The sequence below is a fragment of the Exiguobacterium sp. UBA3968 genome (assembly GCF_002385115.1).
GTDB lineage: Bacteria > Bacillota > Bacilli > Exiguobacteriales > Exiguobacteriaceae > Exiguobacterium_A.
Genome location: NZ_DGCW01000005.1, coordinates 1,655,170 through 1,770,512, shown reverse-complemented (window position 1 = coordinate 1,770,512; position 115,343 = coordinate 1,655,170). Strand labels below are relative to the sequence as shown.

The following is a 115,343-nucleotide window of genomic DNA, read 5'->3' as shown; positions in this document are numbered from 1 at the left end:
TAAAATGAAACACGAGAATCAATTGATAAGGGGAAATGGAATGTCATGACATCGACACGTCAGGAAGTCGTGCGCGATTATGCGTATTTGTTAATCGGGTCCTTGTTCGTCGCAAGTGCCTTTAGTTTATTTTTAGCACCGAACCAACTCGCCTCGGGAGGGGTCAGTGGCTTATCGATCGTCTTGAACGATTTGTTCGGAATTTCGCCAGGATTGTTCCAACTCGTCGCGAACGTCGTCTTGCTTGCGATCGGTTGGATGATCCTCGGGATGGGCTTTGGGGTCAAATCACTCGTCGGGTCGATCTTCTTACCGGTCGTCATCCTCGTATATGAGCGGTTCGATGTTCCGGCTGCGACAATGAATCCGATGCTTGCTGCAATCTTCGGTGGTGCCGGGGTCGGGATTGGACTCGGTCTGATCTTCCGGGGGCGAGCGTCGACCGGAGGAATGGATTTGATTGCGCAAATCCTGCATCGTTTCACGAAATTGCCACTTCATCTGTGTATCGCCTTGCTTGACGGAACAATCGTCATCAGTGCGGCGACGATCTTCTCGCTGGAGATTGGGCTGTATGCACTCGTCGCTTTGTTCATCACGATCAAGATGATCGACGTCGTCCAGCTCGGAATCACGAACGACAAACTTGCCTACATCATCTCCGATCAACGGGAAGCGTTAGTGAAGGAAATCTTCGAGACGCTCGATCGCGGGGCGACGGAGATAGAGGCAGCGGGAGCGTTCACGCGGACACGCAAACCAATGCTAATGGTCGTCGTTCGTCAAGGGGAAATCACGACGCTCAAAGAAATCGTCAAACACATCGATCCATCGGCATTCCTCGTCGTCAGTGAAGCCCATGAGGTGCTCGGACTCGGGTTTACAGACGATAAACGCTACCGTAATGTGCCATAATCGTTCTTGAAACGTGAAGTTTTTGTGAAATCACGCTTAACTCCTCCGGATAACGGTTATACTCTAACTAGGTCAGTAGCGTTTATGTAGATACTTACAAGAGGGGGATATCCGGATGAAGCTGAAAAACTTGTTACTCGCGTTAGGCTTAGGAACGACACTTGCGCTCGCGGCATGTGGTGGTAGTGACGATTCGAGTTCTGATGATTCATCGTCAGGCACGAAGGATGAGTCAACGATGAACGATGATTCGTCGAAGACACAATCCGGTGTAGATGCTGAGAAAATCTTCGCCAACAACTGTGCAACGTGTCATGGTAAAAACCTTGAAGGAAACGTCGGACCGAACTTGACGAAGGTTGGCTCGAAATATTCTTCAGAAGAGATTCAAAAAATCATCAAGAACGGGAAAGGGCAAATGCCTGCTGGTATCCTGAAAGATGATAAAGAAATCATGGCTGTTGCCGACTGGCTCGCTGCTAAAAAATGATTATGGGATATGATGGGGTACGAGATGACACACACGACATGTGTTCGTCATTCGTGCCTCTTTTTTATGGTATAATCGCCTGAAATGACATTTGATTGTAATGTGCGTTCAATTTTGTCCCTGTTATAATGGTGGTCGGTAGGTTTTTGGACCTATTCATTCAGCATCAGTAAATAAGTAAGGATGTGAAGTACGTGATCAAGATGCAACGAATCAGTAAGATTTATCCGAACGGCGTCACGGCACTCCGTGAGGTCGATTTGACGATCAATCAAGGCGAATTCGTCTATATCGTCGGTCCGTCGGGTGCGGGTAAATCAACATTCATGAAAATGATGTACCGCGAAGAGAAACCAACGAGCGGTTCATTTTTGTTTAAAGGAATCGAAGTCGGTAAGTTGAAGAACCGTCAAATCCCCGAACTTCGTCGCCAAATCGGCGTCATCTTCCAAGATTTTAAATTACTCCCGTCACTGACGGTTTATGAAAATGTCGCCTTTGCGCTAGAAGTCGTAGGGGAAGACAAAACACAAATCCGGAAGAAAGTACTCGAAGTACTCGATCTCGTTAAGCTCAAGCATAAAGAGCGCAACTATCCGGACGAATTATCTGGGGGCGAACAACAACGGATCTCGATCGCGAGAGCCATCGTCAACCGTCCGTCACTCGTCATCGCCGATGAGCCGACTGGAAACCTGGACCCGGATACAGCATGGGAGATCATGGAAGTATTCGAAGAGATTTATCGCCGTGGGACAACGGTCGTAATGGCGACACACAACCGGGACATCGTTAACAAGATGCGTCATCGTGTCTTAGCGATCGATGGAGGAAAAATCGTCCGAGACGAAGAGAAAGGAATGTACGGCTATGAAGTTTAATGGATTCCGTCATTTACGGGAAGGGGCAAAAGGTCTCGTCCGGAACGGCTGGATGACATTCGCTTCTGTCAGTGCCGTTACCGTCACGTTACTTCTCGTAGGAATATTCGCGATGCTCATGTTCAACGTCAACAAGATTTCCGATAACGTCGAAAAAGACGTCGAAATCCAAGTGTTCGTCGAACGAGAAGCTGACCAGTCGAAGATCGATGCAGTCGGTGAAGCACTCAAGCAGATGCCGGGTGTCGACTCCGTTCGTTACAGTTCGAAAGAAGAAGAACTGGACCGCTTCAAGGAGCAACTTGGCGAAGGTTCCCAAGCCTACCAGTCGGTTGAAAAGGATAATCCGCTTCATGACCGGTACATCGTCAAAGCTACCTCACCAAAAGAGACAGAAACACTTGCAAATTCCGTCAAAAAAATGGAAAATGTAGATAGTGTCGAATATGGTAAGGACTATGTTAAAAAGATGTTTAACTTCCTTGAAGGAGTTCGGATCGGTGGAATCATCCTGATCGTCGGATTGACGTTCATGGCAATGTTCCTTATTTCGAACACGATTAAAGTCACGATCTTCTCCCGTCGCCGGGAAATCGAGATCATGCGCCTCGTCGGAGCGAAAAACGGATTCATCCGTGCACCGTTCTTCGTCGAAGGATTATTGATGGGCATATTAGGTGCCATCATCCCGATCGTCGTCGTCTACTTCGGTTACGAAGTCTCCTACAATGCGATCCAACCCCAACTTTCTACCGTGAATGCGGGAATATTCTCGTTGATTCCACCAGGTGAATTGTCGGCACAAGTCGTCTTAATCCTGCTCGGACTCGGTGCATTCATCGGTGTATGGGGATCAACGACATCACTCGGTCGTTTCTTGAAGATTTAAATCAGTTACCCAAAAATAAAATAGAGGAGAGATGCTTCTCATGAAAGTCCGATTCTATTCTGCCGTCCTGAGCTTAGCTTTGATTGGAACTAGTGTGTCCGTTGATGCCACGTCGAAAGAAGATTTGCTGAAGGAACAACAGGAGGTCGAAAGCCGTCTGAAAGAGACGGAACGATTACAGAATCAGACATCAGAGAAGTTGATCTTGACGAAACAGGAGCGTAAGGAAGCCCGTGCGCAACTGAATGAAGTCAACAGCCGTTTGGATGATTTAGCGCTTAAGATAGCCGATCAACAAGCGGCTGTTGCTGCATCTAAAGAACAATTGCGTCTGACGGAAGCAGCGATTTCCGAGACGCTCAAGGAACTGCATCAACAAGAAGAGTTGCTTGGAAGCCGATTGCGTGCCGTCCAACAAAAAGGAGACGTCAAATACATCGAGGTCTTGCTCGACGCAAAAGACTTTGGTGATTTGATTTCGCGCTTCAGTACGGTCAGTGAGATCATCAAACAAGATGATCATGTCTTACAAGCTTACAAGGGGAACGTCAAACAACTGAGCGAACAACGGTCGGAACAAGCACTATTGCTTGAAAGCATGAAACGGGAACAACGGAAGTTGCTCGTGCTCCAGACACGAATCATTGCGGAATCTGAGCTCAAGCGAAAGCTTGTCGTCCAGTTGAACACGAAGGTCAAGGAACTGCAACAAGAGCAGTTCTCTAAAGCCGAGGAAGCAGAAATTCTCGCGGATCAGCGCCGTCTGATTCAAAACGAATTGATTGCCCTGCAAGAAGCCGAACGGAAAGCAAAAGAAGAAGCGAAACGGAAAGCGGCAGAAGCGGCGCGGGCAGCAGAAGCAAAACGTCAAGCGGAAGCGGCAGAAGCGGCACGTGCAGCAGAGGCAAAAAAGAAAAAATCCGATGCTCCAAGTGCGGAACCGACCATTCCTGAAGTCGAGTCACCGACTGCAACGCCGGAGCAACCGGCAGATGCCGTGACGAGTCGTCCGTTCCATTTACCGGTTCAAGGATATGTCTCGTCGCCGTTCGGTCCCCGAAACAATCCGTTGACAGGGAAGCCGGAGATTCATAAAGGCATTGATCTCGTAAATGCAAAAGGAACACCGATTCATGCGGCGGCAGGTGGTATCGTTCTACGTGCCGGTAGTGCAACAGGTTACGGGAACGTCGTCATGGTGACGCATTTGATTGATGGACAGGTCTACACGACCGTCTATGCACATCTCGATTCGATCAGCGTCTCCGCCGGTCAAACAGTCATGCCGGGTAAGACGGTCGGCACATTAGGTACAACGGGCTGGTCGACAGGTCCGCATTTGCATTTCGAATTGCATAAGGGAGAGTGGGCAGTCGGACAACCGAATGCAGTTGACCCAGCACCGTACATCTTTTGACATCCCACAGAATACTGAAAAGATAGGGTAACCTATCTTTTTTTGCTATACTGAAAAAAATAATGCGTTTTTAATGGAAGTGGGGAATCAAGCGTGAAAAAATCTACAACAGCAGTGATTGCGGTCAGTACCTTCGGGCTTGGTTTAGGGGCAGGTGCCGTCGGTATGTTAGCGGCTGGCGGAACGGATTCTGTCTCGACGTCATCGTCGTCGGCGAATGCGACGGGTGATTGGAAAAAAATCGACCAGGTCCGGCAGATGATCGAACAAAATTATCTAAAAGACGTGACAGATAAAGAGTTACTCGATGGTGCGTTATCTGGCATGACAGAAGTGCTTAACGATCCATATTCCGTTTATATGGATGAGTCGGAAACGGCATCGTTTAATACGAATCTGTCGTCTTCGTTTGAAGGGATCGGTGCGACGCTTGAACAAAAAGGTGAGTCGATCGTCATCGTCTCGCCGATCAAAGGATCACCTGCTGAAAAAGCTGGTATCAAACCAGGTGACGTCATCCTAGAAATCGATGGTAAGTCGACAAAAGGGCAAAAGACGGATCAAGCCGTTAAAAAAATTCGTGGTGAAAAAGGAACGAATGTCGTCCTGACGATTCAGCGTAGCGGACAAGACGCGATGGAGATCACGATTAAACGCGATACGATTCCAATCGAGACGGTCTATACGTCAACGGAGAATGTCAACGGCAAGAAGATCGGTGTCTTACAAGTAACACAGTTCTCGGAACCGACAGCAGAAGAGTTCGAGAAGGGGTTGACGAAACTCGAGAGTCAGAACATTGATGGACTCGTCATCGATGTACGCGGAAATCCGGGTGGTCTTTTGACGGCTGTCTCGAAAATGATCGCTCCGTTCATTCCGAAAGACGTGCCGATTTATCAAGTCGAGAACAATAAAGGCGAGCGCCAGCAGGAATTCGGGAAGGCAGACGAGAAGAAACCATATAACATCGTCGTCTTAGAAGACGGCGGATCGGCCTCAGCGTCCGAGATCCTTGCAGCCGGACTGAAGGAAGGAGCTGGCGCCGAAGTCGTCGGTACGAAGTCGTTCGGGAAAGGGATTGTCCAAAGTGCGTATGATTTGAAGGACGGTAGCGACCTGAAGTTAACGACGAACAAATGGCTGACACCAGACGGGAACTGGATCCACAAAAAAGGGGTCAAGCCGACGGTCGAAGTCAAACAACCGGCGTACTTCAACGTCACGAAAATTTTGACTGATCAAAAGTCACTCGCTGTCGGCGATTACGGAAAATCAGTCGAGAATGCCCACCTTGTCCTCGAAGCGATCGGTTATAAGCCAAAAGGACAGGACGGCTATTTCGGTGACACGATGAAACAAGCTGTCGAGGCTTTGCAAAAGGATGCGAAACTTGACGTCACTGGAAAAATCGATCAGCAGACAGCGGGTGAGATGGAGACGCGTCTCCTGAAGAAACTCCAGGACGATAAGAATGACGTCCAGCGGAAAAAAGCACTCGAGGTCGCTGCTCAATAATAAGGAATGGAAAGAGGTCTGAATGCGCGTGGAATTACTCGATGAAATTGGTTGGACCGCGATTAGTCTCATCGCCAGTCCGACCTTGTGGTTAGCACTCCTTGTCAGTTGGGTCATCGGCATTCGGCGTGTCAAACGGGAACGCGGACTGTTTCGCTCCCGGACACACGGTAAACGAAGCGATGTCCTCGAAACACTTTTACCAGGCCTACTCGTCGGTCTCGTCTTGTCCGTCGTCAGCGGATGGCTCGGATTGACAGTGACACCGCAGTACGCTCTACTGTTGCTTGGACTTTCGAGCGTCCTGCTGTTGATTGGTGTCGTTCGTTTGAACCTGCCACTCTGGCCGATCGTCTTGCTTGGACTGACCGGCTGGTTCGTGATGGATTCACGTCTTGACTCGATCCGAGCGGTCGAGCCGAAGATGGTTTTATTACTTGCAACGTTGACGCTCGTCGCGGAATGTCTCCTCGTCTGGTGGCGCGGGCAGCGGCGTCTGTCACCGTCACTCGTCGTCTCAAAGCGCGGTCGCTTCATCGGTGGGCTGTCAGCGAATAAACTTTGGCTGTTACCTCTACTTGTTTTCGTTCCGGGCGACGTGCTCGAGACGTGGTGGCCACGCTACAGCTTCCCGGAACTCGTTCCGGTCGTTCTCTGGTTACCGATCGGTTTCAGTTTCCTCTTTACAGGTAAGCTGCCGAAAGAATTGATGCGTCCGCTCGTTCAAGGACGTTTGATCACGAGTCTTGTTGCAGTTTTATTGACGGTTCTTGCGTACGTGACTGGTCAAGCTGAATGGCTCTACGGAATCGTCTTGTTGCTCGTCCTGCACATTTTGTTGCACCAGCGGGTCAAACGCTTGAACCGGGCGCAAACGCCGTTGTTCCTCAATGGAACACGTGGTGCCGTCATCCTTGGAACACTTCCCGATAAACCGGCTGCTGAGATGGGCTTGATTCCAGGTGAAGCGATCTATAAGGTCAACGGTGAGAAGGTCGATTCGGAAGCATCGTTCTATGAAGCCATCCAAAAACACAAACCGTATCTGCGTCTTGAAGTCATGAACCATAACGGAGACATCCGTTTTGCGCAACGTGCCTTTTATGAACAAGATCATCATGAGCTCGGTATCCTGTTCGTCAACGAACCGGTCCACGGTCGGACGAAGGTGCGATCCCTCCATTAAGAAGCCGATCCCTGTCACGCAACATTCGTGATGGGGATTTTTTTGTGAGCAAAAAAATTGATGCCCAATACTCGAAGCAAAAAGAAACTTTTGCATTTTCGAAAAAAAGGGTAACTTCCTAAAAGGAGCACTTCATAATCGAATGTTTGTTCGTAAAGTGGTACAATAAAAATAGATTTTTTAACGTGATGAGGGGGAAGCAAACGATGGATTTTGAACTCGTTTCACCATTTGAACCAGGCGGTGATCAGCCGACGGCAATCGAAAAATTGGTGACTGGGCTAAAACAAGGCGAACGACATCAGACGTTGCTTGGGGCGACCGGTACCGGGAAGACTTTCACGGTCTCGAACGTCATCAAGGAAATCAAGAAACCGACGCTCGTCCTTGCCCATAACAAAACACTAGCGGGACAACTCTACTCGGAGTTCAAGGAATTCTTCCCAAACAACGCGGTCGAATACTTCGTTAGTTTTTATGATTATTACCAACCGGAAGCGTACGTTCCGTCGACGGATACGTTCATTGAGAAGGACTCTTCGATCAACGATGAGATCGATAAGTTGCGTCACTCGGCAACGTCCGCCTTGTTTGAACGAGAAGACGTCTTGATCGTTGCGTCTGTCTCGTGTATCTATGGTCTCGGTAACCCGGAAGAGTACAACAACCACGTCTTGTCACTGCGTGTCGGCAATGAGATGGGGCGAAACGAGATGCTCCGTCGTCTAATCGACATTCAGTATGAGCGTAACGACATCGACTTCCAGCGCGGACGGTTCCGCGTACGCGGAGACGTCGTCGAAATCTTCCCGGCGTCACGTGACGAACAGTGTGTCCGGGTCGAGTTCTTCGGTGACGAGATTGAACGGATCCGTGACATGGATCCGCTGACAGGTGAGATCGTCGCGGACCGCGAGCACATCTCGATCTTCCCGGCGTCCCACTTCGTGACGGGGGATACCCGTCTACAGAAAGCGATCGCGAATATCGAGAAGGAACTTGAAGTGCAGCTTGCGAAGTTACGTGAAGACAATCAGTTGCTTGAAGCGCAACGGCTTGAACAACGGACGAACTACGATCTTGAGATGATGCGTGAGATGGGCTATTGTTCCGGAATCGAGAACTACTCGCGTCACTTGAACTTGATGCCGGAAGGGGCAACACCGTATACATTGCTTGATTACTTCCCGAAGGACTTTTTACTCGTTGCCGATGAGTCACACGTCACATTGCCACAAATTCGAGGGATGTATAACGGGGACCAGGCGCGGAAACAAGTCCTCGTCGATCACGGTTTCCGTCTTCCGTCGGCAAAAGACAACCGTCCGTTACGGTTCGAGGAGTTCGAGGAAAAAGTCAGTCAGGCGATCTATATCTCGGCGACACCAGGACCGTATGAACTCGAACATTCGAAAGAGATGGTCGAGCAAATCATCCGTCCGACCGGTCTCGTTGATCCAACGATCGAGATTCATCCGATCACAGGACAAATCGATTACTTGATGGATAACATCCGTGACCGGGTCGCGAAGAACGAACGTGTTCTCGTCACGACATTGACGAAGAAGATGGCAGAAGATTTGACCGATTACTTGAAAGAGAATGGCGTCAAGGTCAACTACATGCACTCAGAGATCAAGACGCTGGAACGGATTGAAATCATCCGTGATTTACGGCTCGGAAAATACGATGTCCTTGTCGGGATCAACTTGTTACGAGAAGGACTCGATATTCCGGAAGTCTCACTCGTGACGATTCTTGATGCTGATAAGGAAGGGTTCCTCCGGTCGGACCGTTCGCTGATTCAAACGATTGGTCGGGCGGCTCGGAACTCGGAAGGACACGTCATCTTGTTTGCTGATAAAGTCACCGATTCGATGCAACGGGCGATCGATGAGACGGAACGTCGTCGCGCGATCCAGATGGCGTTCAACGAAGAACATGGCATCACGCCGCAGACGATCAAAAAAGACGTGCGTGGTGTTATCAGTACGACGATCGAGAGCGACGATACCGTCGAAAAACTCGAGAAGTTCAACAAACTCAAAAAACCGGAGCGCGAAACGTTGCTTGAGCAGCTCGACCAAGAGATGCGTCAAGCGGCGAAAGACATGCAGTTCGAACGAGCTGCTGAGCTCCGCGACCTCATATTAGAATTGAAAGCAGGTGCCTAAGTTGGGAGAAAAGAAGAATCAGATTATCATCAAAGGCGCTCGCGTCAATAATCTACAAAACATCGATGTCGAAATCCCCCGCGATCAGCTCGTCGTCTTGACGGGCTTGTCCGGGTCAGGGAAATCGTCGCTTGCGTTCGATACGATTTATGCTGAAGGACAACGTCGTTATGTCGAAAGTTTATCAGCCTATGCCCGTCAGTTCCTCGGACAGATGGATAAACCGGATGTCGACACGATCGAAGGACTGAGTCCAGCAATTTCAATCGACCAGAAGACGACGAGTAAAAACCCACGTTCGACGGTCGGAACGGTCACAGAAATCTATGATTATTTGCGTCTATTGTACGCACGAATTGGTAAACCGATTTGTCCGAATCACGGAATCGAGATTTCGAGCCAGACGATCAGTCAGATGGTCGACCAAGTGATGGAGTTGCCGGAGCGGACGCGTCTGCAAATTCTCGCGCCAATCGTTTCCGGACGCAAAGGAACGCACGTCAAGGTGCTCGACGATTTGAAGAAGGAAGGCTTCGTCCGCGTCCGTGTCAACGGAGAGACACTCGATCTTGCAGAGGAGATCACGCTTGAGAAAAACAAGAAACACTCGATCGAAGTCGTCGTCGACCGTGTCGTCGTGCGACCAGACGTCGAAGCCCGTCTTGCGGACTCACTTGAGACTGCACTTCGCCTCGCGGATGGTCGGGTCATCGTCGATACGATGGACGGCAACGAATTGTTGTTCAGTGAACATCATGCTTGTCCAATTTGTGGCTTCTCAATCGGCGAACTCGAACCACGGATGTTCTCGTTCAACTCACCGTTTGGTGCTTGTACGTCATGTGATGGTCTCGGAACGAAGCTTGAGGTCGATGTTGATCTCGTCGTGCCGCATCCCGATAAGTCATTGAACGAAGGGGCAATCGTGGCGTGGGAACCAACGAGCTCGCAGTATTATCCACAATTGCTCAAAGCGGTCTGTGACCACTTTAAAATCGATATGGATACACCGTTCGAACAATTGTCAGAAGAACACCGCGAAACGATCTTGAACGGAAACACGAAGGAAGAGATTCACTTCCGTTATGAGAATGACTTCGGGATGGTCCGAAATACGAACCTCTACTTCGAAGGAGTTCTCAATAACTTACAACGTCGCTTCAAGGAGACGTCGTCTGATTATATCCGGGAACAGATGGAAGGCTACATGGCGAAGAAGGCGTGTCCGACGTGTAAAGGACATCGCTTGAAACGGGAATCGCTCGCCGTCAAAGTATCCGATCACCATATCGGTGAAGTGACGAAGATGTCTGTTAAACAAGCGGTCATGTTCTTCGACGAACTACCGGAGAAATTAAGTGAGAAGGATCAGACGATTTCGCGGATGATCGTCCGTGAGATTCATGAACGGGCGTCGTTCCTTGAGAACGTCGGTCTCGATTACCTGACGATCTCACGCGCAGCGGGGACATTATCCGGTGGGGAAGCGCAACGGATTCGTCTTGCGACACAAATCGGTTCGCGTCTGACGGGCGTCCTCTACGTTCTGGATGAACCATCGATCGGCTTACACCAACGCGATAATGATCGTCTGATCAATACGCTGAAGGCGATGCGTGATCTCGGCAATACGCTGATCGTCGTCGAACACGATGAAGATACGATGATGGCAGCCGACTACTTGATTGATATCGGACCTGGTGCCGGCGATCACGGTGGATTCGTCACGGCAGCCGGAAAACCGGAAGAGTTGATGCAGGATGCGAACTCGTTGACTGGTCAATACTTGTCCGGGAAGAAGTTCATTCCTGTTCCGTCGACACGCAAAGAGCCAGACGGTCGGATGCTCCATATCCACAAAGCATCGGAAAACAATCTGAAGAACGTCGATGTCGACATTCCGCTTGGTCTGTTCGTCGCTGTCACTGGTGTCTCGGGATCCGGGAAATCGACGTTGATCAATGAAATTCTCTATAAGACGATTGCGCACGAGATGAACCGGGCGAAAGAAAAACCGGGTGCCCATAAAGGGATCACCGGTCTGGATCAAATCGATAAGGTCATCGACATCGATCAGTCACCAATCGGTCGGACACCACGTTCGAACCCAGCGACATATACCGGTGTCTTCGATGATATCCGTGACGTCTTTGCTTCGACGAACGAAGCGAAACTCCGTGGTTACAAAAAAGGACGTTTCAGTTTCAACATCAAGGGTGGACGCTGTGAAGCGTGTCGTGGCGACGGGATCATCAAGATCGAGATGCACTTCTTACCGGACGTCTATGTCCCGTGTGAAGTCTGTCACGGTAAACGTTATAACCGCGAAACACTGGAAGTGAAATATAAAGGCAAAACGATTGCCGACGTGCTTGAGATGACGGTTGAAGATGCACTCGCCTTCTTCGAGAACATTCCGAAAATCACGCGGAAACTGCAGACGATCGCTGACGTCGGTCTGACGTACATGCGTCTCGGTCAACCCGCGACGGAACTGTCCGGCGGGGAAGCACAACGTGTTAAACTGGCGTCCGAGTTGCATAAACGCTCGACTGGGAAGACGATCTATATTCTCGATGAGCCGACGACGGGACTCCACGTCCATGATATCGCGCGTCTGTTGAAAGTTTTACAACGTCTCGTCGACAATGGTGATACGGTGCTCGTCATCGAACACAACTTGGATGTCATCAAGACGGCCGACTACTTGATTGATCTCGGACCTGAAGGGGGCGACGGTGGCGGAACGATTGTTGCTGCCGGGACACCGGAACAGATCGCTGAAGTCGAAGCATCTTATACGGGACGATACCTCGCGCCTGTCCTTGAACGTGACGCGGCACGAATTGAATCGTGAAACTTTTGTGGATGAGGATTCGTAGGAAGGAACTAAGGGAACTTAAACGAAAGTATCATGTAACACACGTTTGAGGTTCAAGAATAGGAGGGAACGGTTCATGAAGCAAGATATGCGTCAATTGATATTGGAGCAAGTCAAAGAAGGAAAGTTAACGATTGATGAGGCACTCGATAAACTAGAGCGGCTCGAAGCGATCGACGAACGTGCAACTTCTGCCAGTGAACATAAGTACGTCGATGAACCAGAACAATATGATCGGGTCGACCAGTATTCCGTCGATTCGTTGACGACGAAAGTCATGTCAGCGTTCGATAATCTCGTCAGCCGGATCAAGGACAGTGATCTTTCGCTTAATCAGGCGTCCGGTCCAAACGTCACCTACGTCAAACAATTCCCGTTCAGCGGTGAGACGGTTCACGTCGATCTGTTCAATGCGAACTTGGTCGTCGAACCGAGTGATCTCGAAGAATGCGAATTAACGGTGACAGGACGTCCGCTCCGCCGCCAACAGGTGACGGAAGAACAGGCGCTTGAGCAACTACAAGCCGCTGTGCAACACGCAGTGTCGGCGAATACACTCTCAATTCGTTTGAAGGATAAGAGTGTCCGTGCGACGGTCCACCTGAAAGTACCACGCCGTCATTACGAGTCATTCGTCTTACAGACGTTGAACGGTGAGATTTCGTTATCGTCACTCGATACGACGTCCGCTCAACTGATGACGGCGAACGGTCGGGTCAACGTCCGTGACCTCTTCAGTGAAGATGTCAAAGTATCAACTGCGAACGGCTCGATCGAAATCGAAGAGTCGGAGTTGAAGGTCTTAAAAGCGAAGACAGCCAACGGTCAAATCATCACGACTGGTGTCTTCGAACGTTCAGAATTGAAAACAGCGAACGGAAACGTACGTTGCGAGCTGAAGACAGCGCAAAATGCGAAGGTCAAAGCCTCGTCACTTGCTGGAAGCATCGCCTTGATGTTGCCGCATGGCGCTGAAGTCTACGGAGAACTTGAGACGAACTTCGGTGGTCTCAACTGCAATCTTGACGATATGGAATTGATTCGGGATCAAAAAGAGATCGTCAACCGGAAACTCCATTTCGTCTCAGGGCGCGGTCGTTCACCTAAAATTGAGGTCGAAGCGGATACGAAGACAGGTACGATTTCGGTCACACACGGCGTTCACCTCAGTCCACAAGCGTTATAAGCATACTTGGCGCAACTTCTTGAAAAAGAGGTTGCGCTTTTCTAATGACGTCGTATCCGCTGTGCGTGCTTTCCTCAGGTGAGACACGAGCCGCGGCTACGTCGTTCTAGGAACGAGTAGCTGGGTCTCGTTTGTCTCTGACAGCGCGGATGACCGGGCTTTTTCCTGTAGGAGTCACAGATGCGGAACGACTTCGTCTGCACATGTAAAAACACCCATCCTCATAAGAAGATGGGTGTAGCTACATCAATAATCGTAATCCTGATCCATCATCGGCTCGTCGAAGTTCATGTTCTCGATATTATTCATATCGTAACCGAACGAGAGTAAGGCGATGACACCGATAATCGCGAGGAAAATCGACACGAGAATCAGACCGATGCCGAGCCAACTCTTGCCACGGGAACGATTCCAATAGAAAATGATTGCTAAGACGTACGAGATGAAAGACCCACTGATGAAGACCCCGATAATGGAAATAATAAAGAATAAGAGAGCTGTTTGATCTTGATACCGGGAGTAAGCCTTCCACATATCGATCAGCGAAATCACGAGATAAACGAAACCGGCGATCGCGAGGATTCCAAATAAAGTAAGTATTAAAACGAACCAAATACCGCCACCTGACATCATGGCAAAACCTCCTTCAAAATATTAACTCTTTATTCCATTCCCAAGAAATCATGCTTCTAATCCAATTCCATGAACCGAATAAAAATATGGTACAATACTTCAAGTGAAAGGGGCTGACGAAGCGTGCAACCAAAAGTGCGAACAGCTGAAATCGTAAAACAATTCAATCTCCACATCGTCACGGGAGAAGAAGGCTTACATCGCCCGATTCTAACGGCTGATTTGTGCCGACCTGGCCTTGTGCTTGCCGGTTATTATGCCTATTACCCGGCAGAACGTCTTCAAATTCTCGGAAAAACAGAATTGACGTTCTTCAATAATTTAACGTACGAGGAACAACGTGAACGAGCGAACGTCCTTTGTACAGATGAAACACCTGGTATTTTGATCACACGTGGATTTGAAGTGCCGGAAGCGATCATCCAAGCTGCGGACGAGACGAACGTGCCACTGTTGACGACAAAAGGGCATACGACATCGGTCGAGTCACAGATCACGAACTTCCTCGAAGCGGAACTCGCGCCAACGACAGCGATGCATGGTGTCCTTGTCGATATCTATGGTGTCGGCGTCTTCATTAAAGGAGCAAGTGGCGTCGGTAAATCGGAAACAGCACTCGAACTCGTCAAGCGGGGTCATCGTCTGGTCGCAGATGACTCGGTCGAGATTCGTCAAACGGGTGACGGGATTCTAGTCGGAACGGCACCGAAGTTGATTCAACATCTGCTTGAGATTCGTGGAATCGGGATCATCGACGTGATGACGTTGTTTGGTGCAGGTGCTGTTCGCTCGCACAAGAAGATCAGCCTTGTCTGTAACCTCGAGATTTGGGATCAATCGAAAGTCTATGACCGCGTTGGTCTGGATCAAGAGACGCTTCAAATCATCGATACGGAAATCCCGTTCTTGACGATTCCGGTTCGTCCCGGACGAAATCTCGCCGTCATTATTGAGGTGGCAGCGATGAACTATCGCCTGAAAAACATGGGCATTAATACAGCAGAAGAATTCGCGGGACGTCTCGCACAAGCAATTGAAGATGGGAATGGTGGTCTTTGATGGGAACTCTAGCCTCTGTACAACCAACGTTTGATCGCGTCGCAATCAATCTCGGACCGGTACCGATTTACTGGTACGGGATCGTCATCGCACTCGGTGCGGTCGTCGGTCTGTTGATCGCGATCTTCGAATCGAAGCGGATCGGCTTCAATGAAGAGTATGCGGTCGATGTCGTCATCTGGTCAATTCCGATCAGTATCATCTGTGCCCGGATTTACTACGTCGCGTTCGAGTGGGACTACTACAGTCAGCATCTCGATCAGATCATCAACATCCGCCAAGGTGGAATCGCAATCCATGGCGCAATCATCGGCGCGATTTTGACGGTCATCATCTATACACGTAAGAAAAAGATCTCGTTCTGGCAGATCGCTGATATCCTGGCACCGTCGCTCTTGTTCGGTCAAGCCGTCGGACGCTGGGGCAACTTCTTCAACCAAGAAGCACACGGCGGCGAGACGACGTGGTCGTACTTACAAGATACGTTGCACTTACCAAACTGGATCGTCAATCAGATGTACATCGACGGGACATACTACTTACCGACATTTCTCTATGAAAGCATCTGGAACATCATTGGTGTCATTCTATTAATCGTCTGGCGGATGAAGTTCAACCCACGTCGTGGATATGTCTTCCTCGGTTATTTGATTTGGTATTCGATCGGACGCTACTTTATCGAAGGACTCCGGACGGATAGTCTGATGGCTGACGGACTGCGGACGGCGCAAGTCGTCTCGATTTGTTTAGTCATCTTCGGTGTGATCATGCTTGTCATTCGTCGCAATGCCGTTCGTTACTTGGACGGTTCAAAAAAGGAGGCGAAGTAATCGATGATTCGCACACTTTTGTTTGACTTAGATGGAACGTTGATTGATACGAATCCATTGATCTTAAAAAGCTTCGAGCATACGCTCAGTTACTATTACCCCGACCGGACGTTCACGGAAGCGGAACTGCTTCCGTTCATCGGTCCGACGCTTGAAAAGTCATTCTCAGCAATGAACGCGGAACAGTGGAAAGAGATGGTTGCTTTTTACCGGAGCTACAACATTGCCATGCATGACGCACTCGTGCTCGAGTATCCAGGTGTGCTTGACGGATTACGTCGTTTGCATGAAGCAGGCTACAAGATGGCGGTCGTCACGTCGAAAAGTCGTCGTGTCGCTCTCCGCGGCATCGAGTTATTCGGATTGACGTCACTGTTTGACGCTGTCATCGCAGCGGACGACGTAACGGAAGAAAAACCAGCCGTCGAACCGTTTGAGAAAGCGATGCAGTTACTTGGATCAACACCAGACGAGACGATCATGGTCGGTGACAACGATACGGACATCCTTGGGGGCAAGAACGCAGGAGTGAAGACGGTCGCGGTTGGTTGGGCGATCAAAGGACGTGCGTACTTAGAAGCTCTCGAACCGGATGTCATCATTGATTCGATGGATCATCTCGCTGCTTGGCTGGAGGAACAAAATGGCACGGCGAACTGATCGGTTTCAGGTCGGAACGACGAATCCACTCTGGCATATGTACCGGACGGTGTCGTTCTTTAAAGTGATGTGGTGCTTTACGATCGTCACGATTGGTCGGTTTGCCCCGTCGTTACGCTTCAAGAACACGCTCTACCGGACTTGTCTTCGGATGAAAATCGGGGAGAAGACGGCACTTGCCTTGATGGTGATGCCAGACACGATGTTCCCGGAGCGGATCACGATTGGTGACAATACGATCATCGGCTTCAATACGACAATCCTCTGTCATGAATATTTGACGACGGAGTATCGTTTAGGTGACGTCGTCATCGGAAGCAACGTCTTGATCGGTGCGAACGTGACGATCCTACCGGGCGTGACGATCGGAGATGGTGCCGTTGTCGGTGCCGGATCCGTTGTTCACCGGGACATCGCTCCGAACGAACGCGTCTCGAGTCAGCCGCTTCGCCGGCACGAAATGTGACAAAACTGTGAGAAGGAAGAAGGAAAAAAGATGACGCACATCCGCTTTACGTATAAGACAGGAAAGTATTTCGGAAGATTATTCGCCGAACGTCCACAAGGTCTCGTCGTGGAGGTGCTGGCTGTCGAAAAGCATCCGGTTCAAGGAGATCTTCATCAACCGAACCAAGTCGATGTCCCGCTCTTTCATATCCGGACCGCCTTGCATAAGCACGAAAAGATCACGGTTTCGCCCGCAGTCGTTTATGCGTATGACGGAGAGATTCCCGATTATGCGACGAGCTTACGGCAGGCATATGACAAGGACGTGGCACGTCTTGAAGGACTGAATCCAGAGACGGATGCTTTTGTACGAAAATGCTTAGAGAATTACAAAGAACTGGAATCGATTTATGCAAAACGCTGGGGATGAACTCCGGCGTTTTTTTCTGTTGCATGCCTTCTAGAGATAGGGTATTCTTGTGTCTGCAACTACGAAACCAGTTTACTATTTATGGGGGCTTGAATCATGATGGAATTAACCAAATACAAAGCAGACCCCTTTGCGATAACAGCGCGCCAAGCGGAACTTTTTTATTTCCGCGGACGGAAGGCGCACCGGGAAGGGCGACTGGATGAAGCCGTCTATCATTTAGATGAGGCGACGACACTTCAGCCAGCGGACATCCGTTATTTGCTCCGTTATGCCCGTGTCTTATTCGAGACAGGAGAAATCAATCATGCGAATGATGTCTTGAAACAAGTACGCGCACTCGACGCATCAAATACGGAAGCACTCTTTTATTTAGCGAATAACTACGCACACGTCTCACTTTATGAAGAAGCGCGACAGCATGCGATGGAATATTTAGAGCAAGCACCAAACGGTAAACACGCGGAGGCATCGGCCGCACTCGTGGAACTGATTGATCTCGAACAAGAGATGGAAGACGACGAAGAGGACGAATTGATTCGTCTGCACGGTCAAGCACAACGCCAGATCGATAAAGGGATGCTGTTCGCGGCACAGGAGACGTTGACTGGACTGATTGCCCAGTACCCGACGTTCTGGCCTGCCTACAACAACCTCGCGATCGTCGAGTTCTATTTAGGAGAGAATGATCAGGCATTCGCTTCCCTCGAACGGATCCTTGAAGGAAACCCGGGGAATTTGCATGCCCTCTGTAACACGCTCGTCTTGCTACACGAGATGGGACAGGACGAAGAGGCGCATCGTCTCTCTCGTCAGCTCGAACACGTCCGTTCCGTGCATCTTGAGACACGTTATAAGGTCGCATCAACACTTGCGATCATCGGACGATACGATATCGCCTATGAAGAGTTGAAGTTGCTCGAGCGTCGCGGGTACCGAGGAGATCCCCTCTTTGGGCACTGGTTATCGATCTCTGCTTATAAGACAGGACATGTCGAAGAGGCAGCCGCTTTCTTAAAGTCAGACGAAGCACAAGCGTTAAAGGAAGAAACGGATACGTATGACATCCGCCACAACCTACAGTTTCGCTCGGCACTCATCCAAGCGTTGAAGACGGAAGATGACGTCTCGCGAATCTTCACGGCACTTCTTCTTGGCAAGCTGAACGATGCCGAAGCACGGCTTGCATTGTCGATGATGCCAGAAGTGACGGACCGAGAAGACGTCCTGTTACTGACGGAACAGATTGTCATCGAGATGGAAGGACGGACCGATGTCGTGGATGAACGCATTCACCGGGCATTGCAGACGATCCGTCTTGCAGAACGATTCGTTTCAGACGAAGAACGGATGAGTCTTGAAGGGGACTTTTATGAGCGCTTCGCACAGCTCGTCTTAAGTGGAGAATCGTTCGATTCAATTGAAGCATCCGCGGCATCACTGCTTTACCTGTTCCATGATTTACGAGACGGAATGTTGATCGAGGAATGCGCATCGCTCGTCGATTGTTCGTTCGATCATGTCGCGTCAATGATCCGGACACATGAACGGATGCTGGCACCGCTGCAAGCAAAGTGTTAGACGTTTAGGGGATTCTCACCTATACTCAAACTACAACGATTACGATAAATGGGGTGGAATCATGGCGGAAACAGAACAAAAAATTTATGACGTCATCATCATCGGGGCAGGTCCTGCTGGGATGACAGCCGCACTTTATGCATCACGTGCGAACCTTTCGACATTGATGATCGAACGCGGGATTCCGGGCGGTCAGATGGCGAACACAGAAGATATCGAGAACTACCCAGGATACGATAGCATCCTCGGACCAGATCTCTCACAAAAAATGTTCGACCACTCGAAAGCATTCGGCGCAGAATATGCGTACGGAGATGTTCGAAGCATCGAAGACGGTAAAGCATACAAAACGATTCATGCACACAACAAAGATTACTACGCACGGGCAATCATCATCGCGTCTGGTGCACAATATAAAAAAATCGGTGTACCGGGAGAAGAAGAGCTCGGCGGTCGCGGTGTCTCGTACTGTGCCGTTTGTGATGGCGCATTCTTTAAAGAAAAAGAACTCTTCGTCATCGGTGGCGGGGACTCTGCGGTAGAAGAAGGTGTCTACTTGACACGTTTCGCGAAAAAAGTCACGATCGTTCACCGTCGTGATGAGCTCCGCGCTCAAAAAATCCTTCAAAAACGTGCGTTCGACAACCCGAAAATCGACTTCATCTGGAACCATACGGTTAAACAGATCAACGAACAAGACGGGAAAGTCGGCGGTATCGAGCTGATCAATACAAAAACAGCTGACGTGACGACGCATCCGATCGATGGGGTCTTCATCTACATCGGAATGAACCCAATCACAGGTTACGTCCAAGATCTCGGTATTTTGAACGACCAAGGTTACGTCGTGACGAACGAAGCGATGGAAACGAACATCAAAGGTATCTTTGCTGCTGGTGACGTTCGTGAAAAAACATTGCGCCAAGTCGTTACAGCAACGAACGATGGTTCGATCGCAGCGCAAAATGCACAGCATTTCATTGAAGCGTTGCTTGAAGAATTACAAGAATCCTCACACGCATAATATCGAACCAGTTTCATTGAAGGAGACTTCAGTGAAGCTGGCTCTTTTTTTATGATATACTGAAAAAGAAGCGAAAAAATACACACGGAACTGTTGTCTGGAGGGCGAAAAGATGGAACAGAATCAACCGCAACTTGTCATCATCACGGGTATGAGTGGGGCTGGGAAGACTGTCGCAATGAACAGCTTTGAGGACTTAGGCTATTTTTGTGTCGACAATCTACCCCCGACGTTACTGCCGCATCTCATCGAAGTCATTGGACAAGTGCGTCCTAAAATCGCCGTTGCCATCGATACCCGCGCGCGTGATTTCATCGACAGCTTTTTTGTCGTCTATGAGGATTTAAAGAAAACGGACTTACAAATCCGGATGCTGTACCTTGATGCACGAAACGATGTCCTTGTCCGCCGTTACAAGGAATCGCGTCGTTCGCATCCACTTGCACCGACGGATTCACCATTGATTGGAATCGAACGTGAACGGACGTTGCTCGAAGGATTCCGCGATAAAGCACAGATGCTGATTGATACGAGTGACATCAAGCCGCTTGCACTGAAAGAACGTCTCTTAAAGGAGTTCACGGAAGGCACACGGATTCCGTTCACGGTCAACGTCATGTCGTTCGGCTTTAAACATGGCTTACCGCTTGATGCGGATCTTGTCTTTGACCTGCGCTTCTTACCGAACCCGTTCTACATTCCAGAGTTGCGTCCAAAAACTGGACTTGACGAGGAAGTGGCATCGTACGTCATGCAATGGCCGGAAGCAAAGCTGTTCTATAAAAAACTCGTCGACCTGCTCGAATTCCTGATTCCGCAATACGAGCGGGAAGGGAAGTCGCAACTCGTCATCGCCCTCGGTTGTACAGGTGGGAAACATCGCTCAATCACGTTTGCAGAAGCGATCAGTAAAGAATTTGCGACGCAGTATCATATTGAGACGAATCACCGGGATTATGTGTATGCGAAGGGGGAGAAGTGATGAAATGGGAACGTAAAGTCGTCGCTGTCGGTGGTGGAACAGGACTCTCGACGCTTCTTCGTGGACTGAAACATTACCCGCTTGACATCACAGCCATCGTCACCGTTGCTGATGACGGGGGCAGTTCTGGTCGTTTGCGGACGGAATTCAATATGTTGCCGCCGGGCGATATCCGAAACGTCATCGTCTCCTTATCGAAGTCAGAGACATTGATGGACCGGATTATGCAGTACCGGTTCGAGACCGGGGAAGGACTGCATGGTCATTCACTCGGAAATCTGATGTTGACGGCAGCAACCCAACTTTGTAACGGTTCGTTCGTTGAAGCGATCGGTGTCATGGGGCAACTGTTGAACGCGGAAGGAAAAGTCTATCCGGCGACGGAACGGACGATCACGCTCTGTGCCGAGTTCGAGGACGGAACGATCGTCAAAGGCGAGTCGTTGATTCCGAAGGTCGGTAAGAAGATTGAACGGATTTTCCTTGAAGAACAAGATGTCCGTCCAGTACCGGAAGCGATTCAGGCGATTCTTGATGCCGATGTTATCGTCCTTGGTCCGGGCAGTCTCTATACGAGTATCATCCCGAACGTTCTGATCGACGAAATCCGGGAAGCAATCCAGCAATCGCTAGCTCCGGTCGTCTATATCTGTAACGTCATGACGCAACCCGGTGAGACGACAGCGTTCACAGCCAATGAACATTTAGCGGCACTCGAACGCTTCCTCGGACAAGGCGTCGTCGATACGATCATCGTCAATAATGAATCGATTGATGCGAGTTACCTGAAGAAATACCAAAAGGATCACGCTGACATCGTCACCTATAATGAAAAACAATTCGAGTTAGCAGGCGTTGAAGTGCTTGCGGACGACATCGTCGATTACAATCATCACTTCATCCGTCATGACTCAGATGCCGTCGCAAGCCTCGTCATGCGAAAAGTGTTGTCGATTCGACGGATGCGTCAACTCGAAGGAAAGGAGGAGCTGACATGAGCTTTGCCTCAGAAGTCAAAAAAGAATTAACGCAGATTCCGATCACCGATCACGAGATGAAGGCGGAACTCGCGGCGCTTGCCCGGATGAACGGTGCGATCTCGTTCGGTCTCGGACGTGGTCTGACACTCGATATCTCAACCGAGAATGCCTCGATTGCCCGTCGGATCTACTCGCTTTTGAAAAAAGCATACGGGGTTCATCTCGATCTGCTCGTTCGGAAGAAAATGCGTCTGAAAAAGAATAATGTCTACATCGTCCGCGTCAAACAACAGGCGGATAAGATTTTGCAAGACCTCGGGATTTTAGGAGAAGGATTCACGATGATTCGTTCCATCAGTGACACGATCTTAAACGATGAACGAAAAGCACGCGCGTATTTACGAGGGGCGTTCCTCGCCGGGGGTTCGCTCAACAATCCGGCGACGTCGTCGTACCACTTGGAGATCTTCAGCTTATATGAAGAACATAATGCGGCGCTCCGTGGTCTATCAAACGTCTTTGATTTGAACGCGAAGGCGATCGAACGGAAAAAGGGACACATTCTCTATATTAAAGAGAGCGAAAAGATTTCCGATTTCCTTAAGCTTGTCGATGCGACCCAATCGATGCTACGGTTCGAGGACGTCCGGATCTTAAAAGATATGCGTAACTCGGTCAACCGTCTCGTCAACTGTGAGACGGCGAACCTCAACAAAACGGTTGGTGCGGCATTACGCCAAGTTGAGAACATCAAGTTCCTCGAGCGGACGGTCGGGCTCGATGTCTTACCGGATAAGTTGAAGGAGATTGCGATTTTGCGTGTGACACATCAAGACGTCACGTTGCAAGAGCTTGGTGAGATGGTCGAAAGCGGCTCCATCTCAAAATCAGGGATCAATCACCGGTTGCGGAAGATTGATCAAATCGCTGAAAAAGTACGAAACGGAGAGTCGATGACAGGGGCCATATAAGAGGGTCGCTTGCGGGATGAACCATAGTCTACTATAATATATAGTCGATGCAACTAAATGTTCGAATTAAGGAGTTTTTGAAATGGCTAACGAAAAGAAACGTATTTCGCTGACAGTCGATGCGAAGTTTGATGAAGTGTTAACAAAAAAAGCAAAAGCAATCGGTGTACCGAAAAGCACACTCGTTGCGTTCGCAACATCTTTATTCCTGAAACAATTACAAGCAGAAGAAGAGCTTTCGCCACATGCGAACGCGATCTACTCGCTGATTCGTGAAAACCACGATATCGTTTCAGACATCACAGACTTGATCGACTGATCTTCTACCTCTCGTTCTATACGGAACGGGAGGTTTTTTGTATGTAACGATAACCGACAAGGCTTCGATTTTCTATGGATACAAAAAAGTGCCTCCCGAAGGAGACACTCTGGATGACTTATGCACGTTCCATGACGCGGTCGATGAGACCGTAGTCAGCAGCAGCTTGTGCTGACATGAAGTTGTCACGCTCTGTATCGCGTTCGATGACTTCAAGTGGTTGTCCTGTGTTTTCAGCCATGATTTTGTTGAGGTGCTCACGCATTTTGATGATGCGCTCCGCATGGATTTTGATATCCGATGCTTGACCTTGTGTACCACCGAGCGGTTGGTGGATCATGATTTCAGCGTTTGGTAACGCGAAACGTTTTCCTTTTGCGCCTGCTTGTAGCAAGAACGCACCCATCGATGCTGCCATACCGATACAAATTGTTGAAACTTGTGGCTTGATGAAGTTCATTGTATCGTAAATCGCCATACCGGCAGTGATCGAACCACCTGGGCTGTTGATGTAAAGCGAGATTTCTTTATCTGGATCTTCTGCTGCTAAGAACAGAAGTTGGGCAACGACTGAGTTGGCGACGTTGTCGTCAATCGCGCTCCCGAGAAGAATGATGCGGTCTTTTAGCAAACGTGAGTAGATATCGTAAGCACGTTCCCCGCGGTTTGTTTGTTCGATGACTGTTGGAATTAACATAGTCTTTGCCTCCTTATAGTTGGTATGTAGCTTCCTATTCGACTTATCCTTATCATAATCCTTTGGTCAATATTGGTCAAAAGATACGATGCGACTTTTAGGTATTTTTCCATTACAAGGGCAAATGAAACATATCAATATAGAAAAAAAGGCAACGCCATTGCTGGCATTGCCTTGTAGTTGAATAAATGGTACACCCGGAGAGATTCGAACTCCCGACACCTGGTACCGGAAACCAGTGCTCTATCCCCTGAGCTACGGGTGCATCTGATGTACTGAACAATTAATAGTATAGCGACATTTTTTCAGAAAAGCAATAGGGAAGGATGACTTTTCTTTTCTCTAGCGACTCAAAAGGGGTTCAGAGCATGTTTTTCAAAACGTTTCTTCTATAATAAGAAGTGAGGGAGGGGAATCGATGGATCAACGCCAGGAACAAACGCAACAGATGACGTTATCGGCGTCACAACAGTATCAGTTACATGTACTTGAGCAACCAGCGGCAGAACTCGAGGAGGAATGGCGGCGGTTAAAACGACGATTGTACCGCCATTACCCGAATCAGGTTTCGTTAGAGGCCGAGCAGATGGCAGGACATTTGGCATCCTATGAAGACGAGCTTCTTGCACAAATACGTTTAGAATCAGTCAGACAGGAAATAGGATATATGGCGGAACAACTCATCGTGTATTTAGAAGCGGACGGTTTATTGCGGACATCGGACGAGGAGCTCGCTGCATCCTTCTCGACCGATGTCGCAACGATTACAGAAGCACGGACACTCTTACAACAATGTGAACCAGTCGGCATTGCTGCCCGCTCGGAGCGCGAGTGCCAATGGTTACAGGCGATCGAGCTAGACGACGCAGAATTGATCGGACTGACGGATCGGTTACGACATGAACCGGCGAGTCAAGTGTTCGCGCAGTTCAGTGAACAGGATCGAGCACGGTTGCGAAAACGATTGACGCGCCTGAGCCGGACACCGGATCTTCCTAAAGAAGAACGACCGGTCATGGCAGAAGCACGGATTCACCTGTTAGATGGAAAACTTCAGATTGACTGGATGACACTCGACATGGATCAGAAGTGGCTCGGATTAAAAGAGGCAACGCCTTTTTTGCGCGCGTACGAACGACGTCGCGTTACGATGCATGCCATCCTCTCGGTCTTGCTTGAGCGACAAGAACGCTGGTTCAAGGGAGAACTGCATCTTGAGCCACTGACGAAAAAACAAGTCGCTGAGGCGACGGGGCATCATCCGTCAACGATTGGTCGAGCGATTGCTGAGAAGTATGTCGAGACGGTCCATGGTCTCGTTGCTTTAGAAGACTTGTTCGTCTCACGGACGACAAGCGGAGATTCGAGTTTTTTGATTAAAAGGCGGATCGCCGAATACATTCAACACAGCGATCGTCCGTTAAGTGATCAGCAATTGACGGATCGCCTGCAAGCAGACGGTCTGACAGTCGCGCGACGGACGGTCGCGAAGTACCGGGCAGCGCTTGGTTTAACGAAAAAAACGATGCAGCAAAGGAAGGCGCAATCAGAATGGGATTAAAACGACACAGACACTTAACACTCTATTCACGTCCGGGATGTACGCTATGTGAAGAGGCCGCCATCTTACTCGACTTCGTACTCGATGAGTTTCCGGAATGGACGTTCGAGGAAGTCAACATTGATCAGGATGAAGCGCTCAGTCTACGGTTCTTATACGAGATTCCGGTCGTCATGCATGATGAGGAAATCTGGAGTTATGGCAAATTCGAGACGGAAACGATAAGAAACCGCTTACTTCAAAAAACTTGAGAAACGAGACTTGCAAGGCGAGAAATGGACTGTTATGATAACGGTGTACCAAGTGGGACACGTTATGACATGCGGGACAGAAAGCGTCCAGCTACTTGAGAGGAGAGGGAAATACATGATTCGGCAGTTAGTCCAGATCCAAAAACGAATCGTGCCTGATCTGATCGAAGAAATGCAGACACGCTACGACATCCTTCATTACGTACGACTGATGCAACCGATCGGACGACGTACGCTTGCGACAAGCCTTGGCTTGACGGAACGCGTCTTACGGCGGGAAGTCGACTTCTTGAAGCAGCAAGACCTCCTAGAGGTTGCGACGCAAGGGATGTCCTTGACGGATGAAGGACGAAACGTTCTTCGCAGCATGCACAGCATCATGGGAGAACTCGCAGGGATCTCAGACATGGCGAAAGCCTTGAAAGAGAGACTCGGAGTACGGGACGTCGTCATCGTACCGGGTGATTCCGATGAGGCCTTCTGGGTACAACGAGACATGGGGCGGGCGACCGTCGCACGACTCAAACGAGAGCTTTCTTCAGACCATCACAATACGATCGCTGTCACAGGCGGTACGACGATGGCTTCCGTCGCGGCGATGATGTCGCCAGACAAGGAACACCGTCCGATGACGTTCGTTCCGGCACGCGGAGGACTGGGAGAAACGCTCGAATTACAAGCGAACACAGTATGCTCACGGATGGCGTCACGCGCTCAAAGTGATTATCATCTGCTTCACATCCCGGACATGGTCAGTACAGAGACGTTCGTCAAGATGATCGAAGAGCCGAGCATAAAAAATGTGCTTCAAATGATTAAAGGTGCTTCAATCGTGGTACATGGAATTGGTGAGGCGAAAACGATGGCAAAACGTCGTCGCGCGTCTGAGGATCTCCTGACCCGACTGGAACACGAACAGGCAGTGGCAGAAGCATTCGGATATTACTTCGACCGAGACGGGAACATCGTGCACCGGGTCAAGACGGTTGGTCTCCAACTGGCTGACTTGAAGCAAGTCGAACACGTCATCGTCGTCGCAGGTGGTCATTCGAAGGCAGAAGCAATCAACGCCTATGTCAAACAGTCGCCAGACATCATCCTGATTACGGATGAAGGCGCAGCCGCTTCGATTTTGAAAGGGTAACCCCCTTTTGAATAATAGATAACTCGCTTTACATTAAAAGGAGGAAAATTATCATGGCAGTAAAAGTTGGTATTAACGGATTTGGACGTATCGGACGTTTGGCACTTCGTCAAATTCTTCAATTCGATGGAATCGAAGTAGTCGCGATCAACGACCTTACAGACACTAAAATGCTTGCACACCTTCTCAAATATGATACGACTCAAGGTCGTTTCGACGGCGAAGTTGAAGTACACGACGGTTACTTCCTCGTCAACGGTAAAGAAATCAAAACACTTGCTAACCGCAACCCAGAAGAACTCCCATGGGGCGAGCTCGGTGTTGACATCGTTCTCGAATGTACTGGTTTCTTCACAGACAAAGAAAAAGCTGAGCTTCACTTAAAAGCTGGCGCTAAAAAAGTCGTTATCTCTGCACCTGCAACTGGCGACATGAAAACAGTCGTCTTCAACACGAACCACGAAATCCTTGACGGAACTGAAACAGTTATCTCTGGTGCTTCTTGTACTACAAACTGTCTCGCGCCAATGGCTAAAGTTCTCCAAGATCAGTTCGGAATCGTTGAAGGTCTCATGACTACGATCCACGCTTACACTGGTGACCAAAACACACTCGACGCTCCACACCCTAAAGGTGACTTCCGTCGTGCACGTGCGGCAGCAGCAAACATCGTTCCAAACTCAACTGGTGCTGCAAAAGCAATCGGTCTCGTTCTTCCAGAACTTCAAGGTAAACTTGATGGATCTGCACAACGTGTACCAGTCGCTACAGGTTCACTCACTGAGCTCGTAACTGTACTCGACAAAAAAGTTTCTGTAGAAGAAATCAACGCAGCAATGAAAGCAGCTGCTAACGAGTCTTACGGTTACACTGAAGACGAAATCGTTTCTTCTGACATCGTTGGTATCTCTTACGGATCACTCTTCGATGCAACTCAAACTAAAGTCATGACAGTCGGCGACAAACAACTCGTTAAAACAGTTGCTTGGTATGACAACGAAATGTCTTACACTAGCCAACTCGTTCGTACACTCAAACACTTCGCAGAAATCGCTAAGTAATTCGAGCAATTAAATAGCAATTGAATAAGAGCGGAAACGATATCAGTCTCCGCTCTTATTGCGGAAAAAAGCGGGAGGGGCATTCGCCCCTCACTATACGTAAGAGACGGAGGACGAATGTATGAATAAGAAATCGATTCGCGACATCGATGTACAAGGAAAACGCGTATTTACACGCGTGGATTTCAACGTACCGTTGGAAGACGGTAAAATCACGGATGACACACGGATCCGTGCTGCACTCCCAACGATCAAACACTTGATCGACGGCGGAGCAAAAGTCATTCTCGCTAGCCACATGGGTCGTCCAAAAGGCGAAAAGAACCCTGAGTTCTCACTTGCACCTGTCGTAGCACGCCTCAGCGAATTGCTTGGTAAAGACATCAAGCTCGTTGAAGAAGCATACGGTCCAGTTGCAGAAGAAGCAGTCAGCAAACTCGAAAACGGCGATGTCGTCGTCTTAGAGAACGTTCGCTTCTACCCTGGTGAAACGAAAAATGACGAAGAGCTCGCTAAAGGATTCGCGAAACTCGCTGACGTCTTCGTCAACGACGCGTTCGGCGCAGCACACCGTGCACATGCATCGACAGAAGGTATCGCACACCATGTCGACACTGCAGTTGCCGGTCTTCTCATCGAAAAAGAACTTCAAGTTCTCGGTAAAGCTCTTTCTAACCCAGATCGTCCGTTCACGGCAATCATCGGTGGTTCGAAAGTAGCGGACAAAATCGGTGTCATCGATCACTTACTCGACATCGTCGATACGTTGATCATCGGTGGCGGCTTATCGTACACGTTCCTCACAGCTCGTGGTATCGAAGTCGGTACTTCACTTCTTGAGGTCGACAAAATCGACCAAGCGAAGGAATTCATGAAGAAAGCAGAAGAAAAAGGCGTTAAGTTCCTCATGCCAATCGACTGCGTCATCACGAAGGAATTCGGAGAAGAAACATATGTCGGACCACGTGACATCACAGAGATCCCAGCCGATCACATGTCACTTGATATCGGTCCAAAAACGGTTGAACTCTATGCAGAGGCAATCAAGAACTCGAAACTCGTCGTCTGGAACGGACCGATGGGCGTATTCGAACTCGATAAATACGCAAATGGTACAAAAGGTGTCGCGCAAGCTCTTGCGGACAGTGATGCGTACTCAATCATCGGCGGTGGCGACTCAGCTGCTGCGGCAGAGAAATTCGGTCTTGCTGACAAAATGAGCCACATCTCTACAGGTGGTGGAGCAAGTCTCGAATTCATGGAAGGGAAAGCTCTTCCTGGTGTCGAAGCGCTAAACGACAAGTAATCTAAGTTCACAAGGGAGTGTTTCTCAATGCGTAAACCAATTATCGCAGGTAACTGGAAGATGAATCTGACGCTCAAGGATGCAGTCGCATTCGTTGAGGAAGTCAAAGGAGCTGTACCTGCTTCGACGACAGTCGACGCAGCCGTCTGTGCGCCAGCAGTATTCTTGGCACACTTGACAGAAGCAGCAGCTGGTACGGATCTTAAAATCGGTGCTCAAAACATGTACGACAAAGAGAGCGGCGCGTTCACTGGTGAAATCAGCCCGCTCATGCTCAAAGAACTCGACGTGACATACGTCATCCTCGGTCACTCTGAGCGTCGTGAGTACTTCGGCGAAACAGATGCGTTCATCAACAGCAAAGCGAAAAAAGCGTTCGAGCACGGTCTCGTTCCAATCGTTTGTGTAGGTGAAACACTGGAAGAGCGTGAAGGCGGCAAGTTCGAAGACGTCATCCGCGAACAGACAGCAAACAGCCTCAAAGGTCTTACTGTCGACCAAGTGAAAAATCTCGTCGTCGCTTACGAGCCTGTCTGGGCAATCGGAACAGGTAAATCAGCGACAGAACAAGATGCACAAGATTCTTGTAAATTCGTCCGTGACGTCGTTGCAGCTGAATTCGGTGCTGAAGCAGCAGAAGCTGTCCGCATCCAATACGGTGGTAGCGTCAAACCGGAAAACATCAAAGAATATATGGCTCAACCAGACATCGACGGCGCGCTCGTCGGCGGTGCAAGTCTTGAGACAGGATCGTTCCTCAAACTGTTGGAGGCGATTTAAATGAAAAAACGTCCAGTCGCACTGATCATCCTTGATGGTTTTGGTATGCGTGACGAGGAGTTCGGAAATGCCGTTACGGCGGCAAACAAACCGAACTTCGACCGTTACTGGGGTCAATACCCGCATACGTTGTTGAATGCGAAAGGCGAATACGTCGGTTTGCCTGAAGGTCAAATGGGGAACTCAGAAGTGGGTCACCTGAACATCGGTGCAGGTCGCGTCGTCTATCAATCGCTATCCCGAATCAACAACGCGGTCAAGGATCGCTCGTTCTTCTCGCGTCAAGCGATGAACGATGCGGCAGGTCACGTGAAGAAATACGGTTCAGCGCTTCATATCTTCGGTTTGGTCTCTGACGGTGGAATCCACAGTCACATCAACCACTTATATGCGGTGCTTGAATTCGCGAAACTTCACGAAATCGAAAAAGTCTACCTCCATGCTTTCACGGACGGTCGTGACTGCGACCCACAATCGGGCGCTGGTTTCCTCCGTGACGCGCAAGCGAAGATGGATGAATTGAATGTTGGACAATTCGCGAGTATCTCTGGTCGCTACTATGCGATGGATCGCGATAACCGTTGGGAGCGCGTCAAGAAAGTCTATGACGTCATCACGTTCGGTGAAGGTCCAACGACGAAGGATCCAATCGGCATGGTTGAAGCTTCGTACAAACAAGACGTAACGGATGAGTTCATCGAACCAACTGTTGTCGTGCAGGAAGACGGTACGCCAGTCGCACCGATCCACGATAACGATGCGATCGTGTTCTTCAACTATCGTCCTGACCGTGCGATTCAGCTTTCGAAAGTCTACAAAGAAAAAGGTGGCTTCGACGGTTTCGAAATTCCGGACAACGCACCGAAGAACCTGCTACTCGTCTCAATGACGAAGTACTCGGATGCGATTGATACGGACATCGTATTCCCGCCTGAAGACATCAAGAATACGCTTGGTGAGACATTGTCAAAACAAGGTCTCAAACAGCTACGCATCGCGGAAACGGAAAAGTATCCGCACGTCACGTTCTTCTTCAACGGACAACGTGAAGAACCATACGAAGGGGAAGATCGGATCTTGATCCCTTCACCAAAAGTCGCGACATACGACTTGAAACCGGAGATGAGCGTCTATGAAGTTACAGATGCCCTCGTCGACGCAATCAACTCGGACAAACACGACGCGATCATCCTCAACTTCGCTAACCCGGATATGGTCGGTCACTCGGGTATGCTCGAGCCGACGAAAAAGGCGATCGAAGCTGTCGATGAGTGTCTTGGGAAAGTCGTTGACTTGATTCTCAGCAAAGGCGGCGCGGCAGTCATCACGGCTGACCACGGGAACGCGGATAAAGTCCTCAATGCGGACGGCAGTAAGATGACGGCGCATACGACAGAACCCGTTCCATGTATCGTGACGGTCGAGGACGTCGAACTCCTTGAACCACTCACAGGTGCACTCGCTGACCTCGCACCAACGGTCCTTGATCTCCTCGGAGCGGACCAACCAGCAGAGATGACTGGTAAATCGATCGTATTGAAGAAATAATCCCGTCGATCGAAAGAATTACAGCACATATTTCTTACACACAAAAGGAGCGAATTTAAATGTCAATGATTACAGAGATTTACGCACGCGAGATTCTTGATTCACGCGGTAACCCAACAGTAGAAGTAGAAGTTTATACAGAAGATGGCGGTTTCGGTCGCGCACTCGTACCATCAGGTGCATCAACTGGTGAGCACGAAGCAGTCGAACTCCGTGATGGCGACAAAGCACGTTACCTCGGAAAAGGTGTTTTGAAAGCTGTTGACAACGTCAACGAAAAAATCGCACCAGAAATCATCGGTTACGATGTCTTCGACCAAGCTGGAATCGACAAAAAGATGATCGATCTCGACGGTACGAAAAACAAAGGTAACTTCGGCGCTAACGCAATCCTTGGTGTTTCTATGGCTGCTGCACGTGCTGCTGCAGATGAGCTTGGTCTTCCACTTTACACATACCTCGGTGGATTCAACGCGAAAACATTACCAACACCAATGATGAACATCATCAACGGTGGATCACACGCAGACAACAACGTGGACTTCCAAGAGTTCATGATCATGCCTGTCGGTGCTCCAACATTCAAAGAAGCACTTCGTATGGGTGCTGAAATCTTCCACGCGTTGAAATCAGTTCTTAGCGGAATGGGTCTAAACACAGCAGTTGGTGACGAGGGTGGATTCGCTCCAAACTTGAAATCAAACGAAGAAGCAATCACAGTTATTCTTGAAGCAATCGAAAAAGCTGGCTACAAAGCAGGCGAAGATGTTTACCTTGCAATGGACGTCGCTTCTTCTGAGTTCTACGATAAAGCAGCTGGAAAATACAACCTCGCTGGCGAAGGCAAAGTCCTTTCAACAGAAGAGCTTGTTGAATTCTACGCACAACTCGTTGACAAATACCCAATCATCTCAATCGAAGATGGCTGTGACGAAAACGACTGGGATGGTCACAAACTCCTTACAGATCGTATCGGACACAAAGTCCAACTCGTTGGGGATGACTTGTTCGTAACGAACACTGAGAAACTTGCTGAAGGTATCGAAAAAGGCATCGCTAACTCGATCCTCATCAAAGTTAACCAAATCGGTACGTTGACTGAAACATTCGACGCAATCGAAATGGCTAAAAAAGCTGGTTACACAGCTGTCGTTTCTCACCGTTCTGGTGAAACTGAAGATTCAACAATCGCTGACATCGCTGTTGCGACAAACGCTGGTCAAATCAAAACTGGTTCACTTTCACGTACAGACCGTATCGCGAAATACAACCAACTTCTCCGCATCGAAGACATGCTTTCAGACGTTGCTGTCTACGACGGAATCAAATCATTCTACAACCTCAAGAAGTAATTTCAGGTTGATCGTTTGAATAAGCTATAAGGAAAACCTCCTATTCGTGTGATACGTACACACCGGATAGGAGGTTTTTATATCAAGCAATGTCAAACATGAAAATCGTTTTTGTCATCAAAACTATGATGAACTGTCAAAAAATTGATTCATCTGAGTAGATGACTAAAATGTTATACTCATAAATAAGTGCAAATCAAATAGTTATAGGCATTAATTACATCTTGCTCGATACAGATGACAAATACGTCTAAAGGAGATACGATCATGCTAAATTCAGATTTAGATATCCGTTTAGAACCACGCATTCAAGAGTTATATCGACTACACAAGGAGCGTTCAGCCAACATCGACTGGAGCTACCACGAATTCATTCCGTGGGATAAGGCGATGTCGTTCAAACGCGTCCCTTGGGACGAAAGCCAAGTCACGCTTCCGGAAGGTGTCATCGTCGCAATCGAGACGGCATTACTGACAGAGGTCAACTTACCGTGGTATACGTCGCACTTAGACTATACGTTCAAGAACTCGATGGAAGTCATCAATGACTTCGTCCGGACATGGACAGCAGAAGAAGATCAGCACTCGAACTTACTCGAGACGTATTTACTCGTCACGCGAAACGTCAATCCAACGCGACTTCATCAATTAAGAAGACGCGTCGTTGAGAACGGCTGGTTCCCGGACTTCACGAACCCGCTAGCAACGATGGCGTATACGTCACTGCAAGAGTTAGCGACACTCGTCTTCTATAACAACGTTGCGAAGATCGCAGGGGCACATGACAAGGACTTAGCAACGCTACTCCGTCGTCTAGCGAAGGACGAAGCGCTCCATTATGCGTTCTACCGTGACACGGTCAAAGCACACCTAGAGCTTGACCCGAACTTCATCGTCTTCTTCGAAGACGTCATCATCAACTTCTCGATGCCAGGTGCTGTCATGCCGGACTTCACGGAACGGATGAAGACGATTGCTGTTGATACGAACTATGGACCACTCCAATACTTCGACCAAGTATTAGACGTCGTCGTCAAATTCTGGGGCATCGCTGATTTAGAACCGACAAGCGAAGAAGCGAAACAATCTCAAGCGAACATCATGAAATATCATGGACGTTTAAAACGTATCAAGGAACGTCAAGAGCGCCAACTCGAAAAAGCGAAGATTGACGCGTAAGGAGGAATGAAGATGAAGTGTGAAATCTGTGGAACTGAAACGAACAACCAAGTCAGTTACTTGGAACTCGACACGTGGGAATTCAACTCATTGAACAAAGAAGCAAAAGATTTTTATCCGATCTGTTTTGATTGCTTCGACAAGCATACGAATCAGTTCATCGATCAAGAGATGGATCTCGAATTACGTAAAAAACGTTCGCAAATGGTCAACAAAGAAGTAGAAGCTGAAATCGAAGCGATTCTTGAGGTTGAGAATTAAGTTGTCTTTACCATACGTGAAGGGAAGCAAAACCGGTAGTGCTTTGGCGCTATCGGTTTTTTATTATCACTAAAAAAAGCAGTTATCTCTTGCTTCACATGTTTTGTGAGAGAAGAAATAGCTGCTTTTAACATGAAGTCAGTCTTCAATAAATGTAACGAGATAATGATGGGCAGAATGAAGCGGTGCACGGGTCACGAAAAAGTCCGGGAGATCGACATCGATTCCCAATTCGCGCAGTGTATCGGGATCCAAACATTCCTGAATCAAACGTTTGATGTCTTGTAACAGTTCATCGTGCAAGTTCGCTTCCTTCGGAAAGGCACGTTTCGCGTCATCGCGCAACAATAGCACGATAGGTGGTAGACCTCGTAAGAGATCGACCTGAAGGGGCTGCTGATGACGTTCGAAATAATCATTCAGACAACTGACGACCCTCATCGAGTGTTCTTCTTTCATCCGATCCCAACTCTCTGTATGTGACTGTAACTCTCTAGCTATTCCCTAATTGAAGTGAGGATATGCATGGAAACTGGAAATCAAGTATTACGAGGACGCTGTTCGGGGTAGAACTAGAGGGAAGGGGGAATCGACATGCTATTTCGGTTTTTGGTTTTAGGGCTTGATACGTCGATTGGTGACATCCCGTTGCGCCTCATCTATTTTACGGAACTCATACTATTCATCGGTTTGTATCAAATCACGAGCCGGTTTTCGCGTCAGAGTCTGATTTTTGGAACGGCACTCGGAATTGGTGGACTGATTGCCATCTTACCCGGTGCGCTCTATATCATCCGTTATAATCCGGAGGATGCCGTCATCGATGTCACGTTCCTATTGATTTATTTGTTTGAGCCGCTGGCAATCGTTGCGTTCGTTGTTGCTTTGATTCGGCGTTTGTTCGTGAAGCGAAAAAGAGCCGGGAAAGCAAAAAGATGAAAGACTTGTCAGTTAGACTCCGATTGTTCATTGATTTCCGTCCAAGACGTCGCTTTCCGCGGGCGGAAGGCAAGCCTCCTCGTCGCGTGTGCTCCTGCGGGGTCTTGCCTATTCCGCTCTTCCCGCAGGAGTCTCCGTCTTTTCCGAAAATCAACAATCTAACGTGCTACTGAGAGGACAAGAAATACACCGTAAGATGGCGTGACGCTGTCTTGCGGTGTATTTGCGTATGCACCCAAATACTTTCTTTCAATAGTGTAAGGAAGAGTAACTGGAAGAATATTCTATAATAGAGGGAGAGCGAAATTAGATAGTAGTCGGTTTCGTAAGATCCTGGTGATTATAGGAGTGACTTGCATGCATAAAATACTGTTCGGATTGTCCGTCTTAAATAGTCTCTACATTACGAATAACTTTTTTACGTATTCCGATAGTTTTCTTAATGCGCCACTCGGCATCACGACCGTTATTGCTATGGCATTGATGTTTCTAAACGACAGCGTTAAAAAAGATAAACCGTCGTTGTATACGAAAGCGACGGATGGATTAGGATTCATTAATATTCTGATTGGTCTCTCGCTGATCGTCTTTATTTAAGACATGATTCAGAGTGTTCAAGTGCATGATCATACGAAATGATCGTAAGTCTGACGCCGTGTCAGGCTTCTTTTTTGTGGTTCAATCCAAAAACTCGAAAAAAATAAAATATATTTTAAAGAAAAAAGATTGATGTGTAACCGGTTACACAATATGATGATTCTTGTAAGCGTTATCAAAAGAAAGAGGTGGCGAAACATGTCGACCATCCGGGAAGTAGCGAAAGCGGCACATGTCTCCGTCGCGACGGTCTCACGCGTCATGAACGAAAAGGGTTATGTCAGTGAGAAATCGCGTAAGGCGGTGCTTCAGGCAATCAAACAATTGGACTATCGACCGAACCGAGTCGCGCGATCGTTGTTCCAAAAACGGTCCGGACTGATCGGATTGATCGTTCCAGACATCACGAACCCGTTCTTCCCACAACTCGCACGGGCTGTGGAAGATATGGCACATCAACATGGTTTTCAGGTCATTTTGTGTAACACAGACGAACAGTTTCAGAAAGAACGCGAATATATCAAGTCACTCGAGGCGATGCATGTCGACGGATTGATCATCACAACGAACTACTCAAACAATCCGAACTATGAAGAACTCGAAGTGCCGGTCGTAGCGTTAGACCGTGTGTTACAAGGAGCGATTCCAACGGTGACGTCAAACGGATACGAAGGCGGGAAAAAGGCAGCTTCGTTCTTACTTGCTTCTGGTGCGACGGAGCTAGCAGTCATCAGCGGTCCCTCGAAACTCCCGACGATCAAGAAACGCCGGGACGGCTTTGAGGAAGTCGCCGGAACCCATCTCGTCGCAAGCATCGAGTCACCGTTCCACTTTCAAGGAGCGCTCGATGCCGCGAACTATCTCTTTGATCACTATCACTGCAACGGCATTTTTGCCGCGAGCGATGTCATCGCTGCAGCAACGGTGCAAGTCGCTGCGGAACGCGGGATCACGATTCCGGACGAGCTACAAGTGATCGGCTATGACGGCATCGAACTCGGACAAATGATTTCACCACCGTTGACGACGATTGCGCAGCCGATCTATCAAATGGGAGAACTGGCGGCGAAACTTTTGATTCAGCGGATTGAAGGCACACCGATTGCCGCCGTTCATCATGAGTTGACAGTTGAGATCATCGAACGGGAAACGACGAAACGGAAGGATGAGGAAGCATGAAACAAATCAGTGTCATCGGCAGTATCTCGATGGATCTCGTCGTCGAAAGTAAACGCCGCCCAGGCGCAGGCGAAACGGTCATCGGGGATGCCTTTCATACCGTACCGGGCGGAAAAGGGGCGAACCAAGCAGTGGCGGTCGCGCGTCTCGGCAGTACCGTCGAAATGATCGGTTGCGTCGGCAGTGACGCAAACGGTGAAGCGATTCGCGAAAACTTCAAAACGCAAGGAGTACAGACGACACACTTGCAAACGATTGAAGGCGAACGGACGGGAACGGCACATATCACGCTCGCTGAAGGCGATAACTCGATCGTCGTCGTTCAGTCTGCTAATCAACATGTGAAATTTGCGGATGATACACTCGCGCCGATTCTCGCAGACAGTGAAATCATCTTACTACAGCTCGAGATTCCAATCGAAACGGTCGAGACCGTTGCTCGCGAAGCACATGCAGCCGGCATTCCAGTCGTCTTGAATCCAGCACCGGCGATGTCACTCAGTCCGGAATTGATTGAACACGTCACATACTTAACGCCAAACGAACATGAATGTGGCTTGATCTTCGGACAAGACCAGCCAATCGAACATTGGTTGATGGAATATCCGAATAAATTGATCGTGACCGAAGGCAGTCGCGGGGCACGCTTCTACGACGGTGAGTCGATCGTGACGATTCCAGCGATCGAGACGACCGTCGTTGATACGACAGGAGCAGGGGATACGTTCAACGGCGCCTTAGCCGTTGCCTTAACGGAAGGACAATCGCTCGTCGAAGCGATTCGTTTCGCGAACCGGGCAGCCGGCTTATCGATCCGCGCGCTTGGCGCTCAAGGTGGCATGCCAACACGGGAACAGATGGAGGGAAACGCATGAAGAAACACGGTATCTTAAACAGTCATATCAGCAAGGTCCTGACCGATCTCGGTCATACCGATACGATCGTCATCGCCGATTGCGGCTTACCGATTCCAGACGGGGTCGCCCGAATCGATTTAGCACTGGAACTCGGCACACCGTCATTCCTCGACGTCGTCCGTGTCGTCGCCGGTGACATGGCGATCGAACAACTGACACTGGCGACAGAAATCAAAGAAGCGAATCCGGATGTACTCGAGCAACTCGAAGCCATGCAGATCGAGACGGCGTTCGTCTCGCATGAAGAGTTCAAGAAATTGACGCAGCAGGCGAAGGTCATCATCCGGACTGGGGAAGCGACACCGTACGCAAATGTCATCTTCCATTCCGGCGTAATCTTTTAAGGGGGTCATGCGATGCGTATCGAGATGACAGGTATCAAAAAAGCATTCGGGCCTGTTCCCGTCCTGAAAGGTGTCGACTTCGAACTCGCTGCGGGTGAGATCCATGCCTTGATGGGAGAGAACGGTGCCGGGAAATCGACGCTGATGAAGATTTTGACCGGTGTTCATAAAGCGGACGCAGGGACGATCCGCGTCGATGGACAGGACGTCGAGTATAAGAATCCGAAACTTGCCGAAGAGGCGGGGATTGCCTTCATCCACCAGGAACTGAACATCCTCCCGGATTTGACGGTGACGGAGAACTTGTTCCTCGGACGAGAGTTGAAGTCACGCTTCGGGATTCTCAAGCAAGGGGAGATGAAGCGGCAGGCAGAACGTGAACTCGCCGAATTGAACGTCTTCATGGACGTCGATCAACTCGCTCGGACGTTATCGGTCGGTCAGCAACAGATGATCGAGATCGCAAAAGCTTTGATGACGGACGCGAAGGTCATCATCATGGATGAACCGACAGCAGCCCTGACAGAACGGGAAATTCGCGCCTTATTCAGCGTTGCGACGGCACTGCGCAATCAAGGTGTCTCGATCGTTTATATCTCGCACCGGATGGAGGAAATCTTTGAGCTTTGTGACCGGATCACCGTTTTACGGGACGGGATCTCCGTCTCGACGCACGCGATTCCCGAGACATCGTTCGAACAGATCGTCCGAGAGATGGTCGGTCGTGAGATGGGCGAAAGGTATCCGGACCGTGATGTGTCGATCGGTGAGACCGTCCTTGAGGTCAAACAGGCGAGCGGGAAACGGTTTGACGATGTCTCGTTCTCCGTCAAGGCGGGTGAAATCATCGGCTTCTCAGGTTTGATGGGCGCTGGGCGGACGGAAGTCATGCGCGGGCTGTTCGGGGTCGATCGCCTGAAAGAGGGAACGATTGAACTGAACGGACAGTCGCTGAAGATTAAGACACCGTATGATGCGATCCGCCAAGGCATCGGCTTTTTGACCGAGGACCGTAAAGGCGAAGGCTTGTTCCTCGACTTTTCACTGCGTGAGAACATCTCACTGCCAACGATTCGTTCGTTATCCCGGTCTGGTGTCATCAAGGATCAGGCAGAACGCGATTTCGCGGAAGGATATTTGAAGTCACTTTCGGTCCGGCACAGCTCGATGGACCAGCCGGCGAAGTCATTGTCCGGTGGGAACCAACAAAAGGTCGTCCTCGCGAAATGGCTCGGGACACAACCGGAAGTCTTGATCCTCGACGAACCGACACGTGGTGTCGACGTCGGGGCGAAGAAAGAGATTTATCTCATCATGAACGAACTCGCTGCGGCGGGTGTCGCGATCATCATGGTCAGCTCGGACCTCCCGGAGATTCTCGGGATGAGCGACCGGGTCTACGTCATGCGCGAAGGCAAGATGAGCGGCATGTTGACACGACAGGAAGCGACGCAAGAAAGCATCATGACACTTGCGACAGGAGGACAATGATATGGAATTGATGCAAGGCAAGGTAACGGAAGCAAAACCGAGACGTCTTGGGATCGGACAAAAGCTTGGACCACTCGCAGGATTGTTCGCGATCGTCCTCGTCGTCTCGATCATGGAACCGGACTTTTTAACACTGAATAATCTATTTAACATCTTACGGCAAGTCTCGATCAATGCCTTGATTGCCTTCGGGATGACGTTCGTCATTCTGACAGGTGGGATTGATTTATCAGTTGGCTCGATTCTCGCCCTCTCGTCCGCCTTCGTCGCGGGTCTGATGACGGACGGAACATCAGCGTTGATCGCTGTTCTGGCTGGTCTAATCGTCGGAGCTGTCATGGGTGCGTTAAACGGGATGGTCATCTCGCTCGGGAAAGTCGCACCATTCATCGCAACACTTGCGACGATGACGATCTTCCGCGGATTGACGCTCGTCTATACGGACGGGAAACCAATCACTGGTCTGAGCCAAGGTGGCTGGTTCGAACTGTTCGGACGCGGCTACTTCTGGATCTTCCCAGTACCGGTTCTAACGATGTTGATCGCCTTCGCGGTTCTCTACTTCATCTTGAAGAAGACGACGTTCGGTCGCTATACGTATGCGATTGGTGGTAACGAAGAAGCAGCAAAGTTGATGGGGATTCAAGTCAATAAAGTCAAAATCATGATTTACTCCCTCTCAGGGTTGATGGCGGCACTTGCCGGAATCATCCTGACGTCTCGTCTGAACTCGGCACAGCCGACGGCGGGGACATCGTACGAACTCGACGCCATCGCAGCGGTCGTCCTTGGTGGGACGAGCCTCTCAGGTGGTCGTGGCTGGATTGTCGGTACCTTGATCGGTGCCTTGATCATCGGAACACTGAACAACGGACTTAACTTGCTTGGTGTCTCCTCGTTCTTCCAACTCGTCGTCAAAGGTTTAGTCATTTTGTTCGCGGTACTCGCGGACCGGAAACAAGCAGCATAACCCACACTCAAAAAGGAGGATTTACAGATGAAAAAACTACTTGCAGTCGTCATGATGGCATTAATGGTCTTCGCAGCAGCCTGTTCGACGGAACAGCCAGGCAGTAGCAACGGTGAAACGAAGAAGAAGACGAAGGACTTCAAGATTGGTCTTTCGATTTCAACCCTCAACAACCCATTCTTCGTCTCGTTAAAAGAAGGGGCAGAACAAGAAGCAAAAGCACAGGGCGCAACACTTCAAGTCGCCGATGCACAAGATGATGCAGCAAAACAAGCAAGCGACATCGAAGACATGGTTCAAAAGAAAGTCGATCTCATTTTGATCAACCCAACGGATTCAGCAGCAGTTGGTGCAGCCGTCCAAACAGCGAACGATGCGAACATCCCAGTCATCACAGTTGACCGGAACGCAGAAGCAGGCGACGTCGTCGCACACATCGCGTCAGATAACGTCGCGGGTGGGAAACAAGCAGGTGAGTTCATGATCGAACTCGTCGGCGACAAAGCAAAAGTCGTGGAGCTCGAAGGGATTCCAGGAGCATCCGCAACACGTGACCGTGGTAAAGGGTTCCATGAAGCAGTCGACGGTAAACTTGACGTCGTCGCAAAACAAGCAGCAAACTTCGACCGGGCAAAAGGCTTGTCGGTCATGGAGAACATCCTTCAGAACAACAAAGACATCAAAGCCGTCTTCGCGCACAATGACGAAATGGCACTTGGTGCGGTTGAAGCATTAAAAGCAGCGGGTCTCAATGATGTCAAAGTCATCGGCTTCGATGCGACAGATGATGCCGTCAAAGCCGTCAAAGACGGAAAAATGGCAGGAACGATCGCTCAAAAACCGACTGAAATCGGAAAAATGGGTGTCGAGACAGCGATCAAGCACCTAAAAGGTGACAAAGTCGAGAAGAACATCCCAGTCGATCTCGAATTGATCAAACAATAAGGAAACAGGACACCTGAGTCGACGATTCAGGTGTCCCTTTTCGTCAGGCAGGAAAAAGTTCCTAAATCTATTCCTTGTTCCCGTACTTGTTTTTCTCTATAATGAAAGAAGCGTATATTACTGAAGGAGGATCATCGATGATCATTCATAACGTGGCTCTTGTCGGCCTCATCGTCGTTTCCGTTCTTCTCATCATCGTCGTTCTATTGATGTCGGGTCGTACGACCGGACTCGGAGCATTGACGGGTGGAGCAGAACAATTATTTGGTCGCCAAAAAGCTCGTGGCTTGGATGCGGTCCTAAATCGTGTGGCGTCTATCTTAGGAGCATTACTCTTCATTTTGGCGTTACTCGTCGCTTTTTATAAGTGAGCATTGAAACGACAGCCGTATGATCGCGCTGTCGTTTTTTGTATTTCTCGATATTCAATTTTTCCGGATATGGGGTATAGAGTTAGAGGGGGAATCATTTTATGAAAATCACTTTACCGAAACCATTCTTTTTCGAAGCCGGCCCACGTGCCGTTTTACTATTACACGGATTCACTGGATCGAGCGCGGATGTCCGCATCCTCGGTCGCTACTTGCAAAAGCAGGGCTATACGTCCCTTGCACCACAATATAAAGGGCACGCTGCCCCACCCGAAGAGCTGACGAAGACCGGGCCAGCCGACTGGTGGCAGGATGTCCTTGCCGGATATCAGGAACTTGTCGATAAAGGTTATGACGAAATCGCCGTTTGTGGACTGTCGCTCGGTGGCGTCATGTCGTTGAAGTTATCGATGAACCGTCCGGTCAAAGCGGTCATCCCGATGTGTGCACCCGCCTACATCAAAAGTGAAGAAGTCATGTATACAGGAGTCACCGAGTACGCACGAGAATTCAAGAAGCGAGAAGGCAAATCACAAGAAGAAATCGACCAAGAGATGGCGTCCTTCGAACCGATGCCGACCTTGAAGGACTTACAGGAACTGCTGCGTGAGACACGCGATTCGCTCGAGGACGTCTACGCACCGACGCTCGTCGTCCAAGCACGCAACGATCACATGATCAACACCGACTCCGCGAACATCATCCATGATGGAGTCAGTGCCTTCCAAAAAGAGCTGATCTGGTATGAGAACTCAGGTCACGTCATTACGCTCGACAAAGAAAAAGACCAGCTCCACTCTGACATCTTGGACTTCCTGGAGTCATTGAACTGGAGCAAGTAACTGGAGGTGTCACGTTGGAATTACGTGAACGAATACTAACGGTCATCACGACGGAAGAACGTCCGTTGTCGATTGATCAATTAACGAAAAAACTAGAACTAGCGGATACGGAAGCATTCAAAGAATTGATCCGGACGCTGAACGCGATGGAAGACGAAGCGTTGATCGCCCGGACACGCTCGAACAAGTACGGAACGCTCGCGCAAATCGGTCAAGTCGCAGGGAAGATTTCCGTCCACCAACGCGGGTTCGGCTTCGTCTCACCGGAAGACGGTTCAGAAGGCGACATCTTCTTACCGGCACCGGAACTGAAGAATGTCTATAACGGCGACCGTGTCCTCGTCAAAGTGTTTGCCGAGTCAAACGGCGGCGACCGTCGTGAAGGGAAACTGCTCAAGATTCTCTCACGCGGACCAGCCGATTTCGTCGGCACGTTCGTCAGTCCAAAAGGACGGATCGAATCGATCGCTTACATCGAACCGGATGATACGAAGCTGACGTTCTTACCGGTCGTCGCGAACGACGATACACTCGGTGCCGTCGATGGCCATAAAGTCCTCGCCCGGATCACGAAGTATCCGGATGGTCGCTACGCCGGAACAGCGAAAGTCTTGAAAATCATCGGTCACAAAAATGACCCAGGCGTCGACATCTTGTCGATCGTCCATAAGCACGGGATTAACGTCGACTTCTCACCGGAAGCAATCGCTGAAGCGAACGCCGTACCGGATCAGATTGATGAAAAGGATTTAGTTGGACGTGTTGATCTACGAAACGAATTGACGGTGACGATTGACGGGGCAGACGCAAAAGACCTCGATGATGCGGTTCACGTCAAGAAGTTAGCGAACGGCAACTTCGAGCTTGGTGTTCACATCGCCGACGTCTCGCATTACGTTAAAGAAGATTCAGCACTCGACGAAGAAGCGCGTGAGCGCGGAACGAGTGTTTACCTTGTCGACCGCGTCATCCCGATGATTCCGCACCGTCTATCGAACGGGATCTGCTCGCTCAACCCGCACGTCGATCGTCTGACGCTCAGCTGTATCATGGAAATCGATGCGAACGGTGCTGTCGTCAACCACGAGATATTCCAGAGTGTCATCAAGACGACGGAACGGATGACGTATACGGATGTCCGGAAAATCATCGAACGTGAAGACGAAGAAGTGATCGCGAAGTATCAGGATCTCGTCGAGTACTTCGACAAGATGGCGGAACTCGCAGCAATCCTCCGCGAACGCCGCTCACGTCGTGGTGCGATCAACTTCGACTTCTCAGAAGCGAAGGTCCTCGTCAACGAAGAAGGCAAGACGAGTGAGATCATCCTCCGGGAACGGTCAGTCGCTGAGAAGCTGATCGAAGAGTTCATGCTCGCAGCGAACGAAACGGTCGCGGAGCACATCCAGCGTCAAAAACTACCGTTCATGTACCGGATTCACGATGAGCCAAAAGCAGAACGTCTCGATACGTTCTTCAAGTTCATTGGTAACTTCGGCATCAACGTCGAACGCAAGGGTGAGTCAGTTGCACCGAAAACGTTGCAATCGATCCTCAACGCCGTCGAAGGCGAGCCGGAAGAAGCAGTCGTCAGTACGGTCATGCTTCGTTCGCTCCAACAAGCGAAATACGATATCGAACCGATTGGTCACTTCGGTCTGTCGACGGACTACTACACGCACTTCACGTCACCGATCCGTCGGTACCCAGACTTAATGGTTCACCGTCTGTTGCGTGAATATGTCATCTACAACGATAAGTCACAGAAGACGCAAGACCGTTACTCGGAAATCTTACCTGAAATCGCCGATCACTCGTCGAAACGCGAGCGTCGTGCGGTGGATGCCGAGCGGGAAACGAACGCCTTGAAGAAAGCCGAGTATATGGAGCAACACATCGGTGAGACGTTTGAAGGGGTCGTCAGTGGTGTCACGAACTTCGGAATGTTCGTCGAATTGCCGAATACGATCGAAGGACTCGTTCACATCCAAGCGATGACGGATGACTTCTATCGCTACGATGAAGCGAACTATCAGCTAATCGGTGAGCGGACGAAGCAACAGTTCCGGATCGGTGATGTCGTCGAGATCAAGGTCACGAACGTCAACATTGATGAACGGACGATCGACTTCAGCGTCGTCGGGATGCCAGAGCGGCAACCGAAGAAACGGTTCGAGTCGAAGACGATCCGCTCAAGCGGTGGACGTCCGGGACAAAAACGCGACGACAAGAAGAAAGACGATCGTCGTGGCAAGAAACGGTCGGGTAAGAGCGACCAAAGCAAGGGAAAAGGATTCTCGTTAAAGAATAAGAAAGATAAGCCGCCGTTCCATAAGGCGGTCTCGAATAAGAAACGGAAGCGCAAATAAGCGCTTCCGCATCGGAAATGTGGTGAACGAATATGCCAAAGGGAACAGATTCGAAAGTCTTAGCGAACAACAAACGGGCCTCGTTCGATTATGCGATCGAGGATACGATTGAAGCCGGTCTTGTCTTGACGGGAACGGAAATCAAATCAGTCCGTAAGGGAAAGATCAGCATCGGGGACGCGTTCGTCCGGTTCGACGGGGGAGAAGCGATTCTCTGGAACTCGAACATTGCCCACTTCGAACAGGGGAACCGGTACAACCATGAGCAGCTCCGCCCACGGAAGCTGTTGTTGCATAAGAAACAGATCGCAAACTTGATCGGTGCGGTCTCACGGGACGGCTATACGATCGTACCGCTTAAGGTCTACATCAAGAACGGTTACGCGAAATGCTTGATTGGACTTGGACGCGGGAAGAAGAAATTCGATAAACGTGACGACCTGAAGAAGAAGGATGCGAAGCGTGATATCGACCGAGCACTACGCGATAAGCAAAAGTATTGAACCCGTAACACTTTTCTGCTAGAATATTAGTATTCGGAAAGCCCCAATTTATTATCTTGGGGACGTTACGGATTCGACGGGGGTAGTTCGGTCTTCTGTGGCGTGTCGAGGGGTCGGCCTCGTTAAAACGCACCAGCCATAACTGGCAAAACTAACACACAACTCGCAGCAGCGTAATAGCAACTGCGGATCCTAGCAGCCGTCGCCTGGTCGGCTGATTTCTAGGGTCTCACTTTAAACAGGCTACGCTTGGACCCTTCCGTCTGGAGGGAAAGAGAAGAGATGGAATCAGACTGGTCGGACGGACGCCTGTCAATTGGCAGCCTGACGACGAGATCCCAATAAATTGACTACACACGTAGAAGCTTAAGTATACGATGCCTTCGGACGTGGGTTCGACTCCCACCGTCTCCATACCCTGAAATCTTAAGGATTTTGAAAAGTGCTGAACCTCAGGTTTAGCATTTTTTTATACTATTTATTCAGGAGGTAAATATGAATTTTGAAGCAATGAGCGATAATTTGAGAGGGCTTTTAACAGCTACAAGAGTATACAAGATTCCTAGATTTCAAAGAGAATTTTCTTGGGATACTAGTAACTACAATGAATTTTTAGAAGATATGTTAACTCAAATTAAATTTAACGAAGAAAATGGAACTTTTAGCAATCAAAAATATTTTTTGGGTAATATGCTATTTTTAGGTAATAAAGAAGATTCTAAAGTAGAAGTGATTGATGGTCAACAAAGATTGACTACTGCAACAATTCTTTTGGCAGCCATAAGAAATTCTTTATACGAATATGAACAGGAAAATCCCACCAAAGAAGAAGGCAAATCTGCAAAAGAATATGCTAATACTATACAAACAGAATATCTGATAAAAAGAATTGATGGAGAACCTCAAAGAAAATTAAAAACTGCTACTAGTTATCCCTATTTTACACAAACTATTCAGGATTATAATACAAAAAATGATAAGGTGGAGCCTTCTACTGAAGAAGAAGAATTATTATTTAGTACTTTTGAAAACTTTTTAGCAAACTTAAAAAAGGACGCTCTTTTAACAAAATTGAATAAAATACATAATGTGAAAATTAAGGACCAATTTTATGTTTTTGCTCTCAAAGCACTAAGAGATCAAATTTTAACTTCGGAAATAATAGATGTATTTGTAAATGAGAAAGATCAAGCTAACAAAATTTTTGAAAACATCAACTCTAAAGGAAAACCTCTCTCTCAAGTAGATTTAATTAAAAATACTATTTTTGGAAGGATAGGATTGACTGAAGCTGGCGTAGATGAAATTGAGGATACATGGAGTTTGTTAAAAAAAGAATTAGCGAACTTAGATACAACATTTAATGAATTCTTTTTACATTATTGGAAAGCAGTGTATCCATTAGATAAAGCAAATGGGAAAAATTTATACAAAAAATTTAATGCTAAATTCGCTAGAAAAAAAGACTCAGAGTTAATTCAATTTGTAGAGGAATTAGAAAAAGGATTGAAAATTTATAAAAAAATAATTTCTCCAGATAGAAATGAATTTACAAGAATGGAACATAAGGAAGAACTTGAGTGCTTATTATCTATTAACAAGTTTAAAGCAGTTCAAATAAGACCAAGTCTATTAGCTTTTTATTTAAAAAATGAGAAGAAAACTTTTAAATTAAGGCAATCAGAAAAATCGGAGTTTTTACGATTTATTTGTGATTTTCATTTTTCAGCATTTGGTACTAGTTTGAATTTAAGATCTAATAAAACTACAAATCCTTATAACAATTTTGTGAAAAAACTATCAAAAGCAAATAATAAAATGGATGTACGTAAAGCTTGTTCTGATATGAGAAAAGATTTGATTAAGCTTATTCCTAAAGAGGAATTAATTAGTGCATTTAAAAACTTGGAATTTTCTAAAAAAACAGCTAGAACAGGAATAGATGCTTTTCCTGCATCTTATGCTATTAAACGTTTATCGGATATAAAGAATAAAAGAAAATATAACGATATGGATTACTCTATTGAGCATATTATTGATGAATCCGATGGTGATGTTAATAATATTGGAAATTTATTAGTTCTTGAGCAAATGTTAAATAAAGAAATTGATGAGCAAAAGAAAAAGAAAAAGCGTACTTTAAATTTTTCAGAGAAAAAGAAAATTTATTCTAAAAGTAAATACGATTGTGTAAGAGTGTTCTGCACAGAAACAAGCTCGTTCGAAAAAACAGATATTGAAAAGAGAGCCACGATTCTAGCTGAAGAATTTTGGGGTATATTAGATTCTGCAACCAAGTAAAATTTTTATTTAGAACGGAGCTGACACCTATGATACGAAGAGCCACGTTGATGGACGGAAAAGCCTTATCGGACTTGATGCGACGCATTGATCGGGAAACGAAATATATGTTGTATGAGCCGGAGGAACGCGTCCTGTCAACGGAACAGGCGGAGGCGTTCATCGAGAAGTTCGGTCAGGCTGCGAACTCAGACATTTTCGTCGTGGATGTCGACGAGCAACTCGTCGGGTACGTGCTTGTCGTCGGTGGTGAACCGAGTCGGATTCGTCACCGGGCGAATCTCGTCATTGGCTTGCTCGATGCCTATACGGGTCGTGGACTTGGTGCGGGACTACTTGAAGCGGTTGATGCCTTTGCGATTGAAGCAGGACTCATCCGACTCGAGTTGACGGTTCGCAAGGACAATCTGCGGGCAATCGAACTCTATCATAAGTTTGGCTTCAACATTGAAGGAACTCGCATCGCGTCGCTCTTCATCGATGGCGAATACGTCGATGAACTCGCAATGTCGAAAATCTATACGACAGAAGAATCCTAAAAAAAGATGCTCAGTGGACTTACCTCTAAAAAGAGACGAGACCATGAGCATCTTTTTTATGGCGATATTTTCTGTTGTTCGAAGTCTATTTCTAGGACATTTTTCGCATAATCCTTACCCCAGTCATACATCGCATCTAAAATAGGCATTAAGCTATGACCGTGCGGCGTCAACGAGTATTCGACCTTCGGTGGTACGACCGGATAGACTTCCCGGTGAATGATGTGGTGGTCTTCGAGTTCCCGTAGTTGATTGACGAGCATCCGTTGCGTGATGCCGGGCATCAGACTTTTCAGTTCCCCGAATCGTTTCGTACCTTCCTTGCCTAAGTGCCAAAGAATGAGCATCTTCCATTTGCCCCCGATGATCGAGAGGGTCAATTCCTTCTCACAGTTAAACTGACGGTCTTCAAAATGTGGCATCGTTCCACCTCCTGTTCCAGTATAGTCTTTCTTCCAATCGACAGTATACTTTTCCGCACTATGTATGAAAAACCGCACTATGTAAATTAAAAGTGCGTACTTCTCAAGAATGCTCCTGCGGATTATATTTAGTCCTGTTCCTTCTTGAATGTCTGAAGGAAGTGTCAGGTACAACAATACAGAAAAGAATGGGAGAGATACAAAATGAAATTACAACTCGCTATCGATTTAGTCGATACAGCAGGTGCGATTGCTTTAGTCAAAGAAATCGGGGAAGACAATTTAGATATCGTCGAAATCGGAACACCGGTCGTCATCAACGAAGGGCTCCGCGCCGTCAAAGAAATGAAAGCCGCGTTCCCGAACTTAACGGTCCTCGCTGACTTGAAGATCATGGACGCTGCCGGTTACGAAGTCAGCCAAGCTGTCGCACATGGTGCCGACATCGTGACGATCCTTGGTGCGGCGGAAGACATGTCAATCAAAGGGGCAGTCGAAGAAGCGAAAAAATCAGGCAAACAGATTCTCGTCGACATGATTGCTGTTAAAGATATTGCAACACGTGCGAAAGAACTTGATGCATTAGGCGTCGACTACATCTGTGTCCACACAGGTTACGATCTGCAAGCAGTCGGTCAAAACTCGTTCGAAGATCTTGCGACAATCAAGTCAGTTGTGACAAATGCAAAAACAGCTGTTGCGGGTGGCATCAAGATGGAGACGTTACCGGAAGTCATCGCTGCACGTCCTGATCTGATCATCGTCGGTGGTGGCATTACAGGACAAGATGATAAACAAGAGACAGCGTCAACGATGCACCGGATGCTGCAAGAGGCGTAAATGACACATATTCAAACGATTATCGAAGAGCTGACTTCGACGGTCAAAGCAATCGATGCGACCGAGACGAAAGAACTGGCAGATGCTGTCCTTCAAGCGAACCGAATCTTTCTCGCAGGAGCCGGTCGCTCCGGCTTGATGGGGAAAGCGTTCGTCATGCGGTTGATGCACATGGGACTCGACGCGTATGTCGTCGGCGAGACGGTCACGGCGAACTTACGTGAGGGTGACTTGTTGATCGTTGGTTCCGGATCGGGTGAGACGAAAACATTGATTCCGATCGTCGAGAAAGCACAGCAACTCGGTGGGACGGTTGCCGTTGTCACGATCAATTCGACATCGACGTTAGCACTACTTGCAGACTTAGTCGTCAAACTGCCCGGAGTTCCAAAAGAACAAACGGCATCAGCGGACGAGACGGTTCAACCGATGGGATCGTTGTTCGAACAGACGATGTTGTTGTTCTATGATGCCTTGATTCTGCAGATCATGGAAGACAAACAGCTCGATTCGCAAACGATGTACGGGAAACACGCCAACTTAGAATGAAACATACGAAACAGATTAGTTCTCTTCAATAGAAGAAGGCTAGTCTGTTTTTGTCTGTAGATCTTTCACGTGTGAATGCGTATTAATCAGAAATTCTCCTTTCCCTCTTTTCGTAATTTTCTTAAAGACTTAGTCCCGCTTCGTGCGATACTCAAATAAAGGAAAAAAGAGGAAAAGGAGATTGTCATGCGATTTCAACGGATTGGTGTAATCAGTGCTTTACTCGCTGCAAGTATCTTGACCGGTTGTGCAGAACCGGACCAAGTTCCGCCTTTGAATCAGCTTCACACGCGATGGATTGATGATAACACTGCTGAGGATGGTGCTGAGCCGGATGCCATCGTACAACGTATTAAAGCAGAAGACTTTTCAGAACAGGATTCGTTTGAAGCGGATTTCCGTCGTCACGTGACGTTTTACTTTAAGGATGGAACAAAAGCGCATCCGACTGAAGGCGATATCTGGAGTAGTGTCGCCCTCGGGAATCATGCTTACGTGACGCTGCATTACCCAAAAGGAGCAAACCGTCTTGCTGTATTAGAGTATACCAAGCAAGAGACGAACTGGATGTTAGGAGGCGTCTCATATGACGACGTTCAAAACATTAAGAAGAGTAGTTCTGCTCGCGGCTTGAATTTACCGTTCTCGACATTCCAAGCGATTATGAGTAGTTCGACTCCTAATGGGGACGATAGTGTCTGGTTCTTCCACACGAAGTCCCAAACGATTCTGCTAACCGTTGTTTCGAAGCAAGACGTTCAAGGCGAGGGCTGGAAGGAAACGATGCTTGCGAACGGACAGACAGCTTACTTCCAGCAGAAACAAGAGAAAGCGAATCTCTATTACGTCGAGGATAATCAAATCGTCCTCCTGTCCGGTAACGTGTCGCTAGCACAATTAAAAAAGATGGCACGATCGATTGCTCCTGTCGACGCTGCTGATTTTCCGTATTCTTAAACAAAAAAATCCGGACGCTGCGGCATCCGGATTTTTTTGTTTTACCATTTGAAATCAAAATCAGCACCGACATCTTTCGCAAGATGGGCATCAGATCCATAGACGAGCGGAATCGATAACGACTGCGTGACTTGCAGGAGTTCCGGGTAAGGATAGGAAAGACCACATAATGGTTTCCGGAGTCCTGCTGTGTTGACGTCGAGTGTGAAGTTCGCCTGACGGATCTTCCGTAACGTGTCGTCGAGGTTCGTTGGGTTCGACTCAAGCGGATAGGCTTGGATGAATTTCGTCGGTAACGTTAAGTGACCGAGGCGCTTCGGCTGGTGTGCACCGAGGTCCGTCATGACGAGGGCTTGGATGCCTTCATAATAGCGTTCGTGTACCGCCGTGACGCTTCCGAGTTTCGTGACGATCTCACCGAAGCTTTCCTTGCTGAAGTCGACGCCGTAATATTGCTCATCGATGTATAAGTAATGCAGTGAGAGAATGCCGTCGGTTAAGACGTCAGCGTAGCGGGCAATGATGTCACGCGTACCGTCGACATGCCCTTCCCAGTAGTCGAACTCCATCCCGATCCGGATATCAATCTGATTCTTGTATGTCTCGCGGAGTTGTGTCAATTCCTTAAGGTAGGCATCGGCTGTCGCGAACGACATTCCGGAATCGTTATCTGGCGCAGGATCCGTCACACCTTCAGGTAAAGGGGCATGTTCCGTGAAGCTGATCCGTTCTAAGCCTTGCTCTAACGCCCGCTCGATGTAGGCTTCGAGTGGATCCTTTGTACCGTGTGGACAATATGGACTGTGGACGTGACCGTCCCATTTCAATAATTGCATGATAAACCCTCCGATTTTTTAGAGTTGGCAAGCAAAGCGATTGACAATGTGCCCCAAACGCGGTATCTTATCGTTAAATAATTTAGCGTGGTACAGTGATAATAAGATAAAGGAGTGGGAGTATGCAATCATTTTCTACGATTCGACTCAAGGATGGAGCGACGGACTATGTCGGTGCCTCGGCAACGCGGCTCCAGCAGGTCATCCGTCAGCTCGAAGATGGACTCGAACAATCTAACTATACCCGATTAATCACCCCCTTAATTGAGGAAATCGGTGGACGGGAACAGATTCGGATGGATTTTACGACTAGTGTCGCACGTGCACTCAGCGAACGCGGTCGCGAACAATATAAACGTGTCTTCTACAGTGGCTCCGTCTTTCAACCGGAAGAGAAGTTCCAGGTCGGATTCGAGGAACGGGGACAAATCGCAGAAGTCGAAGCAATCCAACTCGCGGTCCGACTCGTCGAGGAACTGACAGGAAAAGAAGTCACCCTCTCAATTGGTGATGCTGGTCTAATCGAGCATTTGATCGAGACACGTGTCGGTGATCACCACTTACGCGACCAAGTGACGCAGATGCTCCGTTTACGTAACGTCATCGAACTGAAGCGGATCGCGGGTCAACTGGATGATGCTTTACTCGCGAAACTTCCTTTATTATTCGGACGCGAAGGAGCAGAGACGATCTTACCGTACGTTGACGAAACACGACTCAATGCCGTGCTTGATCTCGCGGAAGCCGTCAATGCCGATCTCGACTTCGGTCAAATGGGCTTACAGACGTACTATGACGGGATCACGATTCACGGTTTCATCGAAGGTGTGACGGAACCCGTCCTCGTCGGTGGACGCTACGACCGGCTCTATGAACAATTCGGACAAGAACAACAGGCGTTCGGCATCGGATTCTCGGTCGAACGGTTGGCGGAGGTGCTCTAAATGCGAATCGGAATTACGAAAGGACGGCTGTCGAAAGCGACAGAACGTTATCTGAAAGAAGCTGGCGTCGAGACATGGGGAGCCATTGAACGCGAACTAATCGTCAAACGGGGCGAGCACGAATTCGTCTTCATGAAAGGATCGGATTTGATCCCGTATGTTGCCCAAGGCGTTCTCGATGTCGCGATCACCGGCAGTGATATCCTACTGGAATCAGATCAAGAACTATCGGAACTCGCGGAATTACCGTTCGGTGTCTGCCGGATGTCCGTCTGTGCAAAGGAACCCTTGCAATTCGAAGGCGGACGCCGCGTCCGGATCGCGACGAAGTATCCGGTCATCGCAAAACGCTACTTCAGCGAACTCGGTGTCGACGTCGACATCGTACCGTTGAACGGATCCGTTGAACTAGCACCGTTACTTGGTCTTGCTGACGCAATCGTCGATATCGTCGAGACAGGTGAGACGTTACGGGCAAACGGACTAAATGAATACGAAAAAATCATCGATATCAGCGCTCGATTCTTTACGAGCGAATGGACGTTAAAACGGAAGCGGGTTGAAGTCATCCGCTTGCTCGAGCAATTGACAGAAGGAGTGACACGATCATGACACCGACAAAACCATTCAGCATCGATCGCGACACGGAGCTAGCGGTCCGCGCGATTCTCGAACGCGTCGCAACAGACGGTGACGCTGCTGTCCGCGATTACACGAACCAATTCGATCAGGTCGATCTCGAAGATTTCCGTCTCAGTGAAACACGTATCACACAAGCCTTCGAACAGGCAGACGCCAACTTGATTGACTCGTTGAAGTTGATGGCGACACGACTCGTCGAGTGGCACGAACAAGAACTACCGTCTGACATCGAACTCGTCGAAGCAGACGTGACACGACGCCAACGGTTCGTTCCCGTTGATTCGGTCGGGATCTACGTACCGGGTGGTGCAGCAAGTTATCCGTCGACGGTCTTGATGAACGCGATTCCAGCGAAAGTCGCCGGAGTTGAACGCGTCGTCATGGTGACACCGATGACGAACTTAAGTGACGAGGTACTCGTTGCGGCTCGGATCGCTGGTGTGACAGAAATCTATACGATTGGTGGAGCGCAAGCCGTTGCCGCCCTGACATTCGGAACAGAAAGCATCCAAGCTGTCGATTTGATCGTCGGACCCGGGAACCGCTTCGTTGCTGAAGCAAAACGCCAAGTCTACGGCATCGTTGGCATCGACTCGGTTGCTGGTCCATCGGAAGTTGTCGTCATCGCGGACGAAACGGCGCATCCGGACCGGATCGCAGCGGACTTACTTGCCCAAGCTGAACACGACCGTGACGCTGTCGCGATCGCCTTCGTGCCAACGGAAGAGATGAAACAAGCGGTGGATGCAGAAATCGAACGGCGCTTACAACAATTGCCGCGTCAAGAGATTGCCTGTCGTGCGATGGAAAACGGTGGCGTCTTCGTCGCTCCACTTGAAAAAGCGATCGAAGAAGCGAACCGTCTCGCAGCGGAACACTTGGAACTTGCCGTTGCCAATCCGCAAGAGGTCGTCAAGTCGATCCGTCACGCTGGGATGATCTTCCTCGGTCACGAGACACCGGAAACGCTCGGCGATTACGTCGCTGGAACGAACCACGTCTTACCGACATCCGGCACAGCTCGTTTTGCGTCTGGATTATCAGCGCGGACGTTCCTGCGTCACCAGACGATGCTCGAAGCAACACGCGCAGGCGTACAACGTCTCGCGAACGCAGCGAAGACCGTTGCCCGGGTCGAAGGACTCGAAGCACACGCACAAGCCATCGAAGTGAGGGAAGACTAATGCGATTACACCAAAACGAACGATTCACGACCCACAGTCCAGTCGGGATCGAAGCGATCCAGGAATTGATCGCAACGTTCCCTTTAAACGAATATCCAGTCGAGATCATCGATCAAGTCAAAGCATCGTACGCGACGTACGCCGGTGTCCGTCCGACGCAACTCGTCGCCGGGAACGGCTCGGATGAGTTGATCGGCTACTTATGTGCCCGCTACGGTGGACCCGGGTTGCCGGTCATCGCCTCGGAACCGGACTTTGTCATGTATCAGTTCTACGCTGACCGAGCACGGGCACCGTTCGAACGTGTGCCGTTACTCGACGAGATGGCGCTTGACGTCGACGGATTGATCGCAGCACCCGGTGAGATCATCTTCTTGAGTCACCCACACAATCCGTCTGGTGTCCTCCGGAAGGAAGCGGACATCCGTCGCTTGCTCGACAGTGGCAAATACGTCGTCATTGATGAGGCGTACATCGACTTCGCGCTCGAACAGTCGATGCTTCATCTACTCGAGGAATATCCGAAAGCGATCATCTTACGGACGCTCTCGAAAGCGTTCGGACTCGCATCGCTTCGACTCGGATTCGTCATCGCGAGCGAACAAATCATTGAAGAAATCGAACAGATTAAATCACCGTATAACGTCTCTGGTCTATCGGCAGCTGTCGGCATCGCCATCATGGCAGAACCGGAACTCGATCGGGTCTTAGAAGAAACGTATGCGAGTCGCGAAGCGATCGAGCGGATTCTCGCGCCAATCGGCAAGACGTATCCGAGTGCAGCGAACTTCGTCTATGTCGAGTATGCGGAAGCCGAACGCTTTACGCAGCGTTGTGCTGACGCTGGATTACGGATCCGCTTGTTTGACCAGGCATTCCGTGTCAGTTGTGGATCACCAGAAGCGATGCAAGTATTAGAAACGTGTGTAGAGGAGGAATTACGATGCGGCGTGGCGCAAGCGAACGAGTAAGTGCAGAATCAGACATCAAGGTTGAGGTCGATCTCGCAGGAGGTCCGGTTGAAATCAAGACTGGTGTCGGGTTCTTTGATCATATGTTGACGTTATTTGCCTTTCAGGCCCGGATCGGTCTGAAGGTGACAGCAAAAGGTGATACGTGGATCGATGCGCACCACACGGTCGAAGATACAGCGATCGTCCTCGGGGCAGCGTTGACGGAAGCGCTCGGCGATAAAGCCGGGATTGAACGCTACGGCGAATCGCGTGTACCGATGGATGAGACACTCGCGTCGGTCGTGCTCGATTTCAGCGGTCGTCCGTTCACGGTCTTCCGTGCTAGTTTCAAGAATCCGAAGCTCGGTGACTTTGATACGGAACTCGCAGAAGAGTTCTTCCAAGGCTTATCACGGAGTGCCCGGATGACGATTCATGCCGAAGTCTTATATGGCTCGAACACACACCACATGATCGAAGGGTTGTTCAAAGCACTCGGTCGAGCCGTCCGTCAGGCAGTCGCCGTGACGAGCGAAGGGGTACCGTCTACGAAAGGGTTGATTGATCAATGATAGCAATCGTCGATTATGGCGTCGGGAATATCGCGAATGTCGAGCGGGCGTTAAAGGAGCTCGGCGAAGCAGTCATCGTCACGAGTGACACGGAGTTGCTCGACCAAGCGGAAGCACTCGTCTTACCGGGTGTCGGTGCTTATGCACCGGCAATGGAGCGCCTGAAGGAAACGGGACTCGTCGACTTCTTAAAAGAACAAGCGGAAAAGAAACCGTTTCTTGGGATTTGCCTCGGGATGCAACTGCTCTTTGAATCGAGTGACGAAGATGGACTGACGGAAGGTCTCGGGATCTTACCGGGAACGATCGAAAAACTACCGAGCGACGTCCGCTTGCCGCACATGGGTTGGCACCAGCTGACGAACCACGGCGAAGCGGTCTATTTCGTCCACTCGTACGGCGCTGTTTGTGACCCAGAATGGATCGTCGACGCGGTTGAATACGGACGTCTTGTTCCAGCGATCGTTCAAAAAGGACAAGTCACCGGGATGCAGTTCCACCCAGAGAAGAGTGGCGAAGTCGGACTGAAACTACTGAAGGAATGGAGAGAGACGACATGCAACTCTACCCAGCAATCGATTTAATGAGCGGACAGGCCGTACGCCTGAAGCAAGGAGATTTTGACCAACAGACATTCTTCGGTGATGCGTTGACGATTGCGAAGCGCTTCAAGGAAGATGGGGCGACAGCGATCCACTTGATCGATCTTGATGGCGCGAAAGCCGGCGAACCGTTGCACTTGAGCTTGATTGCCGACATCAAAAAGGAGACCGGTTTGTTCGTCGAAGCGGGTGGTGGTGTCCGTAACATCGAAACCGTCGAAGCATACGTCGGTGCCGGAATCGATCGGATTCTGGTCGGCACGGTCGCTCTCGAGGATGAAGCGTTACTCGAGCAGATGATTGCCCTCGCTGGTGATAAACTGGCTGTTGCGTTAGATGCAAAAGAAGGCATCGTCCAGACACGCGGCTGGCTCGAAGCGAGCGGTTGGACGCTCGAAGAGGCGATGACGCACTTGATCGGCAAAGGCATCAAGACGTTCCTGTATACAGACATTTCGCGTGACGGAATGATGATGGGACCGGACGTTGATGGACTCGATCGTTTGAAGCGGGAAGGGGTCGAATTGATCGCTTCTGGTGGTGTGACGACCGTTGATGACGTCGCGCGCCTCAAAGAGATCGGGATGGACGGAGCGGTCGTCGGTCGGGCATTGCTCGACGGATCACTCGCCTTAAAAGAGGTGTTACGCGTATGTTGATGAAACGAATCATTCCCTGTCTTGACGTCAAGGAAGGACGTGTCGTCAAAGGGGTCAAATTCCAAAACTTACGTGATCTTGGTGACCCGGTCGCCGTCGCGAAATACTATTACGAGCAAGGAGCGGACGAACTCGTCCTGCTCGATATCTCAGCAACGCAAGAAGGGCGCGAGACGATGCTTGATATCGTCGAACGCGTCGCAGAAGTCATCTACATGCCGTTTACGGTCGGTGGCGGAATCAAGACGATCGAAGACGCGAAACGCTTGATTCGTGCCGGTGCTGACAAAGTCTCACTCAACTCATCAGCGCTTCAAAATCCACAACTGATTCAAGAAGTCAGCCGCCTGTTCGGTGTCCAAGCGACGGTCGTCGCAATCGATGCGAAACAGACCGGTGACTCATGGGGTGTCTTCTCACACGGTGGAACTCAACCCGTCGGACGTGACGCGATCGAGTGGGCACAGGAAGCTGTTGCGCTCGGTGCCGGGGAGTTACTCGTCACGTCAATGGATGCTGACGGTACAAAGGACGGCTATGATCTTGCCTTGATTCGTCGTCTACGTGAAGTCGTTAACGTGCCGATCATCGCTTCTGGTGGGGTCGGAACGCTCGATCACTTAGCTGAAGGGCTAGAGGCAGGAGCTGACGCAGCCTTAGCTGCTTCGATTTTCCATGAAGCGACGTACACGATGCCAGAAACAAAAGCTTACCTCAAAGAACGGGGAGTCGAAGTCCGATGACGACATTGAATTTTTCAAAAGGACTCGTCGCTGCCGTCGTCGTCGACGAGCAGACGAACGATGTCTTGATGGTCGGGTTCATGGACCAAGCGGCGTATGATAAGACGCTTGCGACCGGTCTCGTCACCTTCTTCTCGCGGACGAAGAATCGTCTTTGGACGAAAGGCGAGACGAGCGGGAACACGCTTGAACTCAAACGGATGTGGATCGATTGTGATCAAGATAGTCTCTTGATCACGGTCAAAGCGAACGGTCCAACATGCCATACCGGAAATCGCAGTTGTTTCTATACGGAAGTGGAGGTGCCCGATGTTATACGAACTGGAACAGACGGTCAAAGCGAAGATTGATGCGAAGGAAGCTGAATCTTATACGAATTATTTGATTGCTTCCGGATACGAGAAGATCGCGAAGAAGTTCGGCGAAGAGGCATTTGAAGTCGTTCTCGCTGGTAACGATACGTTAGCAGAAGAGACAGCAGACTTGTTGTATCACTTAACGGTCTTGCTCGCTGAGCGCGGTGTCTCATTCAAAGAAGTCGAAGCCGTCCTTAACGAACGTCACGGTACAAAATCGACGTTCAAGGATCGCCCGGATATTGAACAATGGTAAACGACATCCACATCGCAAAGGCGGTGTGGATTTTTGTATAAGCGGGAAAAGACAAACAGATGACGGTTGTCATCAAATCGACAGAATCTTTCGATAGGCACGCTGTCGCTTCAGAGCGTATAATCAAAGTGTTAGTCTTGTGTCATTAGAAAGTAGGTGTTCGGTTGGTTACCAAAAAAGAACTTAAGCAAACGATCAAGCAACAATCGAAAGAAACGATCGAAGAGCTACTCGCAAAAGGTGACTCCTTGAAAGAGGAGATCGCCAGTGCCATTACACACGGATTGGGTGTCATTTTCAGTATCGTCGCGCTCGTGATGTTGATCCTGCAGGCGACGAAATCTGGCAGCGCTTGGAACGTCACTGCTGTCAGTATCTTCGGGGCAACGATGATTCTCCTTTATCTGTTCTCGACCTTGATGCATTCGCTGATGCATACGAAAGCAAACAAGGTTCTACAAATTTTAGATCATGCTGGCATCTATCTGTTGATTGCCGGTAGTTATACACCGTTCGCTTTAATCACACTCCGTGGTCCGCTCGGCTGGACATTGCTCGGAATCGTCTGGGGTGTCGGAACGCTCGGCATCATCTGGAAGCTCTACTCGACGGGGAAATATGTCTGGATCTCGAACGCGTCTTATCTGATTCTTGGCTGGTGTTGTCTGTTTGCGATCAAGCCGATCTATGAAGCACTTGGATTACAAGGATTCTTACTGCTCCTCGGTGGTGGTCTTGCGTACTCGCTCGGCGTCATCTTTTACGTCTGGGCACGCTTGCCGTATAACCACGCGATTTGGCATCTGTTCGTTCTTGCTGGTAGTGTGTTGATCTTCCTGTCGATTTTCTATTACGTTGCTCCAGCGACGATGTCATGAAGAAACTACGGCTCCGGGACTGGCTCCCGATCACGCTGTATTTTATGTTTGGACTTGGATTGCTCCTGTATTTCCGGATGTCGGGAATGTTGGAGCAATTCGACATTCAAGCATTATCGGATTGGGTACGGAATCAAGGTCTGACAGGGATGTTGCTCTATGTGCTCGCTTATACCGTCCGACCACTCGTCTTTTTTCCGGCGAGTCTTTTGACCGTCTTTGGCGGCTATACGTACGGTCCGTGGCTCGGGACATTACTTGATGTTATTGGTGCCGGTACGGGTGGATTACTCAGCTTTTGGATCGCCCGGTTGCTCGGTCGCCGTGGAGTTGAGAAGTTGATCGGGAAAGGGAAGCTGAACGTACTCGACGAACGGATTACAACGAACGGCTTTCTCGTCGTCTTGATCGTCCGGTTGATTCCGCTATTTCCGTTTGACGCGATCAGCTACGCGTCCGGATTATCAAAAATCCGCTTTAAACAGTTCGCCATCGCGAACTATATCGGGATCATTCCCGGTGCGTTCGTTTACAACAATATCGGCTCAAGCCTTCGTGATCCGTTCTCGTGGCAGTTCTTCCTCGCGATCGGTCTGTATGTCTTATTCTTTGCCGTGGGACTTGTCGCACAACAGATTCTCAAAAATAAACAAAAGAAAGAGCGTATGTAAGCGCTTTATGTCATAATATAAAGGCAGAGATGTGAACCGATACGGTAAAACAGCCTAGCATTTATTTAGGGGGAATCATGAGTGATGGAAAAAGTACTACGGGATGGTTTTATCTTCTTATCGCAAAACAAGACATTGAACGGTCTCGCCAAGCGATACGGGCTTAAATTCGGAGCAAGTCGCTTCGTGGCAGGGGATTCATTGGAAGCATCAAAACGGGCGATCCAGGAATTGAACGCAAAAGGATTATGCGTCACGATGGACCATTTAGGGGAGTTCATCTCGACGGTAGCGGAAGCAGAGATGATGACACAAGAATGTATTCGTGCGGTTGAGATGATTGCGGAAGAAAAATTAGACTCGCAACTCTCGTTGAAACTGACATCACTCGGACTTGATATCTCGGACGACTTGATTCGTTCGAACATGGAACGGATTTTAACACGGGCAAAAGAACTCGGTGTCTTCGTCACGATCGACATGGAAGATGAGCCACGTTGTGAAAAAACGATTCAACTGTTTGAAGAATTGCGCCAATCTTTCGATAACATCGGTACGGTCATTCAGTCATACCTCTACCGGTCGGAAGATGATATCAAACGCGTCGGTCGCTTCGAGACGAATCTCCGGATCGTTAAAGGGGCATATAAAGAGCCGGCAACGGTGGCGTTCCCAGAAAAAGAAGACGTCGATCACAACTACATCAAGCTCGTGAAGTTACAATTATCACTCGGAAACTATGCTGCCGTCGCAACACATGACGATGCGATGATCGAGCAAGTCATCCGTTACGCTAAAGAAAACGGGATTGAAAAAGACCAGTTCGAATTCCAGATGTTATTCGGCATCCGGGTTGAGCGTCAACTCGAACTCGTCAAACAAGGCTATAAAGTCCGTGTCTACGTTCCTTATGGACGTGACTGGTACGGTTACTTCATGCGCCGCTTAGCAGAACGACCGGCAAACGTTGCCTTCGTTCTCAAAGGAATGGTCAAAGGATAAGAAGAGAAGGCGATGCAACGCTGCATCGTCTTTTTTGAATTTAGAAGGGAGAGAACAAAATGGCTCGAACGGAACAACAGCTAAAAGAACTGCTACAACAAGACGCGAGTGTAACACCTGCGTTACTCGATGAGTTGCTTCTACATATCGGTTCGACGGATTCTGAGTTGCGGGATGGATTGGTCTATCCGCAGTTAGCGACCTACATCGCATCAGAGTCATTTACGATAGAAGACACCAATCGAATTTTCGATTTTATTTTAAGTGGGCATGGATTGATGTATAGAATGGGAACAGCGGACACAACAGCTGTCCTGACGCGATCATTTTCAGCATTAGCACTCGCTGAATTGTTAGTGATGGACAAAACCCGACACTTATTGACGCAAAGTCAGCTGGATCGGCTGTCGACTTACTTACAAACCTATTTGGAGCAAGAAAAGGATGTCCGTGGATTCATTGACGGAATGGGGTGGGCACACAGCATAGCACATATCGCAGATGTCTATGCGGTTTGGTTTACGCACCCAGCGAGTCGTCCACAGGAGGAGCTCGGAGCGATTGATGCGATGATTCGTCAGTTAATCCGATCCGATTATCTCTATGTCGATGAAGAAGCGGACCGGATGGTGACGGCGTGGTTGCAAGCTTGTCGTCATGGACTGTCGGAAGATATCCTATTGCAACGAATCGAACGTAATATTAAGGAGTGGCTTGAGAGTGACGTGACATGGGGAGATGCGGAGTGGACGACGTATCGTAACGTTAAACAGATGCTACAGACACTCTATTTCCGACTGAAATGGGAAGAGCAATCGGGTCTTGTCTTGGTTGAAGAGTGGTTGCGACAGGTACATCAGCGAACGCATGGAGGATGAAGCAAAATATACCGGACGTTCCCAACATCTTCGCTTTCCTCAGGCTAAGCCGCGGCATTTCGCATTCCATGCGATTTGCCGGGTCTTCCTCTTCCCTGAGGGAAGCATCTAGCATGCTTCCTTTTCCTTTAGGAGTCGAAGATGCCTAGTTCGTCCTAGATGAACTCATATCAAAAGCGATCGATTCCATTGACGGAAATCGATCGCTTTTGAGTTCTTTGGATAACAAATGAGTACGTCCTCCTCACATGTCTTCACCCGACTCCTTCAGGAAAAAGCGCGATGTTTTAACTCGCGCTGTCAGAGACGAACAAGACCCGGGTTCGTCATCCGAAGGATGAAGAAGACTGGCTTGTGTCTCGCCTGAGGAAAGCGGGTGAGAAGACAGTGAGGTGAATAGTGCGTTACATCGGTCATTTCGCATCATGGCCAAATGATATTACCTAGAAACATCATCCCAGCAAATAAACCAATCATTAAGAAGACAGTAGTTTGTGGTTGGAAACGTTTCTCCCGATAACGTCGAAATAAACGGTCCCCCAATGCCTGTATACAGAATAACAGACCAATAAAGAGTAGGAAGAATTGCCATCTTTCTAGAACATCGAGAGCATCAATGTAAAATAAAAAAACAATACATAAAGCTATTAATATAGACGTATAAAAGGTACTGTGTGACATATTTATCGCTCCCTCACAGCCGTCGTCTGAAAAGCAAACAAACACGAGAAAGCATGTGCTTGATCAAGTAACCGATGCCCCGTCATGACGGCTCCTTCCTTTTGGATGACCGCTTCATCAAGCAACGTCCAGCCGCGCTCTTTTGCTAGCTGCAGCAATTCCCATGGCATCATCGTATTTCCCATCGCGACTTCCTCACCGTAGAGACGACGGTAAGCAAGTTGCCGTGGTGCAGCTGTCGGACCAAGTAGACTGATGACGACTAGCGGAGCGACGCGTTCGATTTCTTGCAGCACTTGAACGGGACGTGTCGACCATTCGAGTGAGTTAACGGCGAGGACGACATCAAACGCATGATCGGCGAACGGCAATGCTTCACCCGTTCCAACGATGAACGTCTGCTCGGGTGACTTCTCACGGGCGATTCGGATCATCTCATCTGAGACGTCGAGTCCGACTGTCTGAAAGTCGGGCGTCAGTAAGCGACAGGCGGCACCATCGCCACAACCGAGATCAAGCAACCGACCACCGGTGATCATTTTTCGTAAGAACGGTAAAACGGTTTTGCGGCTGCCGTTCGTCCACATATCATCAGCGCGCTCCGCCCAGTCAGCGGCTTTTTGATTCCATACGTGCTCGGTTTGACTCATTTTCAACCACTCCTTTTTAACAGTCTAACAGGAAAATTTGTCCATTGACTGATTTTTTATTGCTACTGAATCATTATTCATTTATGATGAAGATGTAGAAGAAGCACACCAAAGTCGTTCGGCTTCTTTTTTTGTCAGTATAATGAATGGTTATTCATTCAATTTAAAATCAGGGGGTATATCATGGCGAGTCAAATCGGTCAGCCGACCACAATCCAGTTGACGAAACACATCCAATTCGCCGTCATCATCGGTTCAGGGGTGATGGGTGCAGGCATCGCGGCACATCTTGCGAATGCTGGCATACGGACATTGATGCTTGATATCGTACCAAAAGAACTTACGGCACAAGAAGAGAAGCAGGGCTTGACGCTGAGTGATCCGCGCGTCCGCTCCCGCATCGCGCGCGATAACCGCGAAAAACTCTTGAAACAAAATCCAGCACCACTCGCGTCGAAAAAATTGATCGATTTCATCGAGGTCGGAAACTTAGAAGACGACTTAGAGCGTCTGAAGGAAGCGGACTGGATCGTTGAAGTCGTCGTCGAACGACTCGACGTCAAACAGCAATTGTTCGCAACGATCGAACCTTTCATTCGGGAAGACGCAATCGTCAGTTCGAACACATCCGGCATCTCGATTGAAGCGATGCGCAAAGGGCGCTCGGAATCGTTCAACCGTCGTTTCCTCGGGACACACTTCTTTAACCCACCACGTTATCTGAAGTTGCTTGAGTTGATTCCGACGTCAGACACGGATTCACGTGTCGTCGACTTCATGAAACAATTCGCTGAGGAACGACTCGGAAAAGGTGTCGTCATCGCGAAGGACACACCGAACTTCATCGGCAACCGAATCGGGACATACGGTCTCCTCGTGACGATGGATGAGATGAAAAAAGGTGGCTATTCGATCGGGGAGGTCGATTCGGTCACAGGTCCACTACTTGGTCGCCCAGGGTCAGCAACATTCCGGACACTCGACGTCGTCGGCATCGACACGTTCGTCCATGTCGCAAACAACGTCTATGACTTGTTGCCGGAAGGCGAAGAGAAGGAGACGTTCGCGGTTCCGGCTGAAATGCGTCGCCTTGTCGAACAAGGAGCACTCGGTGCGAAGACGGGTCAAGGCTTCTATAAGAAAGTCGGAAAACAGATCCTTGAACTTGATCTCGAGACATTCGAGTACGTTGAAAAGAAAGCGCTTACTGAACCGTCGATCGGACAAGCTAAAGCACTTCCGGGCGCAAAAAACAAACTGAAAGCCGTCGTCTTCGCGCAAGATCGTGTCGGTGCCTTACTCTGGCCGATCCATGCGAAAACATTGCTCTACTCGGCTCAGCTGACGGGAGAGATCGCAGACGACATCAAAGCAATCGACGAAGCAATGAAATGGGGCTTTGGCTGGAAGATGGGACCGTTCGAGACATGGGACGCACTCGGTGTCGAGAAGACGGTCGCGAAGATGAAACAAGACGGTTACGCAGTACCGGCATGGGTCGATGAGATGCTCGCAGCAGGAAAAACGAGTTTCTATGATGCGTCTGGTCGTCATTATGACGTAACGACACAAGACTACGTCGGAGCAACGGTCAATCCGAAGGAGATCCGACTCCGCGATGTCCGGAAGTCAAACGGTGTTCTCCTTGAGAACAATGGGGCACGTTTGCTTGATATCGGTGACGATGTCGCAGTCCTTGAGTTCACTTCGAAGAGTAATGCGATCGGTGTCGACATCATGCAGATGATCGAACAGTCGATCGATTTAGTTGAGAAAAACCACCGTGGTCTCGTCATCGCGAACGATGGCAAGAACTTCTGTGTCGGTGCGAACCTAGCGATGATGCTGATGGAAGCGGAAGATGAGAACTGGTTCGAACTCGACTGGATCATCAACAAGTTCCAACAATCGATTCAAAAGATTCGTTACGCATCACGTCCAATCGTCGCTGCACCGCAAGGGATGACGCTTGGTGGCGGTACAGAGATCTCGCTTCCGGCAGCTCGTCTGCAAGCTGGTCTTGAAACGTACATGGGTCTCGTCGAAGTCGGTGTCGGTCTGATTCCGGGAGGTGGCGGAAACGTCAACACGTACCGTCGACTGCTAGAAAACACACCGGACGGACTCGTCAACATCGAGAAAGCAGCGCAAAAAACGTTCGAGAACGTCGCGATGGCAAAAGTCTCAAAATCAGCCTTTGAAGCACGCGAACTCGGATATGTCCGCTCCGTTGATCAGATCTCGATGAACCGGGATCACTTGACGTATGATGCGAAACAACTCGTCCTTGAACTGGACCGGACTGGCTACACGGCACCGGCAAAAGCGAAGATTCCAGTCGTCGGTCGTGCTGGGAAAGCGACGCTTGAACTCGCAACACGCGAAATGTTCTACGGCGGTTATATCTCGGAACACGATTTGAAAATCGCAAGTAAACTCGCACACGTCATCGCCGGCGGAAACGTCGCCTTCGGTAGCCACGTCGATGAACAATATATGCTCGACATCGAACGGGAAGCATTCTTGAGCCTAATCGGTGAGATGAAGACACAACAACGGATGCAGCACATGCTCGTCAAAGGCAAGCCGCTTCGTAACTGAGGACTGGGGGGATTCGGATGAAGGAAGCAGTAATCGTCGCCGGTGCACGGACACCGGTCGGAAAAGCAAAAAAGGGCGCATTCAAGTCGATGCGTTCGGATGAATTAGCAGGCATCGCCATCCAGGAAACATTGAAACGGTCCGGTTACACGGGAGCGGTCGATGACGTCATCCTCGGATGTGCCTTGCCGGAAGCGGAACAAGGCATGAACATCGCTCGTTACGCTTCAGTCCTTGGCGGATTATCCCACGAGGTACCGGCAATCACGATCAACCGGTATTGCTCAAGTGGTCTACAATCGATCGCTGACGCGGCGATGAAGATCATGACGGGGCAAGCAAGAGCCGTCGTCGCCGGTGGACTCGAATCGATGAGTCAAGTTCCGATGCCAGGTCACGTCGTCCGACCTAATCCGTCGATCGTCGACACGGCACCGGAGTACTACATGAGCATGGGGCATACAGCGGAGCAAGTTGCTGCGACCTACAATGTCTCACGAGAAGATCAAGATGCCTTTGCCTTGAAGAGTCACCAAAAGGCAGCAGCAGCAATCGCAGCTGGTAAGTTTGCTGACGAAATCGTCCCGGTAACGGTGACGGAACAATTCGTCAATGATGAACTGAAAATCGAAGAGAAGACATTCGTCGTCGAGCACGATGAAGGCGTTCGTCCGGATTCGTCACCTGAAGGTCTTGCAAAACTTCGCCCAGCGTTCCGCCTCGGCGGTAGCGTCACAGCAGGGAACTCTTCGCAGACGTCAGACGGTGCCGCTGCCGTCCTCGTCATGGAACGGGAAGAAGCAGAACGCCAAGGCTTACCGATTCTCGGCAAGTTCAAGTCGTTTGCGGTCGGTGGTGTCCGTCCGGAAGTCATGGGCATCGGACCGGTCGTCGCGATTCCAAAAGCACTTGAACTCGCAGGCATCACGCTTGAGGACGTCGGATTGATCGAGTTGAACGAAGCGTTCGCATCGCAGTCACTCGGTGTCATCCGCGAGCTTGGATTAAACGAAGACATCGTCAACGTCAACGGTGGAGCGATCGCCCTCGGTCACCCACTCGGTTGTACAGGAACAAAACTCACATTGACGCTCTTGCATGAAATGAAACGCCGGAATGTCCAGTATGGTGTCGTCTCGATGTGTATCGGTGGCGGAATGGGCGCAGCAGGCGTATTCGAACTAGTTGAAGGAGGAACAGGACAATGAGCCAAACGACAAACGAATTAATCAAAGGTGGCAGTTTCGTATTAGATGAGTTAGCACCAGAACGTCTCTTCACACCAGAGGATTTCTCGGAAGAACACAAAATGGTCGGTGACATGACAGCGAAGTTCGTCGAAGATCGTGTCGTTCCTGTCCTTGACCGGATCGAAAAACATGAGTTCGAATTGTCGGTCGGTCTTCTCCGCGAAGCAGGCGAGCTGGGTCTACTCGGCGCAGACGTTCCGGAAGCATACGGCGGCTATCAGATGGATAAGATTTCGTCTTCGATCATTACGGAGAAGTTCGCACGTGGTCGTTCATTCGCCCTCAGTTACGGCGCACACGTCGGAATCGGTTCGTTGCCGATCGTCTTCTTCGGTAACGAAGAGCAAAAGCAGAAATACTTGCCGAAACTCGCTTCAGGGGAGTGGATTGCTTCGTATGCATTGACGGAGCCAGGCTCTGGTTCGGATGCTCTTGGTGCCAAAACGACGGCTGTCTTGAATGAAGCAGGGACGCACTACATCTTGAATGGTGAAAAACAATGGATCACGAACGCTGGTTTCGCAAGCTTGTTCGTCGTCTACGCAAAAATCGACGGTGACAAGTTCACAGCCTTCCTCGTCGAAGGATCGTATCCAGGCGTCTCAACAGGCGTCGAGGAACAGAAGATGGGAATCAAAGGATCATCGACACGGACGTTGATCTTACAAGATGCAGAAGTACCGGTCGATAACGTCCTGGGTGAAATCGGACGCGGTCACGTCATCGCCTTCAACATCTTGAACGTCGGTCGTTATAAATTAGCTGTTGGTGCCGTCGGTTCATCGAAACGGGCGATTGATCTCGCAGTCCAGTACTCGAACGAACGTAAGCAGTTCAAAACACCAATCAGCTCGTTCCCATTGATTCAAGAAAAACTCGCGACGATGGCAGCACAGACGTATGCGATGGAAAGCTCAGTCTACCGGACGGGTGGTTTGTTCCAAGATAGCCTTGATCAGCTGTCGGAAGAAGAGAGCAAAGACGGTAAGAAAATCGCCGATGCCATCGCGGAGTATGCGATTGAATGCTCGATGAACAAAGTCTTTGCTTCGGAAACATTTGATTATGTCATCGATGAAGCGGTTCAGATTCACGGTGGTTACGGCTTCATGGCAGAATACGAAGTCGAGAACATGTACCGCGATTCACGGATCAACCGGATCTTCGAAGGAACGAACGAGATCAACCGTCTCCTCGTACCAGGAACATTGCTGAAGAAAGCGATGAAAGGCGAGTTGCCATTGCTTGCGGAAGCACAGCGTCTGCAACAAGAAGTGATGAGCTTCATGCCGACTGACATCGGAACAGCACCACTTGATCGCGAACGTCACTTACTCGCGATGATGAAGAAAATCTTCTTGTTGACTGCCGGAACAGCGGTCCAGAAATACCAGGACAAACTCCAAGGCGAGCAAGAGATCTTAGCGAACACAGCCGACATCATGAGTGCAATCTATGCGCTGGAGTCAGCGATCGTCCGAACGGACAAAGCGATTGCCGATAAAGGCATCGAGAAGAGCGAACTGAAAGTCCGTTATACGGAAGTCTTCGCGCAACAAGCATTCGAAGCTGTCGAGCGTGACGCGAAAGAGACTCTCTACGCGGCAGCAAGCGGCGACGAACTCCGGATGTTGCTCTCGGCACTCAAAAAATTCAGCCGTTATCAGCCGATCAACGTCATCGGTACGAAACGCGACATCGCAAAACGCCTCATCGAATCAAACAAATATACGGTCTAAGTCAGGTTTACCGCTTCGCCTTTGCAGGGAAAATCTCTGTAAAGGCGAAGTTTTTGGTTGAGGAGGAAAACGAGATGCGCCAAGAATTGGTTGAACTGCAATTTGCGATTGCCTACTATCAATCCCTTGAACGTTTGTCGCCGGAAGAATGGGATCTGTCGCTTGCGCTCAACAAGTGGACCGTCCTTGAGTGCGTCAGCCATCTATATTTATGGGACCGGTTTTATTACGATCATGCCATCTCGAAGTTACCGGATGAACCGTTGACGCTCGTCGAGACGGATTTTGATCAGTTCAATCGACTGGCGGTCGAATATGCGCATCATATCGATCCGCTTGCTTTGTTGAAAAAAGCGATCAGTGTCCGGCGTGATATCGTCGATCACCTCAATCGTCTGTCTGATGAGCAATTTGCGGCGACCTATGAGAATTTCCGACCGCAAGAATTCGTCGAGTCGTTCGTCGCCCATGACGCCCATCATCAAGATCAGATCGACGGGGCGCTCGCACGCTTGAAGCAGAAGTGATCCATCTGCTACTCTTGGAAGTGAGGTGATGAACATGACAACAACAGTCACGATGTACGGCTACCCGAAATGTAGTACGTGCGTCAAAGCAAAAAAAGCACTCGAACAGCACGGTGTCGAAGTCGATTACAAACATATCGTCGAGGAGACACCATCTGCTGCAACGATTCAGGAACTCCACCAAAAAAGTGGAGAGCCATTGAAGAAGTTCTTCAACACGAGCGGTCAATCGTATCGTTCGCAAGGCATCAAGGACAAACTCCCTGAGTTATCAGAAGACGAGCAATACAAGTTGCTCGCAAGTGACGGCATGTTGCTGAAGCGTCCGATCGTCACAGACGGGAAAGACGTCACGATCGGCTTCAAGGAAGAAATGTATCAAGGAAAATGGTATTAAGTTCAGAGTCGATTTTGGTATACTGAACACGTTAGTCCAAATTAGTCCACAGGGGGAATCGGAAATGAGTCAAGTAAAAGACAACTTACGCTATTCGGAAGAACATGAATGGGTCGAAGTATCAGGAAACAAGGCGCGCATCGGAATCACGGATTTCGCGCAACACGAACTCGGGGATATCGTCTTCGTCGAATTGCCTGAAGTCGGGGATACGATCTCAGCAAACGAGCCATTCGGTTCAGTCGAGTCGGTCAAGACAGTCTCGGAATTATACGCACCGATCTCTGGTAAAGTCGTTGCCATCAACGAAAACCTTTCGGATTCCCCAGAACTCGTCAACGAGTCACCATTCGAAGGCGCTTGGATGGTCGACATCGAAATCGAAGATGCTTCACAAGTCGAGGCATTGATGGACGCTGCGGCGTACAAATCGATGATCAACGAGTAATACTTAACGAAAAGAGAGTGAACGAGGCGCTTGCGTTTCGTCCGCTCTCTTTTTTTTGTATACTGACGACAGATGCCACGAAGAAAGGAGCGACCGTCATGCAAGAGGTCACGACCGTCCCGGAAAACGGGCTATTGTATGTCTATGCACCGATGTGCGGGACATGCGCCATTGCGGAACGTATGCTCGATATCGTCGAAGCGACGGAATCAGGTCAATCGATTCAAAAGGCGAACGGGAATTTCATTCCAGATTTCTTAGAAGAAGCCCGTGTCATGAGTGTTCCTGCGTTGTTGCGAATTGAAGAAAATCAAGTCGTAGAGCGACTTTATGCCTTCCAGTCCGTCCAAAACGTCTTTGCTTTCTGTCAAGAACGGTAAGAAAAGTCCAACTGGATTTTTCTTTTTGTTAAATTGTCGGAATATTTACAATAATCCGTTGACAACGCAGAAATATGAATGGTATATTCATAACAACTTCTAGAAATGCATTATAGGAAGTCTAGCAGAGATGATCGTTCAATACGATTCAAGTCCTGAACCCTTTTTCCCATCCTAAGCCGGTGTATTGTTTCCCCTTAAGTCGTCCCCCAAAGACGAAGCGGTGCAATGAACGGGTGGTGGATCGAAAGGACCGATCAGGAAGTGAACGTAAGCTGGCTATCATGTCGAACAGGCGCCGTCCTCCACGCGGAAGAGCGAACAATTCCGAATGGAGCTGGGTTTTCCTTCGTAGCATTTCTAACCACATTATTCGTGTTGTCGGTTCGCCGGCAACGCCTTTTTTTTGTTTTCTGGAAGTTTTTCGAGCCGGTCGCTTGCCAGGATAGAATCTCCTTGCTACAATGCGAATAAGGAAAATTACTTTAATTCATATCCGATTACTCGGAATTAACTGGTGAGATGGAGGACGACAAGGCATGACAGTACGTTTTATGGATGTTTTCACAGAATGGGCATCAACGTATGACGAGACAGTAACCGGACATGATCCGGAGTATAAAGAGGTTTTTCGTCGATACGATGAGATTTTGGATACAGTAGCGGATAAAGCGCAGTCGCCGGTCATTGAATTCGGAGCAGGCACAGGGAACCTGACACAACGTCTTCTGGCACGTCACGACGCCGTACTCGCCGTCGAACCAAGTCCGGAGATGCGGGCAATCCTGACGGAAAAGATTCCGTCACTTGATGTACAAGACGGTCACTTCCTCTCGTTCGAGGTGAAGGAAGCACGCAGTTTTGTTTCGACGTATGCGTTTCATCATCTAACGGATGAGGAAAAGGGAGAAGCAATCGAACTGATGGCATCACATTTACCGGCAGACGGAAAAATCGTCTACGCGGATACGATGTTCGTCTCAGAAGAGGCACGCCTGCAAACGATCCGCGAAGCACGCGCTCAAGGGTTCGATGCGTTAGCGGACGATCTCGAACGCGAATTCTACCCGTTGATTCCAGTCATGGAAGAATTGTTTACAGCACGGGGATTCACTGTTAACTTCACACAATACAATCACTTCGTCTGGCTCGTAGAAGCCGAGAAAATGGGGGAATAAATCATGGCACTTCAAAAAATGAACGTCGAAAGCTTTAACCTGGATCATACGAAAGTCAAAGCACCTTATATCCGCGTCGCGGGTTATAAAGAAGGTAAAGTCGACCAAGTCGTCAAATACGATATCCGTTTCACACAACCAAACGTTGAGCAAATGCCGATGCGTGCGATGCACACACTTGAGCACTTACTTGCTGAAAACATCCGTAACTACTCGGATGATGTCATCGATGTCTCGCCGATGGGATGCCAAACAGGTTTCTACATGGCGATGATGAACTTCGACTCGGTCGAAAAAATGAGCGAACTCGTTGAGAAGACGTTGAAAGACGTCCTCGCAGCAGAAGAGATTCCAGCGCAAAACGAAGTCCAATGTGGATTTGCGAGCGCACATGACCTCAAAGGAGCGAAGCACTATGCCGAGAAAATGCTTGCCGGTCGTGATGAATGGGACATCGTCTTCGGATGATCGCGAACAACGTCCGCGACCTCGTCGGAAACACACCACTTTACGAGATCACTTCATTCGATTTGCCTGCTGGTACGCGCATTTTGGCGAAGCTCGAATGGATGAACCCTGGGGGCAGCGTCAAAGACCGCCTTGGCATTCAACTCGTTGATGCAGCGATCGAAAACGGACATGTGACACCAGGCGGTACGATCATCGAGCCGACAGCCGGGAATACCGGCATCGGCTTGGCGCTCGCCGCTAAGAAATACGATCTCCAAGTCATCTGTGTCGTTCCGGAAAAATTCAGTCAGGAAAAGCAGACGTTGATGCGGGCACTCGGCGCAACCGTCGTCAACACGCCGACTGAACTCGATATGCAAGGGGCGATCGACCGGGCAAAAGAACTCGGTCAGGAAATTCCGAACAGTTACGTTCCGTTACAATTCGAAAACGAAGAGAACCCAGTCACGTATCAGCGGACACTCGGTCCTGAGCTGATGGCGGACTTGCCGCATATCGACTGGTTCGTTGCCGGTTGTGGTTCAGGTGGTACGTTCGCCGGAACAGCGGACTTCTTAAAACAACGTCTCGGTACAAAAGCAGCAATCGTTGAACCGGAAGGCTCCGTCTTGAACGGTGGTCCAGCCGGTCCGCATAAGACAGAAGGTATCGGTACAGCGAAATGGCCAAGTCTCGTGCCGCGTGAGCTCGTCGACGAGATTCATACGATTTCCGACCGCGATGCGTTTGACGCGGTCCATACACTCGCTGCTCGCGAAGGATTACTCGTCGGTAGCTCAGCAGGGGCAGCGCTCGTTGCTGCGCTTGATATCGCAAAGCGTCACCCCGGCAGTACAATCGTCACCGTCTTCGCAGACAGTGCCGAACGCTATTTAAGCCAACAAATCTTTGAAAAGGTGGACGAAACTCATGCGTAAGAAGACAGCATTGATTCATGGAGGAACAGGTGTCGATCGGGCAACAGGAGCCGTCACACCTCCAATCTATCAAACAAGCACATACAAGCAAGATAAAATCGGTCAACTTAAGGACGGATACGAATACTCACGGACAGCGAACCCGACACGGACGAGCATCGAACGATTGATTGCGGATCTTGAAGGTGGCGCACGTGGTTTTGCGTTCGGTTCTGGGATGGCAGCGATTCATGCTGTCTTCCACTTGCTTGAGTCTGGCGACCACATCGTCATGACGGACGATGTCTACGGTGGTACGTTCCGTTTGATGCAACGCGTCTTACCGAAGTTCAACATCCAAGTGACGTTCGTCGATACGACGGATCTTGCAGCAACGGAAGCAGCGATCCAAGACAATACGAAGATCGTCTACGTCGAAACGCCGACGAATCCGTTGTTGAAAGTAACGGACATCGCAGCAATCGCAACTATTGCAAAACGTCACGATCTTAAACTCGTCGTTGATAACACGTTCGCGACACCATACCATCAACAACCACTCGCACTTGGTGCTGACATCGTCTTGCACAGTGCGACGAAATACATCGGCGGACATTCAGACGTCGTCGCTGGACTTGTCGTCGTCAAAGATGATGCGCTTGGCGAAGAGATGCACTTCATCCAAAACTCGACAGGCGGCGTGCTTGGACCGCAAGACAGCTTCTTGCTCGTCCGTGGTCTACGTACGCTCGGTATCCGAATGGATGCGATCGAAGAGACAGCGCATGATCTCGTTGCGTTCTTACAAGCGCAAGACATCGTCTCGAACATCTTCTACCCAGGACTTGCATCGCATCCTGGTCACGACATCCAAGCGAAACAAGCGACTGGATTTGGTGGGATGATCAGCTTTGATGTCGGTTCAGCAGCGAACGCAGAAAAACTCGTCGAGGCGACACATTTCTTCACACTTGCTGAGAGTCTTGGTGCCGTCGAGAGCCTGATTTCCGTTCCGGCACGGATGACGCACGCGTCGATCCCAGCAGAACGTCGGGCAGAACTCGGCATCACGGACGGTCTCGTTCGGATTTCAGTTGGACTTGAGGATGCGGAAGATTTGAAAGAAGACTTAACACGTGCTTTCACGTTCCTCGAAAAAGTTTCTGAAAAAACTGTTTGACAACAAAAATAACCCCTGCTAATATTCAGAATATATTCTACAAACTTAATACCGAAACTCTTATCGAGAGTGGTGGAGGGACTGGCCCGATGAAACCCGGCAACCGCGGATCTAATCCGAAGTGGTGCTAATTCCAGCAGACAAAAGTCTGGGAGATGAGAGCAAATGGTTTTGTGTACTGAAAAGTGCGCGCGTTTGCTCTAAAACGCGCGCACTTTTTTTATTTTAGGAGGGACAGTTGTGATTCGTTTACAAGACGTAGGAAAGATTTATCGCTCAAAGCGCGGAGCGGTCGAAGCCGTCGCGAATGTCGATCTGACAATCGAGCGCGGTGAAATTTTTGGAATAATCGGTTATTCCGGAGCAGGGAAATCGACCTTGATCCGATTGTTGAATATGCTCGAAGCACCAACGAGTGGTTCGATTCAAATCGATGGTGTCGAAATGACATCACTGAAACCAAAAGAATTACGAGGCGTCCGCAAGAATGTCTCGATGGTCTTCCAGCACTTCAACTTACTCTGGTCACGGACTGTTGAAGAAAACATCATGTTCCCACTCGAACTCGGTGGCTTCCCGAAGGCTCGCCGTAAGGAACGAGTTGCGGAACTGATTCAACTCGTTGGTTTGGATGGACGTGAAAAAGCCTATCCGTCGCAATTATCGGGTGGTCAAAAGCAACGTGTCGGTATCGCTCGGGCACTCGCATCGAACCCGGACGTTCTCTTATGTGACGAGGCAACGAGTGCACTCGATCCGAAGACGACGGACTCGATTCTTGAGTTACTCGTCGACATCAATGAAAAATTGAAACTGACGATTGTCTTGATCACACACGAGATGCACGTCATTCAAAAAATCTGTCACCGGGTCGCCGTCATGGAGGCCGGTAAAATCGTCGAACAAGGACCGGTCGCAGAAGTCTTCCGTCATCCGAAGCAAGCGATGACGAAGGAATTCGTCAAACAATTGACGTCGCCATCGGAAAACGAGTTGACGTTCGCGAAACTCCGCGAACGCTACCCAACCGGAAAAATCGTTCAGTTGACGTTCGTCGGATCGACGGCGGAAAGTCCGATCCTCGCGGAAGTCATGAAGGATTCACCCGTCCTGTTCAATATCATCGGCGGAAACGTCGGTCAATCACAGGAAGGGGCGCTCGGTACACTGTTCATTCAGTTAATCGGGGAAACAGAAGCAACACAAGCGGTCATCACGAAGCTTCAAGCCAGTGATGTTGAAGTGGAGGTGGATCACCGATGATTTCATTCTTTGACAACCTAGACTGGGACATGGTGTGGGAAGCGACAGGCAGTACGATCTATATGACGGCAGTCGCTGGTCTTTCGACATTCGTTCTCGGTTTGATCATTGGTTTATTATTGTTTGCGACAAATGAAGAATTGTTGTTCAAAAATCGGGCGTTTTATTCGATCTTGAGCTTGATCGTTAACGTCTTCCGTTCGATTCCGTTCATCATCTTACTGATCTTATTGATTCCATTTACGAAAGCAGTCGTCGGTTCGTTCCTCGGACCAACAGCAGCATTACCGGCACTGATTTTAGGAGCCGCACCGTTCTACGGTCGGATGGTTGAACTCGCACTTCGCGAAGTCGATAAAGGTGTCATCGAGGCAGCTGAATCGATGGGCGCGACGAAGTTCCAAATCATCTACAAAGTCTTAATCCCAGAAGCATTGCCTGCTATCGTTTCTGGTATCACGGTTACACTCGTTGCACTTGTCGGTTACACGGCAATGGCCGGAGTAGTCGGCGGAGGTGGACTCGGGGACATGGCCTTCATCGAAGGATTCCAGCGTTCTCAAAACGATGTCATCGTCATTGCGACCCTCTTAATCTTAGCAATCGTCTTCGTCATCCAAATCATTGGGGACTTACTGATCCGAGCAATCGATAAACGTTAATTCAAATTTTATTCATATTGGAGGAATCATTCATGAAAGTTTGGAAAAAATTCGTAGGTACTGCCGCTGTATCCGTTTTAGCAATCAGTCTTGCTGCTTGTGGCGAAAAATCATCAGGAAGCGACGACAAGACACTCGTCATCGGTGCTTCGAACGTACCGCACGCTCAGATCCTCGAACACGTCAAAAAGGAATATGAAGCAAAAGGCTACAAGCTTGAAATCAAGAAGTTCCAAGATTACGTGCTTCCGAACAAAGCGCTCGCTGAAAAAGAACTCGACGCGAACTACTTCCAGCACGTACCGTATCTCGAGCAACAAGAGAAAGAAAACAAATCGTATAAGTTTGCGAACGCAGGTGGCGTCCACGTTGAGCCACTCGGTATCTACTCGAAGAAATACAAGTCACTTGATAAGTTACCAAACGGTGCAACGATCTTAACGAGCTCAAACGTCGCGGAACGCGGTCGTGTCTTGACGTTCCTTCAAAACGAAGGATTAATCAAACTCAAAGACGGTAAAACGACAGACGCGCAACTCGGTGACATCGCGGAGAACCCGAAGAAACTCAAGTTCAAGACGAACATCGAAGCATCGCTTCTTCCGCAAGCTTACAAGAACAATGAAGGCGACGCCGTCCTCATCAACACGAACTATGCGATCGATAACGGTTTGAACCCGTTGAAAGACGCGATCGCGTCAGAAGATGAGTCTTCACCATACGTCAACATCATCGTTACACGTGATGGTGATGAAAAAGACAAGCGTGTCACAGCACTTCTTGACGTGCTGCACGAAAAGAAAAACCAAGATTGGATTCTCGACAAGTACAAAGGTGCGGTCGTTCCAGTCAGCAAATAAGTTCACCGAAGCCGGCATCCTTCCTATATAATGGAAGGATGCTTTTCATTTGTCTGAAACAGGGGTTAGGGGGAATCATATGCAACGCATACGTCAACTGCATCCGTTGACACTCGGGGTCTTGTTCGGGACGTTTTTCTCACGTCTCGGAACGTTCATTACGATGCCGTTTTTCGCTATCTACATGACGACCGTTCTGAAGTTTGATCCGGTCGATGTCGGCTGGGTTCTCAGTATTTCGGCGATCGCCAGTCTCGTTATGAGTTTCATCGGCGGTACATTGTCGGACCGGTATGGTCGCCGGGCGATGATGCTTGCCGGAACGATCGGGTTCGCGATCGTCTTCATCGCACTCGCGCAAGTCGAGACGTTCTGGGCATTCTTCATCCTCAGTGCCTTGAACGGAGTCTGTCGTTCGATTTTCGAACCATCCGCTCGTGCCTTGATCAGTGATACGACGGACGAAGCAAATCGGTTATTCGTCTTCAACATTCGTTACGCGATGATCAACATCGCAGCTGCGATCGGACCAGGAATTGCCTTACTGCTGAGTGCGGGGAATACGTCCGCAACGTTTTACATCACGGCGTTCGTCTATATGGCATACGGGGTGATGATTGGATTCTTATTTAAACGTCATCCAATCACCGAGACGCATGGTGGCAAGAAGGTCTCGTTCGGAGCGACGGTTCGTCTGTTGCGGACGGATATCGCCTTTACGCTCGCACTCGCCGGCATCATCTTCGGGGTCTTCGGCTACAGCCAGTTCAATTCGACCTTGCCTCAGTTCTTGACGGAGACGTCACTCCTTGAAGGCGGGAAGACACTCTATGCGATCTTGATCACGATCAATGCGATCACCGTCTTGATCGTGCAGTATCCGATCATGAAGTTCGGCGTCAAGACGTCACCGCTCGTTTCGATCACGACCGGGATTGCGACTGTTGCGATCGGACTGTTCGTCATGGGGAATGCAAACGCGATCTGGTGGATGATCGTCGCGATGTTCATCTTCACGTGCGGGGAAGTGATGATGTTCACGATGACCGACATCTTGACTGATCGCTTTGCGAAGCCGGAATTAAGGGGCAGTTATTTCGGGGCAATGGGCTTGACGTCGATCGGACAATCAATCGGTCCAATTGCCGGCGGACATTTATTAAGTTTATATGGAGCGGACCGTCCGTTACCGATTTTCGGGATTTTAGCGGGCTTGACATTATTCGGAATACCACTGCTCCTACTGTCACAACGGATTCATCGGACTTCGACGATCGAGGAACTGGAGGAACCGGTGAAACTTTCGAATGATTCTCAACAAAACGCATGATTTTGAGAAAAAACAACGAGCGATGACGCTTGAATAATACGCCATGTTTCTTTAAGATTAGAATGATACTAAATTAGTAACGCTCGTGTTCTGAATCGTCAGTCACGAAATGAATAGATGGAGGGATTCTAACATGAAGGCTTCACACTTGAAGATTGAAGATCTACACGTCGCGATCGACGGCAAGGAAATCTTGAAAGGCGTCAACTTGGAAATCAAAGGCGGGGAAATCCACGCGGTCATGGGACCAAACGGGACAGGTAAATCAACACTCGCATCAGCATTGATGGGTCACCCATCGTACGAAGTGACATCTGGTTCAGTCACACTCGACGGCGAAGACGTCCTCGACATGGAAGTCGATGAACGCGCACAAGCAGGTATGTTCCTCGCAATGCAGTACCCAAGCGAAATCAGTGGTGTTACGAACTCAGACTTCCTTCGTTCAGCAATCAACTCGCGTCGTGAAGAAGGCGATGAAATCTCACTCATGAAATTCATCCGTGAACTTGATTCACAAATGGGTCTTCTCGAGATGCCTTCAGAAATGGCACACCGTTACCTCAACGAAGGTTTCTCTGGTGGAGAAAAGAAACGTAACGAAATTCTTCAGATGATGATGCTTAAACCAGCAATCGCGATTCTCGATGAAATCGATTCAGGTCTTGATATCGATGCACTTAAAGTCGTTGCAAAAGGTGTCAACGAAATGCGTTCACCTGAATTCGGCTGCTTGATCATCACGCACTATCAACGTCTCTTGAACTATATCGAGCCAGACTTCATCCACATCATGATGGGCGGAAAAATCGTCATGTCTGGCGGTAAAGAACTCGCACATCGTCTCGAAGCAGAAGGTTATGACTGGGTTAAAAAAGAACTCGGCATCGAAGACGTCGAAATCGAAACAAAAGCGTAAGACGAGGGAGGAAGCATGATGACTGTAGAACTGAATCTTGCAGTAAATCGCGAGGCAGTGGCAGAACGTGCGACTCGCTTAGGGGAACCATCTTGGATGGTCGCAAAGCGTCAAGACGCGCTTGATCTTGCCCCAACGCTCGCATTGCCAAAAGTAGAAAAAATCAAGATCGAAGGCTGGAACTTCACAGAAGGTACGACGGAACTTGAAACCGTCACTGGTCTTTCTTCAGATATCGAAGCATTGATCGGCGAAAACCGTGATCATATGCTCGTCACGCGTAACGGACAACTCGTCCACGCGCAAAACAGTGAAGCGGCGAACGGCGTCATCTTCACGACGCTCGAAGACGCATTAAAACAACACCCGGAACTCGTCGAGAAGTACTTCATGACGGAAGGTGTTCAAGTCAACGAAGATCGTCTTGCGGCATTAAACGCAGCACTTCGTAACGGCGGTACGTTCCTTTATGTACCAAAAGGCGTCAAGCTGTCTGTACCGATGCAAGCAATCTACACGCTTGAGCAATCAGGCGCTGCCCTTTACCATCACGCAATCATCGTTGCAGATGCTGACAGCGAATTGACGTATATCGAAAACTTCGTCTCTTACGGTGACGAAGCGCATAACGTCAACGTCGTCACAGAAGTATTCGTCGAAGACAACGCAAAAGTTCTCTTTGGTGGTGTAGATACACTATCTAAGGGTGCCATCACGTATATGAACCGTCGCGGTGTCGTCAAACAAGGCGCGAAGCTCGAATGGGCACTCGGTCACATGAATGACGGTCACACGGTCACAGAAACAAAAACACACCTCGTCGGAAACGATTCGTTCTCAGATACGAAAGCCGTTACGGTCGGTCGTGGAGAGCAAAAACAAAACTTCAACGTCCGTACGGACCATTTCGGTAAAGGATCAGAAGGTTTCATCTTGATCCACGGTGTCCAAAAAGACGCAGCAACATCAATCTTCAACGGAACGTCGATGATCCATCACGGCGCTTCGAAATCAAACGGCGTTCAAACGGAACGTGTCCTCATGTTGTCGGAAAAGGCACGTGGTGATGCAAACCCGATCCTCTTAATCGATGAGGATGACGTCATGGCAGGACACGCGGCATCTGTCGGTCGTGTCGATGAACTACAACTCTACTACTTGATGAGCCGTGGTCTTTCACGGAAGGAAGCAGAACGCCTCGTCGTTCACGGATTCCTCCAGCCAGTCGTCTCGGAACTTGCGATTGACTCGGTGAAAGAACGTCTCGTTCAAGTCATCGAAGGGAAAGTAAACTAATATGGGAATCGATGCATCCATCCGCAATCAGTTTCCGATCCTCGACCAACAGGTCAACGACCGGAAACTCGTCTATCTCGATAGTGCGGCCTCTTCGCAGAAGCCGCTCGTCGTCATCAATGCGATTGACGACTACTATAAGACGATTCATTCGAATGTGCACCGTGGCGTCCATACGCTCGGAACACGAGCGACGGATGCGTACGAAGGTGCGCGTGAGAACGTTCGTCGTTTCATCCAGGCGCAACACCATGAAGAAATTATCTTTACCCGCGGCACGACGACGGCGATCAACATCGTCGCGTCAAGCTACGGCATGGAGCATGTCGAAGAAGGCGACGAAATCGTCGTCACGTACCTCGAACACCATGCGAATCTCATTCCGTGGCAACAAGTCGCTAAACGCAAAAAAGCGAAGTTGAAATACGTTGATTTGACAGCGGATGGTCGCGTGACGGTCGAAGCGGTCGAAGCACAACTGTCTGACCGGACGAAAATCGTCGCGATGGCACACGTCTCGAACGTTCTCGGTACAATCAATCCGATCAAAGAAGTCGCTCGTCTTGCGCACGCTCGTGGTGCCGTCATGGTCGTCGATGCTGCGCAAAGTGCACCACACCAACGGATTAATGTCACGGATCTCGATTGTGACTTCCTCGCTTTCTCCGCACACAAGATGTGTGGTCCGACAGGCGTTGGTGTTCTTTACGGGAAAAAGGCATTACTCAATGGGATGGAACCGGTCGAATTCGGTGGTGAGATGATTGATTACGTTGGTCTTGAAGAGTCGACGTTCAAACCGTCTCCATATCGTTTCGAAGCGGGTACACCGATCATTGCAGGTGCCGTTGGTTTATCGGCAGCGATTGATTTCTTAGAAGAGATTGGTCTAGAGAACGTCGAAGCACACGAACGTGAACTCGCGCAGTATGCGATGGCACAAATGCGTGACATCGACGGACTCACGATTTACGGTCCGGAAGAACGCGTTGGACTCGTCACGTTCAATCTCGGTGATGTCCATGCACATGACGTCGCAACCGTCCTTGATATGCAGGGAATCGCGGTTCGCGCCGGTCACCACTGTGCACAGCCCTTGATGCGTTGGCTCGGAGCGAGCTCGACGGCTCGCGCTAGCTTCTATCTCTACAACACGAAAGAAGAGGTTGACGCACTCGTGACAGGACTTCGCCAAACGAAGGAGTATTTCAGTCATGGATTTTAACAATCTCGATCACTTGTATCGTCAAGTGATCATGGATCACTATAAAACTCCCCGAAATCGCGGTGCGATCGAGGGGGGCGTCACGATCGACATGAACAATCCGACGTGCGGCGACACGATTCGTCTCCAGCTCGCGATTGAAGACGATGTCGTCCGTGATGCGAAATTTGACGGGGAGGGCTGCTCGATCAGCATGGCGTCTGCTTCAATGATGACGCAACTCGTCAAAGGTAAGACTATCGAAGAAGCCTTACGACTCGCGGATATCTTTTCGGACATGGTCCAAGGAAAAGACTATGACGACGAATCGTTCGACCTCGGGGACGTCGAGGCACTCTCGGGTGTCACGAAATTCCCGGCACGCATCAAATGTGCGACACTTGCCTGGAAGGCGCTCGAACGCGGCGTAGAAGAAGGGAAGTAAACTTCGGTCACAAGCAAGTAAGAGGAGGAAATGAACATGGCAAAGAACATGCCGGAAATTGGCGATTATAAATATGGTTTCCACGATCGCGATATCTCGATCTTCCGTTCTGGACGTGGCTTGACGACTGAAGTCGTCGAAACGATCTCGAAAATGAAGGAAGAACCACAATGGATGCTTGATTTCCGTTTGAAATCACTCAAGATCTTCAACGAACAAGCAATGCCAGCGTGGGGTGGCGATCTCTCAGAATTGAACTTCGACGATATCACTTACTACGTTAAGCCGTCTGAACGTGCAGAGAAATCGTGGGATGAAGTACCGGAAGAAATCAAACGTACGTTTGACAAACTCGGTATCCCAGAAGCAGAGCAAAAATACTTGGCAGGTGTCTCGGCTCAGTACGAGTCAGAGGTTGTCTATCACAACATGAAGGAAGACCTCGAAGAAATCGGTGTCGTCTTCAAAGATACAGATACAGCCTTAAAAGAGAACGAAGATATCTTCCGTGAGTACTTCGGAAAATTAATCCCGCCAACAGACAACAAGTTCGCAGCCTTGAACACAGCGGTCTGGTCAGGTGGATCGTTCATCTACGTACCAAAAGGCGTCAAGGTCGACACGCCGCTTCAAGCCTACTTCCGGATCAACTCGGAAAACATGGGTCAATTCGAGCGGACGTTGATCATCGTTGATGACGAAGCATCGGTTCACTACGTCGAAGGATGTACAGCACCGGTCTACACGACGAACTCGCTTCACTCAGCGGTCGTTGAGATCTTCATCAACAAGAACGCTTACTGCCGTTATACAACGATCCAAAACTGGGCGAACAACGTCTACAACCTCGTTACGAAGCGTGCGATCTGTGAAGCTGGCGCAACGATGGAATGGGTCGATGGTAACATCGGTTCGAAACTGACGATGAAATACCCAGCCGTCATCCTCAAAGGTGAAGGTTCACGTGGTATGACATTGTCAATCGCAATCGCAGGTAAAGGTCAACACCAAGATGCGGGTGCGAAGATGATTCACTTAGCACCGAACACATCGTCGACGATCGTCTCGAAGTCGATCTCAAAACACGGTGGTAAAGTCACGTACCGCGGTATCGTTCACTTCGGACGTAAAGCGACAGGTGCACGTTCGAACATCGAATGTGATACGCTCATCATGGATAACCAATCGACGTCGGATACGATTCCGTACAACGAAATCCTCAACGATAACATTTCGCTCGAGCACGAAGCGAAAGTCTCGAAGGTCTCGGAAGAGCAATTGTTCTACCTCATGAGCCGCGGGATCTCACAAGAGGAAGCAACGGAAATGATCGTTATGGGCTTCATCGAGCCATTCACAAAAGAACTTCCAATGGAATATGCGGTCGAAATGAACCGTCTCATCAAGTTCGAGATGGAAGGTTCAATCGGATAATTCGTCTTACTCTCTCATCTGCGGATGAGGGAGTTTTTTCATGACTTGAGGAAAACGGGTATAGAGTGAAAAAGGAGGGGTTACTATGCGTGATATCGTTTATTCCTTTCAAGTCTCGCTTGACGGTTATATCGAGGATGCGTCAGGCAGCATCGATTTCGCTTCACCGGATGCGGAACTGCATCAGTACTTCAACGATTATGAGAGAGCGTTCGATACCCATGTCTATGGACGTCGTTTGTATGAAATGATGCAGTACTGGGAGACAGCGGATCAAGAAGACGAGCCGATCATCGTTGAGTATGCGAAAACGTGGCAGGCGCTTGAGAAGATCGTCTTCTCGCGAACGCTCGACGCTGTCGAAGGAAAGGCGCGTCTAGCGACCACGTCGCTTACCGAGGAACTTCAAGCACTAAAATCCCTACCTGGGAAGCAGATTGCGATCGGGGGAGCGACGCTTGCTGCTGAAGCGATTGAGCTTGGACTCGTCGATCGCTATCATGTTGTGATCTATCCTGTTCTACTCGGAGATGGGAAACGAATGTATCCAGTGTTTGATCAATCACAAGCGCTACGGTTAGTCGAGACACACGTCTTTAAATCGGGATGTATCGCGTTAGCTTACGAAAAAATCTAGTCTTTATAAAAAGAGTCTCTTATTTCAAAAGAGATTCTTTTTTTTGTGACATTCAATAAAATTTGGATATTTTCATTTAATATGGGCGAAAATAGATTATAATAACTTTTGTAAAAAATCTATAAAACTGATTAAGGTGTGAAAAAATGAAATTTTATCAGGAAATTCCAGTCATTCGATCGATTGCGGCAATTTTGGTCGTCGCTGTCCATGTCATCGCTGGTCTCTATTATTCCCAAGGAGAATTTACAAACGAGGCAATCGGTTATATCAACCAGTTTGCTCGAATCGGTACGCCGATTTTTGCCATCATCAGTGCTTTTCTATTGATGTCGATGGTCCAGCGCAAAGGATTTAATCTTGGAACATTCGTTAAATCGCGTTTTTCTAAAATTTTCATCCCTTATCTGATTTGGAGTACCGTCTATCTCGTGTATCGTTTTCATGTAGAAGATAGTTTGAAGCCGGGTGTGCCGTTATCGGAGTACTTCCTTTATGGAACGGCGAACTTCCATTTGTACTTCATTTTGACTGTGCTTCAGTTTTATGTCGTCTTTCCATTTCTCGTAAGATTCAAGAAAGGAACCATGCTACTTGTTGCAACAGTGGTTGCGATGGGCGTCAACTATTTCTGGCTGACGTCAGGAAGCTTAACGACGAATAACGACTTCCTCAATCAAGTCGTCAACAGTCGCTCTTTCTTACTTAACTGGATCGCGTATTTCATGATGGGAATTACATACGCTGTTTATTATGAAGAAATACAACAGATTCTAAAACGTCATCGGACGATCTTGTTGCTCATCAGTGGATTGATTTTAGTTGATATTTGGGTCAGTATTGATTTGAACCGAATTTATACTTCTACGAATCTTGCGAACCTCGTGTATATCCCGTTCGTTCTTGTCGTTTTGAATTATGCTTTTCAATATGTGCAGAGAGATGCGACAGCAATGCGACTCTTTCAAACGATTGGAACACATTCGATGGGCATCTATCTGATTCATCCGCTCGTCATCCGCGGAATCGGTCGAACAGATCTCTTTGCTTACTTCGACTCTGCGAGTATGTTCGTTTGTGCGATGATCGTCACGCTTGCAGCTTCGATTTCTGTATCGTATGTCATCAGTCTATTGCCCTACGGTAACTATATCGTTCCGGTACCGAAACGAAGAGCGCCTGCTCCAAAAATCGTTGAGGCACAGACTTCTGCTTCATAATGAAAATCGTTAACTAGACATCCTTTTCCTTCCTGCATGAGTAGGGAGGAGAGGGATGTCTTTTTTCTGAAAAAAGAGTGTTTGCTTAGGAAGCATTGAAGAAGAAATCCTGGATTCTGCTATGCTATGATGAATAGGTAGAATAGAACACGCGAGGGGGAAGAGAGCATGATATATATCGGTGTCACGGGCTGGGGAGATCATGATAGTCTCTACTTGACCCCGCAAGATCGAAAAGAAAAACTAGCTGCCTATGCTGGGCACTTTCCAGCAGTTGAGGTCGACTCGACGTTCTATGCGATTCAACCAGAACGAAACTATGAGAAATGGGTATCTGAGACACCGGACGGTTTCCGCTTCATCATTAAGGTCCACCGCGCGATGAGTGGGCACGACCGGGAAAATAAAGATCCGCTCGGACCAATTTTTGAACAATATATCACGTCGATTGAACCGATGCGTAAGAGTGGAAAAATTGCGGCAATCCTTGTCCAACTTCCACCATGGTTCGATGTCAGTAAATTGCACTTGGAATACTTGCAAACGATCCGAAAATCGCTTGCTGGACTGCCAGTCGCGATCGAATTCCGAAATCCATCGTGGTACTCGGAAGCCTATCGTGAGCGGACGCTCCGTTTTTTGAAGGAACATCAGTTCATCCATACGATTTGTGATGAACCGCAGACGGAAGACGGTTCCGTACCATTCGTACCTGTCGTGACGCAGGAGACGGCATTCATTCGATTACATGGACGAAACAAGGCCGGTTGGTTAAAGAAACCGGGTCAAAGTAGTGACGATTGGCGAAAAGTCCGCTGTCTCTATCGTTACTCAGAAGATGAGCTACAGGAACTTGCAAGTCACGTCCGCGACGTTGCAGCGGAAGCAAAGGATGTCTATGTCTTTTTCAATAACAACTCAGCAGGAGATGCTGCCCCGAATGCGAAACGATTAATCGAAATTCTTGATCTCGACTATGAACTCGCGCCGCGACAAATCTCTTTGTTTTAAATCATCAAGGGGGGCTTCTGCATGAAGTTACACATCATTCACTATAATGATTTGCACTCACACTTCGACATGTGGCCTCGCTACATGTCATTCGTCAAGGAACACCGGACGTATGATTCGCTTGTTTTTGATTTAGGCGATCATGCTGACCGTGTCGATCCAGCGACGGAAGCGACAAAAGGAAAAATTAATACGCATTTATTGAACGCGTTGATGCCGACTGCTGTGACGATCGGAAACAATGAAGGGATTACGTTTCCGCACGACTGGTTAGCAGACCTCTATACGGAAGCAGACTTTCCAGTCCTTGTCTCGAATTTAGAAGCACCATTCGCTAAGCAAGGTGTCATTCATGAGTTACCGACGGGAAAAGTCGGTGTTTTTGGTCTGACGGCACCTTATATTGAACTATACGGATTACTCGGTTGGACGATCGAAGAACCATTTGACGTCGCGGCGCGCGAGATCGAACGTTTGCGCCAGGAAGTCGACGTCCTGATTTGTTTAAGTCACCTCGGATTTTATCAGGATGAAGAACTTGCGATGCGCTTTCCAGAACTTGATTTAATCATCGGTGCGCATACGCATCATGTCCTCGATGATGGTGTCGTCAAGAACGGTGTCTTAATCACGCAAGCCGGAAAACACGGTCAGTATGCGGGTGAGATTTATATGAATACGGATACGGGTGAGAAAGAAGCAGTACTTCATTCCCTACACGATTACGTTGAGGATGAGGCGACAGCGAAATTACTCGATCGAGAACAATATCTGGCGGAACAACAGATGAAGGAACCGATTGGCGAGACAGCGGGTCTAGCCAATGATTGGTTCAGTGAGTCGCCGTTTTCACAGTTGCTCGTCGAGACGATGCGCGACTGGTGTGAGGCAGATATCGCTTGTGTACCAGCCGGTATTCTGCTCGGGTCGCTTCCACCAGGTCCCGTCTCTGCCTTTGATTTACATCGACTCTGTCCACATCCGATCAATCCTTGTAAAGTCACGATGACAGGAATGGAATTACAAACATTCCTCGATGAAGTCAACAAAGAACAGTTCGAGCACTTAAAGGTTCGTGGTCTTGGATTCCGAGGAAAGTTGATGGGACGGATGCATTATGCTGGTTTGGCGGATCATCAACCGCTTGAGCTAACACGCGATTATTCTGTCGTCTTGCCGGATATGTTTACGTTCGGTCCATTATTCCCGGCCATCAAAGAGATGCCAAAAGAATATTTCATGCCTGAATTGTTGCGTGATTTGTTGTTTGAACGCTTATCGGAGAAGTCGGAATATAATGAATTGCATGTTCGCAAACCCTGATTGTTTGTTATACTAAAGCAGACTTAATTGACTTTTTGGGGATGAAGGGGGAAGCGAAACCATGGGACGCGGAGAAATCCAACGTAAACCGGAATGGTTGAAAATCAAGCTGAATACGAATGAGACCTACACAGAATTAAAGAGTATGATGCGCGAGAAAAAGCTACATACTGTCTGTGAGGAAGCAAAGTGTCCGAATATCCACGAGTGTTGGGCGGTACGCCGGACGGCGACGTTCATGATCCTCGGAAGTATCTGTACACGTGCGTGCCGTTTTTGCGCCGTGACGACAGGACGTCCGAACGAACTCGATCTCGAAGAACCAAAACGTGTCGCGGAATCGGTCCGTTTGATGAACCTGAAGCACGCGGTCATCACAGCGGTCGCACGCGATGATCTGAATGATTTCGGAGCAGGCGTTTACGCTGAGACGGTTCGTGAAGTTCGTCGGATGAACCCGGAGACATCAATCGAAGTCTTACCTTCAGACATGGGTGGGAATTTCGAAGCTCTGAAAACATTGATTGACGCACAACCAGACATTATGAACCATAACATCGAGACGGTTCGCCGTCTGACGCCGACTGTTCGTGCAAAAGCCACATACGACCGGACGCTTGAATTCCTTCGTCGTTCGAAGGAGCTCGCACCTGAAATTCCAACGAAGTCGAGCTTGATGCTTGGTCTTGGTGAGACATGGGAAGAGATTCTCGAAACGATGGATGATCTTCGCGCAAACAACGTCGACATCATGACGATCGGTCAGTATCTCCAACCGACGAAAAAGCACCTCGACGTCATCAAGTACTATACACCGCAAGAATTCGCTGAACTGAAACAGATTGCGCTTGGTAAAGGCTTCTCACACTGTGAAGCTGGTCCACTCGTTCGTTCATCGTATCATGCAGATGAGCAAGTCAACGCAGCGAAAAAGAATAAAACAGCACTTCCGATCGACTAACGATCAACGACCGTTCGAGCAGCTGACTCGGACGGTTTTTCGTCTGTCAGGAGAAATGGAATATGCTATGATAAGAACAGCAGGAGGTGGGAATAATGATACAAGTCAATCGGGAACGTTATGAAGTCGTCGAAGAGAAACGGGAAGGCTTTAATGAAGAAGCCTTCATCGGTCGTTTCAGCGATGTCCTTGAAAAATATGATTATATCGTGGGCGACTGGGGGCACGGTCAATTACGACTACGTGGCTTCTATGAGGATCAACACGAGAAAGCGACATTCGATACAAAGATTTCGCATGTGGCTGATTATCTCTACGAATACTGTAACTTCGGATGTGCCTATTTCATCGTCAAGAAGGTCGGATTGGTAGAAGGAGAAGAAGCACCACCTCGCTTCGACGGTTCTTCATCCAATACGTTGAAGTTGAAACGGAAGTTCGCACCTGCACCAGACAAGACGGAAGGCGAGTAATCAAACTGTCATACAGAAAAGCGTTTTTATTGGAAGGAATTCGGCTATTACTATAAGTATCACGTACCTATAGGAGGAATCATCCATGCGAATCGTTGGAATTTACTCATCCGTACCAGAAGTCGTCAGTGCCGTGCACGATCTCCGTGTTGCGGGTGTCGTCTCGACTGATTTAAAAGTCTTAGCACACGACAAATACGATCTCGAACAAATAGAGGAATTGGCGGATCTAAACAACCAACAGACATCCACGCGTCTATCGCAGGAAGATCATCGTAATCTATGGCAGGAAATCAAGAGTATCTTCAAAAAAGATGAATCGGTCTCTCATGGAGATGTCATCCACGGAAGTGGCTTGACGAAGGAAGACGTCGATCGTGCGAATCATGCAGTCGAAAGCGGTCAATTCGTGTTACTTGTCGGTGATGAAGCGGATCAGCATTCAGAGCGCCGTGCTCATGACGAGTCAGATAATACGAATGTCTTTAGCGGACCGAACACATTAAATGAACGAAACGATCGTCTCTTATAAGACAAAAAAGCCTTCGTCCGCGACGAAGGCTTTTTTCATAGACCGATATAAGCGCGAAGATACATTTCGAGTTCCGTTGCCGCATCGTCTTCGACGTCAAACGCTGTTGCGATGTAGCCGGGTTCATCGAAATCATCCGCGCCGATGATTGCATAGCGATTCGATAAGAGATTCAAGACGAGAATCTTACCGTAAAAATGTTCCGAATGCGTGATGGCGAGATCAAACCGACTGGCTTCTCCAATCCAACTGACGAAGCGTGTCTTCGTTTGTTCGACATCATCGTATAAAAAATCACGTTCTTCCATCATTCAGCTTCCCTCATTTCCCTAACGTCTGTTTCAGATTAAAGGGTTTGGGGGACTTTTTGCAAGTATGGTTTACGCGATAAGCTATGCTCGGCGATCACTTTTCGGATTGTCCGTGTTTTCGAACGCATGACGAGAGATGTCGTTTCAACGATATCATCCGTCAAGAACTTCACGCCATCGAGCATTTCGCCTGTCGTGACGCCTGTTGCTGCGAAGATGCAGTCGTCGCTTTTGATCAGGTCGTCGAGCGTTAAGAGTTGAAGTGGATCCGCTAGACCCATTCGGATGACGCGAGCTGTTTCTTCTTCGTTCAATGGATGTAAGCGTGCTTGCATATCGCCACCCATCGCTTTGACGGCAGCAGCCGTGATGACACCTTCAGGCGCACCGCCTGTTCCGATGAAGATATCAATTCCTGTCGCAGGAGAAAGTGGTGCGATTCCAGCTGAGACATCACCGTCTTCAAACAGACGGACGCGTGCGCCCATCCGCATCGCTGCTTCGCGGAAATGATCATGACGTGGACGGTCTTGCATGATGACCGTGACGTCCTCGATCCGTTTATTGTTATATTGTGCTGCCTTTTCGATGATGACTTCAAGCGGGTCGTCGAGTGAGACGTGCCCTTTCAAGTTCGGTCCGACTGTTAATTTATCCATATACATATCGGGTGCGTGGAGCAGGGCGCCTTGATCGGCGACGGCGATGACGACCATCGCATTGCCAAGTCCTTTAGCGACGATGTTCGTTCCTTCGAGCGGATCGACGGCGATATCAACGATTGGACCGTTCGCTGTTCCGACACGTTCGCCGATGAAGAGCATCGGTGCTTCGTCGAGCTCGCCTTCACCGATGACGACTGTTCCGTTCATGTTGACCGTGTTCAAGACTTCGCGCATCGCAGTCGTTGCTGCGTCATCCGCTTCATTTTTCTTACCGCGACCAATCCATTGAGCAGAAGCTAGTGCTGCTGCTTCCGTAGCGCGTACGATTTCCAGTGCGAGTTCCCGTTCCATGTATATAACCTCCACGTCACCAATGTGACATACTATTTTCAGCAAAAATCTAAATTGAGGATAACACATTGGGGAATGTGATGCAAATGACCTTTCTGCTTTTCAGGATTGCTGGATAACGATAAAATGGAGAATGTGAGGGGGAATGAAGATGTATTTCGTCAATCGTCAAAAAATCGAAGAGACGGTCGTCTGTTATGAGACAGCACTTCGACAAAGTAAGGAAATTACGGGGGATCCGGTGACGACGGCACTGGCTATGGAGCGGATCGGTTTTTTAGTCATCGAGAGTGTCATCGATATCGGAAACAGTATGATTGATGGATTCATCATGCGGGATCCGGGAAGTTATGAAGATATCATCCTCATCCTAGAAGATGAGAAGGTGATTGATGGACCGCTTGCGACGAGTCTGAAAAAGCTCGTTGCGTTACGTACGTTGATCGTCCGGTCATTCACACAGTCGAGTATGGCGGAGATTCGGGCGATACTTGAGACAGAGGAAGCAGAACTACGTCGTTTTCCGGAAGCGATTCGCCGGTATATCGAGACAGAACTCGGACCGGTGTCTGCATTTTTACCAAACGAGGAGTGAGTCAGGATGAAGGCAAAAGGCTATTTATTTGATTTAGATGGAACGATGTATAACGGAACGGAACCGGTAAAAGAAGCGGTCGATTTCGTCAATCGTCTGCAAGCAGAGGGCATTCCGTACTTGTTCGTGACGAATAACGCGTCGATGACGGCAGAAGCCGTGGCAGAGAAACTACGCGGGATGGGTGTTCATTCCGATGCGAAACACGTTTTGACGAGTGCGATGGCGACTGGTCGTTATATTGCTGACCTGTCACCAAAAGCGCGCGTCTATGCGATCGGAGAAACAGGACTGATCGACGCGCTTGAACGAGAAGGGTTAGACGTCGTCGCAACCGAAGCGGCAGATTACGTCGTCATCGGTCTCGATCGTCAAATCACGTACGAAAAACTCGCTGTTGGTGCACTTGCGATTCGTGCCGGTGCCCGGTTTATTTCAACGAACGGTGATATCGCGATTCCGACCGAACGTGGTTTCCTGCCAGGTAATGGTGCTTTGACGTCCGTCCTGCGCGTGACGACGGAGAAGGAACCGTTCTTCATCGGTAAACCAGAACCAGTCATGGTCGATATCGCGACAGAAATGATTGGTCTGTCAAAAGAAGACGTCATCATGGTCGGAGACAACTACCATACGGACATTCTTTTCGGGATCAATGGAGGTATCCGGACGATGCACGTCAATTCTGGCGTCCATACACCAGTCTTCATTCAAGGGCAGGATCGTCAACCGACATACATGGTTGATACGTTAGCTGAATGGATTCTATGAATCAAAAAATCCCGAACGAGAATTCGTTCGGGATTTCATGTATTAGAAGACTTGTTCGACTTCGACGACGCCAGCGACTTCTTCAAGAAGGGCACGTTCGATACCGGCCTTCAATGTGATTGTTGAACTTGGGCAGCTACCACAAGCTCCCATCAAACGGAGTTTTACGATTCCGTCTTCTACATCTACGAGTTCAACGTCTCCTCCATCACGAAGAAGGAACGGACGCAATTTTTCAAGAACTTCATTCACTTGATCAAACATTTCCATGCGTAAACACATCCTTTCGTATAGTTTCATTGTAACAGGGTTGAAAAATGTTCTCAATCTGGAAAACTTGTATACTAAAGAGGAGTGAATTGAAAAGGGGGACTTCAAGATGGAAATCACGGTTTACGGAACAGCGGTCACCTGTCCGAGTTGTGTCGGGGCACCTAGCTCGGAAGAGACATTCAGTTGGCTACAAGCCGTCCTCGGGCGGAAATATGAGCAAGCGATGACGCTTCGCTATGTTGATTTCGAGACAGCAACATCAGATCAATGGACGGAAGCGCTGAAAGAGGATGTCTATTTTTATCCACTGATCGTGCTCGATGATGAGATGATTGATGAGGGGTACGTCAAACTCAAGACGATCACAGCGGCAATCGATGCGAAGCTGAATCAGGCGGGATGAACGAAAAAGAGGTATCCCAAAGCTTGGGACACCTCTTTTGCTCATTTAATCTTTTTGTGTTTCCATAAGACACCGGACTTCAAGAGACGTGGGACTTTCCCCGTCAGTGCTTGTTTGCCCATGACGATTCCGAAACCATCTGATTTTCCGAGTGAACCGAGCATCCCGCGCAGTTTAATTTCTGGCAGCTTCGGTAATTTCTTTCCTTGCCACTTGGCTTGTAAGACATCGACGACTTGTTCTGCCTGATGTTCTGCGAGTTGACCACTTGGTGCATACGGTAGACTTGCACAATCACCGATGACGAAGACGTTATCGTATTCCGGTACGTGATGATGTTCCGTCAATTTGATCCGACCGCCACTATCCGCAGCAAAGCCGAGATCGCGTACAACTTTGACCGGCTGCGTACCAGCTGTCCAAATCGTTAAGTCGGATGGATACGTATCGTCGCCGTTTCGCACATCGTCCGCTGTGACGAGCGTGACATTCGAGTTGTTGATGACTTCAACATCATGTTCCTCGAACCATTCCTGAACGTAAGACGAGACTTTATCGGATAAGAACGACAAGACGGATGGACCGCGGTCGAATAGACGAATCGTCAAATCCTTCCGGCTCTCATGTAGTTCACTGGCGAGTTCGACACCAGATAGACCAGCACCGACGATCGAGACAACGGATTCCGGTGACAGACCATAAATCGCTTGTTGTGTCTTCCGTGATTCTTCTAGTGTCTGGATGCTGTATGTAAATTCTTGAGCACCCGGAATGTTGTGGTATTTATCCTCGCAACCGAGGGCGATGATTAAGTCATCATAGAATAATTCTGATCCGTCCTGCAGATGGACTGTATTCGTCTCTGGTGAGATTTTGATGACATGTCCATATTTATAGGTAAGATGTTTCCCCTCCGGAAATTCAATCCGGACATCCCGATCTGATAATGTACCTGCTGCGAGTGCGTAGTATTCCGTTTTGAGTGCGTGGTACGGTAGACGGTCGACGAGCGTGACGGCAACTTCCTCGTCCTTGAATCGCTCACAAATCCGCATTCCACCATAACCTCCGCCGAGTACGACCAACTGCTTCATAACGTAAAATCCCCCTTAGTTCCCCTAAATCAGTCTGACCTTGTATAATACGACATGAGGCAGGTCGTTTCCTGCTTGAAGGAGGAAAAAAAGTGAATCCGATTATTGAATTTTGTATTAGTAACTTAGCGGCTGGTACACAGGTCGTCATGGAGCAACTTGAACGTGACCCGAATGTTGACGTCGTCGAATACGGTTGCCTCGGTTATTGCGGGATTTGTTCGCTTGACCATTTTTGTCTCGTAGATGGTGAGACCGTCGTAGGTGAAACGCCGGAAGAGTTGCTTGAAAAGATTTATCTGAAAATCGAAGAGAATGAGCTGTGAGCATGGACGGCCAAAAAATCCCCTCGTTCGTCTGAACGAGGGGATTCGTGTCCGTCAGCGGGCGCAGCTTTTCGGATCAGGCAGATTGTTGGCGGCGCATCATCCATGGGCGTAGTTTCAAGAACAATGGAATGAAGAGTGCCGAGATGAACAAAGCCTTGATGACGTTAAACGGTAAGATACCGGCAGTGATCGCTGTCCATTTGACAGCTGGATCCGCCATGTAATCCATACCGAGGAACCATGCATACGCTGGAAGGATCAAGATATAGTTGAGGATCGCAAGACCGAGTGCCATCGTGATCGTACCAGCGACGAGACCAGTTGCGAGACCTTGTGTTGATTTCTTTTTGTGGTAGAACCAGCTGACAGGTAGTACGAATGCGACGCCTGCAGCGAAGTTCGCGAATTCTCCGACCGGAACACCACTTCCGCGGAAGATGTAGTATAACACGTTCTTCAATGCTTCGACGATGACACCTGCGACCGGTGAGAACATGATCGCTGCGACAAGAGCAGGAACATCACTGAAGTCGATCTTCAGATAGTTTGGTAAGAACGGTAGTGGAAAATTGATAAGCATAAGAACAAATGAGATTGAACCTAACATTGACAGAGTGACCATTTTTTGTGTGCGTTTCATACGAGTATTGTCTCCTTTTGCTCGTTCCTCTCGATGAAGTATTGGCATGACTGCGACCATAAAGAAACCCCTATTGATCAGATCAACAGGGGAGAAGTCCGCATTAAATAAACCTAATCGATTATTGCAAAATCGATCAAATTCAAACTCATGCCGCCATCTTCTCCCATCCAGACTGTACTGTCGGCTCCTGAATTACACAGAATCAGCAAATAGCGCCCTATTCGCTCGCGGGCTTCAACTTAAAAAGAGTTGTTTACCGCCGGTCGGGAATTTCACCCTGCCCTGAAGATGGAACGATTATTTTATTGTACATACCATTTATACAACGAATTCAAGATAGTTTCAAGCAACTAGGTTTCGATTCGCTCAGAAGTTGCGTATACTAAAGAAAAGGAAGGTGATGACATGATCCATTTAACGGAGGCAGCAGCGCTACAAGTCCAGGACATGATGGCGCAGGCACCAGCAGATGAACGAAATCTTCGGATGCTCGTCCAAGGTGGTGGATGTAGTGGTCTGTCGTACGGAATGGGATTCGATCAACAAAAAGAAACGGATCTCGTTTTTGAACAGCACGGCGTGACCGTCATCGTGGACGAAAAGGATTATCCGGTCGTCAAAGGACTGGAAATCGATTATAAACAGTCAATGCTCGGCGGCGGATTCACGATCACGAATCCGAATGCCATCGCAACGTGTGGTTGCGGAACATCATTCCGGACAGCAACGAATGCTGGGACACCGGGTGGCTGTTAATGAATCCAATCGTGGACATCGTCCACGATTTTTTTGTTGCTCTCATACAGGAGACTTGTTGAGTTTACTCGAAATATTACAGAGAGTGAATGCTACTACGAACAGGGAGGGCTTCAGGATGAGAAAAGTATTGATCTTCGGGGGGACACGCTATTTCGGACGACGCTTAGCAATTCGTTTAGCCGATTCGGGGGATGATGTGACGATCGTCACACGCGGTGAGCATACTCCACCCGTCGCGAAGGGCTTGACATTTTTTAAAGGAGACCGAACGTCAAGTAGTACGATGAAGGATCTAAGTCAACAGCACTGGGATGTCATCTATGACAACATCTGCTTCACGCCGTATCAAGCCAAGCTCGCGATCGACGCGTTTGAAGGAAAAGTCGGACGCTATGTGTTGACGTCGACGATGTCTGTTTATGAAGACGGTGGTGCGAAGATCACGGAACGCGCCTACAATCCGTTTCCCGGGAAATATGATCTTGAGAAGGAACATGGGTATGGCGAAGGAAAGCGCCAAGCGGAGAGTTATTTCTTCCAACGCGCGACCTTCCCTGTCGTTGCCGTTCGTTTTCCTGTTGTCCTCGGGCCAGACGATTATACGGAACGACTTGTCTTCCATATCAAACGCGCGCTTGACGGTCGTCCGATTATCGCTGAAAACAACTATGCGAAGATGGGCTACATCTCAAGTTATGAAGCCGCTGCCTTTCTTGAGTGGTGTGGTCGTTCGGAATTGACAGGACCAATCAACGCTGCGAGTGACGGCGTCCTATCGATTCAAGACCTGATGGATAAAATCGACCATATTGCGGGAACGACGAGCCAAATCGTCGCAAAAGGAGAGGATGAATCGCCACTTGCGCCAGAACGCGATTTCTATATGGACACGACAGCTGCGAAAGAAGCGGGCTATCTGTTCCAACATATCGATGACTGGCTCGATCGTTTGATTGAAGAGGAGGTGCGCAATCACCAATGATGCAGTTGATGAAACCAACTCTTGCGTGGGAAACGGAGTACCGCGCCTTTTTAGAAGACTGGCGAGAGTCAGGCGAAACGATCGTACCGGAAGCGGTCGGGGATACGTATGAACCGCTCGCTACCTATTTCGCGGAGCTTAAAGAAATGGAAACGACAGTCAGAGAAGGTCTTGTCACGCATTCGACGTACTGGATGGTTGATGGACAACGAATTGTCGGCGCACTGAACTTCCGGCATGATTTAACGGAGAACTTGAAGTTGTATGGTGGACATATCGGATACGGGATCCGACCATCTGAGCGTCAGAAAGGGTATGCGACGACAGGTCTTCAGCTTGCGCTTGAAGAAGCACGTCAGCGTGGACTTGATCAAGTGCTATTGACGTGTGGTGTTGATAATCTCGCATCACGTCGTGTCATCTTAGCGAACGGCGGACAGGAAATCGAACCAACTGTTCGCAATGGACGCGAGACACGTCGCTTCATTATCCCGTTATGAGAATTCGTGAAGCACGTCTTGAAGATGCGTCGACTATTGCGCGCGTTCATATCGATGCCTGGCGGGAGACGTATCAAGGGATCATCCCTGACTCTTATTTAGCACAGTTGTCTTACGAGAAACGGACGAAACAATGGGAGCAGACGTTAGTCGATCAGCGCGTGTATGTTGTGGAGTTAGAAGACGAAGTCGTTGGCTTTGCGCAAGGTGGACCAAATCGAAGGGATGCGCGTGAAGGAGAACTCTACGCGATTTATGTTTTGCGAGCTTCTCAAGGGCATGGGCTCGGGAAGGCATTGTTTCAACGTATCATCGAGGACTTGGCGGAATACGAGTCAATGCAGGTTTCTGTCTTGCGGGATAATCCGGCGTGCCAGTTTTACGAGCGATTCGGCGGTCAGCTCTTCGAAGAATCGATGATTGAGCGTGGTGGGGTGGAACTCGTGCAGCGGGTTTACCGGATGCCTGTTAAAAGATCATTCGTATGAAATCGGACGTTTCAACATCTTCGCTTTCCTCAGGCGGGATGTAAGCCGCGCCAGTTCCCATTCCATGTGATCTGTCGGGTCTTCCTTATCCCTGACGGAAGCACACATCGTGCTTCCTTTTCCTGTAGGAGTCAAAGATGTTTGGTCACGTCCTAGGTGTGATTCCATCAAAATAAGAGGTCGGACTCCGGTATGTTATCCAGAATTCGACCTCTTATTTGTTTGCAGCCATTCATTTATCTCAAGAATGATTCGTTACTTTTTCGAACAGACTCGTCGAGTGTTGCGGGTGACGAGCCGATGGATCGACAAGAAGTTTCGCCTGGTTGACGGCAATCGGTGCTTCACCGAAGCCTGTTGCGATCAATTTGACGCGTCCTTCGTAAGTCGCAATATCTCCACAAGCGAAGACGCCCGGAATCGCAGTCTCCATCTTCGAGTTGACGCGAATCGAATTGCGTTCGAACTCGACTTCCCATTCTTTGATCGGTCCGAGTGACGAGACGAAACCAAAGTTGCAGACGACATCGTCAGCAGCAACGACGACGACTTCGCCACTTTCAGCATGTTTGAACGTCATCGTCTCGATGTGCGTCTCACCTGTGACCGATTCGAGCGTATACGGCGTCATGACGTTAACGGATGAGTCATGTAATAGTTCGACCGAATGTTCATGGGCACGGAACTTATCGCGACGGTGGACGAGCGTGACAGATTTGGCAATCGGTTCAAGCATCAATGACCAGTCGACTGCTGAATCGCCACCACCAAGCAGGACGACTTGACGATCCTTGAAACGTTCCATGTCGTTGACGAAATAGTGCAAGTTTGTTTCCTCGAAGCGTTCCGCGTCCGCGACACCGAGTGGGCGCGCAGCGAACGAACCGTTCCCTGCTGTCAAGATGACGGTCTTCGTATAATGCTCGCCTTTGTTCGTGACGAGGCGGATGATCCCATCATCCATCCGTTCATAAGCGATGACTGTCTCACCGAGCACATACGTCGGATCAAATTCATTCGCTTGTTCAAGTAGCCGATCGACTAGTTCCTGCGCTTTTACTTTTGGAAAACCGGCGATATCGTATATATATTTTTCAGGATAAAGCGTAGCGAGTTGACCACCTAATTGAGGTAGACTCTCGATGACCTTCGTCTTCATCTGGCGCATTCCTGAATAAAACGCGGTGAACAGTCCTACCGGACCGCCGCCGATGATCGTGACATCATATGGTTGGTACATCTGATTCCCTCCTAGCATTGGATAGGTCTATTATATAGGAAGTAGGGGGTTCAGGTGCAAGTACGGAACATCTCACATTTTTTTAAAGGAAATTACATTTTTCTTTTGCAATCATTCTTAAAAAGTGTTTCAATAGGCTTATAGACATGTGAACATTATTTGAACAAAGTTTTTGAACATTCGTCTGTAATTGAATGTGAAGAAAATCACAACAAAACTACGATTCGTAAGGAGTATCAGAACATGAACACACCTAACATTGTTATTCTTGGAGCGGGCTACGGTGGATTGATCACAGCAGTCAACCTTCAAAAGAAACTCGGCGTCGATCAAGCGAACATCACGTTGATTAATAAACACGACTATCATTACCAAACAACTTGGTTGCATGAACCAGCTGCAGGTACGATGTCTGCGGAGCAAGCACGCATCTACATCAATGATGTCATCAACCCATCACGCGTCAAACTTGTCAAAGGTATCGTTGAGAAAGTCGACACGGCTGCTAAAACGGTTCTTTTACAAGATGGCGGAACAGTTCCTTACGATTACGTCGTCGTTGCTCTCGGTGGCGTTCCTGAAACATTCGGTATCAAAGGATTGAAGGAACACGCATTAACGATCAGCTCGTTGAACAGCGTCCGTAAAATCAAGGAACATATCGATTACTCATTCGCACAGTACAAAACAACAGGATCACAAGATCGTTCACTCTTGACGATCGTCGTCGGTGGTGCTGGATTCACAGGAATCGAGTTCATGGGTGAGCTCGTCAACCGTATTCCAGAACTGTGCAAACAATATGATATCCCACGCGAACTCGTTCGTGTCGTTAACATCGAGGCAGCGCCAACAGTCCTTCCAGGATTCGATGCTGATCTCGTCAACTACGCACACAAATGGCTTGAGCGCCAAGGCGTCGAGTTCAAACTCGGTAACGGCATCAAGGAATGTGGACCAGGAAGCGTCACGTTCGGTCCGCTTCAAGGCGACACGACTGAAACGATCGAAGCAAGTACGATCATCTGGACAGGTGGCGTCAGCGGTAACCCTGTCGTTGCAGCATCTGGTTTCGAAGCGATGCGTAACCGTGTCGTCGTCGAAGAAGATCTTCGTGTTCCAGGACACGATAACGTCTTCATGATCGGTGACTGTTCAGCAGTCATGGATCCAAGTTCGAACCGTCCGTACCCACCAACTGCACAAATCGCGACACAACAAGCACACAAAGTCGCTGAGAACATCGCAGCACTCATCGCGGGTCGTCAAACATCGACGTTCACGTACGAGAACAAAGGAACGGTCGCTTCACTTGGTCATAAAGATGGCATCGGCATGGTCTTCGGTAAGAAGATTTACGGTCGTAACGCATCGTTCATGAAAAAAGTCATCGATAACAAACACTTCTTTGAACTGAAAAAACTTGGTCTTGCGATCAAAAAAGGGAAGTTCTAAGTTCACGTTTTAGGCAAATGTACACTCGTGCATTTGCCTTTTTTGTCGGTTATACTAGAAGAGATTCAAAGGGGGAACAGTATGCATATCATTCAAGCCGTGATCGGGAGTGTGCTTTATCTCGTCATGTTCTTTAGTATCGGATTCATTTTAAACATGTTGTTACGGAGTACATGGGTGATGCTCGTACTCTATCCGATCATCCTCATCATGATGATCGATAACCAATCTACGCTCGAATACTTCACGAATGCTCGTGAAGCGATTCCGAATCTTGGGGACCGGATTGCTGGACTGCAGGCAGCGGATATCACGATGTTCGCAGCTGGGTTTGCTGGAATCATCATCGCCGGTCTATCGATTCGCTTCTTGCGTAAGAGCGGTTACCAAATGTTTTAAAGTCTACTTGAGTAAGTAGGCTTTTTTCGTGCTTGAAAAACCGTTATAATAAAAACAATGTCTTTAAATAAATGTGTAAGAGCAGATTGGGTTGAGAGCGAATGGATAAACAAATGTACCACGTTATCAAGGTATTGAATAATAATGTCGTCATTTGTTCAACTGGTGCGAATCAGGAAGTCATTATCCTCGCGAAAGGGATTGGCTTCGGTCGGAAGCCAGGCGATCAACTGACAGATCTCGACAAGTTGGAAAAAGTCTACACGTTGAAGGATAAAGAAGAACAGGATCAATATAAGGCGCTCGTCGGTCACCTCGATGAAAATTTCATCGCGTTGATGAATGAAATCGTTTCAATGATCGAGACACGGTTTGGGAAAAAAGTCGATGAACATATCCATATCGGATTAACGGATCATTTGACGTTTACGTTCAAACGACTGGAACAAGGAATGGAAGTCACCAATCCGTTTCTTGCCGAAACGGAAGCCTTGTATCCGGAAGAGTACGCACTTGCAGAAGAAATCGTCGAGTTCATCAGTGCCGAGATGAATTTTTACCTGCCTCCAGCCGAGATAGGATTCATTGCACTTCATATTCATTCTGCGACGAACTTCAAAGACGTACTTGAAGTTAACCGCCATCATCAGCTCGTCGGTTTAATTGCTAGTCATATCGAACAGCGACTGGAGATTAAAATCGACCGAAAATCGCTTGATTACAAGCGTCTGATTCGGCATCTTCGTTCAGCGATTGAAAGGGTTTCCAATGGGGAGTATCTAGAGGCTCCAGAAAAAGTAGAAAAGCTATTGCGTGAAGAATATCCGCTATGCTATGATACTGCTTGGGAGCTGATGTCCATCATGGAACGTCAGTTGAAGAAAGCGGTACCGCGCGGTGAGGCGACGTATCTTACGATGCATCTGCAACGCTTAGTGCAGTACGATTCAGGTAAATGACCGCACGGACTACGTGTTACTGATACGATCAGGCATGAGTGGGATGTCGGGCAAGAAGCTTTATTTCCGTTATGCAACGGGATAAGTCTATTGTCTACAATCCGCTCGTGCCTGATTTTTTTCTGTAAAAAAACGGTCAGATGTCTGACTTTTTTCGTCTCAATCATTGGCATTATTCATCATACTTCGCTCTTAACAGGAAAAGGAGGAAACACACATGTTTAAACAGATTTTTGCTGTTCTTCAACGTGTCGGTAAAGCGTTGATGCTTCCTGTAGCGATTTTGCCAGCTGCCGGTATCCTACTCGGATTCGGTAACGCGATGCAAAATCCGAACTTGACGTCAAAACTCGAGTTCTTAAAAAATGATGCAATCATCAAGGTTGCAAAATTGATGGAAGCAGCTGGGGATATCATCTTCGGTAACTTAGCACTCTTATTCGCGGTCGGTGTCGCGATTGGTCTTGCAGGGGACGGCGCAGCCGGACTTGCGGCAATCGTCGGATTCTTGATCATGAACAAAACAATGAGCGTATGGCTCGGCGTTACACCTGAAATGGTTGCTAACGGTCAAGGATATGCAAACGTACTCGGTATCCCAACACTTCAAACTGGGGTATTCGGTGGTATCATCATCGGTCTAATCGCAGCTTGGGCGTACGGGAAGTATCATAATCTCGAATTGCCACAGTTCCTTGGATTCTTTGCTGGTAAACGTTTCGTTCCAATCGTCACAGCAGTTGTTTCATTGGTTGCAGGTCTCGTTCTCGTATTCGTCTGGCCGTTCGCGCAAGATGGATTGAACACGTTCTCTCACTTCATGATGGAGAAAAACCCTACACTCGCAGCATTCGTCTTCGGTCTCATCGAACGTTCGTTGATTCCATTCGGTCTTCACCATATCTTCTATGCACCATTCTGGTTCGAATTCGGTTCGTATAAGAATGCAGCAGGAACAGTCGTTCATGGTGACCAAGCGATCTTCTTCGCACAATTGAAAGACAACGCAAAATTAACAGCTGGTACGTTCATGACTGGTAAATTCCCGTTCATGATGTTCGGTCTTCCAGCAGCAGCACTCGCAATGTACCACGAAGCTCGCCCAGAGCGTCGTGCAGTCGTTGGTGGTCTTCTTGGATCAGCAGCACTTACAGCATTCTTGACAGGTATCACAGAGCCAATCGAATTCGCGTTCTTATTCGTAGCTCCAATCTTGTTCGCAGTTCACGCAGTTTTCGCAGGTCTTTCGTTCATGACAATGCAATTGTTGAACGTTAAGATCGGTATGACATTCTCTGGTGGTTTGATCGACTTCCTTCTCTTCGGTGTTCTTCCAGGACGCACGCAGTGGTGGCTTGTCATCGTCGTCGGTCTTGCACTTTCTGTCATCTACTATGTTGGATTCCGTTTCGCAATCCGCAAATTCAACCTGAAAACTCCAGGTCGTGAAGATGCAGTTCAAGAGACTTCATCTGCTCAAGGTTCTGAACTTGCTGAAGGTATCCTCGATGCACTCGGTTCAGAGTCGAACATCAAACACTTGGATGCATGTATCACACGTCTTCGTGTTGAGGTTCTCGACAAATCGAAAGTCAACAAAGATGAGTTGAAAAAATTAGGTGCTGCTGGTGTCCTTGAAGTTGGTAACAACGTCCAAGCGATCTATGGACCGAAATCAGACAACATCAAGTCTGAGATTCAAGCTGTCATCACGTCACGTAAACAAGAAAAAACAGTCTAATGTTTTTTAAGATGAGTCCTTCTGCGGAAGGGCTCATTTTTTTTTCGAAATCGTTTAGAATCGTTTTGCACTAGAATATTTTAGGGTATGAATTAAGTAGTTTGTTTAAAAAAAGGAGGGAATATGCGCATGTGGAAAAACGTGTTTGGTGTCTTACAGCGAATCGGTAAGGCCCTGATGTTACCGGTAGCGATTTTGCCGGCAGCGGGATTATTGCTTGCGTTCGGGACAGCGTTTCAAAACCCGAACTTAACACAATATTTACCGTTTCTGGAGAACGATTCGCTTGTCGTCATCTGGCGAGTCATGCAGGATGCGGGTGACATCATCTTTGCGAACCTCGGATTATTGTTCGCTGTAGGGGTCGCGATTGGCCTTGCGAACGGAGAAGGGGTCGCCGGCTTAGCAGCCATCGTCGGTTTCCTGATCATGAACAAGGTCATCAGTTCATTCTTGCAGATTACACCAGAAAAAATCACAGAAGCACAAAAGGCGAGTGATTTGTCGTATGCGACGGTCCTTGGGATACCGACCTTGCAAATGGGGGTATTCGGGGGGATCATTGCCGGTTTGATAGCAGCGTACAGTTATAATAAATTCTTTAAAATCAAACTGCCTGATTTCCTTGGATTCTTTGCAGGTAAACGTTTCGTTCCGATTGCGACCGCCTTGTTCAGTCTTGTCGCAGGTTTTGCTTTGTCATATATTTGGCCACCGATCGGAACAGGCATCAATACGTTCTCCAAAACAATCATCGAAGCGAACGAACCGTTGTCTGCCTTCATCTTTGGACTCGTCGAACGTTCATTGATTCCGTTCGGTCTTCACCATATTTGGTACTCAAGCTTTTGGTTCCAATTCGGTGAATATACGGATAAAGCAGGAACGATCATCAATGGGGACCAGCGAATCTTCTTTGCACAATTAAAGGACGGTGTACCATTTACAGCAGGGACATATATGACTGGGAAATATCCATTCATGATGTTCGGTTTGCCAGCAGCCTGTCTTGCAATGTACCATACTGTCGCAAAAGATCGTCGAAAAGCTGTTGAAGGTCTTTACTTCTCAGCTGCATTGACGTCTTTCCTAACTGGGATCACGGAGCCAGTCGAGTTCTCATTCGTATTCGTTGCACCGCTTTTGTTCGCTGTGCACGCTGTTTTCGCAGGTCTATCGTTCATGATTATGGACTTGCTAAACGTTAAGATTGGGATGACGTTCTCCGGCGGATTAATTGACTACACGTTGTTCGGGATTTTACCGAATCGCACTTCGTGGTGGCTTGTCATTCCAGTCGGTCTCGTTTTCGCCGTCATTTATTACTTCGGTTTCCGTTTCGTCATCACGAAATTCGATCTGAAGATTCCAGGACGTGAAGCGATTAAAGAAGGTGCTGCGACATCGACGGCACAAGCAGGTGATCTTCCGTATGAAATCCTGCAGGCGTTTGGTGGTCCATCGAACATCAAGCACCTCGATGCCTGTATCACGCGTCTTCGGATTACCGTCAATGATAAATCAGGTGTCAACAAGGATCGCTTGAAAGAGCTCGGTGCTGCCGGTGTCCTTGAAGTCGGAGATAACGTCCAGGCAATCTTTGGACCGAAATCCGATGGGATCAAGTCAGAAATGGCAGATATCATGAAAGATCCAAATTACAAACCGAAAGAGACACCGGAAGCTGATCCGATTCCACAAGTTCCAACAGGAGATGAAGCGCGAACTTCTGGATCGGGTACAACCGATACGGGACCACTCGCTGGAGATCGTGGTGGTGCTTATGTGCCTGAAGATGGATACGTCGCACCACTGAGCGGTATCATTCGTTCTCTGGATGATGTACCGGATCAAGTATTCTCCGGTCGTATGATGGGTGACGGATATGCGATCGAACCGACGGAAGGATATGTCGTCTCTCCCGTCTCTGGTGAGATCACAACCTTCTTCCCGACGAAACACGCAATCGGTATTCTTGCAGATAATGGAGATGAGATCTTAATTCACATCGGTATTGATACAGTGTCACTTGAAGGAAAAGGATTTGAGGCATTAGCGAAAGCTGGAGATCGTGTCGAACCGGGGACACCACTTCTCAATGTCGATCTCGAGCAAGTACGACCACTCGTGCCATCGTTACTGACACCGATCATCGTCACGAACATTGGCGATCGAAAAGTCGACGTCGATGTCGGAAAGACGGTCGAAGCCGGAGAAGCGATTTCGTATCGTGTAGAGTAAAGGAAGAAAAGCGACGGATCGTCACGAACGATCCGTCTTTTTTATGTGAAAATATCATAAAGCATATTTGATAGTGAGATTTTGCACATATGATGATACAATGAGTTAGCTATTATAAGAGTTAGCTAATTTTTTAGAAATGAGGTGCGTCGATGTCTTCGACTACAACAAAAACGAATACGACACCTGTCGTCATCGGATTATTGATTGGGATTTTAGTCGCAGCGATGGATAACACGATCGTTGCGACGGCGATGCCGACGATCGTCAGTGAACTGAATGGGTTTGATCAGTATGCTTGGGTCACGTCGGCTTACATGATCGCAACCGTTGCCGGGATGCCGATTTTCGGTAAATTGAGCGACATGTATGGAAGAAAACGCTTCTTCCTCTTTGGGATGCTTATCTTCATGATAGGGAGTATCTTGTGTGGAATGGCAGACTCAATCATTGAATTATCTGCGTATCGTGCCTTGCAAGGGCTTGGTGGCGGTGCGTTGATGCCGATCGCCTTTACGATTATTTTTGATATCTTCCCACCGGAGAAACGTGGGAAAGTCAGTGGATTGTTCGGAGCGGTCTTCGGGATTTCGAGTATCTTCGGACCGTTGCTTGGTGCCGTATTGACGGATTCCCTCGACTGGCGCTGGGTATTTTATATCAACATCCCACTCGGATTGATTGCCCTTGGTCTCGTGACGGTCTTCTATCAGGAATCACCAGTTCACCGGACACAGAAAATCGACTACGTCGGTGCCTTTACGCTTGTTGCAGGATTGGTTTTATTCTTACTCGCGCTCGAAATGGGTGGGAAAGAGTATGCATGGTCTTCACCACAAATTCTTGGTCTGTTCGGAGCAGCACTCGTTGCGTTCATTGCCTTCGCATTCGCTGAACGCCGTGCCGCGGATCCCGTCATTACGTTCAGTCTATTCCGTCGTCGTTTATTTGCAGCAACACAAGGCGTTGCGTTCTTTTATGGATTCGTCTTCATCTCGGCCAGTGTGTTCATTCCGATCTTCGTTCAAGGTGTCTTTGGTGGCAGTGCGACGAACTCAGGTCTGATTCTGATGCCGATGTTGATTGCCTCAGTCATCTCGGCGCAGCTCGGTGGCCAGTTGCCGAATAAGTTTGGTTTCCGAAATGTCATGATCGTCTCAGCTGTCTTTTTCCTACTCGGTGTCTATCTCCTCAGTACAATGACGCTTGAGACATCGCGTACAGCGGTAACGATCTATATGATCATTCTTGGGTTCGGTGTTGGCTTCAGCTTCTCGTTGTTGAACCTAGCAAGCATCAATGGGATCGAGATGCAACGTCGTGGTGCTGCGACGTCGATGGGATCGACATTCCGGACGATCGGGATGACGCTTGGTGTCACGGTCCTCGGCATCATTCAATCACGAACGTTCACATCGGCTGTAGCGGATCGATTGCCGCAAGGTGGAGCGCCGTCAGGTGGGCAGTTCCCGACGGCAGCTGCGTTTGCGAAGATGCCACCAGAAGTCGCGACAGCAATCAAGACGTCGCTTGCAGAATCCATCTCTACCGTCTATTTCTGGGCCTTGATTCCAGCAGTACTCGGTGTCATCTTTATCTTCTTAATGGGGAACGAGCGTCCGATTTTAACGGAACAAGCGACCCCAGCGAAGAAAAAACAAGCTCAATAATCAGGTTTCAACAACGCCTTCTTTCTTATTTAAAAGAGGGCGTTGTTTTTTTGTTAATCGGTATAAAAAAAGACGAACCTGGATTACTCCAGATTCGTCTAACAGAAATTATTTTTTGATATCGAATGTCGTGCTGAGGAAGTCGACGACTTCTTCTGCTGTATCCATATCAAGCACTTGCTCGACGATTGCTTCACATTCTGACTTGTTGAGGCGTGTCATCAAGCTACGTGCGCGAAGGACAGATGAAGCAGACATCGAGAACTCATCAAGACCAAGCCCAAGAAGGATTGGGAGTGCCAATTCTTCTCCTGCCATCTCACCACACATGCCGACCCATTTGCCTGCTTTGTGTGCTTCTGTGATGACGTTGTTCAAGAGGTTCAAGATCGCAGGATTGAACGGTTGGTACAGGTACGATACTTTTTCGTTCATCCGGTCTGCCGCCATCGTGTATTGAATCAAATCGTTCGTTCCGACAGAGAAGAAGTCGACTTCTTTTGCGAACTGACGAGCCATGACCGCAGTTGCTGGGATCTCGACCATCATACCGACTTCGATGTCTTCTGATACAGTGACACCTTGACCTTGGAGATTTGCTTTCTCTTCAAGGAGAAGTGCTTTTGCAGCACGGAACTCTTCGATTGTTGCGATCATTGGGAACATGACAGCGAGTTTACCGTATGCACTTGCACGAAGAAGTGCGCGCAATTGTGTACGGAACAAGTCTGTTTGATCGAGACAGAGACGGATCGCACGGTAACCGAGGAACGGGTTCATCTCGTGTGGGAGATCAAGGTACGACAATTCTTTGTCGCCACCGATATCGAGCGTCCGAATGACGACTTTTTTATCGCCCATTGACTCGAGAACTGTTTTATATGCTGTGAACTGCTCGTCTTCCGTTGGGAATGTCTCTGCATCCATGTAGAGGAATTCTGTACGGTAGAGACCGACAGCTTCTGCTCCGTTTTCAAGCACGCCTTTGACATCGTTTGGTGTACCGATGTTTGCAGCGAGCTCGACGTGCTGACCGTCAGCCGTCATTGTTTTTTCGTTCTTGAGTTTTTTCCACTCTTCTTTTTGTGCGATGTATGCTGCACGTTTTGCTTCATACTCAGCGACTTGCTCTTCACTTGGGTTGACGATGACATCACCTTCCGCACCGTCAAGGATGAGAAGATCGCCGTGTTTAACGTCCGTCAAGACAACTTTTGTTCCGACGACTGCTGGGATTTCGAGTGAACGTGACATAATGGCAGAGTGCGATGTCCGGCCACCAATGTTCGTTGCGAAACCTTTAGCATACTTACGATTCAATTGTGCCGTATCTGAAGGAGTCAAGTCTTCCGCGATGATGATGACTTCTTCGTTAATTTGAGCTGGAGTGACGAACGTGATACCGAGAAGGTGAGCCATCGTACGTTTCGTGACGTCGCGGACGTCCGCTGCACGTTCACGCATGTATTCGTTATCCATTGATTCGAAAATCATGACCATCATGTTCGCGACTTCATCGAGTGCTTTCGCAGCATTTGCTTGCTCGTCCTCGATTTTTGCGTTCACCTGACTAACGATTTCCGGATCTTCTAGGATTAGAAGGTGAGCCGAGAAGATCTCCGCTTTATCTGGACCTAATTCTTTTAAGGTATTTTCACGAATGACTTCGAGTTCCGTCTTCGATTTTGCGATCGCTGCTTGGAAACGTTCTTTTTCCGCAGCCGCATCCTCGATTTTGTGCGATGGAATCTCAAAGACCGGTGTTTCCATCACGAATGCCTTTGCAATCGCGATCCCTGCAGAAGCGCCAATTCCTTTGATGTGTTGTGCCATGTGCATTACCCTCTTTTCAGTAAGTTTTTTTAACGCGACGACTTCGTTTCTTAGCTATCTATAGATACCCATAAACGCCTCTCTCTTAACGAGCCTTCTGCGCACTCTCCCTTGAATGAAAACGTAGACATTTCCCGGAACAGCAAACGCATCGTTTCTTGAAGTGTCTCAATATTTCACCTGTTTAATCCTATCATATTGTGAAACGGGCAACAATTGTTTGAAACCAAGCATTTCGACAAATTGGCAAACAAGAATCGTGTAAGCGTTTGCGATTCGTTGAGAGGCTATCAGTTGGAAAATGACTGAAAACACTTCATACTAATAGGTATTAGATAAAGGGGGAATTTTTATGCAAACGAATCAACCCGTAGACGTACTGATCGTCGGGATATCAGGGAATCAACCGTTTGATGAACGATTACAAGCACTGTATGGTGACAAACTAGAAGAGTGGGTCCGTCAAGGTGATATCTCAACGAAACGGGGAGAACTTCGTCTGTTGCCGACGTTATCGGGAGACGTCGCACGTGTGCTGTTCGTCGGACTTGGGAAAGTCGATCAACTCTCGCAAGACAACTTGCGCCGTTTGCTCGGAAAAGCCGCACAACATGTCAAAGCACGCCGCTTAGAACAGGTGACAGTCGACGCGACGACGTTTCCAGGTCAACCGGTCGAACTGATTGCTGAGACATTCACCCTCGCTACATATGAGGTCAAACATTATAAAACATCTCCTTCTAAAGCGTACACGCTTCATCTGACGGTCTTACCTTCTGAAGACGAGGCAGTGCGTCGCGGAAAAGCCTTAGGGGAAGCAACGAACTTGGCGCGACGTCTCGTAACGATGCCGGGAAATCTTTTGACGGCGCCAGCGCTTGCGGACGAAGCACGCTTCATCGCGGAGCGTCATGGACATGATCTCCGAATCATCGATAAGGAAGAGATGGAAGCACTTGGCATGGGTGCCTTGCTTGCCGTCAATCAAGGATCGGTCATTCCGCCGAAGTTGATCGTCCTTGAATACAAAGGCTCAGTAGAAGCACCGATTGCTGTCGTCGGAAAAGGTGTCACGTTCGATACAGGTGGTTATTCGATCAAACCAAAAGACGGGATCGTCGGGATGAAAGGAGATATGGGAGGCGCAGCAGCAGTTCTTGGTCTGTTTGAAGCACTCGGTCAACTCAAACCTGATGTTCACGTCATTGGCGTCATTCCGGCAACGGATAACATGATTTCTGGGGATGCCTTCAAACCGGATGATGTCATCACATCGATGGCAGGAAAAACGATTGAAGTCTTGAACACGGATGCAGAAGGACGACTTGTCCTCGCAGATGCAGTCACGTACGTGAAAGAGTACCAGCCGAAAGTCATCATCGACCTCGCAACATTGACAGGTGGTGTCCTTGTCGCCCTTGGAACAGAAATCACAGGTGCGTTGACGAATGATGCGTCACTTTACGAACGCTTTGAACAGGTGACGAAAGAGACGAACGAGATGGTTTGGCAAATGCCATATGTCGATGCGTTCATCAAACAAGTCCGCCGCTCAGATGTCGCAGATTTGAATAACTCACCGGGACGCATGGGACACATGATCTTCGGTGGTGCGTTCGTCGGGGAATTCGTCGGCGACACACCATGGTTGCACCTCGATATCGCGGGAACATCGGAACAGAATCAAGCGTCTGAGATTGGTCCAAAAGGAGCAACGGGTGTCATGGTTCGTAGTCTGTATCGATTCGTCGAGCAAGAAAAATGAGACGTTGGAATCTACTCGGCGTCTTGTTGACGATTCTTACCGTCGTCTGGTACTTGGATGCACGAGATCGTCTATCGCTCGGTCTTGCGACATTTATCGGTATCTTCACGGTCTTATCACTACTGCGTTCTTTCCGGGAGAAGACGAATGCACGTCATCGGGATTGATGCGGCAAAGGCAGGATGGGTCGTCGTCAGGTACGAAAATGAGACGTACTCAGGATCAATCGAACCGACGCTTGGACAGATCCCGCCAGCCGACCGAATTTGGATCGATATGCCGATCGGTTTGATGGAAGGACGACGCGAAACAGATCAGCTGTTGCGACAGGAACTACGCCCCGGACGAACGAGTAGTGTCTTTAATGCACCATTTCTCAGTGCGTTGACAACATCAAGTTATATGGAAGCAAATGATTTAGCGAAACAACATGCTGGTATCGGACTTTCGAAACAAGCGTGGTATCTATTGCCGAAAATCCGAGAAGTCCGTCATGCGTATCGATCTGAAATGATCGAATCACATCCGGAAGTCTGCTTTGCACGCCTCGCCGGTCATCCGGCACGTTTTTCCAAGAAAACAAAGGAAGGCATCGCGGAACGAATCGAATTACTTGAACAATACGATTGTCCCCCGTTATGGGAACAGCGTCAGCCGAACGTCGCGATTGATGATTGGCTTGATGCTTGTCTGCTTGCGACCGGTGCACGTTTTCCATGCGATTACTTTCCAGCAAGTCAACCAGTGGACACGGAAGGGTATCCTTTATATGCCGCTGTACCCAAAAAATCACCCTCACCGAAATGGTGTGGGTGATCCTTTCACGAAGTCCCAGATGTAATGGAAAATCTGTGCATTGTAGAGTGCTTTTAAGATGACGGCAATCAATGGTCCAAGGATTAACCCGAAGACGCCGAAGAATTTGATACCGACGAACAACGCAATCAATGCCGTAATCGGTTGAATGCCGATGTTATCGCCGACGATCTTCGGTTCCATGATGTTGCGCTGGAGAATGACGATGGCGTACAAAATGCCAAGTCCAATCGCAAGCGTCGTATCTCCAGTAATCACCGAGTAGGCGATCCAAGGCAGGAAGACGGAACCAGTACCGAGATACGGTAAGATGTCGAAGAAGGCAGCGATGAAAGCAACTGCGAATGGATGATCGACACCAATGATGAACAAACCAATCAAGACGATGAAAAACGTGATCGTGATCAACGTGAGCTGCGCTTTAAGATAGCCAAATAAGGCAGATCGTAAGCTCAAGAAGACCGACTCGACACGAGCGAACCAAGGAAGCATCTCGTAGCGCTTCAATCGCATTTCGTACTGGTGCCAATCCTTTGCGATGAAGAACCAAGCGAGTAAGACGATGACGAAAATCAACGCAATCGATGGCAAAGTCGCAAGAACAGATTGAAGCATCATCGCAACACTTTTTGAGCCTTCTCCAATCGCACTCGCAAGCGAACTACCGAGCGATTGAATACTGTTTTGGACCGTATTTTGTTGGGATGGTTCTAATGAACGTAATGCTTCGGACGCATCGTTCCAAATCGGTGCCAGTTTTTCGTTATATAGCTTTTGGAAATACAGACTCAACTCTTGGATTTGTGCCGGTAATTGATTGGCGACAAATACGAGACCGCGAATCAACTGCATGATGATCAAGGCAAGCGAACCGATCAATAAACCACTGATCAAAATGATGGACAACAACGCACCCCATCCACGATTGATCCGTAATCGCTTTTGAAAGAAATCGACGAGCGGACGGCTGAAAAGAGCAAGCAGAAACGCAAAGACAAACGGGTACAAAATGGACGAGAGGCGGATGAGTAACCATCCAACAGCTACGAAGGCGAAGATCACCGTCAAGAACCGGGCCATTTGCCAAAGACGTTCAGTCGACACAAGCAACACCTCTTACTGGATTATGTAGAATTGATATCATCATATCATGTTTAGGTAGGGAACGAGTCATTCAAAAGGAGGAGAAAGCGATGCGTAAAAGAGAAATCGGATTATTTGCTGCATTGATTGCTGCGACATCCGTTGGAATCCGAGAATGGAAGAAAAATCAGGCGTTTGCCAAACGTGTCAAACAAGAGACGGAGGCGCAAGTACGTCAAGCAATCGTGGAGGATCAGACAGATGGAACAGATGAAGATACTGCAACAAAAGGTTGATGCGACGATTCGTTCACTCGGAGGTTATTTTCGACCGCTATCTGGTCTCGCACGCTTGACAGAAGAAATCGGTGAAGTCGGCGAAGCACTCGAACAAAGAGATCAAGAAGCTCTTCGTTCAGAACTTGTCGACGTTTTGATGATCTCGACGTGTCTTGCCAATCAATACGTGACGGATCTTGCGGTGCAACATGAGACACTCGGAACGGTAAACGATGATCAGGATGGTTCCTTTTATCGACTTGTGCATGAAGCTGGTCAAGTCGCACGCGTCATGAATGGATACGAAGGGGATAAACCGCCTAAAGCGAAGGATACAATTGTTCCAATCGGTCATTCTATCGCACGTCTGCAACGGGAATTATTTCGTTTAGCACGACCACTTCAACTCGATTTACTGTCGGAAATCGATCGGACGAATGAAAAGAATCTCAAGCGGGATAAAACACGCTTTGCCTTGACACGTGATCCCATTACCGAAAAAACGATTGATCACTTCCGGAGTGCGACAGGAAGTGAGGCACGTCTCTGGGGAGCCCCTGCGTACGAAGAGGATCAAACGCTAAAGGAGAATATGGAGACGGCACTCCCTTCGCTCCGGCGTTTCCTACGTTGTGCAACGATTGAAGGAATCGAGGCGTTCGTCTTCGAAGCACCGATGGAACGCTCGCGTAGTCTAGTTGAGGTCAAAGAGCTGGCAGATGAAATGGGGCGTTTGATCAAGGAACGGACACCGCTTGACTTTAAGGACTCACCATATCGGTTGGAAGTCTTTGCGCCACAACTCGGTCCAGTCTCGCCGTATCATGCGGAAGACGACTATCGGATGTTTCTTGTTTTCTATGTCGATTAAAAATAAGCCGCTTGCT

General features: G+C 48.8%; 119 protein-coding genes, 1 tRNA gene, 1 other RNA gene, 2 pseudogenes and 2 riboswitches. Of the genes and pseudogenes, 108 read left to right on the top strand and 15 right to left on the bottom strand.

Translation table 11 applies throughout. The features are described from left to right. The first annotated feature begins 45 nt into the window (after positions 1 to 45). The 10 genes from B3S86_RS10915 to B3S86_RS10870 all read left to right on the top strand — a co-directional run bounded on the left by B3S86_RS10915 (position 46) and on the right by B3S86_RS10870 (position 13,537). Positions 46 to 915: a YitT family protein gene (locus B3S86_RS10915; protein WP_023469242.1), complete on the top strand. Its 870-nt coding sequence runs from the start codon at positions 46 to 48 to the stop codon at positions 913 to 915. Between the two features lie 115 nt (positions 916 to 1,030). After that, positions 1,031 to 1,405, top strand: a complete 375-nt coding sequence (cccB, locus tag B3S86_RS10910) for a cytochrome c551 (RefSeq protein WP_056062994.1) — start codon at positions 1,031 to 1,033, stop codon at positions 1,403 to 1,405. Positions 1,406 to 1,599: 194 nt separating this feature from the next. After that, positions 1,600 to 2,286: a cell division ATP-binding protein FtsE gene (gene ftsE, locus B3S86_RS10905; RefSeq protein ID WP_290752396.1), complete on the top strand. Its 687-nt coding sequence runs from the start codon at positions 1,600 to 1,602 to the stop codon at positions 2,284 to 2,286. Next, on the top strand, positions 2,276 to 3,175 hold the full coding sequence (ftsX, locus tag B3S86_RS10900) for a permease-like cell division protein FtsX (protein WP_290752393.1): 900 nt from the start codon (positions 2,276 to 2,278) through the stop codon (positions 3,173 to 3,175). The genes ftsE and ftsX overlap by 11 nt, the downstream gene beginning before the upstream one ends. Before the next feature lie 40 nt (positions 3,176 to 3,215). Next, positions 3,216 to 4,592, top strand: coding sequence for a murein hydrolase activator EnvC family protein (locus B3S86_RS10895; protein ID WP_290752390.1), 1,377 nt, complete (start codon positions 3,216 to 3,218; stop codon positions 4,590 to 4,592). A gap of 93 nt (positions 4,593 to 4,685) precedes the next feature. After that, the gene (locus B3S86_RS10890) at positions 4,686 to 6,110 is read left to right on the top strand and encodes a S41 family peptidase (RefSeq protein ID WP_290752387.1); all 1,425 of its coding nucleotides are present in this window, start codon (positions 4,686 to 4,688) and stop codon (positions 6,108 to 6,110) included. Between the two features lie 22 nt (positions 6,111 to 6,132). Beyond that, the gene (locus tag B3S86_RS10885; protein WP_290752384.1) at positions 6,133 to 7,296 is read left to right on the top strand and encodes a PDZ domain-containing protein; all 1,164 of its coding nucleotides are present in this window, start codon (positions 6,133 to 6,135) and stop codon (positions 7,294 to 7,296) included. A 206-nt stretch (positions 7,297 to 7,502) separates the two neighbouring features. Next, a complete protein-coding gene (gene uvrB, locus B3S86_RS10880; protein WP_023469235.1) occupies positions 7,503 to 9,470 on the top strand; it encodes an excinuclease ABC subunit UvrB in 1,968 nt (655 codons plus the stop codon). 1 nt (position 9,471) lies between these two features. After that, positions 9,472 to 12,327 (top strand): excinuclease ABC subunit UvrA, encoded by a 2,856-nt coding sequence (gene uvrA / locus B3S86_RS10875; RefSeq protein ID WP_290752381.1) that lies wholly within the window; start codon positions 9,472 to 9,474, stop codon positions 12,325 to 12,327. Between the two features lie 100 nt (positions 12,328 to 12,427). Beyond that, complete coding sequence (locus B3S86_RS10870; protein WP_056062976.1) at positions 12,428 to 13,537, top strand: DUF4097 family beta strand repeat-containing protein; 1,110 nt, start codon at positions 12,428 to 12,430, stop codon at positions 13,535 to 13,537. A gap of 246 nt (positions 13,538 to 13,783) precedes the next feature. Here the strand turns inward: B3S86_RS10870 and B3S86_RS10865 are convergent, their stop codons facing one another. After that, positions 13,784 to 14,170, bottom strand: a complete 387-nt coding sequence (locus B3S86_RS10865) for a hypothetical protein (protein WP_290752376.1) — start codon at positions 14,168 to 14,170, stop codon at positions 13,784 to 13,786. A 123-nt stretch (positions 14,171 to 14,293) separates the two neighbouring features. Here B3S86_RS10865 and hprK point away from each other — a divergent pair, with 123 nt between their 5' ends. The 11 genes from hprK (at position 14,294) to B3S86_RS10810 (ending at position 23,453) form a co-directional block, all read left to right on the top strand. Beyond that, a complete protein-coding gene (gene hprK, locus B3S86_RS10860) occupies positions 14,294 to 15,229 on the top strand; it encodes an HPr(Ser) kinase/phosphatase (RefSeq protein ID WP_035396292.1) in 936 nt (311 codons plus the stop codon). Beyond that, positions 15,229 to 16,059, top strand: a complete 831-nt coding sequence (lgt, locus tag B3S86_RS10855) for a prolipoprotein diacylglyceryl transferase (RefSeq protein ID WP_035409997.1) — start codon at positions 15,229 to 15,231, stop codon at positions 16,057 to 16,059. Before hprK ends, lgt begins: the two co-directional genes overlap by 1 nt. Positions 16,060 to 16,062: 3 nt before the next feature. Then, the gene (gene ppaX, locus B3S86_RS10850) at positions 16,063 to 16,719 is read left to right on the top strand and encodes a pyrophosphatase PpaX (protein WP_290752371.1); all 657 of its coding nucleotides are present in this window, start codon (positions 16,063 to 16,065) and stop codon (positions 16,717 to 16,719) included. After that, positions 16,703 to 17,185: an acyltransferase gene (locus B3S86_RS10845; protein WP_290752368.1), complete on the top strand. Its 483-nt coding sequence runs from the start codon at positions 16,703 to 16,705 to the stop codon at positions 17,183 to 17,185. The genes ppaX and B3S86_RS10845 overlap by 17 nt, the downstream gene beginning before the upstream one ends. Positions 17,186 to 17,215: 30 nt before the next feature. Next, positions 17,216 to 17,596, top strand: coding sequence for a sporulation phosphorelay system protein KapB (gene kapB / locus B3S86_RS10840; protein WP_023469227.1), 381 nt, complete (start codon positions 17,216 to 17,218; stop codon positions 17,594 to 17,596). 96 nt (positions 17,597 to 17,692) lie between these two features. Further along, on the top strand, positions 17,693 to 19,177 hold the full coding sequence (locus tag B3S86_RS10835) for a tetratricopeptide repeat protein (RefSeq protein ID WP_290752365.1): 1,485 nt from the start codon (positions 17,693 to 17,695) through the stop codon (positions 19,175 to 19,177). 61 nt (positions 19,178 to 19,238) lie between these two features. Further along, positions 19,239 to 20,201 carry a thioredoxin-disulfide reductase gene (gene trxB, locus B3S86_RS10830; protein ID WP_023469225.1) on the top strand — a complete coding sequence of 321 codons (963 nt, stop codon included), beginning with the start codon at positions 19,239 to 19,241 and terminating at the stop codon, positions 20,199 to 20,201. Between the two features lie 112 nt (positions 20,202 to 20,313). Next, complete coding sequence (gene rapZ, locus B3S86_RS10825) at positions 20,314 to 21,183, top strand: RNase adapter RapZ (protein ID WP_035409987.1); 870 nt, start codon at positions 20,314 to 20,316, stop codon at positions 21,181 to 21,183. Further along, the gene (locus tag B3S86_RS10820; RefSeq protein WP_035409984.1) at positions 21,183 to 22,181 is read left to right on the top strand and encodes a gluconeogenesis factor YvcK family protein; all 999 of its coding nucleotides are present in this window, start codon (positions 21,183 to 21,185) and stop codon (positions 22,179 to 22,181) included. Before rapZ ends, B3S86_RS10820 begins: the two co-directional genes overlap by 1 nt. After that, positions 22,178 to 23,134, top strand: a complete 957-nt coding sequence (whiA, locus tag B3S86_RS10815) for a DNA-binding protein WhiA (RefSeq protein WP_035409981.1) — start codon at positions 22,178 to 22,180, stop codon at positions 23,132 to 23,134. The genes B3S86_RS10820 and whiA overlap by 4 nt, the downstream gene beginning before the upstream one ends. A gap of 82 nt (positions 23,135 to 23,216) precedes the next feature. Further along, positions 23,217 to 23,453 (top strand): hypothetical protein, encoded by a 237-nt coding sequence (locus B3S86_RS10810; protein ID WP_035409978.1) that lies wholly within the window; start codon positions 23,217 to 23,219, stop codon positions 23,451 to 23,453. 118 nt (positions 23,454 to 23,571) lie between these two features. Here B3S86_RS10810 and clpP read toward each other — a convergent pair. Further along, positions 23,572 to 24,156: pseudogene (clpP, locus tag B3S86_RS10805) on the bottom strand (ATP-dependent Clp endopeptidase proteolytic subunit ClpP); the annotation flags it as partial. Between the two features lie 183 nt (positions 24,157 to 24,339). Continuing rightward, positions 24,340 to 24,415: transfer RNA gene (locus B3S86_RS10800), tRNA-Arg, on the bottom strand. Positions 24,416 to 24,568: 153 nt separating this feature from the next. On the opposite strand from B3S86_RS10800, the gene B3S86_RS10795 reads away from it, so the two are divergent. The 10 genes from B3S86_RS10795 (at position 24,569) to B3S86_RS10750 (ending at position 34,593) form a co-directional block, all read left to right on the top strand. Further along, positions 24,569 to 25,711: an RNA polymerase subunit sigma-54 gene (locus B3S86_RS10795; RefSeq protein WP_290752360.1), complete on the top strand. Its 1,143-nt coding sequence runs from the start codon at positions 24,569 to 24,571 to the stop codon at positions 25,709 to 25,711. After that, the gene (locus tag B3S86_RS10790) at positions 25,702 to 25,962 is read left to right on the top strand and encodes a glutaredoxin family protein (RefSeq protein WP_023469219.1); all 261 of its coding nucleotides are present in this window, start codon (positions 25,702 to 25,704) and stop codon (positions 25,960 to 25,962) included. The genes B3S86_RS10795 and B3S86_RS10790 overlap by 10 nt, the downstream gene beginning before the upstream one ends. Positions 25,963 to 26,077: 115 nt before the next feature. Then, on the top strand, positions 26,078 to 27,106 hold the full coding sequence (locus B3S86_RS10785) for a sugar-binding transcriptional regulator (RefSeq protein ID WP_290752357.1): 1,029 nt from the start codon (positions 26,078 to 26,080) through the stop codon (positions 27,104 to 27,106). Between the two features lie 53 nt (positions 27,107 to 27,159). Continuing rightward, positions 27,160 to 28,167 (top strand): type I glyceraldehyde-3-phosphate dehydrogenase, encoded by a 1,008-nt coding sequence (gene gap, locus B3S86_RS10780; RefSeq protein ID WP_035409970.1) that lies wholly within the window; start codon positions 27,160 to 27,162, stop codon positions 28,165 to 28,167. A 121-nt stretch (positions 28,168 to 28,288) separates the two neighbouring features. After that, entirely contained in the window at positions 28,289 to 29,473 is a 1,185-nt protein-coding gene (locus tag B3S86_RS10775) for a phosphoglycerate kinase (protein ID WP_035396304.1), read from the top strand. A 27-nt stretch (positions 29,474 to 29,500) separates the two neighbouring features. After that, positions 29,501 to 30,253 carry a triose-phosphate isomerase gene (gene tpiA, locus B3S86_RS10770; RefSeq protein WP_023469215.1) on the top strand — a complete coding sequence of 251 codons (753 nt, stop codon included), beginning with the start codon at positions 29,501 to 29,503 and terminating at the stop codon, positions 30,251 to 30,253. Further along, the gene (gene gpmI / locus B3S86_RS10765; RefSeq protein ID WP_064299425.1) at positions 30,254 to 31,801 is read left to right on the top strand and encodes a 2,3-bisphosphoglycerate-independent phosphoglycerate mutase; all 1,548 of its coding nucleotides are present in this window, start codon (positions 30,254 to 30,256) and stop codon (positions 31,799 to 31,801) included. Positions 31,802 to 31,860: 59 nt separating this feature from the next. Further along, positions 31,861 to 33,153: a phosphopyruvate hydratase gene (gene eno / locus B3S86_RS10760; protein ID WP_087681330.1), complete on the top strand. Its 1,293-nt coding sequence runs from the start codon at positions 31,861 to 31,863 to the stop codon at positions 33,151 to 33,153. 267 nt (positions 33,154 to 33,420) lie between these two features. Next, the gene (locus B3S86_RS10755) at positions 33,421 to 34,332 is read left to right on the top strand and encodes an acyl-ACP desaturase (protein ID WP_195864535.1); all 912 of its coding nucleotides are present in this window, start codon (positions 33,421 to 33,423) and stop codon (positions 34,330 to 34,332) included. Between the two features lie 12 nt (positions 34,333 to 34,344). Then, positions 34,345 to 34,593, top strand: a complete 249-nt coding sequence (locus tag B3S86_RS10750) for a hypothetical protein (protein ID WP_230088506.1) — start codon at positions 34,345 to 34,347, stop codon at positions 34,591 to 34,593. A gap of 138 nt (positions 34,594 to 34,731) precedes the next feature. Here the strand turns inward: B3S86_RS10750 and B3S86_RS10745 are convergent, their stop codons facing one another. Then, positions 34,732 to 35,052, bottom strand: a complete 321-nt coding sequence (locus tag B3S86_RS10745) for a hypothetical protein (RefSeq protein ID WP_023469210.1) — start codon at positions 35,050 to 35,052, stop codon at positions 34,732 to 34,734. Between the two features lie 135 nt (positions 35,053 to 35,187). Here B3S86_RS10745 and B3S86_RS10740 point away from each other — a divergent pair, with 135 nt between their 5' ends. From B3S86_RS10740 to B3S86_RS10665, 15 genes are all read left to right on the top strand, one after another. Beyond that, positions 35,188 to 35,532 (top strand): hypothetical protein, encoded by a 345-nt coding sequence (locus B3S86_RS10740; protein WP_290752343.1) that lies wholly within the window; start codon positions 35,188 to 35,190, stop codon positions 35,530 to 35,532. 357 nt (positions 35,533 to 35,889) lie between these two features. Next, on the top strand, positions 35,890 to 36,129 hold the full coding sequence (locus B3S86_RS10730) for a hypothetical protein (RefSeq protein ID WP_290752340.1): 240 nt from the start codon (positions 35,890 to 35,892) through the stop codon (positions 36,127 to 36,129). Positions 36,130 to 36,327: 198 nt separating this feature from the next. Further along, positions 36,328 to 37,308 carry a LacI family DNA-binding transcriptional regulator gene (locus tag B3S86_RS10725; RefSeq protein WP_050678689.1) on the top strand — a complete coding sequence of 327 codons (981 nt, stop codon included), beginning with the start codon at positions 36,328 to 36,330 and terminating at the stop codon, positions 37,306 to 37,308. Beyond that, positions 37,305 to 38,183, top strand: coding sequence for a ribokinase (gene rbsK, locus B3S86_RS10720; RefSeq protein ID WP_290752335.1), 879 nt, complete (start codon positions 37,305 to 37,307; stop codon positions 38,181 to 38,183). Before B3S86_RS10725 ends, rbsK begins: the two co-directional genes overlap by 4 nt. Further along, entirely contained in the window at positions 38,180 to 38,569 is a 390-nt protein-coding gene (rbsD, locus tag B3S86_RS10715) for a D-ribose pyranase (RefSeq protein ID WP_214805368.1), read from the top strand. The genes rbsK and rbsD overlap by 4 nt, the downstream gene beginning before the upstream one ends. 12 nt (positions 38,570 to 38,581) lie before the next feature. Beyond that, positions 38,582 to 40,060: a sugar ABC transporter ATP-binding protein gene (locus B3S86_RS10710; RefSeq protein WP_290752327.1), complete on the top strand. Its 1,479-nt coding sequence runs from the start codon at positions 38,582 to 38,584 to the stop codon at positions 40,058 to 40,060. Position 40,061: 1 nt separating this feature from the next. Continuing rightward, the gene (gene rbsC, locus B3S86_RS10705; protein WP_050678685.1) at positions 40,062 to 41,030 is read left to right on the top strand and encodes a ribose ABC transporter permease; all 969 of its coding nucleotides are present in this window, start codon (positions 40,062 to 40,064) and stop codon (positions 41,028 to 41,030) included. 27 nt (positions 41,031 to 41,057) lie between these two features. Next, positions 41,058 to 41,975, top strand: coding sequence for a ribose ABC transporter substrate-binding protein RbsB (rbsB, locus tag B3S86_RS10700; protein WP_050678684.1), 918 nt, complete (start codon positions 41,058 to 41,060; stop codon positions 41,973 to 41,975). A 137-nt stretch (positions 41,976 to 42,112) separates the two neighbouring features. Further along, complete coding sequence (gene secG / locus B3S86_RS10695) at positions 42,113 to 42,346, top strand: preprotein translocase subunit SecG (RefSeq protein ID WP_023469201.1); 234 nt, start codon at positions 42,113 to 42,115, stop codon at positions 42,344 to 42,346. A gap of 101 nt (positions 42,347 to 42,447) precedes the next feature. After that, positions 42,448 to 43,188: an alpha/beta hydrolase gene (locus B3S86_RS10690; RefSeq protein ID WP_290752322.1), complete on the top strand. Its 741-nt coding sequence runs from the start codon at positions 42,448 to 42,450 to the stop codon at positions 43,186 to 43,188. Positions 43,189 to 43,202: 14 nt separating this feature from the next. Further along, positions 43,203 to 45,557: a ribonuclease R gene (gene rnr / locus B3S86_RS10685; protein WP_290752319.1), complete on the top strand. Its 2,355-nt coding sequence runs from the start codon at positions 43,203 to 43,205 to the stop codon at positions 45,555 to 45,557. A 32-nt stretch (positions 45,558 to 45,589) separates the two neighbouring features. Beyond that, positions 45,590 to 46,060 (top strand): SsrA-binding protein SmpB, encoded by a 471-nt coding sequence (smpB, locus tag B3S86_RS10680; protein WP_029342464.1) that lies wholly within the window; start codon positions 45,590 to 45,592, stop codon positions 46,058 to 46,060. A 58-nt stretch (positions 46,061 to 46,118) separates the two neighbouring features. Next, positions 46,119 to 46,477, top strand: a transfer-messenger RNA (tmRNA) gene (gene ssrA / locus B3S86_RS10675). A 78-nt stretch (positions 46,478 to 46,555) separates the two neighbouring features. Next, on the top strand, positions 46,556 to 48,361 hold the full coding sequence (locus B3S86_RS10670) for a DUF262 domain-containing protein (protein ID WP_290752314.1): 1,806 nt from the start codon (positions 46,556 to 46,558) through the stop codon (positions 48,359 to 48,361). 29 nt (positions 48,362 to 48,390) lie between these two features. Beyond that, complete coding sequence (locus tag B3S86_RS10665) at positions 48,391 to 48,900, top strand: GNAT family N-acetyltransferase (protein WP_023469196.1); 510 nt, start codon at positions 48,391 to 48,393, stop codon at positions 48,898 to 48,900. A gap of 56 nt (positions 48,901 to 48,956) precedes the next feature. On the opposite strand, the gene B3S86_RS10660 is transcribed toward B3S86_RS10665, so the two are convergent. After that, positions 48,957 to 49,322, bottom strand: coding sequence for a winged helix-turn-helix transcriptional regulator (locus B3S86_RS10660; RefSeq protein ID WP_029342458.1), 366 nt, complete (start codon positions 49,320 to 49,322; stop codon positions 48,957 to 48,959). Positions 49,323 to 49,526: 204 nt separating this feature from the next. Between B3S86_RS10660 and hxlA the strand changes: the two genes are divergently transcribed. From hxlA to B3S86_RS10645, 3 genes are all read left to right on the top strand, one after another. Then, positions 49,527 to 50,162: a 3-hexulose-6-phosphate synthase gene (hxlA, locus tag B3S86_RS10655; RefSeq protein ID WP_023469194.1), complete on the top strand. Its 636-nt coding sequence runs from the start codon at positions 49,527 to 49,529 to the stop codon at positions 50,160 to 50,162. Further along, positions 50,163 to 50,711, top strand: coding sequence for a 6-phospho-3-hexuloisomerase (gene hxlB, locus B3S86_RS10650; RefSeq protein WP_290752304.1), 549 nt, complete (start codon positions 50,163 to 50,165; stop codon positions 50,709 to 50,711). Positions 50,712 to 50,897: 186 nt separating this feature from the next. Continuing rightward, a complete protein-coding gene (locus B3S86_RS10645) occupies positions 50,898 to 51,668 on the top strand; it encodes a hypothetical protein (RefSeq protein ID WP_290752301.1) in 771 nt (256 codons plus the stop codon). 41 nt (positions 51,669 to 51,709) lie between these two features. Here B3S86_RS10645 and hisJ read toward each other — a convergent pair whose 3' ends face one another. Then, positions 51,710 to 52,504 (bottom strand): histidinol-phosphatase HisJ, encoded by a 795-nt coding sequence (gene hisJ, locus B3S86_RS10640; RefSeq protein WP_055968870.1) that lies wholly within the window; start codon positions 52,502 to 52,504, stop codon positions 51,710 to 51,712. A 122-nt stretch (positions 52,505 to 52,626) separates the two neighbouring features. On the opposite strand from hisJ, the gene B3S86_RS10635 reads away from it, so the two are divergent. The 13 genes and pseudogenes from B3S86_RS10635 to B3S86_RS10575 all read left to right on the top strand — a co-directional run bounded on the left by B3S86_RS10635 (position 52,627) and on the right by B3S86_RS10575 (position 62,844). Then, complete coding sequence (locus B3S86_RS10635; protein WP_035396343.1) at positions 52,627 to 53,448, top strand: ATP phosphoribosyltransferase regulatory subunit; 822 nt, start codon at positions 52,627 to 52,629, stop codon at positions 53,446 to 53,448. Continuing rightward, positions 53,449 to 54,060 carry an ATP phosphoribosyltransferase gene (hisG, locus tag B3S86_RS10630; protein WP_023469189.1) on the top strand — a complete coding sequence of 204 codons (612 nt, stop codon included), beginning with the start codon at positions 53,449 to 53,451 and terminating at the stop codon, positions 54,058 to 54,060. It begins immediately after the preceding gene. After that, a complete protein-coding gene (gene hisD / locus B3S86_RS10625; protein ID WP_290752288.1) occupies positions 54,057 to 55,274 on the top strand; it encodes a histidinol dehydrogenase in 1,218 nt (405 codons plus the stop codon). The genes hisG and hisD overlap by 4 nt, the downstream gene beginning before the upstream one ends. Further along, positions 55,274 to 56,245 (top strand): pyridoxal phosphate-dependent aminotransferase, encoded by a 972-nt coding sequence (locus B3S86_RS10620; RefSeq protein WP_290752285.1) that lies wholly within the window; start codon positions 55,274 to 55,276, stop codon positions 56,243 to 56,245. Before hisD ends, B3S86_RS10620 begins: the two co-directional genes overlap by 1 nt. Continuing rightward, positions 56,218 to 56,799, top strand: coding sequence for an imidazoleglycerol-phosphate dehydratase HisB (gene hisB, locus B3S86_RS10615; RefSeq protein WP_035396348.1), 582 nt, complete (start codon positions 56,218 to 56,220; stop codon positions 56,797 to 56,799). Before B3S86_RS10620 ends, hisB begins: the two co-directional genes overlap by 28 nt. Further along, positions 56,796 to 57,383 carry an imidazole glycerol phosphate synthase subunit HisH gene (hisH, locus tag B3S86_RS10610; RefSeq protein ID WP_029342451.1) on the top strand — a complete coding sequence of 196 codons (588 nt, stop codon included), beginning with the start codon at positions 56,796 to 56,798 and terminating at the stop codon, positions 57,381 to 57,383. The genes hisB and hisH overlap by 4 nt, the downstream gene beginning before the upstream one ends. Next, the gene (gene hisA / locus B3S86_RS10605; protein WP_035396350.1) at positions 57,356 to 58,060 is read left to right on the top strand and encodes a 1-(5-phosphoribosyl)-5-[(5-phosphoribosylamino)methylideneamino]imidazole-4-carboxamide isomerase; all 705 of its coding nucleotides are present in this window, start codon (positions 57,356 to 57,358) and stop codon (positions 58,058 to 58,060) included. Before hisH ends, hisA begins: the two co-directional genes overlap by 28 nt. Beyond that, complete coding sequence (gene hisF, locus B3S86_RS10600) at positions 58,054 to 58,803, top strand: imidazole glycerol phosphate synthase subunit HisF (RefSeq protein ID WP_023469183.1); 750 nt, start codon at positions 58,054 to 58,056, stop codon at positions 58,801 to 58,803. Before hisA ends, hisF begins: the two co-directional genes overlap by 7 nt. Next, positions 58,800 to 59,415 (top strand): annotated as a pseudogene (gene hisIE, locus B3S86_RS10595) (bifunctional phosphoribosyl-AMP cyclohydrolase/phosphoribosyl-ATP diphosphatase HisIE). Before hisF ends, hisIE begins: the two are co-directional and overlap by 4 nt. A gap of 218 nt (positions 59,416 to 59,633) precedes the next feature. Next, a complete protein-coding gene (gene trhA / locus B3S86_RS10590; RefSeq protein ID WP_035396436.1) occupies positions 59,634 to 60,293 on the top strand; it encodes a PAQR family membrane homeostasis protein TrhA in 660 nt (219 codons plus the stop codon). Then, positions 60,290 to 60,964, top strand: a complete 675-nt coding sequence (locus B3S86_RS10585; RefSeq protein WP_290752278.1) for a TVP38/TMEM64 family protein — start codon at positions 60,290 to 60,292, stop codon at positions 60,962 to 60,964. Before trhA ends, B3S86_RS10585 begins: the two co-directional genes overlap by 4 nt. 84 nt (positions 60,965 to 61,048) lie before the next feature. Continuing rightward, on the top strand, positions 61,049 to 61,966 hold the full coding sequence (locus B3S86_RS10580) for a proline dehydrogenase family protein (RefSeq protein ID WP_029342446.1): 918 nt from the start codon (positions 61,049 to 61,051) through the stop codon (positions 61,964 to 61,966). A gap of 59 nt (positions 61,967 to 62,025) precedes the next feature. Beyond that, on the top strand, positions 62,026 to 62,844 hold the full coding sequence (locus B3S86_RS10575; RefSeq protein ID WP_290752274.1) for a DUF2785 domain-containing protein: 819 nt from the start codon (positions 62,026 to 62,028) through the stop codon (positions 62,842 to 62,844). A gap of 683 nt (positions 62,845 to 63,527) precedes the next feature. On the opposite strand, the gene B3S86_RS10570 is transcribed toward B3S86_RS10575, so the two are convergent. Further along, positions 63,528 to 64,175 carry a class I SAM-dependent methyltransferase gene (locus tag B3S86_RS10570; protein WP_290752271.1) on the bottom strand — a complete coding sequence of 216 codons (648 nt, stop codon included), beginning with the start codon at positions 64,173 to 64,175 and terminating at the stop codon, positions 63,528 to 63,530. A 183-nt stretch (positions 64,176 to 64,358) separates the two neighbouring features. Between B3S86_RS10570 and B3S86_RS10565 the strand changes: the two genes are divergently transcribed. The 27 genes from B3S86_RS10565 (at position 64,359) to B3S86_RS10435 (ending at position 90,812) form a co-directional block, all read left to right on the top strand. Beyond that, entirely contained in the window at positions 64,359 to 66,776 is a 2,418-nt protein-coding gene (locus tag B3S86_RS10565) for a 3-hydroxyacyl-CoA dehydrogenase/enoyl-CoA hydratase family protein (protein ID WP_290752268.1), read from the top strand. Positions 66,777 to 66,793: 17 nt separating this feature from the next. Next, positions 66,794 to 67,984, top strand: coding sequence for an acetyl-CoA C-acetyltransferase (locus B3S86_RS10560; protein WP_290752265.1), 1,191 nt, complete (start codon positions 66,794 to 66,796; stop codon positions 67,982 to 67,984). Further along, positions 67,981 to 69,765: an acyl-CoA dehydrogenase family protein gene (locus B3S86_RS10555; RefSeq protein WP_056062884.1), complete on the top strand. Its 1,785-nt coding sequence runs from the start codon at positions 67,981 to 67,983 to the stop codon at positions 69,763 to 69,765. The genes B3S86_RS10560 and B3S86_RS10555 overlap by 4 nt, the downstream gene beginning before the upstream one ends. A 74-nt stretch (positions 69,766 to 69,839) precedes the next feature. Further along, positions 69,840 to 70,292, top strand: a complete 453-nt coding sequence (locus B3S86_RS10550) for a DinB family protein (RefSeq protein WP_290752260.1) — start codon at positions 69,840 to 69,842, stop codon at positions 70,290 to 70,292. Between the two features lie 34 nt (positions 70,293 to 70,326). After that, on the top strand, positions 70,327 to 70,689 hold the full coding sequence (locus tag B3S86_RS10545; protein ID WP_290752257.1) for an arsenate reductase family protein: 363 nt from the start codon (positions 70,327 to 70,329) through the stop codon (positions 70,687 to 70,689). A 64-nt stretch (positions 70,690 to 70,753) separates the two neighbouring features. Then, complete coding sequence (gene gcvH, locus B3S86_RS10540) at positions 70,754 to 71,137, top strand: glycine cleavage system protein GcvH (RefSeq protein ID WP_029342437.1); 384 nt, start codon at positions 70,754 to 70,756, stop codon at positions 71,135 to 71,137. 98 nt (positions 71,138 to 71,235) lie between these two features. Then, a complete protein-coding gene (locus B3S86_RS10535) occupies positions 71,236 to 71,517 on the top strand; it encodes a thioredoxin family protein (protein WP_023469167.1) in 282 nt (93 codons plus the stop codon). Positions 71,518 to 72,056: 539 nt separating this feature from the next. Then, complete coding sequence (locus B3S86_RS10530; RefSeq protein WP_290752253.1) at positions 72,057 to 72,695, top strand: class I SAM-dependent methyltransferase; 639 nt, start codon at positions 72,057 to 72,059, stop codon at positions 72,693 to 72,695. Positions 72,696 to 72,698: 3 nt separating this feature from the next. Further along, positions 72,699 to 73,163, top strand: coding sequence for an S-ribosylhomocysteine lyase (locus tag B3S86_RS10525; protein WP_023469165.1), 465 nt, complete (start codon positions 72,699 to 72,701; stop codon positions 73,161 to 73,163). Then, positions 73,160 to 74,083, top strand: a complete 924-nt coding sequence (locus tag B3S86_RS10520; protein ID WP_035405994.1) for a PLP-dependent cysteine synthase family protein — start codon at positions 73,160 to 73,162, stop codon at positions 74,081 to 74,083. The genes B3S86_RS10525 and B3S86_RS10520 overlap by 4 nt, the downstream gene beginning before the upstream one ends. Further along, a complete protein-coding gene (locus B3S86_RS10515; RefSeq protein WP_290752251.1) occupies positions 74,076 to 75,242 on the top strand; it encodes a bifunctional cystathionine gamma-lyase/homocysteine desulfhydrase in 1,167 nt (388 codons plus the stop codon). Before B3S86_RS10520 ends, B3S86_RS10515 begins: the two co-directional genes overlap by 8 nt. A gap of 57 nt (positions 75,243 to 75,299) precedes the next feature. Then, positions 75,300 to 75,404, top strand: a riboswitch (SAM riboswitch). Between the two features lie 78 nt (positions 75,405 to 75,482). Then, positions 75,483 to 76,505 carry a methionine ABC transporter ATP-binding protein gene (locus tag B3S86_RS10510; RefSeq protein ID WP_029342433.1) on the top strand — a complete coding sequence of 341 codons (1,023 nt, stop codon included), beginning with the start codon at positions 75,483 to 75,485 and terminating at the stop codon, positions 76,503 to 76,505. After that, on the top strand, positions 76,502 to 77,167 hold the full coding sequence (locus B3S86_RS10505) for a methionine ABC transporter permease (protein ID WP_035406001.1): 666 nt from the start codon (positions 76,502 to 76,504) through the stop codon (positions 77,165 to 77,167). The genes B3S86_RS10510 and B3S86_RS10505 overlap by 4 nt, the downstream gene beginning before the upstream one ends. Positions 77,168 to 77,199: 32 nt before the next feature. Next, a complete protein-coding gene (locus B3S86_RS10500) occupies positions 77,200 to 78,027 on the top strand; it encodes a MetQ/NlpA family ABC transporter substrate-binding protein (protein ID WP_290752247.1) in 828 nt (275 codons plus the stop codon). A 79-nt stretch (positions 78,028 to 78,106) separates the two neighbouring features. Continuing rightward, the gene (locus B3S86_RS10495) at positions 78,107 to 79,357 is read left to right on the top strand and encodes an MDR family MFS transporter (protein WP_290752244.1); all 1,251 of its coding nucleotides are present in this window, start codon (positions 78,107 to 78,109) and stop codon (positions 79,355 to 79,357) included. A gap of 133 nt (positions 79,358 to 79,490) precedes the next feature. Continuing rightward, on the top strand, positions 79,491 to 80,276 hold the full coding sequence (gene sufC, locus B3S86_RS10490; protein WP_023469158.1) for a Fe-S cluster assembly ATPase SufC: 786 nt from the start codon (positions 79,491 to 79,493) through the stop codon (positions 80,274 to 80,276). An 18-nt stretch (positions 80,277 to 80,294) separates the two neighbouring features. Beyond that, positions 80,295 to 81,572, top strand: a complete 1,278-nt coding sequence (gene sufD / locus B3S86_RS10485) for a Fe-S cluster assembly protein SufD (protein ID WP_023469157.1) — start codon at positions 80,295 to 80,297, stop codon at positions 81,570 to 81,572. A gap of 1 nt (position 81,573) precedes the next feature. Further along, positions 81,574 to 82,797 carry a cysteine desulfurase gene (locus B3S86_RS10480; protein ID WP_290752241.1) on the top strand — a complete coding sequence of 408 codons (1,224 nt, stop codon included), beginning with the start codon at positions 81,574 to 81,576 and terminating at the stop codon, positions 82,795 to 82,797. Further along, positions 82,787 to 83,221 carry a Fe-S cluster assembly sulfur transfer protein SufU gene (gene sufU / locus B3S86_RS10475; protein ID WP_023469155.1) on the top strand — a complete coding sequence of 145 codons (435 nt, stop codon included), beginning with the start codon at positions 82,787 to 82,789 and terminating at the stop codon, positions 83,219 to 83,221. Before B3S86_RS10480 ends, sufU begins: the two co-directional genes overlap by 11 nt. A gap of 36 nt (positions 83,222 to 83,257) precedes the next feature. Further along, entirely contained in the window at positions 83,258 to 84,655 is a 1,398-nt protein-coding gene (sufB, locus tag B3S86_RS10470; protein ID WP_023469154.1) for a Fe-S cluster assembly protein SufB, read from the top strand. Positions 84,656 to 84,740: 85 nt separating this feature from the next. Next, entirely contained in the window at positions 84,741 to 85,292 is a 552-nt protein-coding gene (locus B3S86_RS10465; RefSeq protein ID WP_290752238.1) for a dihydrofolate reductase family protein, read from the top strand. Between the two features lie 146 nt (positions 85,293 to 85,438). Next, positions 85,439 to 86,512 carry an acyltransferase gene (locus tag B3S86_RS10460; RefSeq protein WP_035406017.1) on the top strand — a complete coding sequence of 358 codons (1,074 nt, stop codon included), beginning with the start codon at positions 85,439 to 85,441 and terminating at the stop codon, positions 86,510 to 86,512. A gap of 168 nt (positions 86,513 to 86,680) precedes the next feature. Continuing rightward, positions 86,681 to 87,523: a DUF72 domain-containing protein gene (locus B3S86_RS10455; RefSeq protein WP_290752231.1), complete on the top strand. Its 843-nt coding sequence runs from the start codon at positions 86,681 to 86,683 to the stop codon at positions 87,521 to 87,523. A 21-nt stretch (positions 87,524 to 87,544) separates the two neighbouring features. Then, on the top strand, positions 87,545 to 88,846 hold the full coding sequence (locus B3S86_RS10450) for a bifunctional metallophosphatase/5'-nucleotidase (RefSeq protein ID WP_035406022.1): 1,302 nt from the start codon (positions 87,545 to 87,547) through the stop codon (positions 88,844 to 88,846). A 61-nt stretch (positions 88,847 to 88,907) separates the two neighbouring features. Then, entirely contained in the window at positions 88,908 to 89,807 is a 900-nt protein-coding gene (lipA, locus tag B3S86_RS10445) for a lipoyl synthase (RefSeq protein WP_035406024.1), read from the top strand. Positions 89,808 to 89,902: 95 nt separating this feature from the next. After that, positions 89,903 to 90,280, top strand: a complete 378-nt coding sequence (locus B3S86_RS10440; protein WP_056062847.1) for a YutD family protein — start codon at positions 89,903 to 89,905, stop codon at positions 90,278 to 90,280. Between the two features lie 85 nt (positions 90,281 to 90,365). Beyond that, the gene (locus B3S86_RS10435) at positions 90,366 to 90,812 is read left to right on the top strand and encodes a general stress protein (RefSeq protein ID WP_290752223.1); all 447 of its coding nucleotides are present in this window, start codon (positions 90,366 to 90,368) and stop codon (positions 90,810 to 90,812) included. Positions 90,813 to 90,847: 35 nt separating this feature from the next. On the opposite strand, the gene B3S86_RS10430 is transcribed toward B3S86_RS10435, so the two are convergent. After that, on the bottom strand, positions 90,848 to 91,123 hold the full coding sequence (locus tag B3S86_RS10430) for a DUF3055 domain-containing protein (RefSeq protein ID WP_023469147.1): 276 nt from the start codon (positions 91,121 to 91,123) through the stop codon (positions 90,848 to 90,850). A gap of 35 nt (positions 91,124 to 91,158) precedes the next feature. Continuing rightward, positions 91,159 to 92,139, bottom strand: coding sequence for a class II fructose-bisphosphatase (gene glpX, locus B3S86_RS10425; RefSeq protein WP_035406031.1), 981 nt, complete (start codon positions 92,137 to 92,139; stop codon positions 91,159 to 91,161). Between the two features lie 151 nt (positions 92,140 to 92,290). On the opposite strand from glpX, the gene B3S86_RS10420 reads away from it, so the two are divergent. After that, positions 92,291 to 92,734, top strand: coding sequence for a DUF86 domain-containing protein (locus tag B3S86_RS10420; protein WP_290752216.1), 444 nt, complete (start codon positions 92,291 to 92,293; stop codon positions 92,732 to 92,734). A 6-nt stretch (positions 92,735 to 92,740) separates the two neighbouring features. Continuing rightward, positions 92,741 to 93,505 carry a TIGR01457 family HAD-type hydrolase gene (locus B3S86_RS10415; RefSeq protein WP_023469144.1) on the top strand — a complete coding sequence of 255 codons (765 nt, stop codon included), beginning with the start codon at positions 92,741 to 92,743 and terminating at the stop codon, positions 93,503 to 93,505. 42 nt (positions 93,506 to 93,547) lie between these two features. Here B3S86_RS10415 and B3S86_RS10410 read toward each other — a convergent pair whose 3' ends face one another. Then, positions 93,548 to 93,775 (bottom strand): NifU family protein, encoded by a 228-nt coding sequence (locus B3S86_RS10410; RefSeq protein WP_012371190.1) that lies wholly within the window; start codon positions 93,773 to 93,775, stop codon positions 93,548 to 93,550. A 109-nt stretch (positions 93,776 to 93,884) separates the two neighbouring features. Between B3S86_RS10410 and B3S86_RS10405 the strand changes: the two genes are divergently transcribed. Then, entirely contained in the window at positions 93,885 to 94,181 is a 297-nt protein-coding gene (locus tag B3S86_RS10405; protein WP_035406035.1) for a DUF1462 family protein, read from the top strand. A gap of 41 nt (positions 94,182 to 94,222) precedes the next feature. Here B3S86_RS10405 and B3S86_RS10400 read toward each other — a convergent pair whose 3' ends face one another. Then, positions 94,223 to 95,275 carry an NAD(P)/FAD-dependent oxidoreductase gene (locus tag B3S86_RS10400; RefSeq protein ID WP_290752211.1) on the bottom strand — a complete coding sequence of 351 codons (1,053 nt, stop codon included), beginning with the start codon at positions 95,273 to 95,275 and terminating at the stop codon, positions 94,223 to 94,225. A gap of 92 nt (positions 95,276 to 95,367) precedes the next feature. Between B3S86_RS10400 and B3S86_RS10395 the strand changes: the two genes are divergently transcribed. Beyond that, positions 95,368 to 95,601, top strand: a complete 234-nt coding sequence (locus B3S86_RS10395; RefSeq protein WP_023469141.1) for a YuzB family protein — start codon at positions 95,368 to 95,370, stop codon at positions 95,599 to 95,601. A 76-nt stretch (positions 95,602 to 95,677) separates the two neighbouring features. On the opposite strand, the gene B3S86_RS10390 is transcribed toward B3S86_RS10395, so the two are convergent. Then, entirely contained in the window at positions 95,678 to 96,244 is a 567-nt protein-coding gene (locus tag B3S86_RS10390; RefSeq protein WP_029342415.1) for an ECF transporter S component, read from the bottom strand. A gap of 154 nt (positions 96,245 to 96,398) precedes the next feature. Beyond that, a riboswitch (FMN riboswitch) is annotated at positions 96,399 to 96,541 on the bottom strand. 111 nt (positions 96,542 to 96,652) lie between these two features. Here B3S86_RS10390 and B3S86_RS10385 point away from each other — a divergent pair. The 4 genes from B3S86_RS10385 (at position 96,653) to B3S86_RS10370 (ending at position 98,976) form a co-directional block, all read left to right on the top strand. Further along, positions 96,653 to 97,003 carry a HesB/IscA family protein gene (locus tag B3S86_RS10385; RefSeq protein ID WP_029342414.1) on the top strand — a complete coding sequence of 117 codons (351 nt, stop codon included), beginning with the start codon at positions 96,653 to 96,655 and terminating at the stop codon, positions 97,001 to 97,003. A 118-nt stretch (positions 97,004 to 97,121) separates the two neighbouring features. Then, positions 97,122 to 97,988 carry an NAD-dependent epimerase/dehydratase family protein gene (locus B3S86_RS10380; protein WP_290752208.1) on the top strand — a complete coding sequence of 289 codons (867 nt, stop codon included), beginning with the start codon at positions 97,122 to 97,124 and terminating at the stop codon, positions 97,986 to 97,988. Further along, the gene (locus B3S86_RS10375) at positions 97,985 to 98,488 is read left to right on the top strand and encodes a GNAT family N-acetyltransferase (protein ID WP_290752205.1); all 504 of its coding nucleotides are present in this window, start codon (positions 97,985 to 97,987) and stop codon (positions 98,486 to 98,488) included. The genes B3S86_RS10380 and B3S86_RS10375 overlap by 4 nt, the downstream gene beginning before the upstream one ends. Then, positions 98,485 to 98,976: a GNAT family N-acetyltransferase gene (locus tag B3S86_RS10370; protein ID WP_290752202.1), complete on the top strand. Its 492-nt coding sequence runs from the start codon at positions 98,485 to 98,487 to the stop codon at positions 98,974 to 98,976. Before B3S86_RS10375 ends, B3S86_RS10370 begins: the two co-directional genes overlap by 4 nt. A 241-nt stretch (positions 98,977 to 99,217) precedes the next feature. Here B3S86_RS10370 and B3S86_RS10365 read toward each other — a convergent pair whose 3' ends face one another. Continuing rightward, a complete protein-coding gene (locus tag B3S86_RS10365) occupies positions 99,218 to 100,216 on the bottom strand; it encodes an NAD(P)/FAD-dependent oxidoreductase (RefSeq protein WP_290752199.1) in 999 nt (332 codons plus the stop codon). Between the two features lie 243 nt (positions 100,217 to 100,459). On the opposite strand from B3S86_RS10365, the gene B3S86_RS10360 reads away from it, so the two are divergent. The 6 genes from B3S86_RS10360 (at position 100,460) to B3S86_RS10335 (ending at position 108,681) form a co-directional block, all read left to right on the top strand. Then, positions 100,460 to 101,671: an NAD(P)/FAD-dependent oxidoreductase gene (locus tag B3S86_RS10360; RefSeq protein WP_023469134.1), complete on the top strand. Its 1,212-nt coding sequence runs from the start codon at positions 100,460 to 100,462 to the stop codon at positions 101,669 to 101,671. Positions 101,672 to 101,752: 81 nt separating this feature from the next. Next, positions 101,753 to 102,070 carry a YuiB family protein gene (locus B3S86_RS10355; RefSeq protein ID WP_035406048.1) on the top strand — a complete coding sequence of 106 codons (318 nt, stop codon included), beginning with the start codon at positions 101,753 to 101,755 and terminating at the stop codon, positions 102,068 to 102,070. A 101-nt stretch (positions 102,071 to 102,171) separates the two neighbouring features. Then, a complete protein-coding gene (gene glcT, locus B3S86_RS10350) occupies positions 102,172 to 103,029 on the top strand; it encodes a glucose PTS transporter transcription antiterminator GlcT (RefSeq protein ID WP_035406051.1) in 858 nt (285 codons plus the stop codon). Between the two features lie 217 nt (positions 103,030 to 103,246). After that, the gene (ptsG, locus tag B3S86_RS10345) at positions 103,247 to 104,770 is read left to right on the top strand and encodes a glucose-specific PTS transporter subunit IIBC (protein ID WP_290752189.1); all 1,524 of its coding nucleotides are present in this window, start codon (positions 103,247 to 103,249) and stop codon (positions 104,768 to 104,770) included. Between the two features lie 129 nt (positions 104,771 to 104,899). Further along, positions 104,900 to 107,011 carry a glucose-specific PTS transporter subunit IIBC gene (ptsG, locus tag B3S86_RS10340; RefSeq protein ID WP_290752186.1) on the top strand — a complete coding sequence of 704 codons (2,112 nt, stop codon included), beginning with the start codon at positions 104,900 to 104,902 and terminating at the stop codon, positions 107,009 to 107,011. 152 nt (positions 107,012 to 107,163) lie between these two features. After that, the gene (locus tag B3S86_RS10335; protein WP_290752183.1) at positions 107,164 to 108,681 is read left to right on the top strand and encodes an MDR family MFS transporter; all 1,518 of its coding nucleotides are present in this window, start codon (positions 107,164 to 107,166) and stop codon (positions 108,679 to 108,681) included. A gap of 108 nt (positions 108,682 to 108,789) precedes the next feature. On the opposite strand, the gene ptsP is transcribed toward B3S86_RS10335, so the two are convergent. Next, on the bottom strand, positions 108,790 to 110,514 hold the full coding sequence (gene ptsP / locus B3S86_RS10330; RefSeq protein WP_290752179.1) for a phosphoenolpyruvate--protein phosphotransferase: 1,725 nt from the start codon (positions 110,512 to 110,514) through the stop codon (positions 108,790 to 108,792). A gap of 352 nt (positions 110,515 to 110,866) precedes the next feature. Here ptsP and B3S86_RS10325 point away from each other — a divergent pair, with 352 nt between their 5' ends. The 3 genes from B3S86_RS10325 to B3S86_RS10315 are packed head-to-tail and all read left to right on the top strand — an operon-like array spanning position 110,867 to position 113,095. Continuing rightward, positions 110,867 to 112,279, top strand: coding sequence for a leucyl aminopeptidase (locus B3S86_RS10325; RefSeq protein ID WP_290752176.1), 1,413 nt, complete (start codon positions 110,867 to 110,869; stop codon positions 112,277 to 112,279). Then, positions 112,276 to 112,446 (top strand): hypothetical protein, encoded by a 171-nt coding sequence (locus B3S86_RS10320; RefSeq protein WP_156358998.1) that lies wholly within the window; start codon positions 112,276 to 112,278, stop codon positions 112,444 to 112,446. Before B3S86_RS10325 ends, B3S86_RS10320 begins: the two co-directional genes overlap by 4 nt. Further along, entirely contained in the window at positions 112,427 to 113,095 is a 669-nt protein-coding gene (locus tag B3S86_RS10315) for a DUF429 domain-containing protein (protein WP_035406068.1), read from the top strand. The genes B3S86_RS10320 and B3S86_RS10315 overlap by 20 nt, the downstream gene beginning before the upstream one ends. Here the strand turns inward: B3S86_RS10315 and ytvI are convergent. Beyond that, entirely contained in the window at positions 113,075 to 114,199 is a 1,125-nt protein-coding gene (gene ytvI / locus B3S86_RS10310; RefSeq protein WP_056062778.1) for a sporulation integral membrane protein YtvI, read from the bottom strand. The two genes, B3S86_RS10315 and ytvI, sit on opposite strands and share 21 nt — an antisense overlap. Positions 114,200 to 114,288: 89 nt before the next feature. On the opposite strand from ytvI, the gene B3S86_RS10305 reads away from it, so the two are divergent. Beyond that, positions 114,289 to 114,474: a hypothetical protein gene (locus tag B3S86_RS10305; protein ID WP_056062777.1), complete on the top strand. Its 186-nt coding sequence runs from the start codon at positions 114,289 to 114,291 to the stop codon at positions 114,472 to 114,474. After that, positions 114,440 to 115,327 carry a MazG nucleotide pyrophosphohydrolase domain-containing protein gene (locus tag B3S86_RS10300; protein ID WP_231496827.1) on the top strand — a complete coding sequence of 296 codons (888 nt, stop codon included), beginning with the start codon at positions 114,440 to 114,442 and terminating at the stop codon, positions 115,325 to 115,327. Before B3S86_RS10305 ends, B3S86_RS10300 begins: the two co-directional genes overlap by 35 nt. Positions 115,328 to 115,343 lie beyond the last annotated feature (16 nt).

Coding starts and splice junctions, on each gene's coding strand:
- B3S86_RS10915 (WP_023469242.1), top strand. CDS start 46: ATGACATCGACACGTCAGGAAGTCGTGCGCGATTATGCGTATTTGTTA.
- B3S86_RS10845 (WP_290752368.1), top strand. CDS start 16,703: ATGGCACGGCGAACTGATCGGTTTCAGGTCGGAACGACGAATCCACTC.
- B3S86_RS10465 (WP_290752238.1), top strand. CDS start 84,741: ATGCGTGATATCGTTTATTCCTTTCAAGTCTCGCTTGACGGTTATATC.
- glcT (WP_035406051.1), top strand. CDS start 102,172: ATGGATAAACAAATGTACCACGTTATCAAGGTATTGAATAATAATGTC.
- B3S86_RS10335 (WP_290752183.1), top strand. CDS start 107,164: ATGTCTTCGACTACAACAAAAACGAATACGACACCTGTCGTCATCGGA.
- kapB (WP_023469227.1), top strand. CDS start 17,216: ATGACGCACATCCGCTTTACGTATAAGACAGGAAAGTATTTCGGAAGA.
- rbsD (WP_214805368.1), top strand. CDS start 38,180: ATGAAGAAACACGGTATCTTAAACAGTCATATCAGCAAGGTCCTGACC.
- cccB (WP_056062994.1), top strand. CDS start 1,031: ATGAAGCTGAAAAACTTGTTACTCGCGTTAGGCTTAGGAACGACACTT.
- B3S86_RS10320 (WP_156358998.1), top strand. CDS start 112,276: ATGAGACGTTGGAATCTACTCGGCGTCTTGTTGACGATTCTTACCGTC.
- B3S86_RS10365 (WP_290752199.1), bottom strand. CDS start 100,216: ATGTACCAACCATATGATGTCACGATCATCGGCGGCGGTCCGGTAGGA.
- rbsC (WP_050678685.1), top strand. CDS start 40,062: ATGGAATTGATGCAAGGCAAGGTAACGGAAGCAAAACCGAGACGTCTT.
- B3S86_RS10495 (WP_290752244.1), top strand. CDS start 78,107: ATGCAACGCATACGTCAACTGCATCCGTTGACACTCGGGGTCTTGTTC.
- B3S86_RS10560 (WP_290752265.1), top strand. CDS start 66,794: ATGAAGGAAGCAGTAATCGTCGCCGGTGCACGGACACCGGTCGGAAAA.
- B3S86_RS10710 (WP_290752327.1), top strand. CDS start 38,582: ATGCGTATCGAGATGACAGGTATCAAAAAAGCATTCGGGCCTGTTCCC.
- hisA (WP_035396350.1), top strand. CDS start 57,356: ATGCAACTCTACCCAGCAATCGATTTAATGAGCGGACAGGCCGTACGC.
- B3S86_RS10870 (WP_056062976.1), top strand. CDS start 12,428: ATGAAGCAAGATATGCGTCAATTGATATTGGAGCAAGTCAAAGAAGGA.
- B3S86_RS10575 (WP_290752274.1), top strand. CDS start 62,026: ATGGCTCGAACGGAACAACAGCTAAAAGAACTGCTACAACAAGACGCG.
- B3S86_RS10435 (WP_290752223.1), top strand. CDS start 90,366: ATGCGAATCGTTGGAATTTACTCATCCGTACCAGAAGTCGTCAGTGCC.
- B3S86_RS10375 (WP_290752205.1), top strand. CDS start 97,985: ATGATGCAGTTGATGAAACCAACTCTTGCGTGGGAAACGGAGTACCGC.
- hisJ (WP_055968870.1), bottom strand. CDS start 52,504: ATGCAATTATTGAAATGGGACGGTCACGTCCACAGTCCATATTGTCCA.
- B3S86_RS10820 (WP_035409984.1), top strand. CDS start 21,183: ATGAAATGGGAACGTAAAGTCGTCGCTGTCGGTGGTGGAACAGGACTC.
- B3S86_RS10565 (WP_290752268.1), top strand. CDS start 64,359: ATGGCGAGTCAAATCGGTCAGCCGACCACAATCCAGTTGACGAAACAC.
- rbsK (WP_290752335.1), top strand. CDS start 37,305: ATGAAACAAATCAGTGTCATCGGCAGTATCTCGATGGATCTCGTCGTC.
- B3S86_RS10400 (WP_290752211.1), bottom strand. CDS start 95,275: ATGAAGCAGTTGGTCGTACTCGGCGGAGGTTATGGTGGAATGCGGATT.
- B3S86_RS10740 (WP_290752343.1), top strand. CDS start 35,188: ATGCTATTTCGGTTTTTGGTTTTAGGGCTTGATACGTCGATTGGTGAC.
- B3S86_RS10460 (WP_035406017.1), top strand. CDS start 85,439: ATGAAATTTTATCAGGAAATTCCAGTCATTCGATCGATTGCGGCAATT.
- ptsG (WP_290752189.1), top strand. CDS start 103,247: ATGTTTAAACAGATTTTTGCTGTTCTTCAACGTGTCGGTAAAGCGTTG.
- B3S86_RS10440 (WP_056062847.1), top strand. CDS start 89,903: ATGATACAAGTCAATCGGGAACGTTATGAAGTCGTCGAAGAGAAACGG.
- B3S86_RS10515 (WP_290752251.1), top strand. CDS start 74,076: ATGCGTAAGAAGACAGCATTGATTCATGGAGGAACAGGTGTCGATCGG.
- B3S86_RS10635 (WP_035396343.1), top strand. CDS start 52,627: ATGCAATCATTTTCTACGATTCGACTCAAGGATGGAGCGACGGACTAT.
- B3S86_RS10810 (WP_035409978.1), top strand. CDS start 23,217: ATGGCTAACGAAAAGAAACGTATTTCGCTGACAGTCGATGCGAAGTTT.
- B3S86_RS10895 (WP_290752390.1), top strand. CDS start 3,216: ATGAAAGTCCGATTCTATTCTGCCGTCCTGAGCTTAGCTTTGATTGGA.
- gcvH (WP_029342437.1), top strand. CDS start 70,754: ATGAGTCAAGTAAAAGACAACTTACGCTATTCGGAAGAACATGAATGG.
- gpmI (WP_064299425.1), top strand. CDS start 30,254: ATGAAAAAACGTCCAGTCGCACTGATCATCCTTGATGGTTTTGGTATG.
- secG (WP_023469201.1), top strand. CDS start 42,113: ATGATCATTCATAACGTGGCTCTTGTCGGCCTCATCGTCGTTTCCGTT.
- hisB (WP_035396348.1), top strand. CDS start 56,218: ATGCGGCGTGGCGCAAGCGAACGAGTAAGTGCAGAATCAGACATCAAG.
- B3S86_RS10430 (WP_023469147.1), bottom strand. CDS start 91,123: ATGATGGAAGAACGTGATTTTTTATACGATGATGTCGAACAAACGAAG.
- B3S86_RS10380 (WP_290752208.1), top strand. CDS start 97,122: ATGAGAAAAGTATTGATCTTCGGGGGGACACGCTATTTCGGACGACGC.
- tpiA (WP_023469215.1), top strand. CDS start 29,501: ATGCGTAAACCAATTATCGCAGGTAACTGGAAGATGAATCTGACGCTC.
- B3S86_RS10790 (WP_023469219.1), top strand. CDS start 25,702: ATGGGATTAAAACGACACAGACACTTAACACTCTATTCACGTCCGGGA.
- B3S86_RS10775 (WP_035396304.1), top strand. CDS start 28,289: ATGAATAAGAAATCGATTCGCGACATCGATGTACAAGGAAAACGCGTA.
- B3S86_RS10620 (WP_290752285.1), top strand. CDS start 55,274: ATGCGATTACACCAAAACGAACGATTCACGACCCACAGTCCAGTCGGG.
- B3S86_RS10420 (WP_290752216.1), top strand. CDS start 92,291: ATGTATTTCGTCAATCGTCAAAAAATCGAAGAGACGGTCGTCTGTTAT.
- B3S86_RS10505 (WP_035406001.1), top strand. CDS start 76,502: ATGATTTCATTCTTTGACAACCTAGACTGGGACATGGTGTGGGAAGCG.
- B3S86_RS10750 (WP_230088506.1), top strand. CDS start 34,345: ATGAAGTGTGAAATCTGTGGAACTGAAACGAACAACCAAGTCAGTTAC.
- B3S86_RS10315 (WP_035406068.1), top strand. CDS start 112,427: ATGCACGTCATCGGGATTGATGCGGCAAAGGCAGGATGGGTCGTCGTC.
- B3S86_RS10785 (WP_290752357.1), top strand. CDS start 26,078: ATGATTCGGCAGTTAGTCCAGATCCAAAAACGAATCGTGCCTGATCTG.
- B3S86_RS10520 (WP_035405994.1), top strand. CDS start 73,160: ATGATCGCGAACAACGTCCGCGACCTCGTCGGAAACACACCACTTTAC.
- B3S86_RS10645 (WP_290752301.1), top strand. CDS start 50,898: ATGCGATTTCAACGGATTGGTGTAATCAGTGCTTTACTCGCTGCAAGT.
- hisG (WP_023469189.1), top strand. CDS start 53,449: ATGCGAATCGGAATTACGAAAGGACGGCTGTCGAAAGCGACAGAACGT.
- B3S86_RS10455 (WP_290752231.1), top strand. CDS start 86,681: ATGATATATATCGGTGTCACGGGCTGGGGAGATCATGATAGTCTCTAC.
- B3S86_RS10385 (WP_029342414.1), top strand. CDS start 96,653: ATGATCCATTTAACGGAGGCAGCAGCGCTACAAGTCCAGGACATGATG.
- rapZ (WP_035409987.1), top strand. CDS start 20,314: ATGGAACAGAATCAACCGCAACTTGTCATCATCACGGGTATGAGTGGG.
- B3S86_RS10885 (WP_290752384.1), top strand. CDS start 6,133: ATGCGCGTGGAATTACTCGATGAAATTGGTTGGACCGCGATTAGTCTC.
- B3S86_RS10305 (WP_056062777.1), top strand. CDS start 114,289: ATGCGTAAAAGAGAAATCGGATTATTTGCTGCATTGATTGCTGCGACA.
- B3S86_RS10570 (WP_290752271.1), bottom strand. CDS start 64,175: ATGAGTCAAACCGAGCACGTATGGAATCAAAAAGCCGCTGACTGGGCG.
- gap (WP_035409970.1), top strand. CDS start 27,160: ATGGCAGTAAAAGTTGGTATTAACGGATTTGGACGTATCGGACGTTTG.
- B3S86_RS10370 (WP_290752202.1), top strand. CDS start 98,485: ATGAGAATTCGTGAAGCACGTCTTGAAGATGCGTCGACTATTGCGCGC.
- B3S86_RS10410 (WP_012371190.1), bottom strand. CDS start 93,775: ATGGAAATGTTTGATCAAGTGAATGAAGTTCTTGAAAAATTGCGTCCG.
- B3S86_RS10500 (WP_290752247.1), top strand. CDS start 77,200: ATGAAAGTTTGGAAAAAATTCGTAGGTACTGCCGCTGTATCCGTTTTA.
- glpX (WP_035406031.1), bottom strand. CDS start 92,139: ATGGAACGGGAACTCGCACTGGAAATCGTACGCGCTACGGAAGCAGCA.
- B3S86_RS10355 (WP_035406048.1), top strand. CDS start 101,753: ATGCATATCATTCAAGCCGTGATCGGGAGTGTGCTTTATCTCGTCATG.
- hisF (WP_023469183.1), top strand. CDS start 58,054: ATGTTGATGAAACGAATCATTCCCTGTCTTGACGTCAAGGAAGGACGT.
- B3S86_RS10580 (WP_029342446.1), top strand. CDS start 61,049: ATGGAAAAAGTACTACGGGATGGTTTTATCTTCTTATCGCAAAACAAG.
- B3S86_RS10795 (WP_290752360.1), top strand. CDS start 24,569: ATGGATCAACGCCAGGAACAAACGCAACAGATGACGTTATCGGCGTCA.
- smpB (WP_029342464.1), top strand. CDS start 45,590: ATGCCAAAGGGAACAGATTCGAAAGTCTTAGCGAACAACAAACGGGCC.
- sufB (WP_023469154.1), top strand. CDS start 83,258: ATGGCAAAGAACATGCCGGAAATTGGCGATTATAAATATGGTTTCCAC.
- B3S86_RS10300 (WP_231496827.1), top strand. CDS start 114,440: ATGGAACAGATGAAGATACTGCAACAAAAGGTTGATGCGACGATTCGT.
- eno (WP_087681330.1), top strand. CDS start 31,861: ATGTCAATGATTACAGAGATTTACGCACGCGAGATTCTTGATTCACGC.
- B3S86_RS10835 (WP_290752365.1), top strand. CDS start 17,693: ATGATGGAATTAACCAAATACAAAGCAGACCCCTTTGCGATAACAGCG.
- B3S86_RS10530 (WP_290752253.1), top strand. CDS start 72,057: ATGACAGTACGTTTTATGGATGTTTTCACAGAATGGGCATCAACGTAT.
- B3S86_RS10480 (WP_290752241.1), top strand. CDS start 81,574: ATGGGAATCGATGCATCCATCCGCAATCAGTTTCCGATCCTCGACCAA.
- B3S86_RS10660 (WP_029342458.1), bottom strand. CDS start 49,322: ATGCCACATTTTGAAGACCGTCAGTTTAACTGTGAGAAGGAATTGACC.
- B3S86_RS10755 (WP_195864535.1), top strand. CDS start 33,421: ATGCTAAATTCAGATTTAGATATCCGTTTAGAACCACGCATTCAAGAG.
- hisD (WP_290752288.1), top strand. CDS start 54,057: ATGACACCGACAAAACCATTCAGCATCGATCGCGACACGGAGCTAGCG.
- B3S86_RS10525 (WP_023469165.1), top strand. CDS start 72,699: ATGGCACTTCAAAAAATGAACGTCGAAAGCTTTAACCTGGATCATACG.
- uvrB (WP_023469235.1), top strand. CDS start 7,503: ATGGATTTTGAACTCGTTTCACCATTTGAACCAGGCGGTGATCAGCCG.
- B3S86_RS10730 (WP_290752340.1), top strand. CDS start 35,890: ATGCATAAAATACTGTTCGGATTGTCCGTCTTAAATAGTCTCTACATT.
- B3S86_RS10325 (WP_290752176.1), top strand. CDS start 110,867: ATGCAAACGAATCAACCCGTAGACGTACTGATCGTCGGGATATCAGGG.
- whiA (WP_035409981.1), top strand. CDS start 22,178: ATGAGCTTTGCCTCAGAAGTCAAAAAAGAATTAACGCAGATTCCGATC.
- B3S86_RS10390 (WP_029342415.1), bottom strand. CDS start 96,244: ATGAAACGCACACAAAAAATGGTCACTCTGTCAATGTTAGGTTCAATC.
- B3S86_RS10585 (WP_290752278.1), top strand. CDS start 60,290: ATGAAGAAACTACGGCTCCGGGACTGGCTCCCGATCACGCTGTATTTT.
- sufU (WP_023469155.1), top strand. CDS start 82,787: ATGGATTTTAACAATCTCGATCACTTGTATCGTCAAGTGATCATGGAT.
- ftsX (WP_290752393.1), top strand. CDS start 2,276: ATGAAGTTTAATGGATTCCGTCATTTACGGGAAGGGGCAAAAGGTCTC.
- B3S86_RS10555 (WP_056062884.1), top strand. CDS start 67,981: ATGAGCCAAACGACAAACGAATTAATCAAAGGTGGCAGTTTCGTATTA.
- ptsP (WP_290752179.1), bottom strand. CDS start 110,514: ATGGCACAACACATCAAAGGAATTGGCGCTTCTGCAGGGATCGCGATT.
- B3S86_RS10670 (WP_290752314.1), top strand. CDS start 46,556: ATGAATTTTGAAGCAATGAGCGATAATTTGAGAGGGCTTTTAACAGCT.
- trxB (WP_023469225.1), top strand. CDS start 19,239: ATGGCGGAAACAGAACAAAAAATTTATGACGTCATCATCATCGGGGCA.
- B3S86_RS10535 (WP_023469167.1), top strand. CDS start 71,236: ATGCAAGAGGTCACGACCGTCCCGGAAAACGGGCTATTGTATGTCTAT.
- B3S86_RS10545 (WP_290752257.1), top strand. CDS start 70,327: ATGACAACAACAGTCACGATGTACGGCTACCCGAAATGTAGTACGTGC.
- B3S86_RS10745 (WP_023469210.1), bottom strand. CDS start 35,052: ATGAAAGAAGAACACTCGATGAGGGTCGTCAGTTGTCTGAATGATTAT.
- rbsB (WP_050678684.1), top strand. CDS start 41,058: ATGAAAAAACTACTTGCAGTCGTCATGATGGCATTAATGGTCTTCGCA.
- ptsG (WP_290752186.1), top strand. CDS start 104,900: ATGTGGAAAAACGTGTTTGGTGTCTTACAGCGAATCGGTAAGGCCCTG.
- hxlB (WP_290752304.1), top strand. CDS start 50,163: ATGACACATATTCAAACGATTATCGAAGAGCTGACTTCGACGGTCAAA.
- sufD (WP_023469157.1), top strand. CDS start 80,295: ATGACTGTAGAACTGAATCTTGCAGTAAATCGCGAGGCAGTGGCAGAA.
- lipA (WP_035406024.1), top strand. CDS start 88,908: ATGGGACGCGGAGAAATCCAACGTAAACCGGAATGGTTGAAAATCAAG.
- hxlA (WP_023469194.1), top strand. CDS start 49,527: ATGAAATTACAACTCGCTATCGATTTAGTCGATACAGCAGGTGCGATT.
- B3S86_RS10450 (WP_035406022.1), top strand. CDS start 87,545: ATGAAGTTACACATCATTCACTATAATGATTTGCACTCACACTTCGAC.
- B3S86_RS10690 (WP_290752322.1), top strand. CDS start 42,448: ATGAAAATCACTTTACCGAAACCATTCTTTTTCGAAGCCGGCCCACGT.
- ppaX (WP_290752371.1), top strand. CDS start 16,063: ATGATTCGCACACTTTTGTTTGACTTAGATGGAACGTTGATTGATACG.
- hisH (WP_029342451.1), top strand. CDS start 56,796: ATGATAGCAATCGTCGATTATGGCGTCGGGAATATCGCGAATGTCGAG.
- B3S86_RS10550 (WP_290752260.1), top strand. CDS start 69,840: ATGCGCCAAGAATTGGTTGAACTGCAATTTGCGATTGCCTACTATCAA.
- B3S86_RS10415 (WP_023469144.1), top strand. CDS start 92,741: ATGAAGGCAAAAGGCTATTTATTTGATTTAGATGGAACGATGTATAAC.
- B3S86_RS10725 (WP_050678689.1), top strand. CDS start 36,328: ATGTCGACCATCCGGGAAGTAGCGAAAGCGGCACATGTCTCCGTCGCG.
- B3S86_RS10865 (WP_290752376.1), bottom strand. CDS start 14,170: ATGATGTCAGGTGGCGGTATTTGGTTCGTTTTAATACTTACTTTATTT.
- B3S86_RS10360 (WP_023469134.1), top strand. CDS start 100,460: ATGAACACACCTAACATTGTTATTCTTGGAGCGGGCTACGGTGGATTG.
- B3S86_RS10665 (WP_023469196.1), top strand. CDS start 48,391: ATGATACGAAGAGCCACGTTGATGGACGGAAAAGCCTTATCGGACTTG.
- B3S86_RS10405 (WP_035406035.1), top strand. CDS start 93,885: ATGGAAATCACGGTTTACGGAACAGCGGTCACCTGTCCGAGTTGTGTC.
- sufC (WP_023469158.1), top strand. CDS start 79,491: ATGAAGGCTTCACACTTGAAGATTGAAGATCTACACGTCGCGATCGAC.
- lgt (WP_035409997.1), top strand. CDS start 15,229: ATGGGAACTCTAGCCTCTGTACAACCAACGTTTGATCGCGTCGCAATC.